The organism is Stenotrophomonas sp. CS3K5, from assembly GCF_059515225.1.
The window spans coordinates 56,311-159,850 of record NZ_JCAKRX010000012.1; the positions used below are offsets into that span (position 1 = coordinate 56,311).

At 67.0% G+C, this 103,540-nt stretch carries 89 protein-coding genes (1 of these 89 cut by a window edge); 50 read left to right on the forward strand and 39 right to left on the reverse strand.

The window, feature by feature from the left end; translation table 11 throughout:
- The 3 genes in view from yidC to rpmH are tightly spaced (at most 5 nt apart) and all read right to left on the reverse strand, a layout consistent with a single transcriptional unit that may run on beyond the window.
- Window positions 1-478: the beginning of a membrane protein insertase YidC gene (yidC, locus tag AC5YGJ_RS16600; RefSeq protein WP_475289706.1), read on the reverse strand. It extends 1,238 nt beyond the left edge of the window; the window shows 478 of its 1,716 coding nt (coding positions 1-478); its start codon is at window positions 476-478; its stop codon lies off the left edge, out of view.
- A complete protein-coding gene (gene rnpA / locus AC5YGJ_RS16605) occupies window positions 478-972 on the reverse strand; it encodes a ribonuclease P protein component (RefSeq protein WP_496187170.1) in 495 nt (164 codons plus the stop codon). Before rnpA ends, yidC begins: the two co-directional genes overlap by 1 nt.
- Before the next feature lie 5 nt (window positions 973-977).
- Window positions 978-1,118 (reverse strand): 50S ribosomal protein L34, encoded by a 141-nt coding sequence (rpmH, locus tag AC5YGJ_RS16610; protein ID WP_005411729.1) that lies wholly within the window; start codon window positions 1,116-1,118, stop codon window positions 978-980.
- A 255-nt stretch (window positions 1,119-1,373) separates the two neighbouring features.
- Here rpmH and dnaA point away from each other — a divergent pair, with 255 nt between their 5' ends.
- The 18 genes from dnaA to AC5YGJ_RS16700 all read left to right on the forward strand — a co-directional run bounded on the left by dnaA (window position 1,374) and on the right by AC5YGJ_RS16700 (window position 21,407).
- A complete protein-coding gene (dnaA, locus tag AC5YGJ_RS16615; protein ID WP_057495961.1) occupies window positions 1,374-2,705 on the forward strand; it encodes a chromosomal replication initiator protein DnaA in 1,332 nt (443 codons plus the stop codon).
- Window positions 2,706-2,980: 275 nt separating this feature from the next.
- Window positions 2,981-4,081, forward strand: coding sequence for a DNA polymerase III subunit beta (dnaN, locus tag AC5YGJ_RS16620; protein ID WP_005411731.1), 1,101 nt, complete (start codon window positions 2,981-2,983; stop codon window positions 4,079-4,081).
- A gap of 933 nt (window positions 4,082-5,014) precedes the next feature.
- On the forward strand, window positions 5,015-6,109 hold the full coding sequence (gene recF, locus AC5YGJ_RS16625; protein WP_496187171.1) for a DNA replication/repair protein RecF: 1,095 nt from the start codon (window positions 5,015-5,017) through the stop codon (window positions 6,107-6,109).
- A 112-nt stretch (window positions 6,110-6,221) separates the two neighbouring features.
- The gene (gene gyrB / locus AC5YGJ_RS16630; protein ID WP_496187172.1) at window positions 6,222-8,681 is read left to right on the forward strand and encodes a DNA topoisomerase (ATP-hydrolyzing) subunit B; all 2,460 of its coding nucleotides are present in this window, start codon (window positions 6,222-6,224) and stop codon (window positions 8,679-8,681) included.
- 65 nt (window positions 8,682-8,746) lie between these two features.
- Window positions 8,747-9,592, forward strand: a complete 846-nt coding sequence (locus tag AC5YGJ_RS16635) for a CPBP family intramembrane glutamic endopeptidase (RefSeq protein WP_496187173.1) — start codon at window positions 8,747-8,749, stop codon at window positions 9,590-9,592.
- A gap of 72 nt (window positions 9,593-9,664) precedes the next feature.
- Window positions 9,665-10,471 (forward strand): M48 family metallopeptidase, encoded by an 807-nt coding sequence (locus AC5YGJ_RS16640; protein ID WP_032128510.1) that lies wholly within the window; start codon window positions 9,665-9,667, stop codon window positions 10,469-10,471.
- Window positions 10,472-10,603: 132 nt separating this feature from the next.
- On the forward strand, window positions 10,604-11,797 hold the full coding sequence (locus AC5YGJ_RS16645) for a tetratricopeptide repeat protein (protein ID WP_309340449.1): 1,194 nt from the start codon (window positions 10,604-10,606) through the stop codon (window positions 11,795-11,797).
- 143 nt (window positions 11,798-11,940) lie between these two features.
- Window positions 11,941-12,609, forward strand: a complete 669-nt coding sequence (locus AC5YGJ_RS16650) for an energy transducer TonB (protein WP_097048099.1) — start codon at window positions 11,941-11,943, stop codon at window positions 12,607-12,609.
- A 93-nt stretch (window positions 12,610-12,702) separates the two neighbouring features.
- Window positions 12,703-13,464, forward strand: coding sequence for a TonB-system energizer ExbB (exbB, locus tag AC5YGJ_RS16655; protein WP_005411738.1), 762 nt, complete (start codon window positions 12,703-12,705; stop codon window positions 13,462-13,464).
- A gap of 62 nt (window positions 13,465-13,526) precedes the next feature.
- The gene (locus tag AC5YGJ_RS16660; RefSeq protein ID WP_005411739.1) at window positions 13,527-13,952 is read left to right on the forward strand and encodes an ExbD/TolR family protein; all 426 of its coding nucleotides are present in this window, start codon (window positions 13,527-13,529) and stop codon (window positions 13,950-13,952) included.
- A gap of 3 nt (window positions 13,953-13,955) precedes the next feature.
- Window positions 13,956-14,369, forward strand: a complete 414-nt coding sequence (locus tag AC5YGJ_RS16665) for an ExbD/TolR family protein (RefSeq protein ID WP_005411740.1) — start codon at window positions 13,956-13,958, stop codon at window positions 14,367-14,369.
- A gap of 113 nt (window positions 14,370-14,482) precedes the next feature.
- Entirely contained in the window at window positions 14,483-15,943 is a 1,461-nt protein-coding gene (gene cls, locus AC5YGJ_RS16670; protein ID WP_496187174.1) for a cardiolipin synthase, read from the forward strand.
- A gap of 40 nt (window positions 15,944-15,983) precedes the next feature.
- On the forward strand, window positions 15,984-16,259 hold the full coding sequence (locus AC5YGJ_RS16675; protein ID WP_496187175.1) for a hypothetical protein: 276 nt from the start codon (window positions 15,984-15,986) through the stop codon (window positions 16,257-16,259).
- A 9-nt stretch (window positions 16,260-16,268) separates the two neighbouring features.
- Entirely contained in the window at window positions 16,269-17,012 is a 744-nt protein-coding gene (locus AC5YGJ_RS16680; RefSeq protein ID WP_496187176.1) for a pyridoxine 5'-phosphate synthase, read from the forward strand.
- Between the two features lie 142 nt (window positions 17,013-17,154).
- Window positions 17,155-18,246 carry a PA0069 family radical SAM protein gene (locus tag AC5YGJ_RS16685; RefSeq protein WP_496187177.1) on the forward strand — a complete coding sequence of 364 codons (1,092 nt, stop codon included), beginning with the start codon at window positions 17,155-17,157 and terminating at the stop codon, window positions 18,244-18,246.
- 179 nt (window positions 18,247-18,425) lie between these two features.
- Window positions 18,426-18,788, forward strand: a complete 363-nt coding sequence (locus AC5YGJ_RS16690; protein WP_496187178.1) for a hypothetical protein — start codon at window positions 18,426-18,428, stop codon at window positions 18,786-18,788.
- Window positions 18,785-19,072 carry a hypothetical protein gene (locus tag AC5YGJ_RS16695; RefSeq protein WP_496187179.1) on the forward strand — a complete coding sequence of 96 codons (288 nt, stop codon included), beginning with the start codon at window positions 18,785-18,787 and terminating at the stop codon, window positions 19,070-19,072. Before AC5YGJ_RS16690 ends, AC5YGJ_RS16695 begins: the two co-directional genes overlap by 4 nt.
- 1,723 nt (window positions 19,073-20,795) lie before the next feature.
- Complete coding sequence (locus AC5YGJ_RS16700; protein ID WP_496187180.1) at window positions 20,796-21,407, forward strand: hypothetical protein; 612 nt, start codon at window positions 20,796-20,798, stop codon at window positions 21,405-21,407.
- 102 nt (window positions 21,408-21,509) lie between these two features.
- On the opposite strand, the gene AC5YGJ_RS16705 is transcribed toward AC5YGJ_RS16700, so the two are convergent.
- From AC5YGJ_RS16705 to AC5YGJ_RS16715, 3 genes are all read right to left on the reverse strand, one after another.
- Window positions 21,510-22,220, reverse strand: a complete 711-nt coding sequence (locus tag AC5YGJ_RS16705; protein ID WP_496187181.1) for a 2OG-Fe(II) oxygenase — start codon at window positions 22,218-22,220, stop codon at window positions 21,510-21,512.
- Between the two features lie 108 nt (window positions 22,221-22,328).
- The gene (locus AC5YGJ_RS16710) at window positions 22,329-23,345 is read right to left on the reverse strand and encodes a class 1 fructose-bisphosphatase (RefSeq protein WP_107231325.1); all 1,017 of its coding nucleotides are present in this window, start codon (window positions 23,343-23,345) and stop codon (window positions 22,329-22,331) included.
- Window positions 23,346-23,610: 265 nt separating this feature from the next.
- Window positions 23,611-24,813 (reverse strand): amino acid aminotransferase, encoded by a 1,203-nt coding sequence (locus AC5YGJ_RS16715; protein WP_496187182.1) that lies wholly within the window; start codon window positions 24,811-24,813, stop codon window positions 23,611-23,613.
- A 171-nt stretch (window positions 24,814-24,984) separates the two neighbouring features.
- On the opposite strand from AC5YGJ_RS16715, the gene AC5YGJ_RS16720 reads away from it, so the two are divergent.
- The gene (locus AC5YGJ_RS16720) at window positions 24,985-27,075 is read left to right on the forward strand and encodes a TonB-dependent receptor family protein (protein WP_496187183.1); all 2,091 of its coding nucleotides are present in this window, start codon (window positions 24,985-24,987) and stop codon (window positions 27,073-27,075) included.
- Window positions 27,076-27,175: 100 nt separating this feature from the next.
- Here the strand turns inward: AC5YGJ_RS16720 and AC5YGJ_RS16725 are convergent, their stop codons facing one another.
- Window positions 27,176-27,520 (reverse strand): hypothetical protein, encoded by a 345-nt coding sequence (locus tag AC5YGJ_RS16725; RefSeq protein WP_249842367.1) that lies wholly within the window; start codon window positions 27,518-27,520, stop codon window positions 27,176-27,178.
- Window positions 27,521-27,666: 146 nt separating this feature from the next.
- Between AC5YGJ_RS16725 and AC5YGJ_RS16730 the strand changes: the two genes are divergently transcribed.
- The 3 genes from AC5YGJ_RS16730 (at window position 27,667) to ligD (ending at window position 31,621) form a co-directional block, all read left to right on the forward strand.
- The gene (locus AC5YGJ_RS16730) at window positions 27,667-28,065 is read left to right on the forward strand and encodes a hypothetical protein (RefSeq protein ID WP_249842366.1); all 399 of its coding nucleotides are present in this window, start codon (window positions 27,667-27,669) and stop codon (window positions 28,063-28,065) included.
- 166 nt (window positions 28,066-28,231) lie between these two features.
- Window positions 28,232-29,137: a non-homologous end joining protein Ku gene (gene ku / locus AC5YGJ_RS16735; protein ID WP_249842365.1), complete on the forward strand. Its 906-nt coding sequence runs from the start codon at window positions 28,232-28,234 to the stop codon at window positions 29,135-29,137.
- Between the two features lie 3 nt (window positions 29,138-29,140).
- Window positions 29,141-31,621, forward strand: coding sequence for a DNA ligase D (ligD, locus tag AC5YGJ_RS16740; protein ID WP_496187184.1), 2,481 nt, complete (start codon window positions 29,141-29,143; stop codon window positions 31,619-31,621).
- 71 nt (window positions 31,622-31,692) lie between these two features.
- Here the strand turns inward: ligD and AC5YGJ_RS16745 are convergent, their stop codons facing one another.
- The 4 genes from AC5YGJ_RS16745 to AC5YGJ_RS16760 form a co-directional block, all read right to left on the reverse strand.
- Window positions 31,693-32,085 (reverse strand): hypothetical protein, encoded by a 393-nt coding sequence (locus tag AC5YGJ_RS16745; RefSeq protein WP_249842363.1) that lies wholly within the window; start codon window positions 32,083-32,085, stop codon window positions 31,693-31,695.
- A gap of 157 nt (window positions 32,086-32,242) precedes the next feature.
- Window positions 32,243-33,271 (reverse strand): alcohol dehydrogenase AdhP, encoded by a 1,029-nt coding sequence (gene adhP, locus AC5YGJ_RS16750; RefSeq protein ID WP_496187185.1) that lies wholly within the window; start codon window positions 33,269-33,271, stop codon window positions 32,243-32,245.
- Between the two features lie 95 nt (window positions 33,272-33,366).
- Window positions 33,367-34,005 (reverse strand): bifunctional 4-hydroxy-2-oxoglutarate aldolase/2-dehydro-3-deoxy-phosphogluconate aldolase, encoded by a 639-nt coding sequence (eda, locus tag AC5YGJ_RS16755; RefSeq protein WP_249842361.1) that lies wholly within the window; start codon window positions 34,003-34,005, stop codon window positions 33,367-33,369.
- Window positions 34,006-34,121: 116 nt separating this feature from the next.
- On the reverse strand, window positions 34,122-34,712 hold the full coding sequence (locus AC5YGJ_RS16760; protein ID WP_107231334.1) for a cysteine dioxygenase family protein: 591 nt from the start codon (window positions 34,710-34,712) through the stop codon (window positions 34,122-34,124).
- Between the two features lie 239 nt (window positions 34,713-34,951).
- Between AC5YGJ_RS16760 and AC5YGJ_RS16765 the strand changes: the two genes are divergently transcribed.
- Window positions 34,952-36,007: a LacI family DNA-binding transcriptional regulator gene (locus AC5YGJ_RS16765; RefSeq protein ID WP_249842360.1), complete on the forward strand. Its 1,056-nt coding sequence runs from the start codon at window positions 34,952-34,954 to the stop codon at window positions 36,005-36,007.
- A gap of 106 nt (window positions 36,008-36,113) precedes the next feature.
- Here the strand turns inward: AC5YGJ_RS16765 and phhA are convergent, their stop codons facing one another.
- Window positions 36,114-37,007 carry a phenylalanine 4-monooxygenase gene (gene phhA, locus AC5YGJ_RS16770; protein WP_249842359.1) on the reverse strand — a complete coding sequence of 298 codons (894 nt, stop codon included), beginning with the start codon at window positions 37,005-37,007 and terminating at the stop codon, window positions 36,114-36,116.
- 125 nt (window positions 37,008-37,132) lie between these two features.
- Here phhA and AC5YGJ_RS16775 point away from each other — a divergent pair, with 125 nt between their 5' ends.
- A complete protein-coding gene (locus AC5YGJ_RS16775) occupies window positions 37,133-37,618 on the forward strand; it encodes an Lrp/AsnC family transcriptional regulator (protein WP_014035441.1) in 486 nt (161 codons plus the stop codon).
- A gap of 39 nt (window positions 37,619-37,657) precedes the next feature.
- Here AC5YGJ_RS16775 and AC5YGJ_RS16780 read toward each other — a convergent pair whose 3' ends face one another.
- Window positions 37,658-38,650, reverse strand: coding sequence for a patatin-like phospholipase family protein (locus tag AC5YGJ_RS16780; protein ID WP_309340490.1), 993 nt, complete (start codon window positions 38,648-38,650; stop codon window positions 37,658-37,660).
- Window positions 38,651-38,795: 145 nt separating this feature from the next.
- Window positions 38,796-39,815, reverse strand: coding sequence for a TIGR00266 family protein (locus AC5YGJ_RS16785; RefSeq protein WP_496187186.1), 1,020 nt, complete (start codon window positions 39,813-39,815; stop codon window positions 38,796-38,798).
- 158 nt (window positions 39,816-39,973) lie between these two features.
- Here AC5YGJ_RS16785 and AC5YGJ_RS16790 point away from each other — a divergent pair, with 158 nt between their 5' ends.
- Window positions 39,974-42,244: a TonB-dependent receptor gene (locus tag AC5YGJ_RS16790; protein WP_249842357.1), complete on the forward strand. Its 2,271-nt coding sequence runs from the start codon at window positions 39,974-39,976 to the stop codon at window positions 42,242-42,244.
- Between the two features lie 132 nt (window positions 42,245-42,376).
- Here the strand turns inward: AC5YGJ_RS16790 and AC5YGJ_RS16795 are convergent, their stop codons facing one another.
- Window positions 42,377-43,216: an acid phosphatase gene (locus AC5YGJ_RS16795; protein ID WP_496187187.1), complete on the reverse strand. Its 840-nt coding sequence runs from the start codon at window positions 43,214-43,216 to the stop codon at window positions 42,377-42,379.
- 260 nt (window positions 43,217-43,476) lie between these two features.
- On the opposite strand from AC5YGJ_RS16795, the gene AC5YGJ_RS16800 reads away from it, so the two are divergent.
- The gene (locus AC5YGJ_RS16800) at window positions 43,477-44,355 is read left to right on the forward strand and encodes a lipase family protein (RefSeq protein WP_249842355.1); all 879 of its coding nucleotides are present in this window, start codon (window positions 43,477-43,479) and stop codon (window positions 44,353-44,355) included.
- A gap of 11 nt (window positions 44,356-44,366) precedes the next feature.
- Window positions 44,367-45,569, forward strand: coding sequence for a DUF4785 domain-containing protein (locus tag AC5YGJ_RS16805; RefSeq protein WP_496187188.1), 1,203 nt, complete (start codon window positions 44,367-44,369; stop codon window positions 45,567-45,569).
- Window positions 45,570-45,700: 131 nt separating this feature from the next.
- Here AC5YGJ_RS16805 and AC5YGJ_RS16810 read toward each other — a convergent pair whose 3' ends face one another.
- Entirely contained in the window at window positions 45,701-46,522 is an 822-nt protein-coding gene (locus AC5YGJ_RS16810) for an ABC transporter ATP-binding protein (protein ID WP_496187189.1), read from the reverse strand.
- Between the two features lie 166 nt (window positions 46,523-46,688).
- Between AC5YGJ_RS16810 and AC5YGJ_RS16815 the strand changes: the two genes are divergently transcribed.
- From AC5YGJ_RS16815 to AC5YGJ_RS16830, 4 genes are all read left to right on the forward strand, one after another.
- Window positions 46,689-47,876 carry a DesA family fatty acid desaturase gene (locus AC5YGJ_RS16815; RefSeq protein WP_496187190.1) on the forward strand — a complete coding sequence of 396 codons (1,188 nt, stop codon included), beginning with the start codon at window positions 46,689-46,691 and terminating at the stop codon, window positions 47,874-47,876.
- Entirely contained in the window at window positions 47,873-48,205 is a 333-nt protein-coding gene (locus AC5YGJ_RS16820) for an EF-hand domain-containing protein (RefSeq protein ID WP_249842351.1), read from the forward strand. The genes AC5YGJ_RS16815 and AC5YGJ_RS16820 overlap by 4 nt, the downstream gene beginning before the upstream one ends.
- Window positions 48,206-48,247: 42 nt before the next feature.
- Window positions 48,248-49,060, forward strand: coding sequence for a bifunctional DNA-formamidopyrimidine glycosylase/DNA-(apurinic or apyrimidinic site) lyase (gene mutM, locus AC5YGJ_RS16825; RefSeq protein WP_249842350.1), 813 nt, complete (start codon window positions 48,248-48,250; stop codon window positions 49,058-49,060).
- 105 nt (window positions 49,061-49,165) lie between these two features.
- Complete coding sequence (locus AC5YGJ_RS16830) at window positions 49,166-50,770, forward strand: OpgD/OpgG family glucan biosynthesis protein (RefSeq protein ID WP_107231346.1); 1,605 nt, start codon at window positions 49,166-49,168, stop codon at window positions 50,768-50,770.
- A gap of 479 nt (window positions 50,771-51,249) precedes the next feature.
- Here the strand turns inward: AC5YGJ_RS16830 and AC5YGJ_RS16835 are convergent, their stop codons facing one another.
- Genes AC5YGJ_RS16835 through AC5YGJ_RS16845 form a run of 3 tightly spaced genes read right to left on the reverse strand, consistent with a single transcriptional unit; the run spans window position 51,250 to window position 53,384 of the window.
- Entirely contained in the window at window positions 51,250-51,870 is a 621-nt protein-coding gene (locus AC5YGJ_RS16835) for a thymidine kinase (protein WP_057498056.1), read from the reverse strand.
- 9 nt (window positions 51,871-51,879) lie between these two features.
- Complete coding sequence (locus tag AC5YGJ_RS16840; RefSeq protein ID WP_496187191.1) at window positions 51,880-52,608, reverse strand: sel1 repeat family protein; 729 nt, start codon at window positions 52,606-52,608, stop codon at window positions 51,880-51,882.
- 38 nt (window positions 52,609-52,646) lie between these two features.
- Window positions 52,647-53,384, reverse strand: coding sequence for a hypothetical protein (locus AC5YGJ_RS16845; RefSeq protein ID WP_496187192.1), 738 nt, complete (start codon window positions 53,382-53,384; stop codon window positions 52,647-52,649).
- A 99-nt stretch (window positions 53,385-53,483) separates the two neighbouring features.
- On the opposite strand from AC5YGJ_RS16845, the gene AC5YGJ_RS16850 reads away from it, so the two are divergent.
- Together AC5YGJ_RS16850 and AC5YGJ_RS16855 are read left to right on the forward strand one after the other, a co-directional pair.
- On the forward strand, window positions 53,484-55,460 hold the full coding sequence (locus AC5YGJ_RS16850; RefSeq protein ID WP_496187193.1) for a UvrD-helicase domain-containing protein: 1,977 nt from the start codon (window positions 53,484-53,486) through the stop codon (window positions 55,458-55,460).
- Between the two features lie 104 nt (window positions 55,461-55,564).
- On the forward strand, window positions 55,565-56,092 hold the full coding sequence (locus AC5YGJ_RS16855) for a GNAT family N-acetyltransferase (RefSeq protein ID WP_496187194.1): 528 nt from the start codon (window positions 55,565-55,567) through the stop codon (window positions 56,090-56,092).
- 28 nt (window positions 56,093-56,120) lie between these two features.
- Here AC5YGJ_RS16855 and AC5YGJ_RS16860 read toward each other — a convergent pair whose 3' ends face one another.
- The gene (locus tag AC5YGJ_RS16860) at window positions 56,121-56,771 is read right to left on the reverse strand and encodes a YceH family protein (protein ID WP_249842344.1); all 651 of its coding nucleotides are present in this window, start codon (window positions 56,769-56,771) and stop codon (window positions 56,121-56,123) included.
- A gap of 101 nt (window positions 56,772-56,872) precedes the next feature.
- Here AC5YGJ_RS16860 and AC5YGJ_RS16865 point away from each other — a divergent pair, with 101 nt between their 5' ends.
- The 5 genes from AC5YGJ_RS16865 to plsB all read left to right on the forward strand — a co-directional run bounded on the left by AC5YGJ_RS16865 (window position 56,873) and on the right by plsB (window position 63,456).
- Window positions 56,873-57,796, forward strand: a complete 924-nt coding sequence (locus tag AC5YGJ_RS16865) for a 5'-nucleotidase, lipoprotein e(P4) family (RefSeq protein WP_309340320.1) — start codon at window positions 56,873-56,875, stop codon at window positions 57,794-57,796.
- Window positions 57,793-58,518: an orotidine-5'-phosphate decarboxylase gene (gene pyrF / locus AC5YGJ_RS16870; protein ID WP_249842342.1), complete on the forward strand. Its 726-nt coding sequence runs from the start codon at window positions 57,793-57,795 to the stop codon at window positions 58,516-58,518. The genes AC5YGJ_RS16865 and pyrF overlap by 4 nt, the downstream gene beginning before the upstream one ends.
- A 215-nt stretch (window positions 58,519-58,733) precedes the next feature.
- Window positions 58,734-59,561 (forward strand): S1 family peptidase, encoded by an 828-nt coding sequence (locus tag AC5YGJ_RS16875; RefSeq protein WP_409460727.1) that lies wholly within the window; start codon window positions 58,734-58,736, stop codon window positions 59,559-59,561.
- Window positions 59,562-59,866: 305 nt separating this feature from the next.
- Window positions 59,867-60,820, forward strand: a complete 954-nt coding sequence (locus AC5YGJ_RS16880) for a hypothetical protein (RefSeq protein WP_496187195.1) — start codon at window positions 59,867-59,869, stop codon at window positions 60,818-60,820.
- Window positions 60,820-63,456, forward strand: coding sequence for a glycerol-3-phosphate 1-O-acyltransferase PlsB (plsB, locus tag AC5YGJ_RS16885; RefSeq protein ID WP_249842339.1), 2,637 nt, complete (start codon window positions 60,820-60,822; stop codon window positions 63,454-63,456). Before AC5YGJ_RS16880 ends, plsB begins: the two co-directional genes overlap by 1 nt.
- Window positions 63,457-63,519: 63 nt before the next feature.
- Here plsB and AC5YGJ_RS16890 read toward each other — a convergent pair whose 3' ends face one another.
- Window positions 63,520-63,723 carry a YdcH family protein gene (locus AC5YGJ_RS16890; RefSeq protein ID WP_249842338.1) on the reverse strand — a complete coding sequence of 68 codons (204 nt, stop codon included), beginning with the start codon at window positions 63,721-63,723 and terminating at the stop codon, window positions 63,520-63,522.
- 91 nt (window positions 63,724-63,814) lie between these two features.
- On the opposite strand from AC5YGJ_RS16890, the gene ttcA reads away from it, so the two are divergent.
- Genes ttcA through AC5YGJ_RS16905 form a run of 3 tightly spaced genes read left to right on the forward strand, consistent with a single transcriptional unit; the run spans window position 63,815 to window position 66,528 of the window.
- Entirely contained in the window at window positions 63,815-64,747 is a 933-nt protein-coding gene (ttcA, locus tag AC5YGJ_RS16895) for a tRNA 2-thiocytidine(32) synthetase TtcA (RefSeq protein WP_496187196.1), read from the forward strand.
- Between the two features lie 36 nt (window positions 64,748-64,783).
- Complete coding sequence (locus AC5YGJ_RS16900) at window positions 64,784-65,689, forward strand: recombination-associated protein RdgC (protein ID WP_004153441.1); 906 nt, start codon at window positions 64,784-64,786, stop codon at window positions 65,687-65,689.
- Between the two features lie 59 nt (window positions 65,690-65,748).
- Window positions 65,749-66,528 (forward strand): M48 family metallopeptidase, encoded by a 780-nt coding sequence (locus AC5YGJ_RS16905; protein ID WP_496187197.1) that lies wholly within the window; start codon window positions 65,749-65,751, stop codon window positions 66,526-66,528.
- An 84-nt stretch (window positions 66,529-66,612) separates the two neighbouring features.
- Here AC5YGJ_RS16905 and AC5YGJ_RS16910 read toward each other — a convergent pair whose 3' ends face one another.
- Window positions 66,613-67,482, reverse strand: a complete 870-nt coding sequence (locus AC5YGJ_RS16910; protein ID WP_496187198.1) for a methylglyoxal synthase — start codon at window positions 67,480-67,482, stop codon at window positions 66,613-66,615.
- 209 nt (window positions 67,483-67,691) lie between these two features.
- Here AC5YGJ_RS16910 and AC5YGJ_RS16915 point away from each other — a divergent pair, with 209 nt between their 5' ends.
- The gene (locus AC5YGJ_RS16915; RefSeq protein WP_496187218.1) at window positions 67,692-70,064 is read left to right on the forward strand and encodes an ATP-binding protein; all 2,373 of its coding nucleotides are present in this window, start codon (window positions 67,692-67,694) and stop codon (window positions 70,062-70,064) included.
- Here AC5YGJ_RS16915 and AC5YGJ_RS16920 read toward each other — a convergent pair.
- The 3 genes from AC5YGJ_RS16920 to AC5YGJ_RS16930 all read right to left on the reverse strand — a co-directional run bounded on the left by AC5YGJ_RS16920 (window position 70,050) and on the right by AC5YGJ_RS16930 (window position 76,609).
- Window positions 70,050-71,495 (reverse strand): FAD-dependent oxidoreductase, encoded by a 1,446-nt coding sequence (locus AC5YGJ_RS16920; protein ID WP_496187199.1) that lies wholly within the window; start codon window positions 71,493-71,495, stop codon window positions 70,050-70,052. The two genes, AC5YGJ_RS16915 and AC5YGJ_RS16920, sit on opposite strands and share 15 nt — an antisense overlap.
- Before the next feature lie 94 nt (window positions 71,496-71,589).
- On the reverse strand, window positions 71,590-76,044 hold the full coding sequence (gene gltB, locus AC5YGJ_RS16925; RefSeq protein WP_496187200.1) for a glutamate synthase large subunit: 4,455 nt from the start codon (window positions 76,042-76,044) through the stop codon (window positions 71,590-71,592).
- Window positions 76,045-76,219: 175 nt separating this feature from the next.
- Complete coding sequence (locus AC5YGJ_RS16930) at window positions 76,220-76,609, reverse strand: I78 family peptidase inhibitor (protein ID WP_496187201.1); 390 nt, start codon at window positions 76,607-76,609, stop codon at window positions 76,220-76,222.
- Between the two features lie 112 nt (window positions 76,610-76,721).
- Between AC5YGJ_RS16930 and AC5YGJ_RS16935 the strand changes: the two genes are divergently transcribed.
- The gene (locus tag AC5YGJ_RS16935) at window positions 76,722-77,780 is read left to right on the forward strand and encodes a DNA topoisomerase IB (protein WP_496187202.1); all 1,059 of its coding nucleotides are present in this window, start codon (window positions 76,722-76,724) and stop codon (window positions 77,778-77,780) included.
- Between the two features lie 22 nt (window positions 77,781-77,802).
- Here AC5YGJ_RS16935 and AC5YGJ_RS16940 read toward each other — a convergent pair whose 3' ends face one another.
- The gene (locus AC5YGJ_RS16940; protein ID WP_309340340.1) at window positions 77,803-78,111 is read right to left on the reverse strand and encodes a putative periplasmic lipoprotein; all 309 of its coding nucleotides are present in this window, start codon (window positions 78,109-78,111) and stop codon (window positions 77,803-77,805) included.
- Window positions 78,112-78,308: 197 nt separating this feature from the next.
- Here AC5YGJ_RS16940 and AC5YGJ_RS16945 point away from each other — a divergent pair, with 197 nt between their 5' ends.
- Window positions 78,309-79,415 (forward strand): SDR family oxidoreductase, encoded by a 1,107-nt coding sequence (locus AC5YGJ_RS16945; protein ID WP_496187203.1) that lies wholly within the window; start codon window positions 78,309-78,311, stop codon window positions 79,413-79,415.
- 147 nt (window positions 79,416-79,562) lie between these two features.
- Here AC5YGJ_RS16945 and AC5YGJ_RS16950 read toward each other — a convergent pair whose 3' ends face one another.
- Window positions 79,563-80,630, reverse strand: a complete 1,068-nt coding sequence (locus AC5YGJ_RS16950; protein ID WP_496187219.1) for a serine hydrolase domain-containing protein — start codon at window positions 80,628-80,630, stop codon at window positions 79,563-79,565.
- A gap of 191 nt (window positions 80,631-80,821) precedes the next feature.
- Between AC5YGJ_RS16950 and AC5YGJ_RS16955 the strand changes: the two genes are divergently transcribed.
- Window positions 80,822-81,208 carry a BlaI/MecI/CopY family transcriptional regulator gene (locus AC5YGJ_RS16955; protein ID WP_019661969.1) on the forward strand — a complete coding sequence of 129 codons (387 nt, stop codon included), beginning with the start codon at window positions 80,822-80,824 and terminating at the stop codon, window positions 81,206-81,208.
- Between the two features lie 3 nt (window positions 81,209-81,211).
- Window positions 81,212-83,212, forward strand: coding sequence for a M56 family metallopeptidase (locus AC5YGJ_RS16960; protein WP_496187204.1), 2,001 nt, complete (start codon window positions 81,212-81,214; stop codon window positions 83,210-83,212).
- A gap of 45 nt (window positions 83,213-83,257) precedes the next feature.
- Here the strand turns inward: AC5YGJ_RS16960 and AC5YGJ_RS16965 are convergent, their stop codons facing one another.
- Genes AC5YGJ_RS16965 through AC5YGJ_RS16975 form a run of 3 tightly spaced genes read right to left on the reverse strand, consistent with a single transcriptional unit; the run spans window position 83,258 to window position 87,148 of the window.
- Window positions 83,258-83,572 (reverse strand): I78 family peptidase inhibitor, encoded by a 315-nt coding sequence (locus AC5YGJ_RS16965; RefSeq protein ID WP_249842327.1) that lies wholly within the window; start codon window positions 83,570-83,572, stop codon window positions 83,258-83,260.
- A 49-nt stretch (window positions 83,573-83,621) separates the two neighbouring features.
- Complete coding sequence (locus AC5YGJ_RS16970) at window positions 83,622-84,662, reverse strand: ribonuclease H-like domain-containing protein (protein ID WP_496187205.1); 1,041 nt, start codon at window positions 84,660-84,662, stop codon at window positions 83,622-83,624.
- Entirely contained in the window at window positions 84,659-87,148 is a 2,490-nt protein-coding gene (locus tag AC5YGJ_RS16975) for a DEAD/DEAH box helicase (RefSeq protein ID WP_496187206.1), read from the reverse strand. Before AC5YGJ_RS16975 ends, AC5YGJ_RS16970 begins: the two co-directional genes overlap by 4 nt.
- A 203-nt stretch (window positions 87,149-87,351) precedes the next feature.
- Here AC5YGJ_RS16975 and AC5YGJ_RS16980 point away from each other — a divergent pair, with 203 nt between their 5' ends.
- The 4 genes from AC5YGJ_RS16980 (at window position 87,352) to AC5YGJ_RS16995 (ending at window position 90,667) form a co-directional block, all read left to right on the forward strand.
- Entirely contained in the window at window positions 87,352-87,825 is a 474-nt protein-coding gene (locus tag AC5YGJ_RS16980) for a hypothetical protein (RefSeq protein ID WP_496187220.1), read from the forward strand.
- Between the two features lie 39 nt (window positions 87,826-87,864).
- Window positions 87,865-88,542 (forward strand): hypothetical protein, encoded by a 678-nt coding sequence (locus AC5YGJ_RS16985; RefSeq protein WP_496187207.1) that lies wholly within the window; start codon window positions 87,865-87,867, stop codon window positions 88,540-88,542.
- Between the two features lie 150 nt (window positions 88,543-88,692).
- On the forward strand, window positions 88,693-89,976 hold the full coding sequence (locus AC5YGJ_RS16990; RefSeq protein ID WP_496187208.1) for an AAA family ATPase: 1,284 nt from the start codon (window positions 88,693-88,695) through the stop codon (window positions 89,974-89,976).
- Between the two features lie 64 nt (window positions 89,977-90,040).
- Window positions 90,041-90,667: a hypothetical protein gene (locus AC5YGJ_RS16995; protein ID WP_496187209.1), complete on the forward strand. Its 627-nt coding sequence runs from the start codon at window positions 90,041-90,043 to the stop codon at window positions 90,665-90,667.
- Here AC5YGJ_RS16995 and AC5YGJ_RS17000 read toward each other — a convergent pair.
- From AC5YGJ_RS17000 to AC5YGJ_RS17040, 9 genes are read right to left on the reverse strand one after another with little or no spacing between them, the layout of a single operon-like run.
- Complete coding sequence (locus AC5YGJ_RS17000) at window positions 90,641-92,482, reverse strand: hypothetical protein (protein WP_496187210.1); 1,842 nt, start codon at window positions 92,480-92,482, stop codon at window positions 90,641-90,643. The two genes, AC5YGJ_RS16995 and AC5YGJ_RS17000, sit on opposite strands and share 27 nt — an antisense overlap.
- Window positions 92,479-94,647 carry a hypothetical protein gene (locus tag AC5YGJ_RS17005; protein ID WP_496187211.1) on the reverse strand — a complete coding sequence of 723 codons (2,169 nt, stop codon included), beginning with the start codon at window positions 94,645-94,647 and terminating at the stop codon, window positions 92,479-92,481. The genes AC5YGJ_RS17000 and AC5YGJ_RS17005 overlap by 4 nt, the downstream gene beginning before the upstream one ends.
- A complete protein-coding gene (locus tag AC5YGJ_RS17010; protein WP_496187212.1) occupies window positions 94,644-95,765 on the reverse strand; it encodes a BatA domain-containing protein in 1,122 nt (373 codons plus the stop codon). Before AC5YGJ_RS17010 ends, AC5YGJ_RS17005 begins: the two co-directional genes overlap by 4 nt.
- Window positions 95,762-96,658: a DUF58 domain-containing protein gene (locus AC5YGJ_RS17015; protein WP_496187213.1), complete on the reverse strand. Its 897-nt coding sequence runs from the start codon at window positions 96,656-96,658 to the stop codon at window positions 95,762-95,764. Before AC5YGJ_RS17015 ends, AC5YGJ_RS17010 begins: the two co-directional genes overlap by 4 nt.
- Before the next feature lie 7 nt (window positions 96,659-96,665).
- Window positions 96,666-97,649, reverse strand: coding sequence for an AAA family ATPase (locus AC5YGJ_RS17020; protein WP_107231377.1), 984 nt, complete (start codon window positions 97,647-97,649; stop codon window positions 96,666-96,668).
- A 16-nt stretch (window positions 97,650-97,665) separates the two neighbouring features.
- Window positions 97,666-98,373, reverse strand: a complete 708-nt coding sequence (locus AC5YGJ_RS17025; RefSeq protein WP_496187214.1) for a DUF4159 domain-containing protein — start codon at window positions 98,371-98,373, stop codon at window positions 97,666-97,668.
- Window positions 98,373-99,707 (reverse strand): TldD/PmbA family protein, encoded by a 1,335-nt coding sequence (locus AC5YGJ_RS17030; protein WP_249842317.1) that lies wholly within the window; start codon window positions 99,705-99,707, stop codon window positions 98,373-98,375. Before AC5YGJ_RS17030 ends, AC5YGJ_RS17025 begins: the two co-directional genes overlap by 1 nt.
- Before the next feature lie 21 nt (window positions 99,708-99,728).
- Window positions 99,729-101,363 (reverse strand): TldD/PmbA family protein, encoded by a 1,635-nt coding sequence (locus AC5YGJ_RS17035; RefSeq protein ID WP_496187215.1) that lies wholly within the window; start codon window positions 101,361-101,363, stop codon window positions 99,729-99,731.
- Window positions 101,364-101,393: 30 nt separating this feature from the next.
- Window positions 101,394-103,025 (reverse strand): TldD/PmbA family protein, encoded by a 1,632-nt coding sequence (locus AC5YGJ_RS17040; protein ID WP_496187216.1) that lies wholly within the window; start codon window positions 103,023-103,025, stop codon window positions 101,394-101,396.
- Between the last annotated feature and the right edge of the window lie 515 nt (window positions 103,026-103,540).

Here is a 103,540-nt window from a genome sequence, read left to right on the forward strand (position 1 = left end):
CCAGTACGAAGTCGCGGGTGTCACCGACCAGCTTGAAGCCGTCAGCACCCGGCACCGGGGTGTTCTTGTCCTCGCTGGCCCAGCCGCTGATCGCGCTGTAGGGGTGCGCGGGGTCTTCGGTCAGCAGTCGCACCGGCGGGCTGCCGTCGTCCTTGGTCTGCGGGAACTGCAGCAGCTCGGCGTCGAGCACGCGGCCGCCGTCCAGCACCAGGCGCAGCACGTCGGTGGTGACGGTCACGCGCTGGGCGGCCGGGGTGGCGCTGGCCTGGGCCTGCGCGGCGGCCTGGCCCGGAGCACCCGGCACCTGGGCGTTGGGGATCGCGCCCGGGGCGGCGCCCGGAACACTCTGTGCGGCGGCCGGAGCCGACGTGGTCGTCGGTGCCGGGGTCGGAGCAGCCTTTTCACGGCTCCACTCCATCCACAGCAGCACGGCTACCATCAGCCAGGCAAAAATGAGGAATACGCGGGTCTGGTTCATCAGCGGACAGGCTCGGCGGGGCCGGGACGCGATGCCGGCTCGGTCAAAGAAGGAGGTGCGATGCCATCAGGCGGCGGCATTGTGCCGTCCACGCCCGGCGTGGGCAATGCACGCAGGCGCCGCAGCAGGCGCAGGAAGGCCTGGCGGATCTCGTCGTTGCTGGCAGAACGCGCAGCACTACGGGCCACGACGACGAAGTCGCCTGGCTGGATATCGGTACGTGTCTGACGCAGGATGTCGCGCAGGACGCGCTTGATCCGGTTACGCCCGACGGCGTTCGGATCGACCTTGCGGGAAACCGCCAGACCCAGCCTGGCCGGCCGGTCAGCCGGCAGCCAGTGCAGGGTCATCAGCGGATCGGACACACGGCGGGCGCCGTTGAAGACCGTTGAGTATTCGGCACGCGTGCGAACCCGCGCAGAGCGAGGGAATCGCTTGCGCGGGTCTGCAGTATTCACTGTCGAAGGGATTGCGTCTGCCGCAAGGTGCGGCATGGCAATCAGGCGCTCAGGACTTTGCGGCCCTTGGCGCGGCGACGCGACAGGATCTTGCGGCCGTCAGCGGTCTTCATACGGGCACGGAAGCCGTGGTCGCGCTTACGCTTGAGGTTGCTGGGCTGGTAGGTGCGCTTCGTGGCCATTGGGGGCCTCTCGTATGAATGGGACGGAAAGAACCGGAAATTCTAGAGAGGTACCCTACCCCGCGTCAACCCCTGGCAGCTACGCGAATTCACCGGCCTGTGCAATAGCTGTGGATGTTTTTGTGAATAAGTAGGGGACAAGCATTCCGAAGGCGGGCGCTCGGTGGTAGTCTGAGCCATCCATTTCCCCCCTTTCCGGCCTGTGTTTGGGCGCCTTGTCGCGTCCATGCCCCGGCCACCGGACGATTATTGCTGATGGATGCCTGGTCCCGTAGTCTCGAGCGCCTCGAAGCGGAGTTCCCGCCGGAAGACGTTCACACCTGGTTGAAGCCGCTGCAGGCCGATCTGCGCGTGGACAGCCTGGTGCTGTATGCACCGAATGCCTTCATCGTCGATCAGGTCCGCGAGCTGTACCTGGCGCGGATCCGCGAGCTGCTGGCCCATTTCGCCGGTTTCAGCGACGTTTTTCTTGAAATCGGCTCGCGTCCGCGGCCCGTGGAGGCGCAGAACGCGCCGGTTTCCACGCCGTCGGCGCAGGTGTCCAGCGAACCGCAGGTACCTTTTGCCGGCAACCTGGACAACCACTACACCTTCGCCAACTTCGTCGAAGGCCGCAGCAACCAGCTGGGCCTGGCTGCGGCGTTCCAGGCGGCACAGAAGCCGGGCGACCGCGCGCACAACCCGTTGCTGCTGTACGGGGGCACCGGCCTGGGCAAGACCCACCTGATGTTCGCCGCCGGCAATGCGATGCGCCAGGCCAATCCGGGTGCGAAGGTGCTGTACCTGCGTTCGGAACAGTTCTTCAGCGCGATGATCCGGGCCCTGCAGGAAAAGACCATGGATCAGTTCAAGCGCCAGTTCCAGCAGGTGGACGCGCTGCTGATCGATGACATCCAGTTCTTCGCCGGCAAGGATCGCACCCAGGAAGAGTTCTTCCACACCTTCAACGCGTTGTTCGATGGCAAGCAGCAGATCATCCTGACCTGCGACCGCTATCCGCGCGAAGTCGAGGGCCTGGAAGCGCGCCTGAAGTCGCGGCTTGCCTGGGGCCTGTCGGTCGCGATCGAACCGCCGGACTTTGAAACCCGCGCCGCCATCGTGCTGGCCAAGGCACGCGAACGCGGCGCCGAGATTCCCGATGATGTTGCGTTCCTGATCGCCAAGAAGATGCGCTCCAACGTGCGCGACCTCGAGGGCGCGCTCAATACCCTGACCGCCCGCGCCAATTTCACCGGCCGCGCGATCACCACCGAATTCGCCCAGGAAACCCTGCGCGACCTGCTGCGCGCCCAGCAGCAGGCGATCAGCATTCCCAACATCCAGAAAACCGTGGCCGACTACTACGGGCTGCAGATCAAGGATCTGCTGTCCAAGCGCCGGACCCGTTCGCTGGCCCGCCCGCGCCAGGTCGCCATGGCCCTGACCAAGGAACTGACCGAGCACAGCCTGCCCGAGATCGGCGACGCCTTTGCCGGTCGCGATCACACCACGGTGCTGCACGCCTGCCGTCAGATCCGGACCCTGATGGAAACCGACGGCAAGCTCCGCGAGGACTGGGACAAGCTGATCCGGAAGCTGAGCGAATGATGCACGGATGCCGATGAGGCGTCATCGCACAAAACGGTGCAGAATCCGGTAGCAAGCGAGGGACACGTTGTGGATAAAAATGGCGTTTGAAATCGCGCTGATTTTATCCACAGCTTTCCCCACCCCCTGGGGGTCGGTAATACAGAGGGTTTCGATGTCTGAAATTCTTTTATTTACAAAGACTTAGCGTTGTTTTCCAGCGATTCTGTCTCTACCAGCACCACCAAGCTTTTGATTTATTCCACATTTTTTAAAGCATAGGGGCACGGAACCACATGCGTTTCACACTGCAGCGCGAAGCCTTTCTCAAGCCGTTGGCACAGGTCGTCAACGTGGTCGAACGCCGCCAGACCCTTCCGGTTCTGGCCAATTTCCTGGTCCAGGTGCAGAACGGCCAGCTGTCGCTGACCGGTACCGACCTGGAAGTGGAGATGGTGTCGCGGATCGCGGTTGAAGACGCCCAGGACGGCGAAACCACCATTCCCGCCCGCAAGCTGTTCGAGATCATCCGCGCCCTGCCCGACGGCAGCCGGATCACGGTCTCGCAGACCGGTGACAAGATCACCGTGCAGGCCGGTCGCAGCCGCTTCACCCTGGCCACCCTGCCCTCCAACGACTTCCCGTCGGTGGACGAAGTGGAAGCCACCGAGCGCGTGGCCATTGGCGAAGCGACCCTGAAGGAACTGATCGAACGCACCGCGTTCGCGATGGCCCAGCAGGACGTGCGCTATTACCTCAACGGCCTGCTGTTTGATCTGCGCGGCGATGCCCTGCGGACCGTCGCTACCGACGGCCACCGCCTGGCCCTGTGTGAAACCGATCTGGCCAAGCCCAGCGGTTCCAAGCGCCAGATCATCGTGCCGCGCAAGGGCGTGACCGAACTGCAGCGCCTGCTGGAAAGCGGCGATCGCGAGATCGAGCTGGAAGTCGGTCGCAGCCACGTCCGAGTCAAGCGCGACGATGTCACCTTCACCTCGAAGCTGATCGACGGTCGCTTCCCGGATTACGAAGCGGTGATCCCGATTGGTGCCGACCGCGAAGTGAAGGTGGACCGCGAAGCCCTGCGCGCCTCGCTGCAGCGCGCCGCGATCCTGTCCAACGAGAAGTATCGCGGCATCCGCGTTGAAGTCTCGCCGGGCAACCTGAAGATCAGCGCGCACAACCCGGAGCAGGAAGAAGCCCAGGAAGAAATCGAAGCCGACACCACGGTCAGCGATCTGGCCATCGGCTTCAACGTGAACTACCTGCTGGATGCGCTGTCCGCGCTGCGCGATGAAGAAGTCATCATCCAGCTGCGCGACTCCAACTCCTCGGCGCTGGTGCGTGAATCCAGCAGCGAGAAGTCGCGTCACGTGGTGATGCCGCTGCGTCTCTGACAGCATCGCTGTTCCACGTGGAACCGAAGGACGCCCGGGAAGATCCCGGGCGTTTTTTTTGGTTCCACGTGGAGCATCGATCAGCGGCCTTGGGCTGATCTGATTGTTTGCGGCCGTGTCATCGCGGGTATCGCCTGGGTATAGGCCGATGGTGTGAGTGCGGACTTCCTCGCATCCCCTCGGGATTGCGGTTGCGACTTAGGGAATACGCGGTCGGGCTCTGTGTAGGTCTGCCAGATCCGGCTATCCCGACAGGGAGATCCTCACCTGCAAACGCGTCTGTCCACAGACCTGGTTCTGGCCGAATAGGGCCGTGCCTAGCTTCTAAATCTGGGTATAAATCTAAAGCATGGTGGTGATGGTAGGGCCAGATTTCGTGGAAAAACGTGTTATCTCTATGATTTGAAAGGAATTTATACAGCTGAAACCCCCTGTATAGAGGCCCCTCAGGCTGGGGGGGAACCTGTGGATAGTTTCACCGGCCACGCAAAAGGGCTTTTTTATCCACAGATTGCCCATACCTTGTGTATAAGTCATACAGCGCCGCTGTGGACAGCGTGGAACGAACGGCCCGAATTCTTTGAAATCTGTGGAACCCTGCAGGAGCTCGGATCGCAGAACTGAAGGAAATCATGGGGTGCTTGGTCGCCACCTGCGCCGGACCGGCGATGAAGCCACCCCGAAAACACGTGAAATCGGCGAAATCTGAGGGCCTGGACCCTGATACCCAGCGCAGATTTGAAGGATTTCCGGGCCCATCCAGGCCCGGCGCGGACCTCGGTGATCGCTGCATGCCACGTGGAACCTGCAAACGCGCCAGGCGGCGGGGGCTCCACCTCGACGAAGACAGCACCGCGCCCGGCTTGACCGATGCAGTAAGCTGATGGATTCCCTGCCCTTCTACCGCTCCGAGCGGATGGTCCTTCGCGCCCCATGCAGATCCGCCGCCTTGCCTTGCATCACCTGCGTCGTTTCAGTGCGGTGGACCTGTCGCCTCAGCCGGGTTTGAACCTGCTGACCGGCGACAACGGCGCCGGAAAGACCAGCGTGCTCGAGGCCCTGCATCTGATGGCCTATGGCCGCAGCTTCCGCGGACGGGTGCGCGATGGTCTGGTCCGTCAGGGCCAGGAGGCGCTGGAGGTCTTCGTGGAATGGGACGAGCAACGCGCCCATCATCCTCCGCATCGCCGAAAGGCCGGCCTGCGCCACAGCGGCCAGGACTGGAAGGGGCGTTTGGATGGCGAAGACGTGGCTCAGCTTGGCAATCTCTGCGCTGCGCTGGCCGTGGTCACCTTCGAGCCCGGCAGCCATGCGCTGGTCAGCGGTGGCGGCGAACCCCGTCGGCGCTTCCTCGATTGGGGCTTGTTCCACGTGGAACCTGATTTTCTGTCCCTGTGGCGCCGCTACTCGCGGGCACTGAAGCAGCGTAACGCCCTGCTCAAGCAAGGCGGGCCCTCGCGGATGCTGGACACGTGGGATCACGAGCTGGCTGAAGCCGGAGAGCCGCTGACCAGTCGACGCCACCACTATCTGGAGCGCCTGCAGCAACGCACGGTCGCACTGGCCTCCAGCCTGGCGCCGCAGCTCGGCATCCAGGGCATGCAACTGAGCCCGGGGTGGCGCCGGCATGAACTGCCGTTGGCCGATGCCCTACTGCTGGCGCGGGAACGCGACCGTCAGTCCGGCTATACCTCGGTGGGCCCGCACCGGGCGGACTGGAGCGTCGACTTCCACAGCATTCCTGGCCGCGATGCGCTGTCCCGCGGCCAGGCCAAGCTGACGGCCCTGGCGTGCCTGCTGGCGCAGGCCGAAGACTATGCAGAGCAACGGGGCGAATGGCCGGTGATCGCGCTGGATGATCTGGCCTCGGAACTGGACCGCACCCATCAGGGCCGGGTACTGGAGCGCCTGCTCGCTGGCCCGGCGCAGATCTTCATCACTGCCACCGAAACGCCGGCAGCGCTGCAGGAACTGACGCATATCGCCCGGTTCCACGTGGAACATGCACAGATCGTGGCTGTGCCATAGTGGGCACACCAGGGCCGCTCGACCCCGGCTGGTATAATTCGGGTTGGAATCCTTTCATTCTCGGCGCACCGCTCGCAGTGGTGGCCGACCTGCGGAGCCTACGGCAAGCGCAATGAGCGACGAACAGAACACCCCGGCAAACAACGGCAATTACGACGCCAACAGCATTACCGCCCTGGAAGGCCTGGAGGCTGTCCGCAAGCGTCCCGGCATGTACATCGGTGACGTGCATGACGGCACCGGTCTGCACCACATGGTGTTCGAGGTCGTCGACAACTCGATCGACGAAGCGCTGGCTGGCCATGCCGACCATGTGGCTGTGACGATCCACGCCGACGGCTCGGTTTCGGTGTCCGACAACGGCCGCGGTATCCCGACCGGCAAGCATGAGCAGATGAGCGCCAAGCTCGGCCGCGAAGTGTCCGCCGCCGAGGTAGTGATGACCGTCCTGCACGCAGGCGGTAAGTTCGACGACAACAGCTACAAGGTTTCCGGCGGCCTGCACGGCGTCGGCGTCAGCGTGGTCAACGCGCTGTCGCAGAAGCTGCTGGTGGACGTGTTCCAGAACGGGTTCCATTACCAGCAGGAATTCAGCAATGGCGCCGCAGTGACCGCGCTGGCGAAGCTGGAAGCCACCACCAAGCGCGGAACCACCGTGCGCTTCTGGCCGTCCACCGTGGCCTTCCACGACAACGTGGAATACCACTACGACATCCTGGCCCGGCGTCTGCGCGAACTGTCGTTCCTGAACTCCGGGGTCAAGATCGTCCTGGCCGACGAGCGCGGCGATGGCCGTCGCGATGACTTCCATTACGAAGGTGGCATCCGCAGCTTCGTGGAGCATCTGGCGCAGCTGAAGACCCCGCTGCACCCGAACGTGATCTCGGTCACCGGCGAGCACAACGGCATCGTGGTGGACGTGGCGCTGCAGTGGACCGACTCCTACCAGGAGACGATGTACTGCTTCACCAACAACATTCCGCAGAAGGACGGCGGCACCCACCTGGCCGGTTTCCGCGGCGCCCTGACCCGCGTGCTCAACAACTACATCGAGCAGAACGGCATTGCCAAGCAGGCCAAGATCAACCTGACCGGCGACGACATGCGCGAAGGCATGATCGCGGTGCTGTCTGTGAAGGTGCCGGACCCGAGCTTCTCCAGCCAGACCAAGGAAAAGCTGGTCAGCTCCGACGTGCGTCCGGCGGTGGAAAATGCCTTCGGTGCGCGCCTGGAAGAGTTCCTGCAGGAAAACCCGAACGAAGCCAAGGCCATCGCCGGCAAGATCGTCGATGCCGCGCGTGCGCGTGAAGCCGCGCGCAAGGCCCGCGATCTGACCCGCCGCAAGGGCGCGCTGGATATCGCCGGCCTGCCGGGCAAGCTGGCCGACTGCCAGGAAAAGGATCCGGCGCTGTCCGAACTGTTCATCGTCGAGGGTGACTCGGCAGGTGGCTCGGCCAAGCAGGGCCGCAACCGCAAGAACCAGGCGGTGCTGCCGCTGCGCGGCAAGATCCTCAACGTGGAACGCGCGCGCTTTGACCGCATGCTGTCCTCCGACCAGGTCGGTACGCTGATCACCGCACTGGGTACCGGCATCGGCCGCGACGAGTACAACCCGGACAAGCTGCGCTACCACAAGATCATCATCATGACCGACGCCGACGTCGACGGCGCGCACATCCGCACCCTGCTGCTGACGTTCTTCTACCGTCAGATGCCGGAGCTGATCGAGCGCGGTTACGTCTACATCGGCCTGCCGCCGCTGTACAAGATCAAGCAGGGCAAGCAGGAGCTGTACCTGAAGGATGATCCGGCGCTGGACAGCTATCTGGCCAGCAGTGCAGTGGAAAACGCTGCGCTGGTGCCGGCCACCGGCGAGCCGGGCATCGAAGGCCTGGCCCTGGAGAAGCTGCTGCTGGCCTACGCCGCTGCGCTGGATTCGATCGAACGCAACGCGCACCGCTACGACCGCAACCTGCTCGAAGCGCTGGTCGATTTCGTGCCGATGGACCTGGACAGCCTGCGCACGGCCGGCGAAGGCGAAGGCCTGGATGCGCTGGCCAAGCGTCTGAACCAGGGCAGCCTGGGCAGCCCGCGCTTCAGCCTGGAACTGCAGGAACCCAACGACGAGCGCCCGGCCGCTGTGCTGGTGACCCGTCGCCACATGGGCGAACAGCACATCCAGGTGCTGCCGATGTCGGCGTTCGAAAGCGGTGAACTGCGTGCGATCCACCAGGCTTCCAAACTGCTGCACGGCCTGGTGCGCGAAGGCGCCACCATCTCCCGTGGCGCCAAGTCGATCGAAGTCGATACCTTCGCCAAGGCGCAGAACTGGTTGCTGGAGGAAGCCAAGCGTGGCCGCCAGATCCAGCGCTTCAAGGGCCTGGGTGAAATGAACCCCGAGCAGCTGTGGGACACCACGGTCAATCCGGAGACCCGCCGCCTGCTGCAGGTGCGCATCGAAGATGCGGTGGCCGCTGATCAGATCTTCAGCACCCTGATGGGCGATGTCGTCGAACCGCGTCGTGATTTCATCGAAGACAATGCGCTGAAGGTCGCCAACCTGGATATCTGACACAATCGGGCATGGCCGGTGCACGGGGAGGTGCGCCGGCCTTCATCCTTGAACACAGGTACCTGATGTCCGCTTCCGCCCCGGTCTCCGCCCCGCCGCCGGTACCCCCGGCCTCTACCGCCCCGCGTGCCGTGCCACCGCTGGCAGGCTTCTTCATCGATCTCGGCATCGCCGCCGTGGCGCTGATCGGCCTGAGCATGGTGACCGGCCTGTTCTGGGGCTTCTACCGGGCCATCGTGGTCGGTTATGCCAATGCCGAGGCCAACGGTGGTGCGATGACCGCGGCCGCAGCCACCACGGCCGTCGGCCAGCCCGGCGCGCTGGCGCAGATCCTGATGGCATTGATCGCCACCGGCGGCGCGGCGCTGCTGCTGTACTTCTGGCGCCGTCCGGCCAACGCGGCCGAACGCCTGGCATCGCGACAGGCACTGCGGCGGCCGTCGACCTGGGGCTGGACCCTGCTGGTGGCCACCCTGATCGTGCTGGGCAGCAACGGCATCGCCTTCCTGGCCCGGCAGTTCGGCATCGAACCGGTGCCGACCAACGTGGAACTGATGCAGAGCGCGATCGCGCGTTTCCCGCTGTTCCTGGTGCTGTTTGCCGTGGTGCTGGCGCCGGCCTACGAGGAACTGCTGTTCCGTCGCGTCCTGTTCGGGCGCCTGTGGCAGGCCGGTCGACCGTGGCTGGGGCTCATCCTCAGCAGCCTGGCCTTCGCCCTGGTCCACGAAGTGCCGGGCGTGAGCAGGAATTCCTGGCTGGGCATGGCGCAGTTGTGGCTGGTCTACGGCGGCATGGGTGCGGCCTTCTGCTGGCTGTATCGCCGCACCGGTACGCTGTGGGCGGCCATCGTGGCGCATGCGCTGAACAATGCCGTCGCGCTTGCCGCGATGGTGTTCCTGGGGTCAACGTAACGCCGTGTCCGCTTGACGAAAGATTAAGCCGCTACGTTGGACACTGCGCACATGAACACGGGGGATCCTTCCATGAAACAACTGCTGTTGGCCCTTGTCATCACCACGCTGGTCAGCGCCTGCGCAACGACCACGTCCCCCACCGGACGCCGGCAGATGGTGGGCGGCGTATCGCAGGCGCAGCTGGACCAGCTGGGCGCGCAGGCATTCGCTGAAACCAAGCAGAAGGAAAAGATCAGCACCGATGGCCGCCAGAATGGCTACGTGCAGTGCGTGGTCAATGCCCTGGTCGCCCAGTTGCCGCCTCAGTACCGTGGCGTACGGTGGGAGACAGCGGTGTTCGTGGACAAGGAACCCAATGCCTTCGCCCTGCCCGGCGGCAAGGTCGGTGTGAACACCGGCATCTTCACCGTGGCCAAGAATCAGGACCAGCTGGCTGCCGTGATCGGCCATGAGATCGGCCACGTCATCGCCCGCCACCACGAAGAGCGCATCACCCGCCAGATGGGCGCACAGACCGGCCTGGCCGTGCTCGGCGCGCTGGCCGGTGCCGCCTATGGCGAGGGCGCCGCCAGCACCGTCAACCAGCTTGGTGGGATGGGCGCGCAGACCGCCTTCCTGCTGCCTGGCTCGCGGACCCAGGAGAGCGAGGCCGACGTGATCGGCCAGCGATTGATGGCCCAAGCCGGTTTCAACCCCGCCCAGGCCGTGGATCTGTGGCAGAACATGATGGCCGCCAGCGGTGGCCGCAGCCCGCAATGGCTGTCCACCCACCCCGATCCGGCCAACCGGATCCAGGAACTGCGCCGTGATGCGCCGGGCCTGACCCCGGTCTACCAGCAGGCGCAGGCGGCCGGACTGCGGCCAAAGTGCGGATGAGTGCGCAGTTTCATGCTGTAGTGCAGCACATAAAACGATTTCTCACGCCATCTGTTTCTGATACGTTTGGCGGCTCAGATTTTTCTGACAGTCCGACTTTGCCGCTATCCGGCGGTTCGATCGAGGTGAACGATGATTTTCCGTAACCACAAAGCTGTGCTTTCCGTCCTCGTCGCGACCGCCCTGACCGGCGCCGTGGTCACCGATGCCTTCGCGCAGTCCTCGCGCTCCTCCGACCGCAGCAACCGCGGCGGCAGCAGCAAGCAGGCCAAGGCCGAAGCGCTCTACCCGAACGCGACCCGCCAGGAGCCGACCGTCAAGGCCTCGGCCAAGATGGGCAGCAAGCTGCAGAAAATGATCGACAGCTACAACAACGAAAAGTTCCCGGAGACGCGTACGCAGGCTGACGCGATCCTGGCTGACAGCGCCGCGAACGAGTACGACAAGTCGCTGGCCGCGCAGCTGGCCTCGCAGGCCGCCTACCAGACCGACGACACCCCGGGTGCGGTCGCCTACCTGAAGCAGGTGCTGCAGTTCAACGGCCTGGACAACAACGGTCACTTCCAGTCGATGCTGATGCTGGGCCAGCTGCAGCTGCAGGAAGACCAGACCGCCGAAGGCCTGGCCACCCTGGACAAGTACTTCGCCGAGAGCAAGTCGACCAAGCCGGAAGAACTGGTTGCCAAGGGCCAGGCCCTGTACCAGCTGGAGCGCTACCAGGAAGCGGTGCCGGTGCTGCAGCAGGCCATCGCCGGCGCCACCGAGCCGAAGGACAGCTGGAACCAGCTGCTGATGGCGGCGCTGTCCGAGTCCGGCCAGACCGGTGAGGCGCTGAAGACCGCCGAAGCACTGGCGGCGAAGAACCCGAACGACAAGAAGGCGCAGCTGAACCTGGCCAACATGTACATGCAGGCCGACCAGATGCCCAAGGCTGCCGCGGTGATGGACAAGCTGCGCAGCAGCGGCCAGCTCACCGAAGAGCGCGAGTACAAGCAGCTGTACTCGATCTATGCCAACACCGAGAACAAGGAAAAGGACGTCATCGCGGTCATCAACGAAGGGTTGCAGAAGGGCATCCTGAAGCCGGATTACCAGGTCTACCTGGCGCTGGCCCAGTCCTACTACTACTCCGACCAGGTGCCGCAGGCGATCGAGGCGTGGCAGAAGGCTGCCCCGCTGTCCAAGGACGGTGAGACCTACCTGAACCTGGCACGCGTCCTGCATGCCGAAGGTCGCGTCCCCGAGGCCAAGCAGGCCGCCCAGCAGGCGCTGGCGAAGGGCGTGAAGAACCAGGCTGATGCCAAAAAAATCATCAACCTGAAGTAAGTAGGAATAACGCCTGAACGCCTGCTCAGTTGATGCGCAGGCGCTCAGGATTGGTATAAGCTTGGAGGTTCCTGCGGTGTCATGCACCGCTGATCAGGGATTCCGCCCCCGGCATCCCGGCCCCACTATTGAGCTCTTGGCGCATGACGGAACAACTAGTCGTTCACCGGTACGAACAACCCGATGACAAGGGGCTGAGCTGGCCTCGCATCGTCGGCATCGCGTTTGTAATTGCCCTGCATCTGGCCGCCTTCATGATGCTCCTCATCCCCGCCGTGGCTCCCAAGGCCGTCGCGGAGAAGGAGCGCAACGTCATGGTGACCATCGTCGATGCACCGCCGCCGCCGCCCCCGCCGCCGCCGCCGCCGCCGCCGACCGATACTCCGCCGCCGCCGGTGAAGAATCTGTCGCCGCCGAAGCCGTCGCCGGTCCCGCCGCCGCCGCAGGCGCCGGTCGTGGACGTGCCGGAACCGCGCCCGAACGATATCGTCACCCCGCCGTCGCCTCCGGCGCCGCCGGCACCGGCGACCTCGATCGAGGCCAGCGTGGACATCTCGTCGAAGGCCATGAATCCGCCGCGCTACCCGCCGGCAGCCTTCCGCGCTGGTATCCAGGGCGAAGTGATCCTGATCATTGATGTCGATGCCAACGGCAACGTCACCAATGTCACGGTGGAAAAGTCCAGCCGTAACCGCGACCTGGACCGTGCTGCCATGGAAGCAGCTCGCAAGTGGCGCTTCAACGCCGCTGAATCTGGCGGTAAGAAGGCGGCAGGTCGCGTTCGCGTCCCGGTCAACTTTGCGCTGAACTGATGCGTCCGGGTGGCCGCCCGGCCACCCCCGCTCCGGTTCGATTGTTTAGCTTAGCTACACCCTTTATCACCACACACAACAAAGGTAAGCGTCATGCTGCAGGAAATTTTCATCGCCGCTGCTGCCGGGGGCAATCCGTCCAACGCCCTGTCGCAGATGGGCTTCGAGCACCTGATCCACGAAATGACCACCAAGCCGGGTGATTTCGCGGTTTCCTGGGTCGTGCTGCTGACCCTGATCGCGATGTCGGCCATGTCCTGGTACTGGACCGTCATCAACATCTTCCGCGCCACCCGCCTGAAGAGCGCCGCTGATCGCGTCGTCAGCCTGTTCTGGGACACCCCGAACGCGCAGGACGCCATCCGTGCGATGGAAGAGCAGCCGGCTTCGGAGCCGTTCTCGAAGATCGCCCTGGACGCTGCGCAGGCTGCTGCCCACCACCAGCGCGCTGAAGGCGGCGCCACCGGCGGCGTCGGTGAGAACCTGAGCCGTTCGGAGTTCGTCGACCGCGCTCTGCGCCAGGCCGTCACCCGCGAAAGCAACAAGCTGCAGTCGGGCATGACCCTGCTGGCTACCGTCGGCGCGACCGCTCCGTTCGTCGGTCTGCTGGGTACCGTGTGGGGCATCTACGGCGCGCTGATCAAGATCGGTGCCACCGGCTCCGCTTCGATCGACGCCGTTGCCGGCCCGGTGGGTGAAGCGCTGATCATGACCGCGATCGGTCTGTTCGTCGCGATCCCGGCCGTGTTCGCCTTCAACTTCTTCAGCAAGATCAACAGCGCGACCATCAGCAAGTTCGATACCTTCGCGCACGACCTGCACGACTTCTTCGCCACCGGCTCGCGCGTCCGCTAATTGCGGCGCGCGTTACCCAGCGACGAACGTAAGTAGTCACCAAGATCTAGACGGAGCCCGTTATGGCTTTCAGTAGTGGTAACAGCGGCGGCCCCATGGCCGACATCAACGTTACGCCCCTCGTGGACGTGATGCTGGTGCTGCTGATCATCTTCATCATCACGGCGCCCCTGATGTCCCACAAGGTCAAGGTGGATCTGCCCGAAGCCAACCTGATCCAGAAGCCGGAAGACGCTGAAAAGCGTTCCGGACCGATCACCCTGGCAGTCAAGGAAGACGGCTCGATCTACTGGAACGACGAAGAAATCAACAAGCAGACTCTCGAGTCGCGCTTGGCGACCGCCGCCCAGCAGACCCCGCAGCCGCCGCTGAACCTGCGTGGTGACCGCACCACCAAGATGCGTGTCATCAACGACCTGACCAAGGTCGCGCAGGAACAGGGCATGTTGGACGTCGGCTTCGTCGCGACCAAAGAAAAGGGGCAATAAGCCATGGCATTCAGTAGTGGTGGTGGCAAGGGCCCCATGGCAGACATCAACGTCACGCCCCTCGTGGACGTGATGCTGGTTCTGCTGATCATCTTCATCGTGACCGCGCCGATCATGACGTACCCGATCGCCGTGGACCTGCCGCAGCGCGTGCTCAACCCACCGCCGCAGCTGGTCGAACCGCCGCCGCCGATCGAACTGAAGATCGACGCCAGCAACCAGGTCTCGTGGAACAACAGCCCGATCAATACCAGCGAGCTGCAGCAGCGGATGGAGCAGGAGGTCCAGCGTGACCCGACCAACCAGCCGGAACTGCGCATCGACGCCAGCCCGGATTCGGAGTACGACGTGATGGCCAAGGTTCTGGCCGCCGCGAAGAACGCTCAGATGAAGAAGATCGGTTTTGTGCAGCAGTAATCGCTACACCGCAACACAACAGTCATGACGCGACTGCAGACGCCCCTGGAAACAGGGGCGTCTTTTTTTGTACCTGCCACGATCCGTAGAGCCGAGCCCGCTATGATCGGCGGATGCTCGCCCTCTTCGATTCCCTGCGGCACTGGCTCGACGGCATCGCCCATCTGGGCACGATCCTGGCAGTGGCCTATCTGCTGTACCTGCTCGCGCTGACCGGCTGGATCATGCTGCAGAAGCGCGAGCCGGTGGCCACGCTGAGCTGGATCCTGTCGTTGGCACTGCTGCCCTATCTGGGCTTGTTCATCTACTACCTGCTGGGCCCGCAGAAGGTGAAGCGGCAGCGGCTGCGCCGCGGACGCGCGCGCTCGGGCATGGAGCACTACAGCGACGTCTGCCCGCCGGACGCGGACTGCACCGAGCTGGCCAAGATCGCCCAGGCCACCACCGGGCTGGCACCCAGCAGCGCCACCGAAGTGACCTGGCTGGTGGATGGTGCCGCCACCTACGCGGCCCTGCTCGAGGCGATCGCGCAGGCACGCGACCACGTGCATCTGGAGTACTACATCTTCAACCCGGACCACGCCGGCACCGCCTTGCGCGACGCACTGGTCGAGCGCGCCCGCGCCGGCGTGCAGGTGCGCCTGCTGCTGGACGCGGTGGGTTCTTCCTCCCTCCCCCGCCGTTTCCTGCAACCGTTGCTGGACGCCGGCGGCGAGGCCATCTGGTTCCATCCACGGCAACTGCTCAAGCCTTTCAAGCGCCCGTGGCTGAACCTGCGCACCCATCGCAAGCTGGTGATCGTCGATGGTCGACTGGCCTTCACCGGTGGCATCAACATCACCGACGACGAAGACGAGAGCCGCAAACCGGACGCCTACCGGGACCTGCACATGCGCATCCGCGGCCACGTGGTGCGCAGCCTGCAGCTGGTGTTCGCCGAGGACTGGCTGTACGCCAGCGGCCAGGATCATTCGCGCTTCGACATCGCACGCCTGTGGCCGGCCGAGATGCCACTGCGCGCCGATGGCCCGATCAACGCACAGGTGCTGGTCTCCGGCCCGGACTCGGGCTGGGAAACCATCCACCGCCTGCACGTGGCCGCCATCCAGGAAGCCCACGAACGGGTCTGGCTGGTCACGCCCTACTTCGTACCGGGCGAGGCGGCGCGGATGGCGCTCACCTCCGCCGCGCTGGGGGGGCTGGACGTGCGCCTGCTGGTGCCGAAGATGAGCGACTCCTGGTTCGTCACCCAGGCCGCCCGCTCCTACTTCGACGAGCTGCTGCATGCCGGGGTGAAGATCTACGAGTACGGCCCGCGCATGCTGCACACCAAAGCCTTCATCGCCGATGACGACGTCTGCATCGTCGGCAGCGCCAACTTCGACCACCGCAGCTTCCGCCTGAACTTCGAACTTTCGATGATGATCAGCGACCGTGATCGGGTGGCCGCCCTGGCCGAGCTGCTGCAGAGCGAATTCGACCGCGCCACGCGTGTGCATGACCAGGCCGGGCGTTCGTTGTGGCTGCACCGTCTGCCCGAGGCATTTGCCCGCCTGGCCTCGCCGCTGCTGTGAGGCAGCGCTACACTTCGCCGATCATCCGGGGAGCCCGACTATGTACTGGTTGTACCTGCTGCTGGCGCTGGGCTGCTTCGCCTTCGCGCTGAAAACCCCGAGCGTCGGGCTGATGACCCTGTGCCTGCTGGCCGCCCTGGCCTTCCTGCTGGCCTGGGTGCGTGGCCGCTACGTGGCCCGGTTCGGCGACCTGCAGCGCGACCCGGCCACCCTGATCGATGCCGACGAGCTGCGCCGCCTGCGCGAACAGGCCGAGGCCCGCCGCACTGGCGACAGCACCGACCACGATCACGATCCATCCCCTCTTTCCAAGTAGTTCCGTTCCATGACCCAGCTCAGCGTCAACGTCAACAAGATCGCCGTCCTGCGCAATTCGCGCGGCGGTGCCGAACCGGACGTGGTGCGCGCCGCCCAGGCCTGCCTGGATGCAGGCGCGCATGGCATCACCGTGCACCCGCGGCCGGACCGCCGCCACATCACCGCCGAGGACGTGCTGGCCCTGTCCACGCTGACCCGCGCGCGGGGCGTCGAGTTCAACATCGAAGGCAACCCGTTCGCGCCGCCGCGCGAGGGCTACCCGGGGCTGCTGCCGTTGTGCGCGCAGACCCGCCCGGCGCAGGCCACCCTGGTGCCCGACGGCGATGGCCAGATCACCTCCGACCATGGCTTCGACTTCGAGCGCGATGGCGAGCGCCTGCGCCCGCTGGTGGCCGAGCTGAAGGCGATGGGCTGCCGGGTCAGCCTGTTCGTCGATGCCGGCAACCCGCTGCTGGAACAGGCGGCTACAGTGGGTGCCGACCGCGTCGAGCTGTACACCGGCCCGTACGCTGAGGCGCATGCCGCCGGCGATGCCACTGCGATGCTGGCGTTGTTCGCCACCGCAGCGCGGCGCGCGCAGGCGGTGGGGCTGGGAGTGAATGCCGGTCATGACCTGTCACAGGACAACCTGCGTGACTTCCTGGCCCACGTGCCGGACGTGCTGGAGGTGTCGATCGGCCACGCACTGATCGGCGAGGCGCTGTATGAGGGGCTGGACGCTACGGTGCGGGGCTACTTGGCCCTGCTGTGACCGATGGGTGCCGAGCATGGGCTCGGCGCTACAAGGCACCCGCATTCACTGTAGAGCCGCGCCCACGCTCGGCTCAGGCTTGCCCTGAACCCTTCAGGCGGCCGTCGCAGCCATTGAGACAGCCCCGGCGTACGCTGCCGCAATGGGTACTGCGATCAAGGGCCGAGGTTCCACGTCCCACCTTGCCGGGCGCTTTGAAAGCACCGTCAGCGAGGCAGTGGACGACGGCTGGGCGGTCGACGAGAGCGAGGAGTTCCTCGCCCCGCGCCTGCGCACCGAAGTACGCGCCGAGACCGCACGCAGCATCATCAGCCGCAACAACTCGCCGGACGTCGGCTTCAGCCAGTCGGTGAACCCGTACCGGGGCTGTGAGCACGGCTGTTCCTACTGCTTCGCACGCCCCTCGCATGCCTATCTGAACCTGTCGCCGGGCCTGGACTTCGAGACCAAGCTGTTCGCCAAGACCAACGCGCCGCAGCTGCTGCGCAAGGAACTGTCGAAGCCGGGCTACGTGCCGCAACCGATCGCGCTGGGCATCAACACCGATGCGTATCAGCCGATCGAACGCAAGTTCAAGCTGACCCGGCAACTGATCGAAGTGATGCTGGAAACCAAGCATCCGTTCTCGCTGATCACCAAGAATGCGCTGGTCGAGCGCGACATCGATCTGCTCGCGCCGCTGGCGGCGGAGAACCTGGTCAGCGTGCATTTTTCGGTGACCTCGCTGGACCCGCATCTTTCCGCGAAGCTGGAACCGCGCGCCTCGGCGCCACATGCGCGGCTGCGCGCGATGAAGCGCTTGCATGAAGCGGGCATTCCGGTGGGCGTGATGGTGGCGCCGGTGATTCCGTGGATCAACGACAGCGAACTGGAAGCCGTGCTGGAGGCCGCACATGACGCCGGTGCAAGTACCGCCGGCTACGTGCTGCTGCGCCTGCCGCTGGAAGTGGCGCCGCTGTTCCGCGACTGGCTGGATACCCATCATCCCGATCGCGCCGCGCATGTGATGAGCACCATCCAGCAGCTGCGTGGTGGCAAGGACTACGACAGCCAGTTCGGCACACGCATGCGTGGCCAGGGCGTGTATGCGGAGCTGTTGAGCAACCGCTTCAAGCTGGCGCGCAAGCGGTTGGGATTCAACGCGCAGAACAGCCATTGGCCGAAGCTGGATTGCAGTCGGTTTGTGAAGCCATTGCCGCCGAAGAAGGATTCGCCGCAGGGGTCGTTGTTCTGAGGTAGCACGGCCTCTGAATGACGTCGCCGCGAGTCGCACTCTGCACTATTCAACCTGCCGAAGGCCGTACTACCATTATCCCCCCCTGGACGCGCCGCCCTCGCGCGCAGCGGCATGGATTGATGAGCGGCTCAATCCCTCAAGGACTGCCTGCAGCGACAGGCTGAGGAATGCGGTGAATGGACAAGTGGCTTCTTGTTGCAATGAGCGCTCTGGCGCTACCCGGATGCAGCGCCATGGGGGGTGACATGATCATTCGTGTTTCAGGGGCGGTGCCGACCTCCACCGCCATGGCCGGGCGCGAGGACACCTGCCAGCTGCACATGGTGTCCGCAGCGACCGGTGAACGCCTGAATGCCAGAGAGATCCGGGGGCAGTTCTCCACGACGATGATGGTTGTCTCAGGCCCGGTACCGACGCACTACGTCTTCGTTGCCGACTGCAGCGATGGCCGCAGCTTCAGCTCCAGGACCATCAGCATCGGCAGCCGGCGCTCGCACAGCAGGACTTTCGAGCTTGGAATGCTTGGTGAAGGCCAGTGAGCGCCTGGGGAAAAAGTGTGGTTGGAACCAGATACTGGAAGATGGTCCTCTCAGTTGGACATGCCGCCAGCGTCGGAGCGATGGTCTACTTCTGCAACAAGGCGTCCTCGCTCTACCGACGCGTGAGAGAGCGCCTGGATCACGTGGACGACACTTCTGCGTTTGAGTACTGCAAGGGCTACCCGGATTCCATCGAGTTCCATCTCATCGCAATGGTGGTCTCGTTCCTCATGATCCTTGTGATAAGTCACTACAAGGAGGCCTTCACCGTGAACAGGCGATAGCGAACGGCGGGGCAATCACCTGGCGCTGGATCGATCCCATCCGAGCCATGTGAGATCCCTGCTCAAGGTCATGCTTGCGGAAGCCGCCTTTGATAGGGCGCTCGAACCTGGGAATGCATCTTTCGGCCGACAAGCTCCATGCGGGCGTCTGCAGGCATGCGGCAGTACGCGCAGAGCAGCCCACAGAATTTTCGATGGCGCACAAACCGTAGTCGCTGCGAGGGAATTCAAGCGTAGCTGGAATGCCGATCGGTCGAGCTTCTCAAAGCTGACGATCGTACTTCCTGGAGTGCTCCGCGCCGGGCAAACCTCGCTATTGGAGATGACGGAGCACGTACGTTCTTCAGCCAGGGAGCGAATGCTTCTGCAGGCAAGAGTGGTTGCTACAGCACGGCCGCTTCCTGCCAGATCATCATTGATGCAGTCGAGCCCAACAGGTTTGAGGTTTCGCTGGAGGCGACTTTCAGGCTTGCAAGTCCTCTGGATCGGCCTGAAGACTTCGACGTTCCTGTCAGCATCCATCGTGCAATCAAGGCCAAGAGCGCGGACATTGCCGAACTGCGTGCGTGCATGGGAGGGAAGGCCGGGTGGTGGCGATGACTCACCTTTGAAGAGGCGAATCCTTCAACAAAATGATTGGAATCAGGATGATAATTCCGTTGCCACAGCGGGCGGCGTCCTCTATCGGCGCTGCCCTCGGTAGCGCAGAGCATGCTCGACCTCTGGCCAGCAGGTGGGTGCACCGAACGGTGCGATTGCAACTGAGAGAATGATGAAGATCATACTTTGGACACCTATAGCCATATTCTCTTTGCTTTCGTTGAGAGCGATGGCTTTCGTCGTCTATCAAGTGCTGAATGGATCTCCCTTCGAGGAGGAGGAGATCGTTGTCGCTGGGGTCGGATTGGTCTGTGGCTGGATTGCCTGGGTGATGTACAAGGTCCTGATCAGACCATGGAGGGCACCAAAGGGCTAGTTCTGAGCAGAATGCTGCAAGTTGCCCTGCCCACCGCATACGGATCCTCAGTCAATGCCGCACACAACAATGCCGGTGCATGGGCCGCTGCGGCCCTAGTGCTAGAGGAGACACGCAGTTGAGATTGCCATTTACGTTTTCGTGTCCAAGCTGCGGTACTCCGGGTCAGAATTTCCCCTTTCATGATTATATCGAGAAGGAAACCAGGACCCACTGCAGGGAGTGTGCAGCTGAAATTGTGTCGGCCTTGGGCCACGTGAAGTTCGCAATCTGCTACGCGCTTGTCTTGATCAGCTTGGCACCTGTCGGGATCGTGCTTCTCGCGGGTATCCTGACTGCACAGTGGCTCTGGGTAGCGGTAGCGTTGACCGTAGGCGGCTTCGTCTGTGGTGTGCCGATGTTCTTCCATTCCCGGAACGCCCAACTGCCCATGGCCGACAAGCGGCCGCAACGATACGGGCGAAGTGGGATGCCATAGGCGAGCCGTGACAGTTGCTGGGCGCAGGCAGGCAACGTCGTCCATGGCGATGCGCACATTCATTGCCGGGCCCGCTCATGGAAGCGGATGCGTGACTCGATCTTCAGTGCTTTGATCTACGTATACCGCCTCGCTGGCGTCTGGATGCCTTGCAGAGCTTATTCACCCAAACTGGGCGCTGCGCGGAGCATTTGGAAGAGGCCACGAGAAATTGGCCAGGGAGGCAAACATTCGCACCGAACGAGCAAGTATTCCTGGGGAGTGCACCTGTGCAAACTAAGTTGTTGACTGCGCTAGTTCTAGGCCTGACCTGCAGTGCGTGCGCATCGCTTCCTGGCAACCATAAGGTCAGCGCCTTCTTCGTTACCAACGCCAATGCTGATGTGGCAGGTTGTGATACGTCTGACTTCAGGGAGGCTGCCCTGGCCTGCCACCGCATTACTGAAGGAAACAATGTGGTGGTGGCTTTGCGTGAGTACGCAGCGCCTGAAGTCGAGAACGAAAGGTACAAGAAGCTGACGTTGATCCTTCCCCAGAATCTGGTGGAAGGCGATGTGCTTGATTTGCCAAGTAACGAAAGCAGGGCGGTCTACAGCACTGGCCTCAGCTTGAGACCTGGCAGCACTGGATGCTACGGAAAGGCTGTTTCCGGTAGCGTCGAGGTCCTCAAGAAGTTCGACGATCTGATGCGGGTTCGCATCAACGCACGCTTTGATCTCGATAGCCCGGCAGGCTGGAAGGACCACTGCAATGCGCGGGAGTTCAGCTACGATCTGAATGTCATCCGGAGAGCATTGAATCAGTTGGGTGCATGGGAGGGCGTCCGGGCACCGGGGAATTCATCAATCAGCGAAGGAACTCCAGGCAGGGGGCTGCCCTAGGATCAGGACAGCAGGGAAGCTACGCGGGGTAGCACCGATTCTGGCGAGGCCGCTCCATGATTCCAGCGTGAGTGGTGAGATCATCAGAGTGCCCGGCGCCCCTCACCCTCCCCCAAACAACTTCTGCGCACTCTGGAACAGGATCCAGCTCGTCGCGATGAACTTGTCCCCACCCTGTGGCCGATTGCCGCGATGGGTATGAGTGAACGCGGTCGGTGCGATCAGCAGGCTGCCGGTGCGCGGTGCGATCTTCCGCCCCTGGAACAGGAACTCGGTTTCGCCCTCCTCGAACCCGTCGTTGAGGTACAGCGTCCACAGCACATGCCGGTGCAGCGTCTCGGCCTGCGCGTCCTTCGGGTACAGCTCGCAGTGCCAGTACGGATAACCGCCCTCGCCCGCCGCATACCACTGCAGGTTGATTGCACCCGGGCGCAGGCAGGTGCGGGCCAGATCGGCCAGCTGCTGCTGCGGCATGTCGGGGAAGTCCTCGGCAGACAGGCGTCGCGGTTGGCCGTCGCTGTCCTGGATCTGCAACATCAACGGCGCGATCAATGCCTGTGGATAACGGCGTAGATAAGTCAGCAGCCCGTTGAACACCGCGATCTGCAGTTGCTGGTCGACATCCTGCCAGCCGTCCAGGCCACTGATGCGCAGATCCTTGCTGTGCTTGAGTTCCGGGAACACACCACTGCCTACCGCACCCGGCAGCAGGCCGCGCGTGGCGCGCAGACGCTCGACGATCGCCGCGCAGACTTCGCTGGGGACGGCGTTGTGGATGACTTCGATGAAATCGACCGGGCCCTGCTCGTGCATGCGTGCATTCCTTAGGCGGCAACGGCTTGATGGTGCCGCTTGCCGCCTTCGGTGTCACCCCATGGTCATGTCATCGAAGTGCCATGACCGCGGTCGGGCAACCGTGGGTCAGCCCTGCGCCTGGTCGTGCGCGTGGTGGTAACGCACCGCTTCGGCGACTTCCTCACGCGAGCCGAGGAACACCGGCACGCGCTGGTGCAGCTGGTCGGGCTGGATGTCGAGAATGCGCTCGCGGCCGGTCCAGGCGGCGCCGCCGGCCTGTTCAACCAGCAGGCCCATCGGGTTGGCTTCGTACATCAGGCGCAGCTTGCCGGCCTTGGACGGATCCTTCTTGTCCCACGGGTAGATGAAGATGCCGCCGCGGGTCAGGATGCGGTGCACGTCGGCCACCATGCTGGCGATCCAGCGCATGTTGAAGTTCTTGCCGCGCGCGCCTTCCTTGCCGGCCAGCAGATCGCCCACATAGGCCTGCATCGGCGCTTCCCAGTGGCGCTGGTTGGACATGTTGATGGCAAATTCCTGGGTGGCCGCCGGAATCTGCATGTTCTCGGTGGTCAACACGAACTCACCCTTCTCGCGGTCCAGGGTGAAGGCGTGGGTGCCGTGGCCGACGGTCAGCACCAGCTGGGTGCTGGGCCCGTAGATGCAGTAGCCGGCGGCAATCTGCTTGCTGCCCGGCTGCAGGAACGCGTCATCGCCCGGCAGCTCGACGTTGGTCGGGCAGCGCAGCACCGAGAAGATGGTGCCCACCGAGACGTTGACGTCGATGTTGGAGCTGCCATCAAGGGGATCGAACAGCAGCAGGAAGTCGCCGCGCGGGTAGATGTCCGGCACCGGCTGGCTGTGGTCCATTTCCTCCGAGGCACACGCGGCGAGGTGGCCGCCCCAGGCGTTGGCTTCGAGCAGGATCTCGTTGCTGATCACGTCCAGCTTCTTCTGCGCTTCGCCCTGCACGTTGCCGGTACCGGCTTCGCCGAGCACGCCGCCGAGGGCACCTTTGCTGACGGCGATGGAGATGCTGGTGCAGGCGCGGGCGACCACGGCGATCAGCTGGCGCAGGTCGGCGTTGATGCGGCCGGCGTGCTGTTCCTGGATCAGGAAGCGGGTCAACGAAGTACGGGACATGGTCGGGCAGGTCTCGGCAGCGGGAAAACGCCTATTGTCGCCCGTCCGGCCAGCGCGTGCGTGAGCGCGGGGAGGCGTAATCGTTTCCAGATGCGCTGCGCTGTAGAAGCGGGTGCTCCGCTTCTGTGGAGCCGAGCCCGCGCTCGGCTGCGCTTGGTCCGTCGTGCCATGCAAGCCGAGCGTGGGCTCGGCTCTACAAGCAACCATGACCCCAGAACAAAGGCGCCTTTCGGCGCCTTTGTCTTCAAACCACTGGAGCGTTGCTTCAGCCCTTGGCGACGGTGGCCACGGCCTTGGCGACGTATTCCAGGTTGTTCTGGTTCAGCGCGGCCACGCAGATGCGGCCGGTGCCGACGGCGTAGATGCCGAACTCGTCGCGCAGGCGTTCAACCTGCTCACGGCTCAGGCCGGAGTAGGAGAACATGCCGGCCTGCTCGTTGATGAAACCGAACTGCGGCGCACCGGCCGCGGCCAGCTTCTCGACCAGGCCCTGGCGCAGGGCGTGGATGCGCTCGCGCATCTCGGTCAGCTCCTGCTCCCACATCGCGCGCAGTTCCGGGTTGGTCAGCACGCCGGCCACCAGCGCGGCACCGTGGGTGGACGGGCTGGAGTAGATGGTGCGGATCACGCGCTTGACCTGCGACTGCACGGCCTTGGCGTCTGCGGCGGTCGGCGCCACCATCGACAGCGCACCCACGCGCTCGCCATACAGCGAGAACGACTTGGAGTACGAGTTGGCGACGATGAAACTGTCGATGCCGGCCTCGGCGATGATGCGCACGGCGGCGCCATCCTGCTCGATGCCCTTGTCGAAGCCCTGGTAGGCCATGTCGATGAAGGGGAAAAGCTGGCGGTCCTTCAGCAGCTGCGCGACCTGCTTCCACTGGGTGACCGTGAGGTCGGCACCGGTGGGGTTGTGGCAGCAGGCGTGCAGCAGCACCACGGTGCCCGCTTCCAGCTTGCCCAGGTCGGCCATCAGGCCGTCGAAGTTGACGCCATGGGTGGTCGGGTCGAAGTAGGTGTACTCCACCACCTCGAAGCCGGCCGCGCTGAACACGGCGCGGTGGTTCTCCCAGCTCGGGTTGCTCAGCGCGACGGTGGCGTGCGGCAGCAGTTTCTTCAGCACGTCGGCGCCGACGCGCAGCGCACCGCTGCCACCGACGGTCTGTGCGGTGGTGACGCGGCCGGCGGCCAGCAGCGGCGAATCCTTGCCGAACACCAGCTCACGCGTGGCCTGCGTGTACGCCGGCAGGCCATCGATCGGCAGGTAGCCGCGCGGTTTGGCTTCAGCGGCGAGCTGCTGCTCGATCTGCTTGACGGCGCGCAGCAGCGGAATGCGGCCGCTCTCGTCGTAGTAGATGCCCACACCCAGGTTGACCTTGGTCGGGCGGCTGTCGGCGTTGTACGCCTCGGTCAGGCCCAGGATCGGGTCGCCTGGGACCAGTTCCACGTTTGCAAAGAAGGACACGGCGGTACTCGTTCGGTAGACGGAAAGGGGGAGGAAGTGCGCTACGCGGTCTGCGGCTTTTCGGCCGGAAACAGCCCATCGTAACAAAGCCTGCCGGGGCTGGCCGCCGCCATCGTCATCGACGGCCCCGTACCATGGCGTGCGTTGCCGCCCGATCCATCAACCTGAATCATGAATCCTGCCGCGCGTCGTCCCTCCCTGCCGCTGATCGCCGTGCTGCTGTCGCCCTGGCCGGCGCTGGCCGAACCGTCTGCCACGGCGCTGCCCGCCGTGCAGGTGCAGGCGGCGCGGGTGCCGGGCATCGACCCGTTCGCATTGCCGGCCAGCCAGGACACGGTCTGGATCGACGCCGGCCGCGCCGGGGCGGGCGCGCAGCTGCCCGAGGCACTGACCGGGGTGCCCGGGCTGCTGGCGCGCGACCGGCAGAACTTCGCCCAGGACACCCAGCTGTCGATCCGCGGCTTCGGCGCACGCTCCACCTTCGGCGTGCGCGGGGTACGCGTGCTGATCGACGGCGTGCCGGCCACCATGCCCGACGGCCAGGGCCAGCTGTCGCACGCCAGCCTGCTGGGTGCCGAGCGCATCGAGGTGCTGCGCGGGCCGTTCTCCGCGCTGTACGGCAACTCCTCCGGCGGCGTGCTGCAGGTGTGGAGCGCACGGGGCCAGGCCGATGATCCCTGGCGGCTGCGCCTCAACGCCGGTGCCGACAACACGCTCAGTGTGGGCGCGCAGCTGAAGGGCGCCGGCCGTGGACTGGACTACAACATCGCGGCCAGCCATTTCCGTACCGACGGCTGGCGTGATCACAGCCGTGCACGCCGCGAATCGCTCAATGCGCGCATCGGCGGCGATCTGGGCGGTGGACGGCTGGAGCTGCTGCTCAATGCGCTGGACGCGCCCGATGCGCAGGACCCGTTGGGCCTGACCCGTGCCCAGGTGGCGGCCGACCCGCGCCAGGCCACGTCGGTCGCGCACCAGTACAACACCCGCAAATCGGTGCGCCAGCAGCAGGCTGGCCTGCGCTGGACCCGCGAGGCCGGGGCGCAGCGCTGGCAGCTGATGGGCTACGCCGGCCAGCGCGCGGTGAGCCAGTACCTGCCGATCCCGCCGACCGCGCAGGCCAACCCGCTGCATGCCGGCGGGGTGATCGATCTGGACGCCGGCTACGGCGGGCTGGACGCGCGATGGGGCTGGCACGGCGACGTGGGCGGGCGGCCGCTGGACCTGGTGGCCGGGCTCAGCGCCGACCGCCAGCGCCAGCATCGCACCGGCTACGAGAACTTCGTGGGCAGCACGCTGGGCGTGCGAGGACGCCTGCGTCGCGACCAGATCGATACCGTGCAGAACCTGGATCAGTTCGCGCAGGCCTGGTGGCAGTGGAGCCCGCGCTGGTCGCTGCTGGCGGGCGTACGCCACAGCACTGTGCGATTCCAATCGGATGACCGCTACATCACCGGGCGCAACCCGGATGACAGTGGCCGCCGCCGCTACCAGGCCACCACGCCGGTGGCGGGCATCAGCTTCGAGGCCAGCCCGCAGTGGCGGCTGCACGCCGCAGTCGGTCGCGGCTTCGAGACCCCCACCTTCAACGAACTGGGCTATCGCGCTGACGGGCACGCCGGGCTGGCACTGGATCTGGCCGCCGCCCGCAGCCGCAGCGTCGAGGTCGGCAGCAAATGGCATGCACAGAACGGAACGCAGCTGGATATCAGCGTGTTCCGTGCAGATACCGACAACGAGCTGGCCGTTGCCAGCAACATCGGTGGTCGCAGCACCTATCGCAACATCGGCCGCACCCGCCGCCAGGGCGTGGAACTGCAGTACCGGCAGGCGCTGGCCGAGCAGCTGGAACTGCAGCTGGCCTGGACCTGGCTGCAGGCACAGGTGCGCTCACCGTATCTGACCGCGAACAGCACGGTGACTGCGGGCAGCCGCCTGCCGGGCGTGCCCCGACAGCAGGCCTTTGCCCGCCTGCAATGGACGCCGGCCGACTGGCAGTGGGCGCTGGAGGCCACCGCCAGCAGCGATACCGTGGTCAACGATGGGGCCAGCGAGCGCGCGCCGGGCTTCGCCCTGCTGCACCTGGAAGGCGGGCGCCGCTGGGCGCTGCCGGGCGGAGAACTGCGCGCCTTCGCGCGGCTGGAGAACGTGCTGGACCAGGCCTACATCGGCTCGGTGATCGTCAACGATGGCAATGGCCGCTACTACGAGCCGGGGCCGGGGCGGCGCGCCAGCGTGGGTGTGCAATGGTCGTGGCGATGAAGCGGTAGCGCCGGCTGTTGGCCGGGAAGGTCTCCTGACCGACGGGTCGTGCCGGCCGCTGGCCGGCATCGCGCCGTGCAGGATGTCAGCAGGCGACCCGTCAATCGGGGGCCTTGGCCGGCACGAACGGCGAGGTGGGGTCGCTGGCCGGGAAGGTCTCCTCCAGCGCCTCGTCCTGGTTGTCGCTGGCGTGCTGCTTGCGCTCGCGGCGCCTGAGCGGGCTTTCCTGGCCGCCGCGATGGCGGTCACCGCCGTCCTTGCGGTCCTGCGCCGCCTGTTCAGCCTGGCGCTTCACCGGCAGATGTTCGCCGCCCTGTGCGGCGTCAAAGAACGGCGCGCCGGTGCCGCGGTAATCGGCGTTGTCTGCATCGTGCTTGCCACGCTGCTCGCCGGGAATCGGCGGATGGTTCGCGCGCAGCGGGTCGCGGGAGGTCTCTCGGCTCATGGTCTGGCTACCTGCGCTGGGGACTCCCACTACAGCGCCGGGCAGGTAAAGCCGATGCGAACCTGGCGTCATGAACATCTCGCTCACCCCCCGGTAACGGCACCGCGCGTATTCCTGCCCACCCGCCCCCACTGCAGGAGCCGGCCATGCCCCGTCTTGAGCGACCCGCACCGTCCGTGTTCAACGCCCTGCTCGACCCGCTTGGCCAGCGCACCGCGCAGCGCCGGGCACGTCGCCAGGAAGACCCGCAGGCGGTGGCGCAGGACTACCTGCAGTACATGCTGAGCGATTACGAGGAGCGCCGCGGTCAGAACCATCGCAACTGGCGCGACCTGTGCCCGGTCTATGCCTTCGCGCTGACCACCCACGCCGCCGACTGGCCACGCGGTGACGCGGCCGATACCTGCGAGGAGCTGGCCGAACACTGGGAACAGATGCGCGGGCAGTCACGGTTGAGCTGGTCGCAGGCGCGACCGGTGGTGGAAGACGCCTGGCGCGCGCTGGACCATATTCCGGCTGCGGCGGTGAGGCCGCTGCTGCAGTAGTGCCGGCTGCTGGCCGGCAACCCCGGGAAACTTCAGGCCGCGAGCCTCAGCCGGGCAGCGGCCGACACTACTGTTTTCCGTAGAAGCCACCTGCACGGCACCGACACGGGTGGTTTACATCGCCGGATTGAAGCTGGGCGTCCCCTGCCCCGTCACAGGTGTTCCCATGGCCCGCCCGATCTGGACCGGCACACTGTCCTTCGGCCTGCTCAATGTGCCGGTGTCGTTGATGTCCGGCGAACGCAAGGTCGATCTGCAGTTCCGCATGCTTGATTCACGTGACCGCAAACCGATCCGCTTCGAGCGGGTCAACGCCGATACGGGCGAGGAAGTGCCCTGGAAGGACATCGTCAAGGCCTACGAGTACGACAAGGGCAGCTATGTCGTGCTGGAGGAAGGTGACATCCGCTCGGCGGCTCCAGAGAGCCACGAGGCCGTGGAGGTGGAATCATTCGTGGATGCGGCGCAGATCGACCCGCGCTACTACGAGAAGCCGTATCTGCTGGTGCCCGCCAGGAAAGCCGAAAAAGGCTACGTGCTGTTGCGCGAAACGCTGCGCAGTACCGGCAAGGTCGGCATTGCGCGGGTGGTGGTGCGTACGCGTGAGTACCTGTGCGCGGTGATGCCGCAGGCAGACGCGCTGGTGCTCATGATCCTGCGCTATCCGCAGGAACTGGTGGATCCGGAGGACTACAAGCTGCCCACTGGCAAGCTGTCAGACTACCGTATCACCAGCAAGGAAACAGCGATGGCCGCGCAGCTGGTCGAGTCGATGGCCGGTGATTGGGATCCGACGCAGTATCACGATGAGTTCCGCGAGCGCCTGCACAAGGTGTTGAACAAGCGGATCAAGTCCAAAGGAGGCACCACCCGGGTGGAAGAGGAGCCGGCGCCACATGAAGATGCGGCCACCAACGTGGTTGATTTCATGGCGCTGCTGCAGAAGAGCCTGGATGCCAACACGCGCACACCGGCGAAGAAGAATGCGAGCCGCAAGGCACCGGCGAAGAAGGTGGCAAAGAAGGCCGTCAAGAAGGCCGCCAAGAAGACCGCGCGGCGCAAGGCAGGCTGAGTGATGTCGCTGCACCAGTACCGACGCAAGCGTCGCCTCGGCGGAGGTACCGGGCAGACGCCGGAGCCTGACGACACCCCCGCCCAGGGAGATCCGAAGCGGCGGCCGACCTTCGTCATCCAGCTGCACCATGCCAGCTCGCGCCACTACGATTTCCGCCTCGAAATGGATGGTGTGCTGAAAAGCTGGGCGGTGCCGAAAGGCCCTTCGCTGCGGGCGGGTGAGAAGCGGCTGGCGGTGGAAGTGGAAGACCATCCGCTGTCCTACGCCGCCTTCGAGGGCGACATCCCTGAAGGTCACTACGGTGCGGGACATGTCGAGGTGTTCGACCAGGGCACCTGGGCCTGCGAGGGTGATCCGCTGGCGGCGCTGGCGGCAGGCAAGATCGACTTCGTGCTGCATGGGCGACGGCTGGCCGGTGGCTGGAAGCTGGTGCGAACGACAATGAAGGGACGCCAGGTCCAGTGGCTGCTGATCAAGCGCGACGACGATGACGCGCGCGATGCGGAGGCCGATGATCTGCTGGAAGGCCCGGTGCCGAAGCGTGCAACGGCGGAACAAAAGCGCTCCGCGAAGAAGGCGGCGCGCGCTGCCCCGGCCAGGCGCAGCCGCAAGGCCGATGGCCGTTGGCATGCCCGCGCACTGCGACTGGAGGGTGCGCGCGACACACCGTACCCACACGACTTCAAGCCACAGCTGACCGACCACCGCGACACCGCGCCGGACGGCGATCGCTGGCTGCACGAGATCAAGTGGGACGGCTATCGTCTGTTGGCCGATCTGCACGACGGTGAGGTGAAGCTGCGCTCACGCAATGGTCTGGACTGGACCACTGACTTCCCTGAGGTGGTGCAGGCGCTGAAGGCGCTGCCGGTAGGTGACGCACGCCTGGATGGCGAGCTGGTGGTACTGGATGCACAAGGGCGCAGCGACTTCTCCGCGTTGCAGCGGGTGATCGATGGCAGCTCCAAGCAACCGCTGCGCTACATCGTGTTCGATCTGCCAGGTGTTGCGGGGGTCGATATCAGCCGCGCACCGTTGCTGGAACGCAAGGCGCTGCTGAAGGCACTCATCGGGTCTGCGCCGGGCACGCTGGCCTTCAGCGAACATGTGATCGACCACGGCCCGCAGGTGTTCGAGGCCAGTGGCGATGCCGGCTTCGAGGGCATCGTCAGCAAGCAGGTGGATGCGCCATACGTCAACGTGCGTGCGCGCAGCTGGGTGAAGGTGAAGCACGAAGATGCCGATGAGTTCGTGATTGTCGGCCATACCGCACCCAAGGGCTCACGGGTGGGATTCGGCTCGCTGCTGCTGGCGGCGCCGGACAAGGGCGGGCTGCGCTATGTGGGCCGCGTCGGTACCGGCTTCGACGATCAGAGCCTGCGCACGGTGCTTCATGCATTGCGGCCGCTGGCGGTGAAGACGCCGGTGCTGGAACTGCCTGCGCATGTCCCCTTCCGCGCTGCCAGCGTGCGCTGGGTGAAGCCGGTGACGGTGGCCGAGGTGGCCTTCCGAGGCTGGGGCAAGGAAGGCCTGCTGCGCCAGGCCAGCTTCAAGCGGCTGCGCAGCGACAAGCAGATGGAGGATCTGGATGTGAGTACAGCCAACACGCAAGCCGGTGACGACGTGCAGATCACCCACCCCGAACGCATCGTGTTTCCAAGGCAGAAGGCGAGCAAGGGCGATGTGGCCGATTACTACCTTCGCATGGCGCGCTGGATCCTGCCGGAGATCGCGGGCAGGCCATTGTCGCTGCTGCGCTGCCCGGACGGCGTGGGCAAGGCGTGCTTCTTCCAGAAGCACCACGGCCCCGGCCTGGGTGATGCGGTGCATGCGATACCGCTGCAGCAGAAGAGCGGCCGCGAGGACTACGTCTATATCGACGATGCGCGCGGGCTGTTGCAGCTGGTGCAGATGAATGTGCTGGAGCTGCATCCATGGGGCGCCACCGTGGCCGATCCCGAGCATCCGGACCGGCTGGTGTTCGATCTTGATCCGGGTGAAGGCGTGAGCTGGGCGCAGGTGAAAGCAGGGGCACGCGATGTGCGTGACCGGCTGTTGAAGGTCGGGCTGGAGAGCTTTCTGCGGCTGTCCGGCGGCAAGGGCGTGCATGTGGTGGTGCCGCTGCAGCCGAAGGCGGACTGGGAGCAGGCCAAGGCATTCTGCGAGGCCTTCGCCCAGGCCATGGCGCTGGAACAACCGGACCGCTACGTGGCGACGATGAGCAAGGCCAAGCGTGGCGGCGTCATCTTCATTGACTGGCTGCGCAACACGCGCGGCGCGACCAGCGTGTGTTCATGGTCGCTGCGTGCGCGTGACTCCGCAGGTGTGGCCGTACCGCTGCGCTGGGAGGAACTGGCGCGCGTCAGCGCGGCTGACGCGTTTCCGATGGCAAAGGCACTGGCGCGGGCGAAGCGATTGAAGGGAAATCCGTGGCAGGGCATCGAGCGCTTGAAGCAGTCGCTGCCGACGCTGAAGCGGTAGTGCCGGCCGCTGGCCGGCAACTGCAGGGTGGCAAAGGTTCCCGGCCAGCGGTCGGCACTACCAGTATGCGCTCAGCGCGGATCGCGCGAGGCGCGGCGGCCGAACCACCAGCCCAACAGCAACTGCACCGGCAGCGACACCAGCAGCGAAATGACGAACCACAGCGGGAAATCGGCGCCTGCGCTCCACACGGCGTAGGCGCAGCCCAGCGCGATCAGCGACCAGATCGAGAAGCCGTGCGAACGTGGCCAGCATGGCGCGTAGTAGGTGGCGAAGGAAATACCGGCGATGCCACCGAGTACGCTGAACGCCAGGTCCCAGCCCAGTTGCACGCTGTTGTTGTGCGGCGCCATTCCCAGCAGCGGCGGCAGCCAGCTGGCAACGCTGCTGACCAGCGCCAGCGACAGCACGCCGCCGATCAGGGCGACGACGGACAGGAACAGGGTCTTGAGCAGGCCGGGCATGCGCGCATTGTACGGCGGTGCGATGCGGTCGTGCCGTCCGGTTGCAATGGGTCAGAGCCCATCGGACAGGGGCCGATGGGATCCGACCCGGTGGATCGGCATGGCCGCCGTGCCCGTGGGAGAGGGATACGGAACGACGGCGGCCATGCACAGACGGTCAGGCGGCGAAGTCGAGCACCACGCGGCCTTCGATGGTGCCCGCATGCATGCGCGCGAACACGTCGTTGATGCTCTCCAGGCGGGCGGTGCTGACCGTGGCGGCGACCTTGCCTTCGGCGGCGAACTGCAGCGATTCCTGCAGGTCCAGCCGGGTGCCGACGATCGAGCCGCGCACGGTGATGCCGTTGAGCACCATGCTGAAGATGTCCAGGGGGAAGTTGCCCGGCGGCAGCCCGTTGAGCGACACGGTGCCGCCGCGGCGGACCATGCCCAGCGCCTGTTCGAACGCTTTCGGTGACACCGCGGTGACCAGCGCGCCGTGTGCGCCGCCGATTTCCTTCTTCAGGAACGCGGCCGGATCGGTGGTGCGCGCGTTGACGGTGACCTGTGCACCGAGCTGCCGCGCCAGCGCCAGCTTGCTGTCGTCCACGTCCACTGCGGCCACGTTCAGGCCCATCGCGCGGGCGTATTGCACCGCCATGTGGCCCAGGCCGCCGATACCGGAGATCGCCACCCAGTCACCGGGCTTGGTGTCGGTGACCTTCAGCCCCTTGTAGACGGTCACGCCGGCACACAGCACCGGTGCGATCTCGACGAAGCCCACGTCCTTCGGAAGCAGGCCGACATAGTTGGCATCGGCCAGTGCGTACTCGGCGAAGCCGCCGTTGACCGAGTAGCCGGTGTTGCGCTGTGTCTCGCACAGCGTTTCCCAGCCACCCAGGCAGTGTTCGCAATGGCCACAGGCCGAGTACAACCAGGGGATGCCGACCCTGTCGCCTTCCTTGACGTGCCCTACCCCGCCTCCCACGGCCACGACGTGCCCCACGCCCTCGTGGCCGGGGATGAATGGCGGGTTCGGTTTCACCGGCCAGTCGCCCTCGGCGGCGTGCAGGTCGGTGTGGCAGACGCCACAGGCCTCGATCTTGACCAGCACCTCGCCCGCCCCCGGGCGTGGTACCGCGACTTCCTCGATGACCAGTGGCTTGCCGAACTCACGTACGACGGCGGCCTTCATGGTGGAATGCATGTTCGGATCTCCGTAGTGCGCTTGCCCACAGAATGACGCCGGCTCGAGGCCGGCGCTTTGATCACGATCAAACTATCGACGATCGATGCCGGGATTCAGCTGGCCAGCACCGACGCTTCACGGGCCAGGCGTTCAATGGCATCCCAGTCGCGGGTCTGCAGCAGCGCCGGCGTGGTCAGCCACGAACCGCCCACGCACAGCACGTTGGGCAGGTGCAGGAACTGCGGTGCGGTCTGTGCGCTGATGCCACCGGTCGGGCAGAAGCGCACCTCGGCGAACGGGCCGTGCCAGGCGGCCAGCAGCGCGGCACCGCCGGCCTGCACCGCCGGGAAGAACTTGAACGTGTCCGTGCCGTGTTCCAGACCCAGGATGAGGTCCGAAGCCGTGGCAGCACCGGGCAGGTACGGCAGGTCGGCATCGCGCGCGGCGGCATACAGCGTCGGTGTTGCACCGGGTGACACTGCGAAACGTGCGCCGGCCTGCTTCGCCGCCTGCATCTGCGCGGCGTTGAGCACGGTGCCGGCACCGATCACCGCATCGGGCACGGCCTCGACCATGGCCTTGATCGCATCCAGCGCCTGTGGCGTGCGCAGGGTCACTTCGATCACCGGCAGGCCACCGCGGAACAGCGCCTGGGCCACGTGGACCGCTTCATTCACATCTTCGGGGGTGTACACCGGGATCACCGGTGCCAGCTTCAACAGTGCGCGCAGGCGCGGATCAGCGCTGGACATCGTCTTGCTCCTTGCCCGCCAGGGCGTCGCGGATGGCTGCCGGGCCCGGCAGCGCAGCGGCGCATGATGCCACGCGCGCTGCGAAGACGCTGCGCGCGCCCTGCCCGGGGCCTGGATCAGGCCGGGTCGGCCTGCAGCGACTGGATGCGACGCTGGTACCAGTCGCCACCGAGCGGGTCGAACACGGCAGAACGCTCCATCGGCGCTTCGTACACGTGCACCGAAATGGCCAGCGCCTGATCGCTGGCATTGCGCAGGGTGTGGTACTCGTGCGGTGGGATGAGGCTGCCGGCGCTGCCACAGCCTCCGCGCAGCGCCGCGTGGCGGCGGAATCGCCAGCGCTCGCCGGCACATTCCAGCAGCTCGTAACGGGTGATCTCCAGTTCGCCCAACCACACGCCCTCCACACACCACATGGCATCGTGGTCGTGCAGCGGCGTGCCCTGCCCCGGGCCCCAGCTCATGGCAATCACGCTGTAGCCGTGTTCGCGGCTGTGGTACAGCGGACGTCGCGCGTAATGATCACTGACCGGACGGTGCACGCATTCGGGCAATTCGATGCGGCTATCGGTTATGGCTTCCTGCAGCGCCAGCTGCAGGTCGGCGGTGATGCGCTCGGCGTCACCGGAGGTCATCGCCGCGTCGACTGCGGCGATCAACCGGTCGCGGCCACGGAACGCCGGAAACGGAGAAGTCTGCAGGTCCATGCCCCGACTGTAGCGGAGCCTGGTTAAGGGAATGTGGGTGTGGATGCGTGTGTCGTGCTGGCTTGCATGACAAGCCCGCGTGAAAAACGGTTCAGATGCGAAGACAGTCGAGCGTCACAATGGAACTCCTTGCAGTAGAAGCGGGTCGAACGGAACGCGATCCCCGTCCACTGCGACATTCCGCAACGTCGCGCCCGCGGGCGCAAGGCTAGAATTTTCCGACTTACCTGGTTCTATACATGTCAGTGCGAATTATTAGCGATGCCGCGTTGCCGGCATCGAAGGGCAAGGCTGCCACGATCAACGACATCGCACGACTGTCGGGAGTGTCCAAGAAAACGGTTTCAAGGATCATCAACAACTCGCCGCTGGTGCGCAAGGACACCCGCGACAAGGTCGAGGCGTTGATGCGAGAGGTCGGTTACGTGCCCGACCCGCTGGCGCGCGGACTCGCATTCCGCCGCTCCTTCCTGATCGGCCTGGTGTATGACGACCCCGGCGCGCAATGCATCGTCGACCTGCAGCACGGCGCGCTGGAAGCGCTGCGCGGCACTGGCTATGAGCTGGTGGTGCATCCCTGCGACAGCCAGGATCCGGAATGCCCGCAGGGCGTGCGCCGTTTCGTGCAGCAGCAGAAGCTGCACGGCGTGATCCTGGGGCCGCGCGCGTCCGAATCGGCCGCGCTGGCGCAGATGCTCGATGACATCGATTGCCGCTACGTGCGCATCAACGCGCATGCCTCCGATGATGATGTGCAGGCGGTGGTCACCCACGACCGCGACGGTGCGGCGGCGGCGGCCGGTTACCTGCTCTCGCTTGGCCACCGTGACATTGCGGTGATTGCCGGGCCGGGCGACCGGCGCGCGGCGCGTGAGCGCACCGATGGTTTCCTAGACCGTCTGGCGCAGACCGGCCTCACCCTGCCCGGCGAGCGCGTGCTGGAGGCCGGTGACACCTTCGAATCGGGTGTGCATGCGGCCGAACGCCTGCTGCTCGGCGAAGGCCGGCCCAGCGCGATCTTCGCCGGCAACGACGAGATGGCCGCCGGTGTGTACCAGGTGGCGCTGCGTGCGGGCATCGCGGTGCCGCAGCAGCTGTCGATCGTCAGCTATGACGACAGTCCGCTGGCCTCGCGGCTGTGGCCACCGCTGACCTCGGTGCGGCGCCACGTGTCCGACATCGGCCGCATGGCCGCAGCGATGCTGGTGCAGACCGACCTGCCGGATGCGCCGACCGCAGCCAGCGTGCATCCGCAGTTGATGGTGCGCGGTTCCTGCCGGGCGGTGGACGCCTGAGTGCCCTGCCCTTGCCTGCGCCACAGGTGCGGTGCACGGACGGCATCAACGAAAACGGCGCACCCGGGTGCGCCGTTTTCCGTGCGAAGTGGTGTGTGCTGCGCGCTTACACGTCGCCGCCGTCGGCCCAGCCTTCGCCGGTGCCCGTCTGGAACACGCGGTCGTCGGCCTGCACGTCACCGGCCGGCAGATGCGCCTGGTCGGCCAGTGCGGCGTAGATCGGGGTGAAGTCCGGCGAGGTCGCCTGCATCAGCTGTTCGAAGCTGTCGATGACGAAGTAGGTCTTCTGGAAGGTGTCGATGCGGTACCGGGTGCGCATGATGCGCTGCAGGTCGAAGCCGATGCGGTTGGGCGCGGCCGATTCCAGCGAGTACAGCGATTCGCCCTTCGACGACACGATGCCGGCACCGTAGATGCGCAGGCCGTCGGGCGTGTCGATCAGGCCGAACTCGACCGTGTACCAGTACAGGCGGGTCAGGTTCTGCAGTGCATCCGGGCCGATGGCGTGGGCTTTGACGCCGCCACGGCCGTACGCCTCCATGTAGTCGGCGAACACCGGGTTCATCAGCAGCGGCACATGGCCGAACAGGTCGTGGAACAGGTCCGGTTCGGCGATGTAGTCGATCTGGTCCGGGCGACGGATCCACCAGGTCACCGGGAAACGGCGGTTGGCCAGGTGGTCGAAGAAATCCAGTTCCGGCAGCAGGCCTTCGACGCCGACCAGGGTCCAGCCGGTGGCGGCACCGAGCACTTCGTTGAGCTGGTCGAAGCGCGGAATCATGTGCGCGCTCATGCCCATCTCGTCCTGCGCGTCCAGGAACTCCTGGCAGGCGCGGCCGACCAGCAGCTCGCGCTGGCGCTGGTACAGCGTGCTCCAGGTGGCGTGGTCGTCGGCGCTGTAGGTCTCCCACGGTTGCTCGACGAGCGCGGTGGTGTACACCGGCACGTAGCCCTTGTCGGTCTGCTGGTGTTCGACGCGGCGGGGCTGGGCGAGGTCCATGGGAAGCTCCTTGACGGGATACCCACGATGCTAGGGCAGGCGGCGCGCAACAGGGTTGCAAAAGTTGCGTCGATTGGCCTTGTTGGCGCAATATCCTTGCGTACTCACCATGTTGCGGGGCAACAATGGCCGGAGAAGTCCAGTTCGATCGCACGGATATACGCCTGCTGGCTGAAATCCAGCGGGATGGGCGCGCCACCAACGCCGAACTGGCGGCGCGGGTGAATCTTTCGCCCTCGGCCTGCCTGCGCCGCCTGCAGCGCCTGGAAAGCGAAGGCGTGATCGTCGGCTATGGCGCGCGCCTGGAGCCACGCCAGCTGCGCCTGGGCCTGCAGGCCTTCGTGCGCGTGCAGCTGGAGAAGCACGACCAGGCCGCCATCGGCCACTTCGTGGATAGCGTGCAGGGCTGGGACGAGGTGGTGGCCTGCCACGCCCTGACCGGCGACATGGACTACCTGCTGCACGTGTACGTGCGTGACCTGGAGCACTTCTCGCACTTCCTGCTGGACCGGCTGCTCAACGCCGGCGGCGTGGCCGATGCCAATTCCAGCTTCGTGCTGCGCACCGTGAAAGGCTTCCAGGCGCTGCCGCTGTCGCAGCTGGAGCCCTGAGCGACCCCCGGGCGCTGCCGGGGGCCAGGCATCAACGGATCAGCACTTGTCCTTGCGGCCCATCAGCTTGCCCAGGCGCGAGGCTTCCTCGCACTTCGGTGCGACCACCGGAGCCGGGGCAGCGGCGGCGGCGCGTGCCTTCTGCAGCTGCTGGATCTTGGCGCGGATCTGCGGCATCGCCGCCATCGCGGCTTTCTCGCCTTCCAGGATCGCGGTACCACGCTGGCTGAAATCGGCGGCACCGATGTCCAGCACCTTCGGCCGGATCACGATGTCGGCGCGCGCCAGTTCCTGTTCGCCCAGGCGCTGGCCCATGATCGAGATCGACTGGTTGACGATGCCGAGCATGCCGGTCGGTGCCTTGCCGCTGGCCTTGCTGGAGATGTCCACGGCGATCACGAAGTCGGCGCCGAGCTGGCGCGCGGCATCCACCGGCACCGGGCTGACCACGCCGCCATCGATGTAGTTGCGGCCGCCGATCTTCACCGGTTCGAACACGCCGGGAATGCTGCTCGAGGCGCGCACGGCCTGGCCGACGTTGCCGCGCACGAAGATCGCGCGCTCGCCGGTTTCCAGCTGGGTGGCGACGGCGGCGAACGGCTTCTTCAGGCGCTCGGCCGGGCGGTTGGCGACCTGCTCGTTGACGTAATCCTGCAGCTTCTGGCCCTGCACCAGGCCGCCGGAGAACAGGCGCACGTCGCGGATGCTGGCTTCGTCCAGCGCCACTGCTCTGCTCTGCATCTGGAACGCGTCCATGCCGCTGGCATACAGGGCGCCGACCACGCTGCCGGCGCTGGTGCCCGATACCACCACCGGTTCGAAGCCGTTGGCCTCGAGCATCTTGATCACGCCGATGTGGGCAAAGCCCTTGGCTGCGCCGCCACCGAGGGCGATACCGATCTTCACCGGCTTGGCCTGCGGCACGACCGTCGGCGCCGGCGGTGGCGTGGGGCGCACCGGATCGCCACCGCACCCGGCCAGCAGGCCGATCAGGGCGACGGACAGCAGCATGCGGGGGTGGAACAGGCTCATCGGCAGTGCGCTCACGGCGCCGGGCTCGGGAAAGGGCGCCAGCATACCGAAGCCACGGCGGGCCGGGCAGGGTGGGGAGCCCCGCCCATTCAGGAAAACGCGGTGGTAGGTGCCGACCTGGGTCGGCACCCAGCGAGCGAGTGGCTCAGAACCGGTTGTCACCGTCCAGGATGCGGCCGATTCCGCCCAGCACCGAGCCTTCGCCACGGCTCTGGCCGCCGCCCTGCGGCGCGGCCATCCACATGCGGCCGGCCAGGCGCGAGAACGGCAGCGATTGCAGCCAGACCTTGCCGGGCCCGGTCAGCGTGGCCAGGAACACGCCTTCGCCGCCGAACAGCATGCTCTTGATACCGGCCACCCGGCGTACGTCCATGTCCACAGTCGGGTGGTAGGCCACCACGCAGCCGGTATCAACGTCCAGGCGCTCGCCGGCGGCCAGTTCGCGCTCGACCACGCAGCCACCGGCGTGGATGAACACCCAGCCGTCGCCCTCCAGCTTCTGCATGATGAAGCCCTCGCCGCCGAACAGGCCGGTCATGATCTTGCGCTGGAACTGCACGCCGATCTGCACGCCGCGTGCGCCGGCCAGGAAGCTGTCCTTCTGGCAGACCAGGCGGCCGCCATGCTGGTCCAGCTTCATGGCCAGCACGGTGCCGGGGTAGGGGGCGGCAAAGGCGACCTTGGCCTTGCCCTGGCCGGTATGGGTGTACAGCGTGGCGAACAGGCTCTCGCCGGTCAGCACGCGCTTGCCGGCGGCCATCACCTTGCCCATGAAGCCGCCGCCCTGGCCGCTGTGCGAGCCGTCGCCGAACACGGTGTCCATCTGCACCGAAGCGTCCTTGAACATCAGTGCGCCGGCCTCGGCCACCGCACTTTCGCCCGGGTCCAGCTCGATTTCCACGAACTGCATCTCATGGCCGACGATGCGGAATTCGATGTCGTCGGCCCGTCCGCTGCTCGCTGCCGGGACCGGGGGCGGGGTGTTGGGCATGCCCGTGGCGGGCGACTGCAGCTCGGCCACCTCGGCGATCGGTGCCCACCCGCTCATGCCCTGGCACCAGGCCAGGGCGCGCGGATTGGCCTGCGCGTAGCGGCGTGCAGCCTGGTCATCAAGCGGGCCGATGCGTTCGGCCTGGGCGGAGGCATGGAAGTACCACTGGGTCATGGCGGCGGGTCCGTCGCGGTGGAAACCCCGAGTCTAGCGAGCCGCCGGGGGCGCGGGCGACGGCGCCATGAACGGCCGGCATTTGCGGCGCAGGTGCTGTATTGCAACAATTATCTGGTAGCGCCGTTTTACCACCCCTCCAAACACAGCCTACCGCCATGTCTCCGACCCGCACTTCCCGTGGCCGATTTCCGGTCGCGCGCCCCCTCGTTGCCGCTCTTTCCGCCCTGCTGCCGCTGGTAGCAGCCGCCCAGGAAACCCCTGCCGCCAAGGATCCGGTTGCCCTCGATGCCCTGCAGGTGACCGCGCAGCGCCGCGTCGAGAACGCCAAGGACGTACCGGTCGCACTGAGCGCGATCCAGGGCGAGAAGCTGGATGTGCTCGGCTCGGCCGGCGATGACATCCGCTTCCTGGCCGCGCGCGTGCCCAGCCTCAACATCGAGTCGTCCTACGGCCGTGCCTTCCCGCGCTTCTACATCCGCGGCCTGGGCAACACCGATTTCGACCTCAATGCTTCGCAGCCGGTGTCGCTGGTGTATGACGACGTGGTGCAGGAAAGCCCGCTGCTGAAGGGCTTCCCGCTGTTCGACCTGGCCAACGTGGAAGTGCTGCGCGGCCCGCAGGGCACGCTGTTCGGCCGCAACACCCCGGCCGGCGTGGTCAAGTTCGATTCGGCGCGCCCGTCGCAGGACGCCGATGGCTACGTGCGCGTGGGCTACGGCAGCTACAACAGCTGGAACGTGCAGGGCGCCTATGGCGGTCCGCTGACCGATCGCTGGTCGGCACGTGTCTCGGCGATCTACCAGCGCCGCGACGACTGGGTCGACAACACCCGCGTCGGCGCGCCCAACAGTGGCTTCGAAGGCTATGACGAAGCCGCCGGCCGCGTGCAGTTCCTGTACGAGGGCGACGATTTCGAAGCGCTGTTCAACCTGCACAAGCGCAAGCTCAACGGCACCGCACGCCTGTTCCGCGCCAACATCATCGAGAAGGGTGGCAATTCGCTGGTCGAGAACTTCGACCGCGACAAGGTCGCCAACGACGGCGTCAACTTCTCCGACCTGGAAACCTGGGGCGGCAGCGCGCGCCTGCAGTGGAACCTCGGCTCGGTCACCCTGCATTCGATCACCGGCTACGAGACCGCCGAATCGCTCAACCGTGGTGACATCGACGGTGGCTACGGTGCGGCCTTCCTCGGTGCCGGCAACTACGGCCCGGGCCTGATTCCGTTCTCGTCCGAGTCGGCCGACGGCCTGCCGCACCACCGCCAGTGGACGCAGGAAGTGCGCATCGAGTCCAACGAATGGGGCCGCTTCGACTGGCAGGCCGGCGTCTTCTACTTCGATGAAGACGTGACCATCAACAACTTCAACTATGACTCGCTGACCCCGGGCAACCCGCAGACCGGGCACGTGGTGCAGAACCAGCGCAACAAGGCCTGGGCAGTGTTCGCTTCGGGCGACTTCGATGTCACCGACCGCTTCAAGCTGCGCGCCGGCGTGCGCTACACCCAGGACAAGAAGGACTTCAGCGCCAGCGTGCTGCAGGCCGTTCCGTTCGGCACCCCGGTCAGCGGCCCGTACCTGGCCAACACCGACGTCAACGACGTCAGCTGGGATCTCAGCGGCGTGTACAAGCTGACCGACGACATCAACGCCTATGCCCGTGTTGCCAAGGGCTTCCGCGCGCCGTCGATCCAGGGTCGCCTGGCCTTCGCGCCGGGCCTGTCGCAGGCCGATTCGGAGAAGGTGATCTCGTATGAAGCCGGCATCAAGGCCGACCTGTTCGAGCGTCGTGCACGCCTGGGCCTGAGCGTGTTCCGCTACGACGTCGATGGCCAGCAGCTGATCGCCGTGGGCGGCGCCAACAACACCGCCACCCTGCTCAATGCCGACAAGACCATCGGCCAGGGCGTGGAGCTGGACCTGGAGGCCTACCTGGCCGACAACGTGCTGCTGACCTTCGGCAGCAGCTACAACGACACCGAGATCAAGGACAAGAACCTGGCGGTGGCGATCTGCGGCGGTGGCTGCACCATCACCGACCCGACCACGGTGATCAACGGCCAGACCTATGCGCTGGTCAACGGCAACCCGTTGCCGCAGGCACCGAAGTGGATCCACAACGCGACCCTGCGCGTGGGCTTCCCGCTCAGCGACGGCAGCGAGCTGTATGCCTACACCGACTGGGCCTACCGCAGTGCGGTGAACTTCTTCATCTACGAGTCGCCGGAATTCCGCGGCCGTAGTTCGCTGGAAGGCGGCCTGCGCCTGGGCTACAACTGGGATTACGGCCAGTACGACGTGGCCGTGTTCGGCCGCAACCTGACCAACCAGACCCGCGTGGTCGGTGCGATCGACTTCAACAACCTGACCGGCTTCCTCAACGAGCCGCGTACCTGGGGCGTGGAGTTCACCGCAAAGTTCTGATGCGGTTGCTGCATTGATGCAATGAAGAAGGGCCGGCGCACTGCCGGCCCTTCTGTTTCCTGCTTCCTGTAGAGCCGAGCCTGCGCTCGGCTGCTCTGAGCCGAGCATGGCTCGGCTCTACAGAGACGTGGCTTACAACGCGCTCTGCGGGCGCATCTTCAGCACCGCATTCTCGGTGGTGCAGTCACGGCTGGAATGCAGGCCGGCCTTGCGTGCGGCGGCGATTTCCCTGCGCGCGGCCAGCAGGTCCTTGTTGAACGCCGCGTTGTCGTGCAGGCGGGCCACGGCGGCGGCGCCCATGAAGCGGCCTTCCAGGATGTCGCTCTGCCAGTGCACGTTGCACACCAGGCGGCTCTCGCCGTAGTTGCGGCCGCGGGCCTGGATGGCATCGGCACGGTCCGGTGCGATCTCCGACAGGATCAGCGCCCAGGCCCAGCCGATCGAGGTATGGCCGGACGGGTAGGAGCCGTTCTTGCGCAGGCCCTCTTCATCCTTCGGCGAGCAGGTCGGCTCACCATTGACCATGAACGGGCGCGGCCGCTGGTAGTGGTTCTTGGCGGCCTTGGTGGCGGCACTGGCGTCGATCCGGCTGCGCTCCAGCAGGCGGTACAGCGCCGGCGTCTTCACCGCGTCGACGTCGATATCGGCGGCGCAGGAGAAGTGGTTGGCGCCTTCCGGGAAGCCGAGCTCGGCATCGACGCCGGCCTGGGCGAAGCGCGGGCTGCCACGCAGCGCACGGGCTTCACGGCTGACCTGTTCGTCCAGCGCGAGGGCGGCTGAGCCGGCCACCGGCGGCGCCGGCACCAGATCGAGGCTGGCCGGAACCGCATCCTTGTCCAGGTAGCCGACCGCCTTGGTGGTGATGTTGGCTTCGACGGCGGTCGGCTTGGCGGCGGTGGCCGCACAGCCGGCCAGGGCCATGGCAACGGCCAGGCCGAGCAGCGGACGGGCAGGGGGGGAAATCAGCGACATGGACGGGCTCCAAAGAAAAACTCCGCGCCATGATCGCAGCCCGGATACGACACTGCAGTGGCCATCGGTCATACGGCCAGACCCGGCATGGTCCGTGCCGCGATGCGAAAACCGTCATCGAAGGTTGTCAATCTCCTGAATCAGGGCGCAGCGCACGGACTTTCACGCGCCTGCGCCGCGAGCATCGGCGCAACGGCGAGCGCCAGCGCCGTCCAGTTCCAGCCGGGTCGGGGGGATCCGCTGACAGAGGGAGAGAAGCGATGCGCAGCACCGCAACAGGAAGTACCGTCCTGGCCCTGCTCCTGGGGCTGGCCGCCGCACCGGCGCAGGCCGCCGATGTGGTCGGCGTGGCCTTCGTGCATGGCACCGGCGCGCAGACCAATGCCACCCAGGACTACTGGCAGCCGGCCATCATCGACACCGTGCGCCAGGGCCTGCCGAACAGCAGCAACTATGTGGTCATCAACTGCGACTTCACCCAGTACATGTGGAAGCCGGAGGCCGCCGGCTGCCTGGCCAACCAGCTGACCCGCTTCATCGACAGCCGCGGCATCACCCAGCTGGTGGTGATCACCCATTCCAACGGCGGCAACGTGGTGCGCTGGATCCTGTCCAACCCGACCTACGACAGCCGCTACCCGAAGATCATCCGCACGGTGCGCAAGGTCACCGCGCTGGCACCGTCCTCGGCCGGTACGCCGCTGGCCGATGCAGTGCTCAACGGCAATACCTTTGAAACCTCGCTGGGCTGGTTGCTGGGCTACAAGAACGATGCCGTGCGCCAGCAGCAGGTGGCCAGCATGGCCACCTACAACGCGCAGAACCTGTATGGCACCGCTGGCCGCCCGGCGCTGCCCAAACCGTTCCGCGCGGTGGTCGGCAGCGATGTCGAATCGGCGGTGTGGGACAGCAACAGCTACTGCGGGGGGTATGCCGCCAATGTCGGCCTGGAGTTCACCCAGAACTGGCTGTCGTCCTGCTCCGACGGCTTTCTGGAGTGCAGCAGCCAGAAGGCCGCCGGCACCACCTGGTTCACCGACACGCAGCGTACCCAGGGCGCTGAGCCGCTCAGCCACAACCAGAGCCGTCGCGAGTGCTTCGGCCTCGGCACGATCCTGCGCAACGACCTGACCCAGTGAGGGAGACGACCATGACAATCCATTCCACCTTGCTGGCCAGCGCGGTGCTGGCGGTGCTGTCCCTCTCCACAGCGCAGGCTGCGCAGCCGTTGAATGCCGCACGTGCCGGCGATCAGGTGCCCGCTGCGCTGGTGGCCGCGCCGTTGCCGGCCGATGCAAGCGAACACGCGCCGCTGTCCTTCGCCTGGGCGCTGGACCCGGCACAGCCATTGCAGACCGCAACACCGTATGCCTCGGTCAGCCGCAGTTATTGGCAGCAGGTGGATGGGGCGCAGCTGCAACGCGGCATCGTTCTGCCGCTGACCGCAGCGGACGCGGTGATCCAGCTGAGCCCGGCCGAAGGCGCGCGTGCATTGCCCGCCAGCGCGCTGCAGGTACGTGATCCGGCCGGGCGCAGCAGCGTGGCGCGCAGTGTCGATGCACGCGCGCTGCAGGACGCCGGGATGCCGGTGAACGATGGCAGCAGCATGCTGCGCACCGGCGCGGCCAGTGCGGTGGGTGGCTATACGCTGCGCAGCGCACAGGCGCAGGGCCGCTACGTGGTGCAGGTGCTGGAGCCGAACAGTCCGCTGCGGCTGGAGGTGCAGGCCAACCAGGCGCAGGTGCTGGCCGGTGGCAACGTACAGCTGCAGGCGCGCCTGCTGGAAGACGGCGCCAGCGCCGCGCAGCTTGCGTCACGGCGCGGTGGCCTGGGCGGTGAAGCGCTGCTGGTCGCGCCGGATGGCCGCAGTTGGCCGCAGCGCCTGCTGCGCTCCACCGATGGCGCCCTGCGCGCGCAGGTGCGGATCCCGGCCGAGGTGGGCAGCGTGCAGGGGCTATGGGAACTGCAGGTGTTCGCCCAGGCCGACGGCGTGCTGCGCGATGGCAAGGTGGCCTTCGCGGTGGCGCGGCCGACCGCGCGCTTCAGTGGCCAGGCGGCGCCGGACCCGGCCAGCCGCCGGGTGGCGCTGCCGGTGCAGGTGGCTACGGCCGGCCGTTACGAGGCACGCGGCACGCTGTATGCCACCGGCCGCGATGGCCAGCTGAAGCCAGTCGCGCAGGCGCATGCGGCGGCCTGGTTCGATGGCCCGGGCGTCGGCCCGCTGGTGCTGCCGTTCGATCAGGCCACACTGCCGGCCGGCTTCGGTGCGCCGTATGAGCTGCGCGATCTGCAGCTGCAGGACCAGAGCCGGATGGCACCGATCGAATCGCGCGCGCTGGCGCTGCGATTCTGAGGCCGGGTGCAGCGGGCCGAAACCCGGCCCGCTGCACCGACAACATGACGGGACGGCATGACGAGGGGGTTGAGTCGGTTTCCCGGGCCCGCCGGTTTCCCAAGCCCGACGGGTTTCCCGGGGGCGTCGCCTTACCCCGCGTACGCAGTCAGCCGGCCTTCCTGCTCGCACACGGTGATGACCCCGCCGAATACCGCCGACAGGGGCTCACTGCGCAGCAGCTCGGCGCGGGTACCATCGGCCAACACGCGGCCATCGCGCAGCAACACCACACGCTCGATCTCGGGAATGATTTCTTCGATGTGGTGGGTCACCAGCACCAGAGTGATGCCCTGCTGGGCCAGCACGCGCATGGTCGCCACCAGCTGCTCGCGGGCGACCAGATCCAGGCCGGTGGAGGGCTCGTCCAGCAGCAGTGCCTGCGGCCGGTTGACCAGCGCGCGCGCGATCAGCACGCGGCGGGTCTCGCCGGCCGACAGCTCGGCGTAGGCGCGTTCGCGCAGCGCCAGCGCACCGGTCATCGCCAGCGTCTCGACCACGCGCGCGCGCATGTCGGTGGTCACCTCGCGGAAGGCCGGCACCACGTAGCTGGCGAAGAAGCCGGACAGCACCGCCTGTTCCACGGTCAGCCCCGGCATGTCGGCCAGGTTGCTGCTGAGATCTCCGGTGACGATGCCCAGCTGTGAGCGCAGCCGGTCCACCTGCCAGCGGTTCTGGCCGAGCACCTTCACCGCCACCGCGCCGTCGCCCTGCGCCAGCGGATACAGCTCGCGGGTGATCAGCTTGATGAAGGTCGATTTGCCGCAGCCGTTGGGGCCGAGCAGGGCGGTGTGCTGGCCCTGCGCGATGCGCAGGCTGAGCCCGTGCAGCACTTTCACCTGGCCGCGCACCACGGTGGCGCGGTCCAGCTCGATCAAGGGCGGCAGCTCGGCGACGGGCGGGGCTGCGGTCATGGCGCTGGCGCGTGGATCAAGGCTCGACAACTCGGGTCCCCAACTGTGAACGGTGCCACGGATGGCGGTGGGCAGCACCGCCGCAGGGGTGCAGTTTGCAACGCAAGCGCCCATGATGTCTGCCATCCCCGCATCGATCCGGAGAGCCGCCGTGCCTGATGCCCTGATGTCCCTGTTGACCGGTGGTGTGCTCGGCCTGGGCTGGTGGGCCATGCTGGCGATGCTGCTGGTCTTCACCCAGATCACCATCTTCTCGGTGACCCTGTACCTGCACCGCAGCCAGGCCCATCGCGGCGTCGATTTCCATCCGGCGCTGGCCCATGTGTTCCGCTTCTGGCTGTGGCTGACCACCTCGATGATCACCCGTGAGTGGGTCGCCATCCATCGCAAGCACCACGCCAAGGTGGAGACCGAGGACGACCCGCACAGCCCGGTCACCCGCGGCATCGGCACCGTGTTCTGGCGCGGCGTGGAGCTGTATCGGGAAGCGCGCGGGATGCGCGCGGACATCGAGCAGTACGGGCGCGGTACCCCGGACGACGCGATCGAGCGCTATCTGTATACCCCGCACGCCACGCTGGGCCCGGTACTGTTGCTGGCGATCAACAGCGTGCTGTTCGGCCTGCCTGGCGTGGCCCTGTGGGCGATCCAGATGGCGTGGATCCCGTTCTGGGCGGCCGGCGTGGTCAACGGCCTCGGCCATTGGTGGGGCTACCGCAACTACGAATCGGCCGATACTTCCACCAACCTCACGCCGTGGGGGGTCTGGATCGGTGGCGAAGAGCTGCACAACAACCACCATGCCTTCCCCAGCTCGGCACGCTTTGCGATGCGGCGCTGGGAGCTGGACATCGGCTGGGGCGCGATCCGCCTGCTGCAGGCGCTGCGCCTGGCCAGGGTGCTGCGCGTGGCACCGGCCATGGACGTGCGCCCGAACATCGCCGTGCCCGACGCCGAGACCCTGAAGGCGCTGCTGTCGCATCGTTTCCAGGCGATGACCGACTACCAGCGCAACGTGTTCATGCCGGCGCTGCGCGAGGAAGCCAGCCACGCCGGCGCCAAGCTGCGCCGCCTGCTGCCGCGCCGCCTGCGCCGTGGCCTGGTCAACGATGGGCGCTGGCTGAAACCGGACAGCCGCGCCCAGCTCAGCGAATGGGTGGCGCAACGCCCGCGCATCCGCACCCTGGTCGAATACCGCGGGCGGCTGGCCACGCTGCTGGAGGCGCGCGGCCACGATGCGGCCGAGCGCCTGCGCCAGCTGCAGGCCTGGTGCCATGAGGCCGAGGAAAGCGGTATCGCGGCATTGCAGGCCTATGCGGCGCGTTTGAAGGGCTACCGCCTGGTGGGCGCGTGAGGGCAGGGTACGCCGTGCTGCTGATGGCGCTGCTGCCGGGCGCGGCGCTGGCCCAGGTCACCGACACCGCCAGCTACCTGCAGCGGATGGACAGCGACGGCGACGGCAAGGTCAGCGAGGCCGAGTACGTGCAGTGGATGCTGTACGCCTTCGACCGCATGGACCGCAACGGCGATGGCGTGCTGGGTGCCGACGAGCTGCCTGGCGGCAAGGGCAGGGCGATCCGCCGTGAACAGCAGCGGCAGGTGATCGTGCAGCGCTTCCACACGCAGGATGCCAACGGCGATGGCTTCCTGGACGCACGCGAGCTGGCCGCGCCGCCGCGCTGACGCTGCACCGTCGCCGGGCCATGCGCGGCGTAGAATCGGCGCATGCCTGAACTGCCCGAAGTCGAAACCACCCGCCGCGGCCTGGCGCCGCACCTGCAGGGTCGCCGCGTGCATGGGGTGATCCTGCGCCGGGCCGATCTGCGCTGGCCGATTCCGCCGGAAGTGGCCGAGCTGCTTCCGGGGCAGCGCATCGAGGACATCCGTCGCCGCGCCAAGTACCTGCTGCTGGATACCGCCCTCGGCAGCGCGGTGCTGCACCTGGGCATGTCCGGCAGCCTGCGCGTGCTGCCCGGCGATACCCCGCTGCGCGCCCACGACCATGTGGATATCAGCCTGGACAACGGCCGCCTGCTGCGCTTCAACGACCCGCGCCGCTTCGGCAGCCTGCTCTGGCAGCCGGCCGGCGAGATCCACCCGCTGCTGCAGGGGCTGGGCCCGGAGCCGCTGGACGATGCCTTCGACGGCGACTACCTGTTTGCCCGCAGCCGTGGCCGCAGCGCGCCGGTGAAGACCTTCCTGATGGACCAGGCGGTGGTGGTGGGCGTGGGCAACATCTACGCCGCCGAAAGCCTGTTCAAGGCCGGCATCAGCCCGCTGCGCGAGGCCGGGAAGATCTCGCGCGAGCGCTACCAGCGCTTGGCCGATGCAGTGAAGGAGATCCTCGGCTACGCCATCACCCGCGGCGGCACCACCCTGCGCGACTTCATCAGCCCCGACGGCGCGCCGGGCTATTTCGAGCAGGAGCTGCTGGTCTATGGCCGCGACGGGCTGCCGTGCCCGAACTGTGGGCGCGCGCTGAAGCACGCCACCATCGGTCAGCGCGCCAGCGTCTGGTGCAGCCACTGCCAGCGTTGAGGCGGGCGGCCAGCGGCAGCTGAACGGGCAGGGCGCATCTCCGCTGCCCGTTAACGTTTGTCTGCCTATCATGGCCCACCTTCCTTCTGTGCCTGACGCGCCTGCATGCAACGACGCGACTTCATCCGCAATGCCTCCCTCGCCCTGGCTGCATTCGGCCTGCCGTCCCTGCCCGCATGCGCGGCCAGCAAGAGCGGCCAGATGGGCCTGCGCCGCCTCGGCCAGCCGCAGCCGTTCGACTTCGCCACGCTGAAGGGCCAGGCGCGCGCGCTGGCGCAGGCGCCCTACAAGAGCCACAAGCGCGTACTGCCGGGGCGCCTGGAAGGGCTGGACTGGGACCAGTACCAGTCGATCGGCTACCGCCAGGACCACGCCCTGTGGGCTGACCAGCCGGGCAAGTTCCAGGCCAAGTTCTTCCACCTCGGCCTGTACTTCCACTCGCCGGTGCGCATGTTCGATGTGGTCGACGGCAAGGCGCAGGAGCTGGCCTATGACGGCGCGGCATTCAACTACGGCAAGAGCGGCATCAAGGATGGCGAGTTGCCGGCCGATCTGGGCTTCGCCGGTTTCCGCCTGAACACCCGCAAGGACACCGACCGCGACTTCGCCGCGTTCCTCGGCGCCAGCTACTTCCGTGCGGTTGGCAAGGAAGGCCAGTACGGCCAGTCGGCGCGCGGCCTGGCAATCGACACCGGCATGGGCAAGCCGGAGGAATTCCCCGATTTCATCGCCTATTACCTGGAGCAGCCGTCGGCCGATTCGGAGACGATCGTGGTCTATGGCCTGCTGGATTCGCCCAGCGTGGCCGGCGCCTATCGCTTTGCGATCACCAACGGCGATGTGTTGCTGATGGATATCGACAGCGCGCTGTACCCGCGCAAGGCGATCGAGCGGCTGGGCATCGCACCGTGCACCAGCATGTACCAGGTGGGCGAGAACGACCGCCGCATGGGCTGGGACTGGCGCCCGGAGATCCACGATACCGATGGCCTGTCGCTGTGGACCGGTGCCGGTGAATGGATCTGGCGGCCGCTGCTGAACCCGCGCAATCTGCGCTTCAACATGTTCGTGGATCGCAACCCGCGTGGCTTCGGCCTGCTGCAGCGTGACCGCAACTTCGATCATTACCAGGACGACGGCGTGTTCTACGAGAAGCGCCCGTGCCTGTGGGTGGAACCGAAGGGCGAGTGGGGCGAGGGCTCGGTGCAGCTGGTGGAGATTCCCACCGTGGACGAGACCTTCGACAACATCGTCGCCTTCTGGAACCCCAAGGAAAAGCCGCAACCGGGCCAGGAGCTGCTGGTCGGCTATCGCCTGTACTGGGGCGCCGAACCGCCGGCACGCCCGCCGCTGGCGCACTGCGTGGCCAGTCGCACCGGGCTGGGTGGCATCATCGGCAAGAAGCGCGAGTACTTCAGCTGGCGCTTCGCGGTCGATTTCGAAGGCGGCGAACTGGCCGCGCTGATCGACAAGGCCGAGGTGGAGGCGGTGGTGGAAACCAGCCGTGGCCGGGTCGAGATCGTGTCGGCGCGCCCGCTGCGCGAGATCAATGGCTACCGTGCGATGTTCGACCTGGTGCCACCGGAAGGCAGCACCGAGCAGATCGATATCCGGCTGTTCCTGCGCAGCGGCGGCAAGACCCTTACCGAGACCTGGCTGTACCAGTACACGCCGCCACCGGCGGGCGCGCCGGAGCGCACGTTGTACTAAGAGGGGTGTTGGGTTGCAGGGCTTGCAGCCCTGCACCTGCTGACGTCAACGTCAACGTCAAAAGCGGGCATTTCGTTGGATGGCGGGGTGGGTCCGGTTGAGGGGGACGGCGTAAATACGTCCATGTAGCCTCGGTCGCGCCATCCATGGCGCTCACGCCCCCTCAACCGGACCCACCCCGCCTTCGACAGTTTTCCGCGATCTGTCGGAACAACTCATGGGGTCAGATCCGTTTCGATATCCGACAGATGTGTCGACCAAGGTCGACACCTACCAACAGCCGTGGGGACCTGTCGAAGGCGGGGCACTGTGGGTTTGCGGGGTGTGAGCCGCATGGATGCGGCGACCAAGGCTACATGGACGTACTTGCGCCGTCCCCGCACACCCACAGTGCCCCGCCATCCCACGGAACGCCAGCTTTCGCTGTTGCCGTGGCTGTTGCCTCTGCGGGTGCAGGGCGCAGCCCTGCCGAACACCCCTTACAACGGCAGTGGCGCCTGCATCGGCTCGATCCGCCCTTCTCCACGGGTGATCTTCTTGAACTCGGCACGGCTGACCGATACGTAGCGGTCGTTGCCACCGATTTCCACCTGCGGGCCGTCCTGTACCGCGTGGCCATGCTCGTCCACGCGCACGGTCATCGTCGCCTTCTTGCCGCTGTGGCAGATCGTCTTGATCTCCTGCATCTCGTCGGCCCAGGCCAGCAGGTACTGGCTGCCTTCAAACAGTTCGCCGCGGAAGTCGGTGCGCAGCCCGTAGCACAACACCGGAATGCGCAGCTGGTCGACCACCTCGCTGAGCTGCCAGACCTGGGCGCGGGTCAGGAACTGCGCCTCGTCCACCAGCACGCAGCCCATCGGCCCGTTCGCGGCCAGGTCCTGTTCCACCCAGTGCTGCAGGTCGGTGTCGCGGTCGAAGGCCATGCCGTCGGCGCGCAGCCCGATGCGCGAGGCGACCACGCCGGCCCCGGCGCGATCATCCAGGCGCGGGGTCAGGATCGCCACCCGCATGCCGCGCTCGCGGTAGTTGTGCGCGCTCTGCAGCAGCGTGGTGGTCTTGCCGGCGTTCATCGCCGAATAGTAGAAATAGAGCTTGGCCATCGGCCAATTCTAGTCGCCCCCCGGCTCGCCGTCGCGGACCACGGCCGGCACCCCGACGTCGACCTGGGGCGTCCGTGCCGGCCGCCAGTAGTTGTCCTGCAGGCACCAGTAGTCGGCGGCGCGCCAGTAGCGGTCGTCGTAGACGATGCTTCCCGGTGTGCGGATATCCGCCTCGCTGCCACGGCGCTGAATCACGACCAGGCCTGAACTCACATAGCCGACACGGCTGCCGGTGATCCGCTGGCGCCCGTCACGCAGCGCCTGTTCCATGCGCGGCTTGGCCACGCGGTCGCCGTAGTCGGCATACACCTGCTGCCCGCGCGCGATCGCCTGCGCCTGCTGCGACGGGTCCAGCCGCGCCCAGTAGTGTTCACGCAGCAGCAGGAAGTCGTGGTACATGCGCTCGGCGGCCAGGTCCATCCACACGTAGGCCATCACCGGGTCGGCGGCAGTGCCGCTGCCCTGCTGGTACATGCGCGCCACCATCGCCTGCGAGAACTTGTCGGCATAGCGCGCCGAACGCCGGTAGTACTCCAGTGCCCTGGCCGGTTGCCGGTTGCGCTCGGCGCGCTGTGCCAGGCTGCGCCAGTACAGATCCGGGTGGGCGTCGAAGAAGCCGCCGGTGAGTACCGTGTCCGGGATCGGGCGCGGTTCCTCCAGCGGGCAATCGGACGCGCCGGCGGTGGTGGCGATCGACACGATCAGCAGCAGGACCGATGCAATGCGAATTCCCTTCATGGATTCCCTCCCTGCGGGCCATGGCCCGCAAACGCATGTCAGCGCGCCGGATCTTCGACGGTGCGCAACGGGCCGACCTCGACGCTCTGGCTGCGGCTGCCGTGCTGCCAGATCTGGTCCTGCAGGCACCAGTACGCGGCCGGATCCCAATACGCATCGCGGTAATAGTCGTCGCCGCTGACTGGGCGATCGGCCTCTGGTCCTTCGCCAAGGGCCAACCGCAGCCCTGGATTGACGAAGCCGGTGCGGCTGCCGGTCATGCTGTTGCGCGCCGTGCGCAGCACGGTTTCCATGCGCGGCTTGGCCACCGCATCGCCGTAGCGTGCGTACAGCGCCGGGCCTTCGGCCAATACGCGCCGCTGTTGAGCGGCGTCCAGGCGCTGCCAATAGCGCTCGCGCTCGACCAGCAGGTCGCGGTAGCCACGTTCGGCCGCCAGGTCCATCCAGATGTAGGCCAGTACCGGGTCGGCCGCCGTGCCGGTCCCCTCCTGGTACATCCGTGCCACCAGCGCCTGCGAGGGCTTGTCGGCGTACAGGCTGGCGCGCTGGAAGCGGGCCAGTGCCTGTGCCGGCCGGCCGCGCCGCCAGGCAGTCTGGCCCAGGTCGCGCCAGTACAGATCGGGGTGGGCCTGCAGGAAGCCTTCGGTCAGCAGCGCCGGCGGGATCGACGCGACCGGCTGGGTCTGGCAGGCCTGGCCGGGGGCTGCGACTGCCGCCAGCAACAGCACGACCCAGACGGTGGGCCGCCATGGCCGTGCGAAGAGGATCGGTGACATGGACCACGCTCCTGTGTTCCGGTGCCGATTCAATACCTTACGTTCCCCGAGCACGCAAGTCAGGTGGGTCCGCCAGCACCCCGCTACAATCCTGTCCCCATGCACGGTCTGAATCCTCCCCAAGCTGCCGCTGTCCTGCACATCGAAGGCCCGCTGCTGGTGCTCGCCGGCGCCGGCAGCGGCAAGACGCGCGTGATCGTGGAAAAGATCGCCCACCTGATCGGCAGTGGCCGCTATCCGGCGCGCCGCATCGCAGCGATCACCTTCACCAACAAGTCGGCCAAGGAAATGCGCGAGCGCGTGGCCAAGCGCCTGCGCGAGCAGGATGCCGACGAGGTGACGATCTGCACCTTCCACGCGCTGGGCCTGAAGTTCCTGCAGATCGAACACGCTGCAGTGGGCTTGAAGCGCGGCTTCTCGATCTTCGACGCCGACGATGCCGCCGCGCAGATCAAGGACCTGATGTACGGCGCCAAGCCCGATGACATCGAGGACATGAAGAACCTGGTGTCGCGTGCGAAGAACGCCGGCCTGTCGCCCGAACAGGCAATGGCCGCCGCACGCAGCAACCGCGAGAAGGAAGCGGCCAGCGTCTACGAGCGCTACCAGCTGCGGCTGACCGCCTTCAACGCGGTGGATTTCGACGACCTGATCCGCCTGCCGGTGCAGGTGCTGGAAGAAAACCCGGAGATCGCCGTGGCCTGGCGCGAACGCATCGGCTACCTGCTGGTGGACGAATGCCAGGACACCAATGACGCGCAGTACCGCCTGCTCAAGCAGCTGGCCGGCGAAAAGGGCAACTTCACCTGCGTGGGTGACGATGACCAGTCGATCTACGCCTGGCGCGGCGCCAACCCGGAAAACCTGCAGCAGATGGGGCGTGACTACCCCACGCTGGAAATCATCAAACTGGAGCAGAACTACCGCTGTTCCAACCGCGTGCTGCGCGCGGCCAACGCGCTGATCGCCAACAATCCGCACGAGCACCTGAAGAAACTGTGGAGCGACCAGGCCGACGGGGAGCGCATCCGCGTGTGGGAATGCCGCAACAGCGAACACGAAGCAGAAAAGGTCGCCGCCGAGATCGCCTTCGTGGCGCAGTCGCGCAAGGTGCCGTGGAGCGATTTCTGCATCCTGTTCCGTGGCAACTTCCAGTCGCGCCCGCTGGAAAAGGCCATGCAGCTGCTGCGCATTCCTTACCACCTGACCGGCGGCACCATGTTCCTGGAGCGCCAGGAAGTGAAGGACACGCTGGCCTGGCTGCGGCTGCTGGTGAACCCGGATGATGACACCGCGTTCATGCGCGCGGTGCAATCGCCCAAGCGCGACGTCGGCGCAGGCACGCTGGCCAGGCTGGCCGAGCTGGCGCAGGAAAAGGACATGCCGATGGCGCAGGCCGCCGAAGCGATCGGCGCCCTGCAGCAGCTGCCGCCGCGCGCGGCCAACAGCCTGGCGCGCTTCACCGACATCCTGCGCGACCTGCGCGCGCAGACCCGGCAGGTCAGTTCCGGTGACATGATCCGCAAGGTCGCCAAGGAATCGGGCCTGCTCAGCGAACTGCGCCAGCAGGCCAAGGAAGAAGCCAGTTACCAGCGCCGCGCCAACAACATCGAGGAACTGGCGCAGTGGTTCGAGGGCGGCCCGCGCGGAGCCACCGCCGCCGACCTGGCCGGCCAGCTGGCGCTGCTGTCACGCAGCGACAAGGACGAGGGCGGCAACCAGGTGCGCATGATGACCATGCACGCCTCCAAGGGCCTGGAATTCCCGTACGTGTTCATCGTCGGCTGCGAGGACGGCGTGCTGCCGCACCAGGTCAGCCTGGATGAGGGCAACCTGCAGGAGGAACGGCGCCTGCTGTACGTGGCCATCACCCGCGCCAAGATCCAGCTGTGGATGAGTTACAGCAAGCTGACCCGCAAGTTCGGCGAGCATGTGCGGTTGAAGCCGAGCCGGTTCTTCGAGGAGATTCCGGCCGAGGAAATCCAGCGCGATGGCGCCGACCCGGTGGCCGACGCGGCGCGCAAGAAGGAGCGTGCCAGCGCGGGACTGGCCGCGATCGAAGCGCTGTTCGATTGATCGGCGAAGCTGTAGAGCCGAGCCCGTGCTCGGCTAGCGTATTGACGGATCAGCCGAGCATGGGCTCGGCTCTACAATCGGCATATCCCAGCAGAGATCCGCGCATGCATCCCATCGAGAGTGAACGCCTGCGGCTGCGGGCCATTGAACCGGACCGCGACGCGGCGCCGATGCTGGCCCTGCTCAACGATCCCGGCTTCCTGCGCTTCATCGGCGACCGCAACGTGCGCAGCGAGGAACAGGCGCGTGAGTACATCGCGCTGCGTGTGCTGCACAGCTATGCGCTGAACGGGTTCGGCATGTACGCCATCGAGCGCAGGGCCGACGGCGCGTGGCTGGGCAATGCCGGGCTGGTGCGGCGTGATGGACTGCCGGGGCCGGATATCGGCTATGCAGTGCTGTCGGAATTCGCCGGGCAGGGCTATGCCGGTGAAGCGGCGCAGGCGGTGTTGGCGCATGCGCGGGCGGAGCTGGGCATCGAGGATCTGTACGGCATCACCGACCTGGGCAACGTGGCGTCCGGGAAAATCCTGCTGGGGCTGGGCATGCACGAGCGCGGGGTGATCCAGTTGCCGGGCATCGAGAGCGCCAGCCGCCTGTATGCCACGCTGGGGGCGGCAGAGGTCGGGTAGTGCCGGCCGCTGGCCGGCAACCCACCGTTCAGCCGCGCAGTTCGGCCAGCTGCGCCTGCAGCTCGGCCACCGCCGCTTCCAGCTGGGCCACGCGCTCGGCCAGGCCGGGGTCAGCCGCGTCACTGCCACCACCGCTGCTGGCGTACTTCGCCGCCAGGGCCGCACCATCCACTTCACCGCACAGCAGGTGCATGTAGCGGTCCTCGCGCTGGCCGCTGGCACGCGGCAGCACCATCAGCAGCGCGCGCTGCTGCAGGCGCTCGATGGCGTGCCGGGCCTCGTCGGTATCGGCGAAACGGTGCAGGCGCTCGCTGCGCGAGACCAGTTCGCCCAACGTCTGTGGCCCGCGCAGCAGCAGCATCGCCAGCAGCACGGTCTGCTGCCGGGTCAGGTCCAGCGCGGCCTGCAGCCGGTGTTCGTAGCGGTCGGCACGCGAGGAGAAGTGCTGGCGGGCCAGCCCCAGCGTCTCCAGCTGGCGCAGGGCGTGCTGCACGCTGCCGGCATCGACGTTCATCACCGGCTCGCGGGCGGTCTTCTGGTTGGCCGCCGACTGGGCCGCGTTGACCGTCAGCGGATAGGTATCCGGGGTGGTCGCCTCCTTCTCCACCAGGCAGCCGAGCAGGCGGGCCTGCACGGCATCGAGCAGGGGGACGTCGGGGGTCTGGACGGAATCGGTCATGGCGGCCTCCGGAGGGGCAACGGGTCAACCACCAAGCATAGCCGTCCCAGGGCCGCCTTTGCCGGTAAAATGCGCCGGTATATCTGATTGCCGGTGAATCCATGCGTCGTCCCGTTTCCCTGTCTGTGACCCTGCTCGCCACCGCGGTGCTGGGCCTGTCCGCCTGCAAGCGTGTGGAGGCGCCTGCCGCTGAAGCCGCTGCCCCGCAGGCTCCGGCCGCTGCCGCCAAGGCCGATGGCGCACCCGATGCGAGCGCCAACGACAACCTCAACGCGGTGCTGTGGATGCAGCGCGCGCAGGAGTACAAGGCGATCACCGAGCAGACCTACCGCGCCGCCGCCGACCACCTGGATGTGGCGCTGAAGGAAGCCCACTGGGACGCGCTGGTACCGGAAGAGCGCGGCAACGAGGCCAAGGGCCTGAAGCCGGCGGTGGTGCTGGACGTGGACGAGACCGTGCTGGACAACTCGCCCTACCAGGCGCGCCTGGTGCGCGATGGCAAGGAATACGATGAACTGAGCTGGGACCAGTGGGTGGCCGAAAAGAAGGCCAAGGCCATTCCCGGCGTGGTCGATTTCGCCAAGGCCGCCAATGCCAAGGGCGTGACCCTGCTGTACATCTCCAACCGCGCCGTGCACCTGAAGGATGCCACCCTGGCCAACCTGCGCGAGCAGGGCCTGCCGGTGGCCGATGACAGCGTGTTCTTGGGCCTGGGCACCGTCGTTGAAGGCTGCGAGCAGGCCGGCAGCGAGAAGAACTGCCGCCGTCGCCTGGCCGGGCAGAAGTACCGCGTGCTGATGCAGTTCGGCGACCAGCTGGGCGACTTCGTGGAAGTGACCGCCAACACCAATGAAGGCCGTGATGCGCTGCTGCAGCAGTACCACGACTGGTTCGGCGAACGCTGGTGGATGCTGCCGAACCCGACCTACGGCGGCTTCGAGCCGGCCCAGTTCAACAACGACTACAGCCAGTCGCGCCAGGCCCGTCATGACGCCAAGCGCGCCGCGCTGGACTACGCACCGTGAGCCGCGCACCGCTGCCGCTGCGCGATGACGAGCGCCTGATCTTCGCGCTGGACGTGCCCGACCGTGTGCAGGCGCTGGAGTGGGTGGACCGTCTCGGCGACAGCGTGGCGTTCTACAAGATCGGCATGGAACTGCTGGCCTCCGGCGAGTACTTCCAGGTGCTCGATGAGCTGGCCCGCCGCGACAAGCGCGTGTTCGTCGACCTGAAGTTCTTCGACATCCCGGCCACCGCCGCGGCGGTGATCAAGCGCCTGTCGCAGTGGCCGGTCAGCTACGCCACCATCCATGGCTGGCACCCGGCGATGATGGAAGCCTGCGCGGCCGCCAACAGCAGCGACATGCGCCTGCTGGCGGTGACCGTGCTGACCTCGATGGGGCGCCCGGACCTGGCGCAGATGGGCATCGACCGCGAGCCGGTGGACGTGGTGGTCGAGCGCGCGCTGGCGGCCCAGACCGCCGGCATCGACGGGGTGATCGCCTCGGGCCAGGAAGCCGGTCCGATCCGCGCCGCCACCGGTGCCGGGTTCTCGATCGTGTGCCCTGGCATCCGCCCCGGTGGCCCGGTCGGCGATGACCAGAAGCGTACCGTTGGCGTGGCCCAGGCCTTTGCCGATGGCGCCGACGCCATCGTGGTCGGCCGCCCGATCCGCCTGGCCGCCGATCCGCAGGCTGCCGCGCGGGCCATCCAGCAGGAAATCGCGTCGGCTCTGGCTGCACGCTGAGCCTGCCGGCGCAGCCGGTCACAGCGCAATACCGAACGCCATCCCGTCATCTGCGGGATGGCGTTCTCATTTGCGTGTTCGCTGCTGTCGCAGATATCCCCAACCGGGAAAAACGTGCGCGCGATCGTGTTCGCAGGCCGGACCCTCCTTCCCAATCGATGCACCGGCACCGGACCACACGGAGCTGCCGGTTCAACCATCGAGAGAGGGAGTACATGGATATGTATCGCAGCACCTCGTTGTTCGCCGGCCTGCTGATGGCCGCATCCGCCCTGCCGGCCAGCGCCACAGCGCAACCGCGCGAAGCACCGCGCATCATCGGCGGAGAGGCCGCACAGGCTGGCGAGTATCCCTTCATGGTCAGCATCCAACGCCTGTCGTCGGGTGACAGTGATCATGGCCGCCACTGGTGCGGCGCGACGCTCATTTCCCCGTCGTGGATACTGACCGCCTCGCACTGCGTACAGGGTGATCGCCCCGCAGACCTTGCCGTGCTCGGCGGGGCCACCACGCTCTCCGGCGAACCTTCCGCGCGGGCATCCAACATCAAGGCCATCCACATGCACCCGGCCTACAACAGTGGCAATTCGCTGGAGCACGATGTAGCCCTGATCCAGCTCAGCGCTCCCCTGGAGGGCGCGCAGCCGGTCAACCTGCGGCTGCAGCCGGATGCCAGCTATCTCAAGCCGGGCCGCGCGTTCACCGTGATCGGTTGGGGTGATACCGACGGCGGCGACGGTCGGCTCTATCCCACCCAGCTGCAGACGGTGCAGGTGCCGTTCGTGGCTTTCAACGAATGCCAGCAGGCCTATGGCGGCGAACTGTCGCGCGGCAAGGTGATCTGTGCCGGCCGCGAGGGCATGGACAGCTGCCAGGGCGATTCCGGAGGCCCCCTGCTGCTGCGGCTGAGCGAAGGCTGGACCCAGTTCGGCGTGGTCAGCTGGGGCGAGGGCTGTGCACTGGCGGGCTACCCGGGGGTTTATGCCCGAATCGCCGAAAAACATGCCGTAGATTTCATCGAGTCGGTCTGGCAGCGCGATTGATTCAATAAAATCAACAAGATACATAGTGTTAGATGAAGTGTTGCCTTAACTTGGAGGGCAGCGTAGGATCGCCGCCATCCGGTCTTTGGACCGGACATGTGCCACAACACTGTCCTCCGGCCTCGTGCCGGCTTGAAGAGCCTGCGATCCCCGTGATCCGGGCTCTTTTTTTGCGCGCGGGTCCGGTCCGGGGTCAGATCCCTTCTGCCCGTGGCAGAAGGGATCTGACCCCCGGTTGCCCGCCCGGCTTGCCGCTGTCACGTCGCAGGCCGCAAGATGCGGACCGGTCCGGGGAGTCCGAGTGCATGAGCGTGGCGGTGCGAGGAAGGTCTGCGCGTGGATGGGGGCTGGCAGCCCTGTTGCTGCTGGCTGTGGTGGCGTGCCGCGAACCGGGCACCGACTCGGCCCGGCCGGCGGCCGAGCCGGTGGCGGCGGTGCAGGCCATGGCCCTGCGCCTGGCTGAAGACGATCTGGTCGGCTACGCGAAGCTGTCGGTACCGCCGGGCCAGTACCAGCGCCTGCAGCAGGCCTGGGCCGACGGCCACAGCCAGTGGCCGCTGACCGAGCTGCCGCTGGGCGATCAGCTGCTGCCGATGCTGGCCGCGCTGCGCAAGCCTGACGCCAGCGCCGAGCTGCAGCGCAGCTTCGACCGCCAGCTGGCCGGCCAGGCCAGCGCGGTGCGCCAGGCCGCGCAGTCGATGGGCAACTTCGGTGTGCAGTACCTGCGTCACCAGAAGGGCTACACGCCTGGCCAACAGGCCCACTACATCGCACTGGTCGAGACCCTGGCGGTCTGGGCACAGGGCGCACCGATCAGCGACCGTGCCCGCGCGCGCAGCACCATCGCCGCCCTGGTCGGCGCCGCCGGCAAGGTCGGTTTCGATGATGAGGCCGGCCTGCAGGCGGCCGGCATGGAAGGCAGCCTGCAGCAGCTGGCACCGTTCATCCACACCCTCAAGGCGGTACTGGGCAGCTACGGGCTGGGCGTGGACGATGCGCTGCGCAGCGTACGCGGCGAACTGCTGTCGGTGGAGGGCGACAACGCGCTGGTGCGCCTGCGCTACGACCTGGCCGGGCGCGAGATGACCCTGCAGCTGCCGCTGAGCCGACGCGAAGGCCACTGGTACCTGACCCGCACCCTGGCCGACACCGATGCCTTGCTGCGCAAGGCCGATGCGGCCCGTGCCGCCGCGGCGCCCGCGCCGGCCGACGCCCCCGCCGAGGGTGGGGAAGCGGCAACGCCACCGCCTAAGCCATAATGGCGCCGATGTCGAAACAGAACCCGCTGCCGTTCCCCGGCGAAGAATCCCAGACGACGCCCGCCGATACGGCGCCGGCGTCCCCCTCGACCGGTACCGGCCCCAATCCGGTACCGCCGCCGGTGCACGCGCGGTCGGCCGGGCGCCGCCCGCTGTGGGCAAGGCTGCTTGGCCGCCTGGTCGAACCGTGGCTGTCGCTGAAGATCGAGCCGGAAGACCCGGGCCAGTACAACGATGGCCGCCCGGTCATGTACGTGCTGGAAGACTACGGCCTGTCCAACGCGCTGATCCTGGACAAGGCCTGCCGCCAGGCCGGCCTGCCGTCGCCGCTGGTACCGCTGGCCGGTGACCCCACCGGCCGCAAGCGCGCCTACCTGGCGCTGTCGCGGCGCAGCTCCAGCAACTCGCTCATTCCCGAGCAGCGCGGTGCCAAGACCCACTCCGATTCGCTGGCCAAGGTCCTGCAGGCGCACCGCGTGCGCGATGACCTGGACGTGCATCTGGTGCCGGTATCGATCTTCGTCGGCCGCGCGCCAGACAAGCAGAGCGGCTGGTTCGCGGTGCTGTTCTCGGAAAACTGGGCACTGGTGGGCCGCTTCCGCCGTCTGCTGGGGCTGCTGCTGAACGGGCGCAGCACCATCGTCCGTTTCGCCCCGCCGATCTCGCTGCGCAGCACCGTGGACGAAGGCCTGGAGCCGGAGCGTACGGTGCGCAAGCTGCAGCGTGTGCTGCGCACCCACTTCCGCCGCATCCGTGAATCGGTGATCGGCCCGGATCTGTCGACCCGGCGCCTGCTGGTGGACCAGGTGCTGGCCGCCGAGCCGGTGCGCGAGGCGATCGCCGCACAGGCCAAGCGTGACAACTCCAAGCCGGCCGATGCCTGGAAGAAGGCGCACGCCTACGCTTGGGAAATCGCCGCGGACTACTCCAGCCCGGTGGTGCGTTCGGCCAGCTTCATGCTCAGCCATGTGTGGAACCGCATCTACGCCGGCGTGCTGGTGCACCACCTGGACAAGTTCAAGGCCGCCGCGCCGGGTCACGAAGTGGTCTACGTGCCCAGCCACCGCAGCCACATGGACTACCTGCTGCTGTCCTACCTGCTGTACGACCGTGGCATCGTGCCGCCGCACATCGTGGCCGGCATCAACTTGAACCTGCCGGTGGTCGGCACCCTGCTGCGCAAGGGCGGTGCATTCTTCATCCGCCGCTCGATCCGCGGCAACGCGCTGTACTCGGCCGTGCTCAGCGAATACGTCGCGCAGCTGGTGGCCGGTGGCTATTCGCTGGAGTATTTCGTCGAAGGTGGCCGCTCGCGTACCGGCCGACTGCTGCAGCCCAAGGGCGGCATGATCTCGATGACGCTGCGCGCGTTCCTGCGCCAGCCGCGCAAGCCGGTGCTGTTCCAGCCCATCTACATCGGCTACGAGAAGCTGATGGAAGGCGGCAGCTACCTGGACGAACTGTCTGGCCGGCCGAAGGAAAAGGAATCGATCTGGTCGCTGCTGTGGGGCATCCCCAAGGTGCTCAAGCAGAACTATGGCCAGGTGGTGGTGAACTTCGGCGAGCCGATCGCGCTGAACGATGTGCTGGCCGAGAAAGCGCCGGAGTGGAAGGGCGAGGCCGTATCGGAAGACGAGAAGCCGGCATGGCTGTCGACCACCGTCGATACGCTGGCCGAGCGCATCCAGGTGCGCGTCAACGCAGCCGCCGACGTCAACCCGATCAACCTGCTGGCCCTGGCGCTGCTGTCCACGCCGAAGCATGCGATGGGCGAGGCCGACCTGATCGCGCAGATCGAGCTGTGCAAGACGCTGCTGGTCGAGATGCCGTACTCGGACCGGGTGACGGTCACCCCGCATTCGCCGGAGCGGATCATCGCCCACGCCGAGGAGATCAACGTCCTCACCCGCATCAAGCACCCGCTGGGCGACGTGCTGAGTGTAAGCGGCGATACCGCGGTGCTGCTGAGCTACTTCCGCAACAACGTCATCCACCTGTTCACCGCCTCGTCGTGGGTGGCCTGCTGCTTCCAGAACAACCGCCGCATGAGCCGCACCGGCCTGGTCCAGCTGGGCCGCACGGTCTACCCGTTCCTGCAGGCCGAGCTGTTCCTGCCGTGGAGCGAGGATGAGTTCGCCCAGCGCATCGACCAGACCATCAACGTGTTCGTGCGCGAGGGCCTGCTGCAGAACGTCAACGATGACGACGGCGGCATCCTGGCGCGCAACACCGGCCAGACCGACGAGGTGTTCCGCCTGCGTGCGATCGGCCATTCACTGCAGCAGGCGTTCGAGCGCTACTACATCGCGATCTCGGTGCTGGTGAAGAACGGCCCGGGCGTGCTCGGTGCGGCCGAGCTGGAAAGCCTGTGCCAGCAGGCGGCGCAGCGCCTGAGCCTGCTCTATGCGCCGGCCGCGCCGGAGTTCTTCGACCGTACCCTGTTCCGCGGCTTCATCCAGAAGCTGCGCGAGCTGCGCCTGGTCTGGCCGGACGAGAACAGCAAGCTGCTGTTCGACGAGCGGCTGGATGCCTGGGCCAAGGACGCCAAGTTCATCCTCGGCCGCGAGCTGCGCCACACCATCGAACGGGTCAGCCCGGAAGCGGCCCGCCCGGACGAGGCGGCACCGCAGGATTGAAGGTAGCGCCGGGCCATGCCCGGCGAAGCCGTAGATCCACGCCATGCGTGGATCGGCCATCGCTCAGGCCGGTTCGTCGGGAATCTGCAGGCTTTCCAGCTTGGCGATGCAGTCCTTCAACTGCAGCTTGCGCCGCTTCAGGCGCTTGGATTCCAGTTCGTCCTCGCCGTTGGCCGCCATGCGGGTGATCTGTTCATCCAGCAAGCGATGCTCGGCGCGCAGGGCGGCGAGGCGTTGGACGATCTCGGCGGGGCTGTAGGTATCCACAGCCTCCGAGCATACACAGCGATGATGACTGCCGGGAGAGGGGAATCCCGACCCCCGGCCGGGGCGGCTCCGAGCCGTTAGAATGGAACCCATGAGTGCCGTGATTTCCCTTCCCGATCCCCTGCCGCGTTCCCTGCCGCGCGCCGCCCGCGATCCGCGGCTGGCCGAGCGCGAGCAGCACAAGCTGGCCAAGCGCCTGCGCCGCCAGGTCGGCGAGGCGATTGCCGATTTCGGCATGATCGAGGCCGGCGACAAGGTGATGGTCTGCCTGTCCGGCGGCAAGGACAGCTACACCCTGCTGGACGTGCTGCTGCAGCTGCAGAAGAAGGCGCCGGTGCCGTTCGAGCTGGTGGCGGTGAACCTGGACCAGAAGCAGCCGGACTTCCCCGAGCAGGTGCTGCCGCAGTACCTGGCCGGTCTGGGCGTGCCGTACCACATCATCGAGCAGGACACCTATTCGGTGGTCAGCCGGGTCATCCCTGAGGGCAGGACGATGTGTTCGCTGTGCTCGCGCCTGCGTCGCGGCGCGCTGTACAACTACGCCGAAACCCACGGTTTCACCAAGATCGCGCTGGGCCATCACCGCGACGACATGGTGGCCACGTTCTTCATGAACCTGTTCCACCACGCCAAGCTGTCGGGCATGCCGCCAAAGCTGCGCAGTGATGACGGCAAGCACGTGGTGATCCGACCGCTGGCCTACGTGCGCGAGAGCGACATCGTCGAATACGCGCAGGCACGCCAGTTCCCGATCATTCCCTGCAACCTGTGCGGCAGCCAGGAGAACCTGCAGCGCCGCCAGGTCGGCCTGATGCTCAAGCAGTGGGAAAAGGACCACCCCGGCCGCATCGAGCAGATCGCGCGCGCCATGGGCCAGGTCCGTCCCTCGCAGCTGGCCGACACCACCCTGTTCGATTTCATGGCGCTGGGCCGTCGCGACGACGCGCCGCTGCCCGACGCCCATGCCTGGCTGGCCGGTACCCCGGCCGATGCCGACGCAGATCCCGAGACGCCCACCGCTTAAGGTCGGTCGCCCTTCCTCTTTGCCATCCGGAATTCCATGTTCTTTCGCAACCTGACGTTCTTCCGTTTCCCGACCGCCACTGATTTTTCCGAAGTCGACACCCTGCTGCCGCACGCGCTGCTCAAGCCGGTCGGCGCGCTGGAAATGAACTCGCGCGGCTTCATCTCGCCGTTCGGCCGCGAGGAGAAGGAACTGCTGTCCCATCGCATTGCCGAGCACCTGTGGCTGACCGTGGGCGGCGAGGACAAGATCCTGCCGGCGGCGGTGGTCAACGATCTGCTCGAGCGCAAGCTGGAGGAGATCGAGGAGAAGGAAGGCCGCCGTCCCGGTGGCCGCGAACGCAAGCGCATGAAGGACGACCTGCTGCATGAACTGCTGCCGCGCGCTTTCGTGAAATCCTCGCGCAACGACGCCTTCATAGACCTGCAGCACGGCTACGTGGCGGTGGATACCTCCAGCCGCAAGACCGGTGAGTACTTCATGTCCGACATCCGCGGCCTGCTCGGCAGCTTCCCGGCCATGCCGCTGAATGCCGAAGTCGCGCCGCGCTCGATCCTGACCGGCTGGATCGCCGGCGAGCCGCTGCCGACCGGGCTGAGCCTGGGCGAAGAGTGCGAGATGAAGGACCCGGTGGAGGGCGGTGCGGTAGTCAAGTGCCAGCACCAGGAGCTGCGCTGCGACGAGATCGACAAGCACCTGGACGCCGGCAAGCAGGTGACCAAGCTGGCACTGATCTTCGAGGACAACCTGTCGTTCGTGATCGGCGACGACCTGATCGTGCGCAAGCTGAAGTTCCTCGACGGCGCCCTGGACCAGCTGGAGCACGCCGACGAAGATGGCCGCCGCGCCGAGTTCGACGCCCGCTTCGCCCTGCAGAGCGCCGAGATCCGCCGCCTGTTCCTGTTGCTGGAAGAGGCCTTCAAGCTCAGCAAGGCTGACTGAACAGGCAACCCGGCGGCCGCCGGTCATCCGGCGGCCCGAAGCGGCGCTATGCTGGGCGCATGAGCCGTCTGCTGCGCCGCCTGATCAGCCCGACCCCGCCCGCCACCGTGCAGCGCGACACCGTCCGCCTGCGGCTGGAGGATGCCGAGATCGAGGTGCTACGCGTGCGTGACCCGCGTGCGCGGCGGATCAAGCTGAGCGTGGACGAGCGCGGCGCGCGGTTGACCTTGCCACCGCGGGCCAGCCTGGTGATGGGCGAACGCTTCCTGGAACAGCACCGCGACTGGCTGGCCGTGCAACTGCGCCAGTACCAGGGCCAGGACCTGCCTGCGGCGCTGCAGCCGGGCGTGGAGGGCGTGCTGCCCCTGCGTGGCGAGCTGCTGCCGCTGCGCTGGCAGGAGGGCCGCTTCGCACGGCTGGAGATCGACGAACACGGCGCCTGCGTGCAATGGCCGGCGCGTGGCGGCGATGCCACCCTGCGCCGCCTGCTGCGCGAGTTCTACGAAGCACAGACCCGCGCCGATGTCGGCCGCTGGCTGCCGAAGTACCTGCCGGGCCTGCCGCGCGCGCCCAGCCGGCTGCGGCTGAAGGTGATGTCTTCGCAATGGGGGTCGCTGGCGCCCGATGGCAGCATGGCGTTGGATCTGGCCCTGGTGCTGGGCAGCCCGCAGGCCTTCGAGTATGTGCTGGTGCACGAGCTCTGCCACCTGATCCAGCCCAACCACTCGCCCGCGTTCTGGCACGAAGTGGAACAGCGCTTCCCCGCCTGGCGCGAACAGCGCGACTACTTCCAACGCGAAGGCCGGCGCCTCAAGGCCATGCTGCGCCAGCTGCTGTAGCGTCGAGCGTGCTCGACGGCGGTGGGTTCCGGGTCCGTGTCTCGTCGAGCAAGTTCGACGCTACAAGGCTATGTTGCGCCAGCTTTACGGGTTCGCGCGCTTCGCGGCTGCGGTCGCCCAACGGGCGGCCACCTGGGGTGCGGTGATGCACACCGCCTGGTCGGTCACCGTGGTCACCGCGCGCTCCAGCAGCTGGATATCGGCTTCGTGCTGGCGCGCCACATGCGGATCCTCGAAGAAGATCGCGCGCTGGCAGCGACCTTCCAGCACCCGGTCGGCGATCTGCGCATCGCCGCCCATCGGGCCACTCTGGTAGCGCGTCACCCAGGGCGTATCGCGGGGCCAGCCGCGGCTCCAGGCCAGCTCGTTCAAGCGCTGGCCGGTGGTGCCGGTGGCCACGCGCTCGCCGAACCGCGCCAGCACATCGAAGTGTTCGTCGGCAAAGGCCAGCATCGCCGGCTTCATCGCATCATGGGCGATCAGCGCCAGCATCTGTGCCTGGAACGCATGCAGGTCGTCGGCGCCGGCATCGGCCGGCAGACCGGCATGGATGCGTTCCACCTCCACCCAGTCGCGCGCGGTGGCCACGGTCGAAATGAACGGCTTGCCGTGGATCACGCACTGCCGCTTGAGGGCGGTCGCTTCCGGGAACACCGACGAGGGATCGACCGGGTCGATCAGGTAGATCGCGCCATCCAGGGTGCGTTCCGGGCCCATGCCCACCACTTCGGCCACCAGCTTCATCAGGCCGCCGTCGCGACCGTAGGGATAGCGCTTCAGACCGGCATAGCCGTCCAGGAAACCCTGCCGCTGGATCGCGTCATGGGTCCGCCCGACCGCATGCAGGCTGACCCCCAGTTCGCGCAGGCCGGCCTCGCTGGCATGCAGCCAGCGGAACAGCGCCGCGCGCGCATCGTGGTGATGGAGACGGTTGGCGGCCAGGCCGATACGCATCGAATGCTCCGCAGATACGGGTAGAAGCGGCAGTTTATGTCGCTATCCGCCGATGCGGATGCATTTGCAACGTTTCCCATTGCGGTTGGACGTCACCCCGCTAGCGTGAAGGACAGCGGTAGCGCTGCGCGGCCGTGGTTCCTGCCCGCGAAACGAGGTCATCCACCGTGAATGCCGTCGGCTCCCGCGCCGCCGCTGTCGCCGCCGTCATGGCATTGCTGATGCTGCCGGACCAGGCGCGGGCGTCCAGCTGTGAGCATCCCCTGCAGGTGGCCTGGCCGTCGGACCGGCCCCCGCTGTCCTCGCGCGAGCAGGGGCAGCCGACGGGGCTGCTTGCGCATCAGCTGCAGGCGCTGGGCACGCAGGTCGCGCTGCGTTCGGTGCCCTTGCCGGCGGCGGCGCTGGCCGACCGGCAGCTGCCGGCAGGGGTGCAGGCGGTGCTGGGCTGGCCGCGCGCGCAGCTGCCGCCCGGCTGGGTGGCCAGCCAGGCCTACCTGCAGGTGCCGCAGGTAATCGTGCGTCGCCAGGGCGCGCCGGTGGTGCTGGGCCTGGAAGACCTGCGCGACCGCACGGTGGCCAGCCCGGACCGGGTGCCGCTGGCAGCACGGCTGACCGAACAGGCCCCCGGCGCGCAGCTGCTGGCGCCGGCGCCGCTGGGCGACGCCCTGTCCCTGCTGCGCACCGGATTGATCGATGCGGTCATCGCCAATCTGGGTGAAGTCGAAGCCGCGTTGCGGGCGATGCCGGGCGATCCGCTGGTGATTGCGGCACCGGCGGGTTTCGATGACGCGCTGGTGCTGGCGGCAGTGCCGGCCTGCGCCGGGGTCGTGGCCGCGTTCGACCAGCAGCTGGAACAGCGGGGCAACGCCCAGCGCGCAGTCATCGGCCAGGCATGGTTGCCGCACCCACCGCGCGCGCGCGGCACCACCTCGACGCTGCGCTGGCTGGTGCCGACCTCGCTGGTGCTGCTTGCGCTGATGCTGCTGCACGCCTTCGGCTACTGGCGCGTGCACCGTGAAAGCGTCCGCCGCCGCGCAATGGAGCAGCGGCTGCGGGAGGTCACTGCGAATCTGCCTGCGGTGGTCTACCAGGCGCGCCGCACGGCCTGCGGCCACTACAGCGTTACGCAGATCGCAGGCGACGTGCAGGCCCTGTTCGGGGTCAGCGGCGAAGCTGCGCGGATCGACCACAGGCAGCTGCTTGCCGCCGTCCATGCCGACGATCGCAGCCGGGTAATGGATTGCATCGAGAACGCGGCGCTGATGCGCGGCCCGATCGATGTGACGTTCCGCACCCGCGGCGCACAGGACTGGCGTTGGGTGCGCTCGCAGGGAAGGCCGCTGCGCTGTGACGACGCCAGCGTGGAATGGAGTGGCTACTGGATGGACGTCAGCGAGGCGCAGTCGCGTGCCGTGGCACTGGCCGAAGCGCGCCGTGCCGCCGAGCAGGCGGCCCTGGCCAAGAGTCATTTCCTGGCGACCATGAGCCACCAGATCCGCACGCCGATGAGTACGCTGCTGGGCATGCTCGAACGCCTGGCCGACAGCCGGCTGGACCAAGGCCAGCGGCAGGCCTTGGCCACCGTGGGCGATGCGGCGCAGATGCTGCGCCAGATCCTCGACGATGTGCTGCATGGCCAGCGCTTGCAGGCCGCGCCGCTGCAACTGCGTCCCACCCACCTGGCCGCGCTGGTGCAGGGCGTGCAGCAGCTGCTGATGCCCGTCGCCGCCAGTCGTGGCCTGCACCTGCGCACCGAGCTGGACCCGGCGCTGCAGGCCTGGTCACTGGCCGACGGCCTGCGGCTGCGGCAGATCCTGTTCAACCTGGCCGGCAACGCGCTCAAGTTCACCCTGCACGGCGGTGTGACGTTGCGGATCGAGGTGGTCGAACCGCGCGACGGTGGCCAGCGGCTGCGCCTGCAGGTGGTGGACAGTGGCGTGGGCATCAGCGCCGAACGCCAGCACGCCGTCTTCGCTGCCTTCGAACAGGCCGAGACCTCGACCACCCGCCGCTTCGGCGGCAGCGGCCTGGGCTTGTCGATCTGCCGCGAACTGGCCACATCGATGGGTGGGCAGCTGCAGCTGCGCAGTGTGCCGGGCGAAGGCACCACCGTCTGGCTGGATCTGGACCTGGCGGCCAGTACGGCACCGCAGCAGACGGTGGCGGCGCCGGCGGTGGCGGCCCGCGCACTTCCGGCGGCACGGGTGCTGGCCGCCGAGGATCATCCCACCAACCTGGGGCTGCTGACCCAGCGGCTACGTGCGCTGGGCCTGCAGGTGCAGGCCTGCGCCGACGGACACCAGGCCTGGGCGGCCTGGCAGGCGCAGCCGTTCGATCTGGTGATCACCGATTGCCACATGCCGGGCATGGATGGCTTCGCGCTGGCACGCGCCATCCGTGCCGAGACCGGCGGCAATGGCGCCTGCGTACCGATCATCGCGCTGACCGCCAGTGTGCTCGAGAGCACGCGCGAGGCCTGCCGCGCCGCCGGCATTGATCACTTCCTGGCCAAGCCGGCTGAAACCCGGGAGCTGCACGCGCTATTGGCCACGCTGCTGCAGCCGGCCTCAGTGCGCCAGTAGCCGCACGATGCTGGCGGCGGCATCGCGGCCTTCGGCGACCGCCGTCACTACCAGATCGGCGCCGCGCACGGCGTCGCCGCCGGCGAACAGGCGCGGATGGGCGGTCTGGAACGGCAGCCGGTCCTTGCCGCCGGCCACGATGCGGCCATTGCCCTGGCTTTCCACGCCGTATTCGGCCAGCCATGACGGCAGGGTGGGCGAGAAGCCGAAGGCGATGATCACCACGTCCGCTTCCAGCAGCGATTCGCTGCCCTCGATCGGCACCGCGTTCTGGCGGCCGTTGGCATCGGGTTCGCCCAAGCGCGTTTCGACCACGGTCACGCCGATCACTTCGTCATCGGCACCGGCTTCAATCGACAGCGGCTGGCGGTTGAACAGGAAGCGCACGCCTTCTTCGCGCGCATTGGCCACCTCGCGCGCGCTGCCCGGCATGTTGGCCTCGTCGCGGCGGTAGGCGCAGGTCACCTTGGCCGCGCCCAGCCGTACCGCACTGCGCACGCAGTCCATGCCGGTGTCGCCGCCGCCCAGCACCACCACGCGCTTGCCGTTCAGATCGGGCAGGGCGATGGTGTCTTCCCAGCCGGCAATCGGCCGGCCCTTGGGATCATCGCCGCTGACAATGCGGCTGTTCTGCACCAGGAACGGCAGCGCCGGCAGCACGCCCTTCAGGTCCTGCCCGTCCAGGCCGCCGTCTGTGTAGCGGTACGCACCGGTGCCGACAAACACCGCATCGTGGCTGTCCAGCAGCTGTTGCATGCTGATGTCGCGACCGATTTCCACGCCGAGGCGGAACTGCACGCCCATGCCTTCGAGCACCTCGCGGCGGCGGTGGATCACGTCCTTGTCCAGCTTGAAGCTGGGAATGCCGAACTGCAGCAGGCCGCCGATCTGCTCGTAGCGGTCATAGACCACCGCGGCAATGCCGGCACGCGCCAGGCGGTCGGCGCAGGCCAGCCCGGCCGGGCCGGCGCCGATCACCGCCACGCGGTGGCCGGTCGGCTGCACCGCCTGCAGGTCCGGGCGCCAGCCGGTGGCCAGCGCGGTATCGACGATGTACTTCTCCACCGCGCCGATGGTGACCGCACCGAACTCCTCCAGCGTGCAGCTGCCTTCGCACAAGCGGTCCTGCGGGCACACGCGGCCACACACTTCCGGCAACGGGTTGGTGCTGTGGCACAGCGTGGCCGCCTCGTGGATGCGGTTTTCCTGCACCAGCTGCAGCCACTGCGGAATGGCATTGTGCACTGGGCACTTCCAGCTGCAGTACGGATTGCCGCAGTCCAGGCATCGGCCGGCCTGGTACTGCGCGTCTTCCTTGCCGAACTTTCCGTACAGCTCACCCCAGTCGCCGGAGGTGCGCAGTTCCACCGGAATGCGCTGCGGCATGGTGCGGGGCAGGTCGAGAAACTGGAAGGCGTGCTTGCGGCTCATGGCGGGCTCTGTGGTGTTTTTTCCGGATACCGGCCAGCGGCCGGCACTACAGCGGTGGGGAGGCCAGGGCGCCGGTTGCGGGCGCCCCGCCGTGTCACGCGGCGCGGCGCAGGGTTTCGGTCAGCGACTCGATGCTGGCGGCCTTGGGTTTGACCAGCCAGAACTTGCCGATGTAATCGCGGAACTCGTCTAGGATCTGCTGCGCCCAGATGCTGCCGGTCAGCTCGCGGTGGCGGCCGATCAGGCGGTGCAGGTGCTGGCGATAGTTCTCGAAGCCCTCGGCGGACACGCGATGGATGTCGATCAGCTCGTGGTTGTAGCGGTCGACGAAATCGCGGTCCACGTCCAGCACGTAGGCCAGGCCGCCGGTGAAACCGGCGCCGAAGTTCAGGCCGACCTTGCCCAGCACCAGCACCACGCCGTCGGTCATGTACTCGCAGCAGTGGTCACCGGCCCCTTCCACCACCGCCAGCGCGCCGGAATTGCGCACGGCGAAGCGTTCGCCGGCGCGGCCTGCGGCAAACAGCTCGCCGCCGGTGGCGCCATACAGGCAGGTGTTGCCGATGATGGCGGTGCTGCGTGCCTCGAAGCGGGCGCCACGCGGTGGGCGTACCACCAGGCGGCCGCCGGCCATGCCCTTGCCCACGTAGTCGTTGGCTTCGCCTTCCACTTCCAGGTGCAGGCCACCGACGTTGAAGGCACCGAAGCTCTGCCCGGCACTGCCGCGGAAGCGCAGTTCCAGCGGTGCTTCGGCCATGCCCTGGTTGCCGTGCGCGCGTGCCACCGCACCGGCCAGGCGGGTGCCGATGCTGCGGTCGGTATTGTGGATCAGGAAGCGATGCTCGCCGCCGCGCTTGTGCTCGATGGCCGGGGCCAGCAGGCCATCCATCTGCGTGGCCAGGCTGTCCGGTGATTCGTACAGGCGCTGCGCGGCGCAGTGGCTGCCCTCGTAGCGGCTGTCGGCCAGCAGGCGCGACAGGTCCACACGCACGCCGTCGCGCGGCGCGGCCTCGATCTGCCGCAGCAGGTCGGTGCGGCCGACGATCTCTTCCAGCGAACGCGCGCCCAGGTAGGACAGCCAGCCACGCACTTCCTCGGCCAGCAGGCGGAAGAAGTTCTCCACGCGCTCGGGCTGCCCGGTGAAGTGGTTCTCGCGCAGGCGCTCGTCCTGGGTGGCCACGCCGGTGGCGCAATTGTTCAGGTGGCAGATGCGCAGGTACTTGCAGCCCAGCACGATCATCGGCGCGGTGCCGAAGCCGAAGCTGTCCGCACCCAGCAGCGCGGCCTTGACCACGTCCAGGCCGGTCTTCAGGCCGCCATCGGTCTGCAGCAGGGTGCGCCCGCGCAGGTCGTTGGCAAGCAGTGCCTGGTGCGCTTCGGCTACGCCCAGCTCCCACGGCACGCCGGCATAGCGGATGGAGCTGACCGGCGATGCCCCGGTGCCGCCGTCATGGCCGGAGATGGTGATCAGGTCGGCGCCGGCCTTGACCACGCCAGCGGCGATCGTACCCACGCCGGCATGGCTGACCAGCTTCACCGACACCAGCGCGGTCGGGTTGACCTGCTTGAGGTCGTAGATCAGCTGCGCCAGGTCTTCGATGGAATAGATGTCGTGGTGCGGCGGCGGCGAGATCAGGCCGATGCCCGGCCGGGCGTAGCGCAGGCGTGCGATCAGTTCATTGACCTTGTGGCCCGGCAGCTGGCCGCCCTCGCCGGGCTTGGCACCCTGCGCGACCTTGATCTGCAGCACTTCGGCGTTGACCAGGTATTCGGCGGTGACGCCGAAGCGGCCGGAGGCGACCTGCTTGATCTTGCTGCGGCGCTGCGTGCCGTAGCGCGCCGGGTCTTCGCCACCTTCGCCGGAGTTGCTGCGGCCGCCGAGGCGGTTCATGGCAATGGCCAGTGCTTCGTGCGCCTCGGGCGAGAGGGCGCCCAAGCTGATGGCAGCGGTATCGAAGCGCGGGAACAGCGCGCTGGCCGGGGCCACTTCGTCCAGCGGCACCGGCGTGGCCGCCGGCACCAGTTCCAGCAGGTCGCGCAGTGCCGACGGCGGCCGCGCGTGCACGGCATCGCAGTACTGCTGCCAGGCACGCGGGTCGCCGCTGCGCGCTGCGCGCTGCAGGGTGGTCACCACGTCCGGGTTGTACATGTGGTACTCGCCGCCGTGCACGTACTTCAGCAGGCCACCGACATCCACGTCCTGCTGTGCGTCCCAGGCCTGCGCACACAGCTCGCGCGCGTCGGCATCCAGGCGCGCGAAGCCGGCACCGCCGATGCGCGAAGCGGTATCCGGGAAGCACAGCTCGACCACCTCCGGCTCCAGGCCGATGATCTCGAACAGCTGCGCACCGCGGTAGCTGGCCACGGTGCAGATGCCCATCTTCGAGATGATCTTCGACAGACCCTTGTAGACGCCCTTGCGGTAGCGGCGGCCGATCTGCGACTGCTCACCGCCCTTGCTGAGCTTGAGGATGCCGCGCCGGCCCAGGTCGAACAGGGTCTGGTAGGCCAGGTACGGATACACCGCCGTGGCGCCGAAGCCGAGCAGGCAGGCCATGTGGTGCGGGTCGCGCGCGGTGCCGGTCTCGACGATCAGGTTGACGTCGCAGCGCAGGCCCAGCCGCGAGAGGTGGTGATGGATGGCGCTGGTGGCCAGCAGCGCATGCACCATCGGCCGCCCGGCCACCGGGTAGCGGTCGGACAGCAGCAGCATCACCATGCCCTCGCGCGCGGCCTGTTCGGCTTCGGCGCAGATGCGCTCGATGCCGGCACGCAGGCCTTCGTCTTCGCTGTAGGACAGATCGAGCAGGCGGTTGGCCTGCACGTACTGGTCCATCTTCAGCAGCTGGCGCAGCTTGCGCTGGCTCAGTACCGGCGAATTGAGGATGACGTGGTTCACCGTCTCCGGGCCGGCATGGAATATGTTGGTCTCCTTGCCGAGCTGGGTGGACAGGGACATCGCACAGTCTTCGCGCAGCGGATCGATCGGCGGGTTGGTGACCTGCGCGAACGCCTGGCGGAAATAGTCGTAGAGCGGGCGGCTGCGCTGGCTGAGGACGGCCATCGGCGTGTCATCGCCCATCGAGCCGGTGGCCTCCTGCTCGGTCTCGGCCAGCGGCCGCAGCACCTGCTCCACCTCTTCGCTGCTGAGCTGGTACAGCTTGTGGTAGCTGCGCAGCGTGCCTTCGTCGAACGGCTCTTCCACCAGCGAGGGATCGATCAGTTCGGTCTGCAGGTAGGTCACGCCCTGCTGCAGCCACTGCTTGTACGGCGCGCGGCCACGATTGATGCGGTCCACGGCGTCGGAGTCGAGCAGATCGCCGCGCTTGAGATCGATGGCCACCATCTCGCCGGGGCCGAGCTTGCCCTTGCGCACCACGCGCTCGGTCGGCACTTCCCACACGCCCGCTTCGGAGGCGACCAGGAAGTGGCGGTCAGCGGTCAGCATCCAGCGCGCCGGGCGCAGGCCGTTGCGGTCCAGGGTGCACACGGCGTAGCGGCTGTCGCAGGCGACGATGCCGGCCGGGCCGTCCCACGGCTCGCTGTTGAGGCCATGGAATTCGTAGAACGCGGCCAGGTCCGGATCCTTGAACTCCAGCGACTGGGTGGCCGGCGGCACCAGGATGCGCAGCGCCTGGATCAGTTCCATGCCACCGGCGACCATCAGCTCCAGCATGTTGTCCAGGCTCTGCGAGTCCGAACCGTGCATGGAGATCACCGGGTCGAATTCGGCGATGTCAAAGCGCGGGGTCTTCCACACCTTGCTGCGCGCCTGCGCCCAGCGCCGGTTGCCCTCGATGGTGTTGATCTCGCCATTGTGGGCCAGCATGCGGAACGGGTGCGCCAGCGGCCAGCGCGGCAGCGTGTTGGTGGAAAAACGCTGGTGGAACACGATCGCGCTGGAGGCCAGTTCGCGGCGCTGCAGGTCCGGGAAGAAGCGGCTGAGCTTGTCCGGCAGCACCATGCCCTTGTAGCTGATCGCATCCGGGGTGAGGGTGGTGACGTAGAAATCGGCGTGCTCGCGCAGCTGCTGTTCGCTGCGGCGGCGGGCCAGGAACAGGGCCAGCGCGAAGCCGGCGTCGTCCTGGCCGATACCGGCATCGACGAACACCTGTTCGATGCGTGGCAGCGTGTCGCGTGCCAGCTGGCCGCAGACGCTGTCGTCGGTGGGCACCTCGCGCCAGCCGGCGACCTTGCAGCCCACCGCTTCCACCTGTGCCTGCAGCTGCACGCGGCAGGCCTGCGCGGCCTCGTCCGCGTGCGGCAGGAACACCAGGCCGGCGGCAAAACGCGCGCCGACGGTGATGCCGGCCTCGCTGGCCAGCAGTTTCAGGAACGCATCGGGGCGACGCAGCAGCAGGCCGCAGCCATCGCCGGTCAGGCCATCGGCGGCCACGCCACCACGGTGGGTCATGCGCGAAAGCGCGGCAATGGCGGTATCAACCAACAGGCGTGAGGGTTGATCGTCGAGCTGGGCGACCATGCCGAATCCACAGGCATCGCGCTCGGAGCGCGGGTCGTAAAGCCCTTGGCGGTTGCGGGGGGCCATCTCTACCTCGATGCGGGAAGAATTGAACGGGGACACTCAAGCCCGCCCAATCCCTGGAGCGCATCGTGAGGCCACCGGATGCCTCGACTAGATCACAGGTTGCTGCAACGCCGCAATACACGGTTGCAGGTGCAACGGAAAGCGCCGGCAACCCTGTGCCGGCGCGGGGTCGAACTCAGCCGCAGCGCACGCCGCTGACCTGGTCCTTGGCGTCCACTTCGATGTTCAGGCGGTCGCCCAGGAACTCCATCGTGGCCACATCGCTGGGCTTGAGCACGCGCACCTGGCTGGCGCCGGCATCTTCCTGGGCCTGCTTGCCCAGCGCATCGGTGTAGGCCTGGCCGACCAGGCTCTGCACCTGGCTGGCGTCGCAGCTGCCGACCGGCGGTGCCTCGGTGGCCTTGCCCGCTTCGTCGGCGGGGGCCTTGGCGGCCTCGGCGGCCTGCTGCGCATGGGCCGTGGCCGAATCCTGTTCATCCAGTGCCGGCGCCTGGCAGGCGGTCAGGGCCAGCACGGCCGGCAGCAACAGGGCGGAGAGCGAACGGGCGCGAATCGGAAACGACATCATGACTCCGGAAGGGCTTGTGAAAGCCCGAGCATAGCGGCGAACCGACCCTCACGTGTTTGTCTTGCGTTATCGACAGGATCACTGCGCCGCAGCCGCGACACTGGCCGGCATGGCAACGCCCCCCACCCCCGAACAACAGGCCGCGCGCGCCGCCGGCCTGCGCTATGTCGATGACACCCAGCCCGGCTTCAGCCGCCGCCGCGCCGGCAAGGGTTTCGCCTACCGCGACGCCGACGGGCATGCCGTGCGCGATGCCGCCACCCTGCAGCGGATCCGTGCGCTGGCCATTCCACCGGCCTACACCGCGGTGTGGATCTGCGCACAGGCCAATGGCCATCTGCAGGCTACCGGCCGCGACGCGCGCGGGCGCAAGCAGTATCGCTACCACGCTGACTGGGCCGCGGTACGCGACGCCGGCAAGTTCGACCGGGTGATCGCCTTTGGCGAAGCGTTGCCCGGGCTGCGGCGCCGGCTCGGCCGCGATCTCAAGCGCAGCGGCTTCCCGCGCGAAAAAGTGCTGGCGGTGGTAGTCGCGCTGCTGGCCGACACCCTGGTGCGGGTAGGCAATGAAACCTATGCCAGGGAAAACAAATCCTTTGGCCTGACCACGCTGCGCAACCGGCATCTGGACCTGCTGCGTGGCGGGCGCGTGCGCATGCGCTTCCGCGGCAAATCCGGGCAGCTGCATGAAGTGACGGTCGGTGACCGCCGGCTGGGCACGCTGGTGCGCGGCGTGCAGCAGCTGCCTGGCCAGGCCCTGTTCCAGTACCGCGACGACGACGGTGTCATCCAGCCGGTCGATTCCGGTGCGGTCAACGATTACCTGCGCGAGGTGATGGGCGAGGACTTCACCGCCAAGGATTTCCGCACCTGGGGCGGCACCGTGGCCGCGGTGCAGGCGTTGGCCGCCACCGAGCTGCCGGAGCCGGCCAGCCAGCGCGCGCTGGCCCAGGCGCAGCGCGCGGTGGTGTGCGAGGTGGCAGCGCTGCTGGGCAATACCCCGGCGGTGTGCCGCAAGGCCTACATCGACCCCTGTGTGTTCGTCGGCTGGGAACGCGGCGAACTGGCGAAGCTGGCGGGCCTGCGCGGGCCGCGCCAGTGGGAGCAGGCCACGTTGAAAGTGCTGCGCCGCGCGCGCCGCCTGGCCAAGCGCAGCGCCACGACGTAGCGTCGAGCCTGCTCGACGGCAGTTATCCGCAGTAGATCGCCGTGATGTTGTTGGTACGGCCCTTCTCGATGGTCAGGCGGTCGCCGCCTTCGCTGGCCGGCGGCACGCGCGGGCCGTCGTGGCGCAGTACCTGCACGTGCAGGCTGTCGCTGTCCACGCGCGCGCGTTCAACGGTGGCAGCCGACGCAGCCAGGCCCACCGCACCGCGCACTCTGTCGCTGTGGCACTGGCCGGAAATGACCCCGTCGATGGGTTGAACCTGTGCCATCGGCGTGCTGCTGCAGGCGGCGAGGGCGAAGCAGACGGCGGCGGTGGCGATGGCATGTTTCATTCGGGCGTTCCTCGTGTGATTGCGTGCAGGGTGCGACGACGCGCGTGGTGGCGGAATGAATGCCGTGCACATGCTGGACACGGTGCGCTCACTGCCGCCGATGACCCGGGTAGGGACACTGCAGGTGCGGCGGATGCCGCCCCCGGTAGTGCCGGCCGCTGGCCGGCCGTTCCTTTTCCCCTCCCGAGGAGACCTGCATGGCCACCACCAAGAAGACCCCCGCGCGCCGCAAAGCCACGCCCAAGGTGCGCAAAGGCAGCACCGTGACGAAGGCGGTTGCCGACAACGATCGCCCGCGCGTGGTGAAAACCGCTACCCGCAAGGCGGCCGCCAGCGACCCGCGCGCGGCACGCGTGGCTTCGCGGCAGCGGCGCCTGCAGGATCAGGAGAAGGCCAAGGACGCGCGCGCCGCGAAGAAGGCAACGAAGAAGACCGCCACCCAGGCCGGTGCGCGCAGGCAACCTGAGGTCATGCCCGCCCAGCAGCTGACCAAGCCCGGGCATGAACACGAACTTGAGCTGGCGCCACGCTTCCTCGCGCCGGACTACGCTGGAAGCGGCAAGCTGCAGGGCATGCGCGCGATCATCACCGGGGGCGATTCCGGTATCGGCCGCGCGGTGGCCGTGCTGTTCGCACGCGAGGGTGCGGACGTGGCCGTGCTGCATCTGGATGAAGCCGAAGATGCCGACATCACCCGCCAGCATGTAGAGCGCGAAGGTGGCCGCTGCGTGGTGATTGCCGGCGACGTGCGCGATCCGCGCTTCTGCAACAAGGCAGTGAAGCAGGTGGCCAAGGCGTTCGGCGGCATCGACATCCTGGTCAACAATGCGGCCTTCCAGCTGCATTGCCAGCGCCTGGAGGACCTGGAGGACGCCCACCTGCAGGAAACGCTGCAGACCAACATCGGCGGCTACATCCAGATGGCGCGCGCGGTGCTGCCGCATCTGGGCGAGGGCGCCAGCATCATCAACACCGGCTCGGAGACCGGGCTGTTCGGCAGCAAGGCGCTGATCGACTACTCGGCCACCAAGGGCGCGATCCATGCGTTCACCAAGGCACTGGCCAGCCAGCTGCTGCCGCGTGGCATCCGGGTCAACTGCGTGGCGCCGGGTCCTGTGTGGACCCCGTTGAACCCCGCCGACAAGCAGGCGCAGGACGTGGCCGAGTTCGGCAAGGACAGCGACATGGGCCGGCCCGCGCAGCCGGAAGAGCTGTCACCGGCGTACGTGTTCCTGGCCTCGCCCGCCTGCGCCAGCTACATCAGCGGGGTGATCCTGCCGGTGATGGGCGGCCCGCGGGGCTGAGCCGACGGTAGAGCCGGTCACTGGCCGGCAGCGATCCTCGGCGCGCGCGTTCTGCGCCATTGCCCAGCGCCCTGCGCTGGAGCTGCCGCACACACGGGTGCTGCATGTGGCTGGGGTGGCCGACCGGGCACGCGTGCCTGCAGATGTTCAGGGCGCTGTTGCAGCAGGCGCATAAAGATCGGCGATGCGCGGAATGAACCGCTGCGGGTTGGCACCGACCAGGTTGGTCAGTACCACCACTGCCACACCGCGGTCGGGGTAGACGATGAAAGCCGAGCGCGCGCCGCCGATGCTGGCCACCTGGCGGTCCGGCACCGTCTGCAGCACCGGCCAGCCGCTGCCCCAGGGGCCGGCGCGACCGTCGGCAAGGGGCTCGGCTGTCCACATGCGCGCGCGCGCAGGCTCACCCAGCAGGCGGCCGTCGGTGAGTGCGGCCAACCAGCGTGCCGTGTCATCGGCGGTGGTGAGGATGCCGCCACCGGCCCACAGCGAAGGCGGAACGTCGTAGAACCAGTGCGACAGCCGTGGTGGCGTGTCGACCGCTTCGGTCATGCGCGGGGCGAGGCTGTACATCGTCGCCATATCGGGTACCAGGTCGTAGCTGTCGCCGAAGGTGGTGCGGGACATGCCGGCGATGCCGAACTGGCTGCCGGCGAGGAAGCGCTCGTAGGGCATGCCCGATTGCCGCGCGATGATCCGCGCCAGCAGCAGGTAGTTGGTCTGGTTGTAGGCGAAGCGCTGGCCGGGAGCGGCGTCCATCGGCCGCGCGGTCACGGCCTGCCAGGCCTGCGCCTCGGTGCCACCGCCCACCAGCCCCTGCGCATCAAGGATGTCCGGCAGGCCCGAGGTGTGCGCCAGCAGCTGGCGCACACGTACGCTCTGCCAGGGCTGTGGCAGGGCGTCGAGATAGCGCGACAACGGTGCATCCAGGTCCAGCCTGCCCTGCTGCGCCAACTGTGCGGCCGCCACGCCGGTAAAGGCCTTGGTGGCCGAGTTCAGCGGGAAGCGGGTGTCGCGCGAGGCGGCAACGCCGTTCTCGACATTGGCCAGGCCAAAGGCCTCGGAAAGCACAACCTGCCCGTCCTTGACCACGGCCACCTGCAGGCCGGGAATGCGCTCGTCCTGCATGGTCTGGCGGATCAGCCGGCGGGTCTGCTCGTTGGCGGTGTCGAGCGGTGCCGCAGTGGCAGCCACCGGCAGGGCGGCCAGCAACAGCAGCAGCAAGGGCAACGTAGGTCGGTACATGCGGTGCTCCGGAGTGATGTGCAGGGTGGGATGCGCACAACGGGCAGATGGTTTAGTGCCGGGCTGCCCCCTACCGTTCGTCGGCCCATGACTTCCGGGGGGTTGACTACAGTTGTCGTCACGCCGACAGTGGCGACACGTGTAGTCAAGGGAGTGGTGTCATGCGTGGCAAGACGATCGGGGACCAGGAACTGGCCCTGCTGCAGTACATCGATGAACATGCGCCGGCCAGCGTCGGCGAGGTCGCCAGTGGCTACGGCGAGGCCCGGGGCCTGGCCCGTTCCACCGTGCTGACCATGATGGAGCGCCTGCGGGCGAAGGGGTATCTTCAGCGCAGGCAGCAGGACGGTGTCTACCGCTACCAGGCCACCCGCGGCCCGCAGAGCGTGCTGCAGGGCGCCGTGGCCCAGTTCGTCGACAACACCCTGCAAGGCTCGGTGTCGCCGTTCGTGGCCTATCTGTCGCAGCGCCAGCAGGTCAGCGACAACGAGCTGGCCGAACTGGAAGCGCTGGTCGCCCAACTCCAATCGCGCCGCCACGAGGGCTGAGCCATGGACACCACGATGCTGATCCCGATGTTGGAGCGGCTGGGCTGGACCAGCCTGCAGACCGTGCTGCTGGTGGCGCTGGTGTATGGCCTGTGCCGCGTGCTGCCGTCGCTGTCGGCGGCCACCCGCTGCCGCCTGTGGTGGCTGGTCTCGCTGCAGGCGGTTGTGGGCCTGTTCTGGAGCCAGCCGTTGCAGCTGGCCTGGCTGCCGGCCCCGCAGGCCGTGGCGATGACCGCCACCGAAGTGATGACCGAGACGTTGCATCCGCTGGCCCCGGAGGCCTCGGCGCAGCTGCTGGCCGCGATGCCGATGCCGGCCGCCGACGTGCCGGCGGTGGCGTGGTGGGCGGTTGCCCTGGCCGCGCTGTGGGCTTCTGGTGTGCTGCTGATGGCGCTGCGTACCTTCGGTGAGTGGCGCCGCTGCCGCGCGTTGCTCGCCGCAGCTTATCCCTGCCAGGACGAGGCGCTGGTGCAGGCGCTGCAGCTGGCCTCCGATGCGCACGGCGTGCGCCCGGCACCGCGTCTGTGGATGAGCACGCAGGTGGACTCGCCGCAGCTGGTCGGGCCGTTCCGCCCGGTGCTGCTGCTGCCGGCCGGCGACAACGCCCTGCAGGGTGACGCGCTGGACCTGGCGCTGACCCACGAACTGCAGCACCTGCAGCGTCGTGACCTGCAGTGGGGCCTGTTGCCCGCACTGGCCCAGCACCTGTTCTTCTTCCACCCGCTGCTGCGCCTGTCGGTGCGTGAATACGCCCAGGCCCGCGAGGAAGCGGTGGATGCGGCGGTGGTCGGCCAGCACGGCGCCAGCCGCCAGGCCTATGGCCGCCTGCTGCTGCAGCTGGGCGTGGCACCGCAGCCGCACCTGGGTGTGGCCAGCGCCGCACCGAGCACCACCAGCCTCAAACGCCGCCTGCTTTCGCTGCAGCCGCGCAGGGCCTGCCCGCGCCTGCTGGCGATGGCGTTGACCGCCGCCGTGGTGGTGGTGGGCGTGGCGCCGATGCGGCTGGTGGCCGCGCCGGTGCCGCCGGCACCACCCGCCCCGCCCGCGGCGCCGCCCGCAGCACCGCCGCTGCCGCCGAAGGCGCCCAAGGCACCGCCGGCGCCGCCGTCCTCCGCGCGCTTGCCGGCCGTTCCGGTTGCGCCAGCGCCGCCGGTCGCACCTGCCGGCGCCGAAGAGGTCTCCGGCCCCGATGACGCGGATGTGGCGGTCGATGTCGATGCCGATGTGGATGTCGATACCGGCATGGACGCTGGCCGCACGACCTCGCGCATGTCGTCCATCACCACCTACGGCCGCCTGGATCTGGGCCAGTCCCCGTCGCAGGCGTTCGTGCTGGTGGATGGAGATTCGACCTTCGCCAACGGCGGCATCGACGATGTGAAGCTGGCACGCAAGCAGCTCGGCAAGGGCCCGGCACTGTGGTTCCGCCAGGGTGACAAGCGCTATATCGTGCGCGACCCGATGCTGATCCAGTCGTTGCAGCGCGCCTATGCCGGTGCGGCGGACCTGGGGCGCCAGCAGAGCGAACTGGGCCGCCAGCAGAGTGCGCTGGGGCGCCAGCAGAGCGAGCTCGGCCAGCAGCTGGGCGAGATGGGCCGGATGCAGGGCGAGGAGGCGCGCCGGATGGCGATGGCCGCCGCTGAGGCTGCGCGCAGTGCGATGAGTGCGCACGACATCAATCGCGAAGCGGCGGCGGAAGCGGCAAAGGCGGCACGCGGCGCGACCAACGATGCGGCCGTTGCACGCGAGGCCGCGCGCGAGGCCGCCGCCGAAGCGCGTCGTGCGATGCAGGAAGCCCGCAGCGAGGCCGCGCAGTCCACCCGTACCCGCGACATGAGCCGGCTGGCCAGCCAGCAGGCCGATCTGGCCAGCCGCCAGGCGGCGCTGGGCAGCCAGCAGGCCGCGCTGGGCGAACGCCAGGCACGCCTGCATACGCAGGCATCACAGCAGGCGCAGCAGGTGATCGCGCGCGCCCTGGCCAGCGGCAAGGCCGAACGCCTCTGAAACGGCGGTAGCGCCGGGCATGGCCCGGCGCTACCCAGCGGGATATCAACCGCAGCTGGCGCGCTCGATCCTGTTCTGCGCGTCCACCTGCACGGTCACCCGGTCCTGGCGGAAGTCCATGGTGACCGCCATGCCCGGCTTGACCACCCGCGCATTGCGCGCGCCGCTGGCGCTTACCAGCTGCTTGACGGTGGCCTCGTCGGCGGTCTTGCCGGTGAAGGCCTCGAGCGTCTCCGGCTTGCATTCGTGCGCAGCGTCGGCCACCGGCGGCGGGGTGGAATCGTGGGCGCCGCTGCTGCCGGCGTGGCTGCACGCGGCCAGTGGCAGCAGGGCCAGCAGGACCAGGGAAGTGAGGCGCATCGTCGGGCTCCAGGCGTGGATGGTGGCGGCAGTGTCACCGCTGCCACCGTCAGGGCATGTCAACGCCCTGCGGCTGCACCAGCGCCAGCGTCTCGCGCTCGCGCTGCTCCTCGCGCACCAGCCGCTGCAGCAGCAGGGCCAGGGTCACCACGTCCTGGTGGTTGTGCTCGGCTACCCGGCGCAGGTTCACCGCGTCGCCGCCACGCAGGAAGCGCAGCCATGCGCTCGGGGCTTCCGACCCCGGCAGGTCGTCCTCGCGCACCACGCGCAGCAGCTGGCGCTCGATGGTGGACAGCTTGCAGTTCTGCCAACTGCCGCGATAACGGCGGCGGGTGGGGTAGAGCAGGTCGACGTGATCCAGCGCGGTGATCGGATCGCGCTGCCGGGCCAGCCGGTACCGGGCCTTCAGTAGCGGCGCATCGTAGCTGCGGCCGTTGTAGCTGCACAACACGGTGGACGGATGCAGCCAGCTGGCGAAGGTGGCCAGCATCCCGTCCTCGGCGGCCATCGTGGACATCAGCAGCTGGCGGATGCGCAGGCCTTCGCCGCGTTGCGGGCAGGCATGCCAGTCGGCGGCGCCGATCATGAAGGCGCGGGTGCCGGTGCCACCGGCCAGGCCGGTGGTTTCGGTATCGAAGAACAGCAGGTCGCGCGCGGCCACGTGCTGGCCTTCGCGACGGGCGAAATCCAGCGACAGCGGCTGCGCCGGAATCGGCTGCGGCTGGAGCGACTCGATCAGGAACAGGCCCGGTGCGATTTCTTCGCCAGGCAGTTGCCGATCCTGCGCGCTGGCGCGTGCCGGGGCGGTACCACCGCGTGTGCGCAGGCCGAGCAGGCGATGCAGGCTGCCCACCTCGGGCCGACGCAGCGGTGCGGGAGCCGACGGTGCAGCCGCAGCGCCGGTCGGCTTGTGGCGGATCTCCTGCTCGACCCAGGCGAATACCGAACGCTCAGCCGGTGGCTGTCGTGCATCGTTGGCGGCCACCGGGGCCGGTGCTGCGGGCGGCAGCTCGGGCGCGGGCGGCGTGCTCGCCTTCGGGTCGCCGGCCTGCCTGCGCAGCAGGCGCAGCTTGTCCAGGCTCAGGCTCACGGTGCCAGCAGCTCCATCGGGTCGCGCGTGGTCATCACCACATCGGGTACGTGCTGGCAGGCCTGCGCATCGAACAGGTCCAGCACGCGCAACGCCAGTGCGCGCGGTGAGGTTTCATCCTCTTCCTGCGCGGCCAGCACCGGGCCGACGCAGGCCGGGCAGCCGGCCTTGCAGTCGCAGCGCTGCACCAGTTCGCGCGCGCGCTGCACCAGTTCGGCCTGGCGCTGCCACAGCGGCTCGCTGAGGCCGACGCCGCCGGGGAAGTTGTCGTACAGGTACACGGTGGGCACGAATTCCTGCAGCAGCTCGACCACGCCGGGATCGCCATTGCTGCCACGCAGTTGGCCACGACCGCTCTGGTCGGCGATCGCAAACCATGCACCATCGCCGTTGCCCACTGACTTCTGCAGGTCGCGCGCATCGGCCATCACCGCCACGGTGGCGACGATGTGCAGCGCATACGCTGCGCCCAGAAAACCATCCAGCGCATCCTGCTTGCTGGCGAACGCGCGCAGCAGCAACGCCTGCGGCAGCTGCCACCACACCGCAGTGGTATGCAGTTCCTGGTCGGGCAGGTTGACCGGGCCGTAACCGATGTTCTCGTGGGTGTAGTAGCGGATCTTCTTGTAGCCGGCCACGCGGCGCACCACGTGCACTTCGCCATGGTGCGAATCGCCACGGCCGGCCACGCCGCCGTCGAAACGGTCCAGCACCTTGAGCTTGGTGAAGTCGATGCTGTCGGTGTAGTAGTCCACGTGGGTGCGGGTGACGTAGGCCTTGCGCCCGTCCCAGTCCAGCGTCTCCACCTGGTACGGGGTGGACTGCACCATGTGGATCGCCCCTTCGTACAGGGTGAGTGCGGCGGCGGAGTAATCCACTTCGGCGATGATCTGCTGGCGGCCATCGCTGCGGTCGACCACCACGAAGTTGCCATCGGCAACCGCGCGCAGGCTGACCGCATTGGCCGGATAGCTGTCGGCGATCCATTCCCAGCGCTCGCCCTCGCGGTGAATCACTTCGGTCTCGGCCAGCGCCTCCAGGAATACTTCCGGATCGATCGGGCCGAAGCCATCGCCGACCCGGAACGGCAGCTCGAACGCTGCGCAGCGGATGTGGTCGAACAGGATCAACGGCTGGTCCGGCGCGATGCGCGCGTGTTCGGGCGAGGCCTCGGCGAAGAAATCCGGATGGCGCACCACGTACTGGTCCAGCGGTTGCGAGCTGGCCACCATGACGCCCAGCGCGGGCTGCTGGCGGCGGCCGGCGCGGCCGAAGCGCTGCCAGGTGGCGGCCACGCTGCCGGGGTAGCCATTGAGGATCACCACGTCCAGGCTGCCGATATCCACGCCCAGTTCCAGCGCCGAGGTGCTGACGATGCCGTCGATGTTGCCGGCACGCATCGCCCGTTCGGTCTCGCGGCGTTCGGTGGGCAGGTAGCCGCCGCGGTAGGCGCGGATGCGCGGTGGCTTGCGCGGGTCGTGGTCGAAGATGTCCTTCAGGTACTTGGTCAGCACTTCCACCATCAGCCGGGTCTGTGCGAACACCAGCGTCTTCAGCCCGGATTTGATCGCGATGCGCGCGATGCGGTTGCTCTGTGAACGCGCCGACGCGCGCAGGCCCAGGTCCGGGTTGATCACCGGCGGGTTCCACAGCAGCACCTGCTTGGGCCCACTGGGCGCGCCGGATTCGGTGATGGCGGTGACCGGCGCCTCGATCAGCGCTTCGGCATGTGCCTGCGGGTTGCCGATGGTGGCCGAGCACAGGATGAACTGCGGTTGCACGCCGTAGAACGCGCAGATGCGCTTGAGCCGGCGCAGCACGTTGGTGACATGGCTGCCGAACACACCGCGGTAGGTATGCACTTCGTCGATGACGATGTAGCGCAGGTTCTCGAAGAACTGCGCCCACTTGGTGTGGTGGGGCAGGATGGCCTGGTGCAGCATGTCCGGGTTGGACACCACGATGTCGCCATGCAGCCGGATGGCCTGGCGCGCATCGCCGGGGGTGTCGCCGTCGAAGGTGAAAGCCTTTACGCCCAGATCGCCGGCGCGGTTGAGTTCCAGCAGTTCGGCCACCTGGTCCTGGGCCAGCGCCTTGGTCGGGAACAGGTACAGCGCCTTGGCCTTGTCCTGCATCGCCGCGCTGACCACCGGCAGGGTGTAGCACAGCGACTTGCCGCTGGCGGTGGGGGTGACGATGGCCACGTGCTCGCCGCGCTGGCTGGCCTCCCAGGCCTCGGCCTGGTGGCTGTAGAGCTGCTCGATGCCGCGCGCCTTCAGCGCGGCGGCCAGTGCCGGCGGCACCGACTCCGGAATGGGCGCGTAGCGGCCTTCGCGGCCCGGAATGGCGAAGCTGCCGGTGATGCGGTCCTGGTAGCGGCGCTGCAGGCGCGCACTGAGCAGCGCACCGTCGCGGGCGGGCAGGCCGTCGCGGGTGGCGAGCTTCTGCTCCGCATCGGCGGTGCGCTTGGCGAGTTCATAAGCCATGGAAGGTGGAGCCGGGACGGTTTGCGAGGGGTCACATGGCACCACATCCACGTCTCAGGATGTGAGACACCGGCGTGGGACGGAGTGAACCGTTCAGTGCGCTGGCGTCGCAGCTGCTCCGCAGGCTGAACCGTCGCCGCACCGGCAACGAAATCTGAAGCTCGCATCCGTATTCTTGCCGCAGGACGCAACCAACAGGGTGGATAGCGGTGGCACGACTCGGAACGCAGGGAGCACTCCTGACCAGCTTGTTGCTGGCCGGCATTGCGCAGGCGCAACAGGATGCGCCCCAGGCCCCACCCGCGCCGGCAGCTGCCGCCCTGCCGCAGGATAGTGTAACCACCCTCGGCGAAGTGCGTGCGCTCAAGCCCGACGACGAACCGCTGGACCTGTACCGCTTCAAGAACCCGGTGAAGTTCGGCGACAACCGCTTCAGCCGTGACTGGAGCGAGCCGCCGTCGCCAGAGCAGGTCAGCCTGGGCGGTGGCTACATCATGATGGGCGTGGTCAAGGGCGTGCTGGCGGCGGGCCGGGGGTTGAACAAGCTCACCGGCGGGCCGGACCAGATCCAGTCGGCCATTGCACGGCCGCCACCGGAACTGAGTGTCGAGCAACAGCGTCGCGCGCTGCAGTTCTGTCAGGCGCAGGAGGGTTGCGCCGCGCCGCCATCCCGATAGCCCGGTTATCCTGCCGGCGTCCCCATGGATGTGACTGCCATGTACCTGCGTACGTTCTGCCTGCTGGCCGCGCTACTGCCGGCCTCCGCCTTCGCTTCGGACATTGCCGATGACGGCAGCTGCCGCAACGGCGCCTTCCCCTCTGATCAAAGCCGGTTCGCGCTGGCGCGGGTGGTCGATGCACCGCGCCTGTACCTGCTTGGCGACATGGACGGTTGCCCCGCCAAGGGCGAACCGGCCTGCCGCCAGCGCAGCTACGTGGTCAACGGCGATACGGTGGTGACCGGGCGCGACCTGGGCCGTTACCGCTGCGCGTTCTTCCCGAACAAGGTCGGCGGCAGTGCGGGCTGGGTGGACCGCAGCAAGCTGCAGCCGTTGCCGTTGGCCACGCCGAAGCTGCAGGACTGGGCCGGTGACTGGAAGGACGGCGACAACGGCCTGCGCATCTCGGTGCAGGCGGGGCAACTGCATGTGGAAGGCGACGCCTACTGGCCCTCTGCCAATCCCACGCCGGAGCAGCGCCCGTATGGGCCGAACCTGGGCCAGGTGGAAGCGCGTGCGACGCCGCGCGGCGCCGATGTGGAATTCGCCGAGGACACCTGCAGGGTGCGCGTGCACTCGCTGGGCGAGGTGCTGATCGTGGCCGACAACGGAGAGTGCGGTGGCATGAACGTGCGCTTCAATGGTGTGTACCGGCGAAATCCAAAGTCAGCGTGACATGCCAGTAACACTCAAGTGCGTCAGTCCAAAATAAGCAAGTGAATGATTAGAGGGTGTCCCGATCGGGTATTGCGGGGCTATCATGTGGTGTTCGTAGCGGATGTGGCGCTGGCGTGTGCTGTCACTGTCAATATGGATTATCCGTGATTGGGGAAAATTATGCTTTCTAGTTTTAAAATAGATAATTTCAAAGCGCTTAATGATTTCCATCTTCCTGATCCTTCAGACGGAGAGCTGGGTGAGCTTGTTTGTCTCATCGGACTGAACGGATCTGGAAAAAGTACCGTTCTCCAAGCGCTAGATTTTGTCTCTCAGTTGGCAACGGGGGACGTGAAGAAGTGGCTTCTTGCACGTGGTTGGTCAAGGTCTGACTTGGTTAGTAAGTTTAGCAAGAGACGGAACATCACATTCCAGCTGAAATACGTTCTTTCGGAGCGCTGCGAACTCATATGGAAGGCTGTGTATAGCCCCCTGGCAGGGCGTTGCAGTCGAGAGGAGCTTCGCTATAAGTCCCTTGTTGATGCAGATGATGCACTCCCGAACGAGGATGTAGTGTTTTCGCATGATGGAGCGATTTTAAAAAGCGACTTCGGCCTAAGGAAAGAAATAATTTCGGACTTCGAAGGCTCGCTCTTTAACAAGCTAAAAGTGGTTCATCTTTCAATTGATGAGAGATACAGGTTTGTAATTTACTTAATGCGATACTTTCTAGGTGGGATGAAGTCGCTTGAGCTACTAAATCCTGCTGCGATGAGGAAGTCATCGAAGAAGGCTGTGGATGTTGGGCTTGGTGGTGAAGACCTTGCTGCCTTCATTCATGGTCTTTCTGAAGATGAACGCAATCTATTTTTGCAGAAAATTTCATCCATCTATCCTAGTGTTAATGACGTTAAGGCTAGGGCTGCCAGATACGGCTGGAAAAGGGTGTTCGTAAGCGAATCTTTCGGGGCTGGTGCAGAACTTGATGCTCGGCATGCAAACGACGGACTACTGAGGATTTCCGCTGTCGTTGCTCAGACTGTGGCGCTTAGTGCTGCAGTTCGTGCGTCAAGAAGCAAGGATGGGAATATAGGAAATCCTGATCAAAAGGGCTATCAGGTGCTCCTGATGGATGAAATTGAAAATGGAATAAATCCTGAAGTAATTCAAAGGCTTGTCGATTACCTTGTGGAGGTTAGGCAGCAGGTGATATTTACCACGCACAGTCCTATGATTTTGAATTATATGCAGGACGATCTAGCCAGGGAGTCAGTGTTCTTAATGCACCGCCGAGTTGATGGTGCAGCTTCTGTGGTTCCCTTCTATACCATCCCCTCCGTAGCTGAGAGATTGGAGGTCATGGGGCCAGGTGAGGCGTTCGCCGACGTTAGTTTGGTCGAGCTCAGTAAGCTTAACGGGGAGCGTGCCGGTGTTGCTGATTCTATCTGGTGAGGGAGCGTCTGACTTCGGCGGAAGTGGTTGCTATGGAGATCGGCCGGGACCAATGGCAATGTTGGTGGATCAGATCATTGAGGATCGATACGATTACTCGCCCTTTAGTTGCAGCATGGTTCAGTGGCATTCAAGGGTCAGCCTTTCAGATCGCGCAAAGAGAAATCCCTTAAGGAAAATATCGCTGCCCGGAGTTAAGCGACCCCAAGGATATCTCGTCTACTATACGCATGCGAATACTCTGGCGCGCATAGCAAAAGAGCAGGAGTTAGAGGTCGGTGCTCCGTCGTTATCCGTGATGTTTAGGGATTCCGATGGAACCAGTTCATCGCCGCAGAGGCACTGGGATTTAGTGACTGAAGCTATTGCGGGTGGTTTCGCTGACGCTGATTATAGCTTCGGTGTAGCGATGGTTCCAAAGCCAAAACAAGAGGGATGGCTTGTCTGCGCCTTGAAAGAGGAGCCATACATCTCTTGTCAATATCTGGAGGACGAATCGGGAAACGACTCATCGCCGGAGCCACTAAAAAAGACCCTCGCGAATGTCTTCGGAAGGGAGCCAACAACCGCCGATATGTGCGAGTGGATTGAGCAGCGAAGGTTTGATCACAATCAAATGTCAATGCCAAGCTTTTTGCACTTCAAGTCCGCTTTGCATGCCGCACTAGATAGGATCGAGGGAAGGGCTTAATCCACTATTTAGCTTTCGCTCCAGCCACCACAGCAGTGATGCGCACAGCACGAAGGCCAGCCACCACGGCCAGCGTGAACCCGGCACTGGCTGCTTGCCTTGCACGTTGGTGGGGGTGCTGGCGGCCAATACCTGCGCGGTCGCATCGATCAGCGCCTGGCGATGCAGCGCCGGCGCCTGTTTCGGGTCGAACACATAACGCCAGACCGTGCTGTCGCAGTAGCGCAGGCGCTGCCAGCCCGCTTCGCGTGGCCACCAGCCGGCACAGCGCAGGGCCGATGTCGCACCATCGACGATCAGCGGCACGCTGTCACCACGCGGGTTGAAGACCTGCAGCGGCGCCTGCACCCCACACAGCGCTTGCCGCTCACCTGCCCAGGCGATCGACTGCGGTGACCACAGCGCATCACCGCTGGCCTGCGCACGTGCCAGCGTGGCGACCACGCCGCTCCACAGTTCGCCATGTCGATCATCGCGACCGGCCAGCACCCAGCGCCAGCTGTCGGTCACTGGCAGCTGGCCGATGCGGCCCTTGCCAACCGCGCGCCAGCCGCCGACGGTGTTGCCGCCACGGTCCCGCAGCAGAGGGTTGCTGCCCGGTGCCTGCAGCACCAGTGATTCCAGCGCGGGCAGGGTGGCACTGTGCGAGCTGCGGTCGGCGTCCTCGCCATCGCGGGTTGGCAACGTGCCGGCGGCCAGCGGGCCACGCCGAGCGGCCAGCATCGTGCTTTCGCCGTCGCCCGCAAGTTCAAGGGCGCGGCTGCTGCCGTCGCCCCGCAGTGGCAGGCCCAGATCATGCAGGCGTTGGCGCGCCCCGGCCGACGGTGCGCCGGCACTGCGGACCAGCACGCCCAGTCCATCGCGCAGCGCCTGGCGCACGCCGGCCATCTGGGCTGCACTCAATGCCGCCAGGCTGCGTTCGTCCAGCAGCAGCAGGTCAGCGCGGGCCAGCGAGGCCGCATCAAGCGACACCGCGCCATCGCCGACGCTGAGACCGGCGCCGGTATCGGCCTGCACCTGCACACGGATGCCCGCATCGGTGGCCCAACGGCGCAGGTACTTCAGCTCCGGCCCCGGTGCACTGGCGCGTACCAGCAGGCGCAGCGGTGCGGCTGGCAGCGTCTGCTGCGGCACCGGTACGGTGTCCACCACGTGACCGCTGGCATCGAGCAGGCGCAGGCGGAACACACTGCGGCCTTCAGCGCGGGCGACGCCACTGAGCCGCACGCTACCGTCACCGGGCAGATCCGCGCGATCAATCACGCTGTCGGCCGGGTCCAGCAGTTCGGCCTTGGCGTTGGCCACGCCGCGCGCCTGCGCCTGTACCTCGAAGCGCGCGCCCGGGGCGACATCGGCCGGGGGCTGCAGTGCGATCCAGCCGCGCGGTGCGGGCGCCGGTTGCCAGCGCACGTCGCCGGGCAGCACCGCGTCGCGATCGCGCGCGGTCAGGCCGGCACCGACCAGGGTCAGCGTGGACGCCGGATGCTGGCGCAGCGCGGTGGCCAGATCGGGCACGCGCTGGCCGCCCGCCACAGGGGCCGCCTCCGGCAACAGCAGCAGCGGGCTGTCGCTGGCCGGCAGCGCGCCGGCGTTGTCGGCCTCGGCGCTGAGCACCACCAGGCCCGCCGCAGGCTGCTGATGGCTCGGTGGCAGCAGGCAGAAGTACAGCAACGTTGCAGCCACGACCTGCAATCCAACAATGATCCACGGCCGACCACGATGCGCCGTGCGTGCGCGCAACTGGCGCACGCTGGCGATGGCCACGACCAGGGCCAGTGCCAGCGCAATCCACAGGTTCAAACCGGAGGCGTTCATGGCTGCGCCTCCAGCGCGTCGAGATAGCGCTGCCCCATCGCATCGGCGGCGCTGCGCCGCATCACCTGTGGCAACGGTCGCTGCAGGGCACGCCACAGCTGCGCGCGCAGGCGTTGACGGCAGTTGCCGCAGCCGGGTTCGATGCGCAGCTGTTCGATGGCGGCGGCCAGATCCAGTGCGTCGGGCAGGTAGGCGGCGTTGCGCTGCTGCCAGCCGGCCAGTGCATCCAGATCAAGGGCGCCGGCGTCGTCGCCGAGTCGCTGCCAGGCTTCAACAATGGCCGGATCCGGCGGCGTGCGTGCGGCCAACGGCAGTTCGCGGCTGGCCAGTCCGGCGCGATCACCGCCCAGCCGGCGGCTTTCATCGATCGGCGGCAGCTCTGGCCCGACCCGCGCCAGGTAGATGCGTTCGGCCTGCTGCACCTGCTTGATGAAGCCCAGCGCCTTGTATGCGAACGGCAGTGCCTGCTGCGGGCGGCCCTGGCGCAGCTCGCCTTCGGCCGACCACATCTGGTCCAGCGCCGCCTTCAGTGTGGCGCGCGTCTGCGGGTCGAGCAGGGTGGCTGCCTCGGCGTGGTCGTGGGTATGGCCGTACTCGGACAGCACATCGGTGGCACTGCCAAACACCGGCGGCGTATCGGCGTTGCCGGCGCTGCCGCCATGATCGTGGCCATGCTCGTCGTGTGCGCCGGCGTCTGCGCCATGGTCGTGATCGTGATCGTCGTCATGGCGGTCTGCGGTAGGCGCATCGCTGGTAGGCAGGTCGCTGGTCGGCGGTGGCCTGGGCGCGCCCTCGCTTTCCTCGCCCAGGAACTGGCCATAGCGCAGGCGCAGGATGCGCTGGTCGACACCGATCGCGTCGCTGCGTTTGACGAAGTCCTCGGCGCCCAGGCCGCGCTGCTGGCGGATCAACGCCTCGGCGTCGATGATGATCTGGCGCTGGCTGCGGAAGTAGGCCGGCAGCGTCTTCTTGATGCGGCCTTCCAGCTCGGCGCCGAGTGCCACTTCGGTACTGGGCAGGCGCAGGATCACGCTGCTGCTGCGCCCCACCTGCGCTGCCGGTGCGTGGTTGTCGCGCACCTCCAGCTGGGCAATCACATCGTTGCCGGGCTGCGCACCCAGCGCGGCCAGATCGAGGGTATGCGCGAAGCGCCGTGCGCTCGGCTCGCCACTGCCGGTGAGGCGGACACTGCGCTTGAGGAAGGTGATGTTCTCGCCGCTGCCCTGGGTGGTGGTGATCGACAGGGTCGCCTGTGCGGCCACGCCGTAATCGTCGTTGGCCTCGAAGCGCAGCGCCCATTGCCGTTGCCCAGGTGTGCCCAGTACCAGGCTGGCAGCCGGTTCCAGCACGCGCACGCTGGGCGCGCGATCGGCCACCACGTCCAGCCGATGCAGGCGGGTTTCGGCCAGTGCCGGTTCGCTCACCACGCGATACAGCACCGGCGCGCGTGCCACGTCCTGGGCCTGCCATTGGCCGTCCTGCTCGCGCAGCGGCAGGCGGCGACCATCGTGGAACTGCAACCACGCCCTGATCGGCGCACGGTCAAAGCGCAGCGACCAGGACAGGCGGCTGTCGGCGGGCACCTTGGCATCCAGCGCGTTCTGGGTGAGCGTGGCCTGGCCGGTATAGGCCGGTGCGTCGATGCGCAGGCGGCTCGATTGCAGACGCAACGGGCCGGCGGGCAGGGAGGTGCCTGGCACCACGGGGACAGCCGCGCCGGGGCCGTTGCCCGGGTGTGGCCAACCCAGTGCCAGCAGCGCGATGGCCAGGCCTGCGATCCAGCTCACGGCCAGCACCGTGCGCGGCCAGCGCGGGCGAAGCTCCGGCATGGCACGTTGCAGCGTCGCCAGCACATGCGTGCGCTGGCGCTGCTGCAGCGGATTGAGCGCGGTGGTGTCGGCGAACAGCAGATCGGCACTGTCCTCACTGGCACCGCTGCCATCGAGCTGGCGTTGCAGCCACTGCCGGTCCAGCCGGCGCGCGCGCGCAGTGGCCAGCGCCGCGCAGGCAAGCAGGCTGACCGTGCCGACCACACAGGCGAGGTCGAAGCCGGCCAGGCGCAGGGCCAGCACCGTGGCGGCCAATGCCCAGGGCAGGCCCAGCAGCAGGGTGATGAGCGCGCGTCGTCGTCGTGCGCGCTGCCAGGCGTGCTGCAGGGTACTCATGCAGGCACCCTGCGGCGGGCGCTGCTGGCCATCCAGCGTTCCAGTGCGAACAGCAGCACGATCAGCAGTAGCAGCCAGGCGATGGGTTCGCGCAACGGAGGTGTTGCCGCAGGCAATGCCGCGTGCTGCGGCGCGTGGTCTGCCGCATCGGCCAGACGCGGTGGCGGCGGGGGGTGCAGCGCCAGCAGCAGCGAACGCGGCAGCCCGGGATCGCGCAGCGCGGGATTGCCGGCGATGTCCCACTCGCCGGGCAATGACAGCAGGCGGCCGTGGCCGATGCGCTGCTGCCACAGCAGCGGTGTGCCTTCAGGGCTGCGCAGCAGTAGCGCGGCCTCGGCGGTGGGCTTGGCGGCGGTCAGTACCGTGCCACCATCGCGCAGCCACGCCTGCCAGGCCGGTGGCAGCGCATCGTTGCGGGTCCAGGTGCCGATCTCGCCGGGTTCGGGCAGGGCACCGGCCGCCAACCGTGCCGGTGGCGCCTGCACGGCCCAGGCCCGCTGCAGCGCGTGCAGCCAATGCCGGGCGGCACCGGGTGCATCGGCAGGCACGCGCAATCGCGGCGGGGGTGCTGCAACCGCCGCGGTGGTGACCGTAAGCGGGTGCGGTTTCCATTGCACATCGCGTGACAGCTGCAGGCGTGCACCGTCCAGGCCGGGCAGCGGATCGGGCACATGCACGGTCAGTACCGTTCCTGCGGGCAGCTGCGCGTCCAGCTCGCGCAGCAGGCTGGGCAGGGAGGCGGTTGATGCGGGTGGCGCCTGGTCGATGGTGGGGAAGCCAGGTGCCAGCCAGTGCCAGTTGCCATCCTCGGCCCTTCCACGCAGTGCCATGGCATCCAGTCCCGGCGCTACCACCGTCCATGCAGCGGGGGGCGCCGCCGGGCCCGTCAGCGCGGGGCGCGCCAGCAACAGCGCCAGGGCTGCCAGCAGCAACAGCCGCACCAGCAGCAGTGGCCAGTCATCGAAGCGGATGCGCTGGCGCGGCCGGATCTGCGCGCGCAGCCAGCGCAGCGCGGCGAAATCCAGCGGTGTATACGGATGGCGGCGGGCGAGGTGGATCAACAACGGCAGCAGCCAGGCGGCGAGCGCGGCCAGGCCCAGCGGGAACAGCAGGTTCAAGCGCCACCCCCACGGCCGAACAGCGCCTGCAGTGGCTGGTCCAGTGGTTGGTCGAGCCAACCGGTGGCGCTGGCGATGCCGCTGGCCTGCAGGCGCGCATGCAGTGCGGTGCGCGCGCCGGCAAAGCGCTGCAGGTAGTCCGCGCGGATCGCTGCACCGTCGCCCAGCAGTTCTTCACCGGTCTCCGGGTCGCGGAAGCGGTGGCCGGCGTCGAAGGGGAAATCGCGTTCGTCAGCGGTCAGGATCTGCAGGAGTGCCACTTCGCGCCGGGCGCTGGCGAGCTGCTCCAGCAGCGTGATGCCGGCTTCGTCAAAACCATCGCCGATGGCCAGCAGCAGATCGCCCGGGCGCACGCGTTCCCACAGCGGGCGCAGGCGTTCGGGCACAGGCCACACGCCGCGCGCCTGCAGGGCCTGCAGTTGCAGGTGCACGCGGTCACGCTGGCGTGCGCCGCTCGCGGCCGGCACCAGCTGCAGGCCGTCGCCATTGACGGCCAACAGGCCGAAGCGATCACCCTGTTGCAGGGCCAGTTCAACCAGGCACGCCGCCACGCCACGCATATGGTCCAGTCGCGTGCGCTGTGGTGCCGCGCGATCAACCTGGCCGGCCGAGGCGGTGGCATCGAGTAGCAGCCAGAGGGTGATCGGGCTTTCGCGTTCGGATTCGCGCACGAAGAAGCGGTCCGAGCGTGCATACAGCTTCCAGTCGATCTGGCGCAGTTCGTCGCCGGGCTCGTAGGCGCGGTACTGGGCGAATTCGAGGCCGGCACCACGGCTGCGGCTGGCGTGCTGGCCGATGCCACTGGCACCGCTGGCCAAGCGTGGCCGCAACCGCAGCAGGCGCAGGCGCGCGCGCAGTTCCGGTGGCAACGTCAGCGGGGCACCTGCGTTCACGCGTGGATCAACCCGGGAACGGAACGGCCTGAAGCAGGGCGGCGACCACGTCGTCGGCACGCTTCTGCTCGGCCTCGGCGGCGAACGACAGCAGCAGGCGATGACGCATCACCGGCGCAGCCAGGGCCTGCACATCCTCGCGGGTGGCGGCGAAACGGCCCTGCAGCAGTGCACGTGCCTTCGCCGCCAGTACCAGCGACTGCCCGGCACGTGGGCCGGCGCCCCACTTCACCCATTGGTTGATCGCCGCAGGTGCACCGTCGCCGGGCCGGCTGGCGCGTACCAGGCGGGTGATCCAGGCCAGCACATCGGGGCTGACATGCACCTGGCGCACGGCCGCCTGCAAGGCGATCACCGCCTCGGCATCCATCACCTTCGGTACCGCGTCGGTGGCACCGCCGGTGGTCTGTTCCAGGATCTGCCGCTCTTCGTCCTCGCTGGGGTAATCCACCAGCACGTGCAGCAGGAAACGGTCCAGCTGCGCTTCCGGCAGCGGGTAGGTGCCGGCCTGCTCGATCGGGTTCTGCGTGGCCAGCACGAAGAACGGCGCCGGCAGCGCATAGGTGGTGCCGGCGTAGCTGACCGTGCGTTCCTGCATCGCCTCCAGCAGCGCCGCCTGGGTCTTGGGCGGGGTGCGGTTGAGTTCGTCGGCCAGCAGCAGATTGGTGAAGATCGGGCCCTGCTGGAAGCGGAAATGGCGATGACCGGTGCCGTGGTCTTCTTCCAGCAGTTCGGTGCCGAGGATGTCGCTGGGCATCAGGTCGGGGGTGAACTGCACGCGCCGGAACTGCAGTTCCAGTGCCTGGCCAAGCGAGCGCACCAGCAGGGTCTTGCCCAGGCCCGGCGCACCTTCCAGCAGGCAGTGGCCGCCGGCCAGCAGGCCGATCAGCAGCTGCTCGACCACGGTGTTCTGGCCCACCACGGCACGTGCGAGCGCAGCGCGCAGATCGTGCAGGCGCGGCAGTAGGGAATCGAGGTCGGGGGCGGTCATGGGCGTGCAGGTCCTATCAATTGTTCAACGCGTACATCACGATGTTGACGCCGAAGCGGGTGTTGTCTTCGGCCAGGAAACGCTTGTTGCGCCAGTCGTAGTCCCACTCGCAGCCGTAGTCCTTGTTGCTGTAGAGCAGGCCCAGGCGGCCATCGACGTCGATGCCCTTCAGGTAGTCGTGCACCAGGTCGTCGCCCCAGCCGTTGAGCTCGAAGCTGGTGGCGGGCGGGCCGTCGGGGAAGTGGAAGAAGCTGCGGTACAGCGCGTGGCTGTTGGGCAGCTTCTGCAATGCCTTCGGGCCGAACAGGCGGCCCATCTGCGCCTCGAACGAGGTGGCGAACAGGCCGTCGATGTCATGGTTGCAGTCATCGACGAAGACGAAGCCACCGTTGCGCACGTAGCGCACGAAGTTCTGCCGTTCGGCGGCGTTGAACTCGACCAGCGTGTGCCCGGCCAGGTAGCAGAACGGCGCCTCCAGCATGCGCGGATCGGCCAGCGCCACCACATGTTCCTTCGGGTCCACCCGCAGCGAGGTGTAGTCGATCAGCGAGGTGATCAGGTTGGACGGCATGCGCGCGTCCACGTCCCAGTCGCCGGAGTCGTACTGCAGGCGGGTGAACCAGAAGTCGTAGCGCGAACTGCGCGGGCCTGCCTGCGCCCAGGCCGGCAGCGCCGCCGCCGAAGCGGCAGCAGCCAACCAGCGCAGGCAGGCCCGGCGATCCATCAGACCGCGTCGGACAGCGAGGTGAAGGTGAAATCGCGCAGCTTCATCGGCGGGATCATCATCACGTAGCTGGATTCATCACCGGCCACACGCACCGGCTTGCCCAGCTCTTCGATGTTGTTGAGCATGATCACCGGCGATTCGTTGAAGCGGAAGTTCTTCACCGGGTGCTTGATCTGGCCGTTCTCGATGTAGAAGGTGCCGTCGCGGGTCAGGCCGGTCAGCAGCACGGTCTGCGGATCGACCATGCGGATGTACCAGGTGCGGGTGACCAGGATGCCCTTCTGGGTGCCGCGCACCAGCTCGGCGGTGCTCTTCTCGCCACCGCTCATCAGCAGGTTGCCCGGCGAGGCCTTGGCGGTCTTGCCCTGCTTCTGTGCCCAGAAGCGCGAGTAGTCCAGGTTGGCCACCTTGCCGTTCTCGATGATGGCCATGCGTTCGCGCGGCAAGCCGTCGTTGTCCCACGGCAGTACCGGCGCATCCGGGTGCCACGGGTCGGCGAACATGGTCACGCGGGGATCGTAGACCTGCTCGCCCAGCTTGTTGCCGCCGCCCTTCTTCGACAGGAAGCTGCGGCCTTCATCGGCCGAGCGGGCGCTGAAGAAATTCATCATGAAGCTGATCAGGCCGGCGGCCGCGGCCGGCTCCAGGATCACCGTGTACTTGCCCGGTTCCAGCGCCTTGGCTTCGGCCGATTCGGTGGCCTTGCGCATGGCGATGCGGATGTCCTGCTCGGCCTTGAAGTCGGCGGCGTCCTTCAGGTTGCGGCCGACCCAGCCCGAGCCGCGACCATCTTCGGTGCGCACGGTGCAGGTGTAATCGAAGTTGGTGGTGCGCTGGTAGGCGAAGTTGCCGTTGCTGTTGGCGGTGGCCTGGAAGCCCTGGCCGTCTTCGAGGAAGCCGGCGGCAATGAGCCCGTTGCCACGGCACGGTGCGATCGAATCGGCGGCGACCTTGGCGCGGAAGGCCGGATCGATCGCGGCGGTGGATTCGCTGAAGGTCGGGCTGGCGCGGTAGCTCTGCTTGCCGATGGCGGGCATGAACTCCGGGTTTTCCGGCGCCAGGCGGGCCAGGTCTTCGGCACGGCGCACCACGCGTTCCAGCGCGGCGTCGTCGAACTCGTTGATCGAGGCGGTGCCCACGCGCTTGCCGAAGGCCACGGTGACGGCCAGTTCGGTGTTGTCGACAATCCCGCTGGTGGAAACATTGTTCAGCGCGAAACGGATGTTGCCGCTGATCGCGCCGGCCAGCACGGCGGTGCACTCGTCGGCCTTGGACAGGGCGATGACCTTGTCGAGGATGGCCTTGGCCTGGGCTTCGGTGAAGATACTCATGGTGTAAGGGCTCCTGACCGGTCAGCCGAGGCTGCGTGCGGTGTTGATGACGTTGATGCCGTTGAAGCGCGCGGTCGACGAACCGTGCGAGACCGCCGAGACCTGGCCCGGCTGGCCCTTGCCGTCGAAGAACGAACCGCCCAGGCGGTAGTCGCGCTCGTCGGCCACGGCGGTGCAGGCATTCCAGAATTCCGGTGTGCGGATCTGGTAGGCCACGTCTTCCAGCATGCGGGTGATCTGGCCGTTCTTGATCTCGTAGAACAGCTGGCCGCCAAACTGCGCGTTGTAGCGCTGCTGGTCGATCGAGAACGAGCCGTCACCGATGATGTAGATGCCGTTCTCCACGTCCTTGATCAGGTCCGGCACGCTCAGCGGCTTCTTGCCCGGCGCCATCGACACGTTGGCCATGCGCTGGAACTGCACGCTGGACCACGAATCGGCGTAGCAGCAGCCATCGGACTCGGTCTTGCCCAGGATGTGGGCCTGGTCGCGGATGGTCTGGTAATCGACCAGCTTGCCGTCGCTGATCAGATCCCAGCGCTTGCACTTCACGCCTTCGTCGTCGTAGGCGACCGCGCCCAGGCTGCCCGGCTGGGTCTTGTCGGCGAAGATGTTGACCAGCTCGCTGCCGTACTGGAAATGCTGCTCGCGCTTGTCCAGGGTGGCGAAGCTGGTGCCGGCGTAGTTGGCCTCGTAGCCGAGCACGCGGTCCAGCTCCAGCGGGTGGCCGATCGACTCGTGGATGGTCAGCCAGGTATGCGACGGGTCGAGCACCAGGTCGTATTTGCCGGGCTTGACCGACGGCGCCTTCAGCTTCTCCTGCGCCTGCTTGGCCGCTGCGATGGCGTCTTCCTTCATGTCGTAGGACGAACCGTAGTTCACCACGCCGTTGGGCGTGAGCACCTTGCCGCTGGCCGCGCCGTCCAGGTATTCGTAGCCCAGGCCCATCGGCGCGGACAGACCTTCGCGGGTGCGGAACTTGCCGCTGGCCTTGTCGATGGCGGTGACCGTCATCGGCGCCCAGATGCGGTGCACGTCCTGGTCGATGTAGGAGCCGTCGGTGGAGGCGAAGTACTTCTGTTCGTTGACCAGGAACAGCATCGAGTTGACGAAGCTGGCACCGGCGCCCATCGCCGCGGCGTTGACGTCCAGCAGCAGGCCGACCTTGTCCTTGATCGGCACCTCCATCGCGTTCTTGCGGATCGGCGTGCGCCAGCTCACCTCGCCCACGCCCGGCGCCTTGGCCAGCTGCACCGGCGCGGTCTGCACGCCGGCATTGGCCTTGGCGATCGCCGCGGCCTGCTGCGCGGCGCGGGCCACGTCGGCGGTGCTCAGCGCGTTGGTGGCAGCAAAGCCCCATGCGCCGTTGACGATCACGCGGATGCCCACACCGGTCGACTCGGTGTTCACCACGTTCTGCACCTTGTCTTCGCGGGTGATCACGAACTGGCGCAGGTAGCGGCCGATGCGCACATCGCAGTAGGTGGCGCCGGCGCTGCGTGCGGCCTGCAGCGCGGCGTCGGCCAGGCGCTTCTTCAGGCCGAGGTCCAGGCTGGACTGCAGCTGCTCGGCGGCGATCACCTTGCCGAAGAAGGAGGGCACGATCAGCCCGCCCGCGGTAAGCCCGGTCAGGGCCAGGAAGTCACGTCTTTGCAAGGCTGCTCTCCATGTCGAAGGATGGGTGGCTCATGCGCCGAGACTGCGCGCGGTGTTGATGATGTTGATGCCGTTGAAGCGGGTGGTGGACGAACCGTGCGATACCGCCGAGACCTGGCCCGGCTGGCCCTTGCCATCGAAGAACGAACCGCCGAGGCGGAAATCGCGCTCGTCGCAGATGGCGGTACAGGCGTTCCAGAACTCCGGCGTGCGGATCTGATAGGCCGCGTCCTCGACCATGCCGGCGATCTTTCCATCCTTGATCTGGTAATACAGCTGGCCGCCGAACTGCGCGTTGTAGCGCTGCTGGTCGATCGAGTACGAACCGCGGCCGTGGATGTAGATGCCGTTTTCCACGTCCTTGATCATGTCCTCCACGCTGAGCGGCGTCCGGCCCGGTGCCAGCGAAACGTTGGCCATGCGCTGGAACTGCACGCTGGACCACGAATCGGCATAGCTGCAGCCGTGCGACGCATCGCGGCCGAGGATATGGGCCTCATCGCGGGTGGCCTGGTAGTCGACCAGGATGCCGTCGCGCACCAGGTCCCAGCGCTGCGTCTTCACCCCTTCATCGTCGTAGCCGACCGCGCCGAGGCTGCCCGGCTGGGTCTTGTCGGCGAAGAAGGTGACGATGTCGCTGCCCCAGCGGAAGCCGGCATCGCGCTTGTCCAGCGTGGCGAAGCTGGTGCCGGCGTAGTTGGCTTCGTAGCCGAGCACGCGGTCCAGCTCCAGCGGGTGGCCGACGTTCTCGTGGATGGTCAGGAACAGGTTGGACGGGTCCAGCACCAGGTCGTACTTGCCGGGCTTCACCGAGGGCGCCTTCAGCTTCTCGCGCGCGTGGCGGGCGGCGGCAATGGCGTCCTCGACCGGGTCGTAGGAATCGCGGTAGGCGGTAATGCCGCCGGGCAGCTGCACTTTGCCGCGCGCATCGCCGTCGAGGAATTCGTAGCCCATGCCCATCGGCGAGGACAGCCCAGCGCGGGTGCGGAACCTGCCGCTGGCCTTGTCGATGGCGGTGGCGGTGAACGGCAGCCAGATGCGGTGGATGTCCTGGTCGATGAACGAGCCGTCGCTGGAGGCGAAGTACTTCTGCTCGTTGACCAGGAACAGGGTGGAATTGATGTAGTCGGCGCCCGCATTCAGCGCGGCGGCATTGAGTGCCAGCAGCAGCTCGACCTTGTCCTGGATCGGCACCGCCATGGCGTTCCTGCGCACCGGCGTCTGCCAGCGCACCTCGCCTACCGCCGGCGTGGGTGCCAGCTGCACCGGCCGGGTCTGGATAGCGGCGTTGGCGCGCGCGATGGCGGCCGCCTGCTCGACCGCGGCGCGCACGGCGGCTTCGCTCTGCTGATGGGTGGCGGCAAAGCCCCAGGCCCCGTTGACGATCACCCGCACGCCCACGCCGGACGATTCGCGGTTGGTCACATTGCCGACCTGGTGTTCGCGGGTGATGACCGACTGGTTGAGGTAGCGGCCGATGCGCACATCGCAGTAGCTGGCCTTGGCGCTGCGCGCGGCAGCCAGGGCGACCTCGGCCAGGCGCCGGCGCTGGGCGCTGTCGACCGGGGCCAGCAGCTGTTCGGCGGCGATGGCACGGGAATGCGGCAGCAGCAGGCCCGCCAGGCCCAGACCGGATACAGCCAGGAACTCACGTCGTTGCACAGCGTTTCTCTCTCTCTCGCTTGCGTGCGGTTGGCAACGCGCCGGACCGATCACGTCAACTGCTCGACTTTCGCCAGCGCGGGGCGTCCGGGCAAGTGACTGCAGTCATGGGTGGGGAGGGTTTCGGCAGGGCTTGCAGCCCTGCACCTGCTTCAAGCCAGGGCAACGTCAACGTCAAAAGCAGGCTATCCGTGGGATGGCGGGGCGGTGTGGGTGGGCAGGACACGCCGTAAACCCGTCCATGGGGGCTCGATGGCGCGATCCATGGCGCCAACGGTCCTGCCCACCCACACCGTCCCGCCTCTGTCAGATTCCGTGTGCTGTTGGTGGGTGTCGACCTTGGTCGACACATCTGTCAGATATCGATACATAAAAATGGGGTCAGATCCGTTCTCCTTCGGAAAACGGATCTGACCCCAATAGCTGTCCTGACAGAACGCAGCCAACTGTCGAAGGCGGGGTGGGTCCGGTTGCGGGGGCGTGAGCCGCATGGATGCGGCGACCGAGCTTACATG

Coding starts and splice junctions, on each gene's coding strand:
- AC5YGJ_RS16900 (WP_004153441.1), top strand. CDS start 64,784: ATGTTCTTTCGCAACCTGACGTTCTTCCGTTTCCCGACCGCCACTGAT.
- AC5YGJ_RS16930 (WP_496187201.1), bottom strand. CDS start 76,609: ATGTCGTTTCCGATTCGCGCCCGTTCGCTCTCCGCCCTGTTGCTGCCG.
- AC5YGJ_RS16845 (WP_496187192.1), bottom strand. CDS start 53,384: ATGTCACCGATCCTCTTCGCACGGCCATGGCGGCCCACCGTCTGGGTC.
- gyrB (WP_496187172.1), top strand. CDS start 6,222: ATGAGCGACGAACAGAACACCCCGGCAAACAACGGCAATTACGACGCC.
- AC5YGJ_RS16985 (WP_496187207.1), top strand. CDS start 87,865: ATGTACCTGCGTACGTTCTGCCTGCTGGCCGCGCTACTGCCGGCCTCC.
- AC5YGJ_RS16810 (WP_496187189.1), bottom strand. CDS start 46,522: ATGACCGCAGCCCCGCCCGTCGCCGAGCTGCCGCCCTTGATCGAGCTG.
- AC5YGJ_RS17005 (WP_496187211.1), bottom strand. CDS start 94,647: ATGAGTACCCTGCAGCACGCCTGGCAGCGCGCACGACGACGACGCGCG.
- rpmH (WP_005411729.1), bottom strand. CDS start 1,118: ATGGCCACGAAGCGCACCTACCAGCCCAGCAACCTCAAGCGTAAGCGC.
- AC5YGJ_RS17025 (WP_496187214.1), bottom strand. CDS start 98,373: ATGGATCGCCGGGCCTGCCTGCGCTGGTTGGCTGCTGCCGCTTCGGCG.
- dnaA (WP_057495961.1), top strand. CDS start 1,374: ATGGATGCCTGGTCCCGTAGTCTCGAGCGCCTCGAAGCGGAGTTCCCG.
- AC5YGJ_RS17020 (WP_107231377.1), bottom strand. CDS start 97,649: ATGACCGCCCCCGACCTCGATTCCCTACTGCCGCGCCTGCACGATCTG.
- AC5YGJ_RS16975 (WP_496187206.1), bottom strand. CDS start 87,148: ATGGCTTATGAACTCGCCAAGCGCACCGCCGATGCGGAGCAGAAGCTC.
- ku (WP_249842365.1), top strand. CDS start 28,232: ATGGCCCGCCCGATCTGGACCGGCACACTGTCCTTCGGCCTGCTCAAT.
- AC5YGJ_RS16840 (WP_496187191.1), bottom strand. CDS start 52,608: ATGAAGGGAATTCGCATTGCATCGGTCCTGCTGCTGATCGTGTCGATC.
- AC5YGJ_RS16775 (WP_014035441.1), top strand. CDS start 37,133: ATGGCCGGAGAAGTCCAGTTCGATCGCACGGATATACGCCTGCTGGCT.
- AC5YGJ_RS16850 (WP_496187193.1), top strand. CDS start 53,484: ATGCACGGTCTGAATCCTCCCCAAGCTGCCGCTGTCCTGCACATCGAA.
- AC5YGJ_RS16765 (WP_249842360.1), top strand. CDS start 34,952: ATGTCAGTGCGAATTATTAGCGATGCCGCGTTGCCGGCATCGAAGGGC.
- AC5YGJ_RS16800 (WP_249842355.1), top strand. CDS start 43,477: ATGCGCAGCACCGCAACAGGAAGTACCGTCCTGGCCCTGCTCCTGGGG.
- ttcA (WP_496187196.1), top strand. CDS start 63,815: ATGAGTGCCGTGATTTCCCTTCCCGATCCCCTGCCGCGTTCCCTGCCG.
- AC5YGJ_RS16645 (WP_309340449.1), top strand. CDS start 10,604: ATGATTTTCCGTAACCACAAAGCTGTGCTTTCCGTCCTCGTCGCGACC.
- eda (WP_249842361.1), bottom strand. CDS start 34,005: ATGTCCAGCGCTGATCCGCGCCTGCGCGCACTGTTGAAGCTGGCACCG.
- AC5YGJ_RS16690 (WP_496187178.1), top strand. CDS start 18,426: ATGGACAAGTGGCTTCTTGTTGCAATGAGCGCTCTGGCGCTACCCGGA.
- AC5YGJ_RS16815 (WP_496187190.1), top strand. CDS start 46,689: ATGTCCCTGTTGACCGGTGGTGTGCTCGGCCTGGGCTGGTGGGCCATG.
- AC5YGJ_RS16660 (WP_005411739.1), top strand. CDS start 13,527: ATGGCTTTCAGTAGTGGTAACAGCGGCGGCCCCATGGCCGACATCAAC.
- AC5YGJ_RS16795 (WP_496187187.1), bottom strand. CDS start 43,216: ATGTCGCTGATTTCCCCCCCTGCCCGTCCGCTGCTCGGCCTGGCCGTT.
- cls (WP_496187174.1), top strand. CDS start 14,483: ATGCTCGCCCTCTTCGATTCCCTGCGGCACTGGCTCGACGGCATCGCC.
- AC5YGJ_RS16955 (WP_019661969.1), top strand. CDS start 80,822: ATGCGTGGCAAGACGATCGGGGACCAGGAACTGGCCCTGCTGCAGTAC.
- AC5YGJ_RS16865 (WP_309340320.1), top strand. CDS start 56,873: ATGCGTCGTCCCGTTTCCCTGTCTGTGACCCTGCTCGCCACCGCGGTG.
- AC5YGJ_RS16650 (WP_097048099.1), top strand. CDS start 11,941: ATGACGGAACAACTAGTCGTTCACCGGTACGAACAACCCGATGACAAG.
- AC5YGJ_RS16945 (WP_496187203.1), top strand. CDS start 78,309: ATGGCCACCACCAAGAAGACCCCCGCGCGCCGCAAAGCCACGCCCAAG.
- AC5YGJ_RS16935 (WP_496187202.1), top strand. CDS start 76,722: ATGGCAACGCCCCCCACCCCCGAACAACAGGCCGCGCGCGCCGCCGGC.
- mutM (WP_249842350.1), top strand. CDS start 48,248: ATGCCTGAACTGCCCGAAGTCGAAACCACCCGCCGCGGCCTGGCGCCG.
- AC5YGJ_RS16780 (WP_309340490.1), bottom strand. CDS start 38,650: ATGAGCCTGTTCCACCCCCGCATGCTGCTGTCCGTCGCCCTGATCGGC.
- AC5YGJ_RS16705 (WP_496187181.1), bottom strand. CDS start 22,220: ATGCACGAGCAGGGCCCGGTCGATTTCATCGAAGTCATCCACAACGCC.
- AC5YGJ_RS16965 (WP_249842327.1), bottom strand. CDS start 83,572: ATGCGCCTCACTTCCCTGGTCCTGCTGGCCCTGCTGCCACTGGCCGCG.
- AC5YGJ_RS17000 (WP_496187210.1), bottom strand. CDS start 92,482: ATGAACGCCTCCGGTTTGAACCTGTGGATTGCGCTGGCACTGGCCCTG.
- AC5YGJ_RS16855 (WP_496187194.1), top strand. CDS start 55,565: ATGCATCCCATCGAGAGTGAACGCCTGCGGCTGCGGGCCATTGAACCG.
- AC5YGJ_RS16760 (WP_107231334.1), bottom strand. CDS start 34,712: ATGGACCTGCAGACTTCTCCGTTTCCGGCGTTCCGTGGCCGCGACCGG.
- AC5YGJ_RS16720 (WP_496187183.1), top strand. CDS start 24,985: ATGAATCCTGCCGCGCGTCGTCCCTCCCTGCCGCTGATCGCCGTGCTG.
- AC5YGJ_RS16790 (WP_249842357.1), top strand. CDS start 39,974: ATGTCTCCGACCCGCACTTCCCGTGGCCGATTTCCGGTCGCGCGCCCC.
- AC5YGJ_RS16640 (WP_032128510.1), top strand. CDS start 9,665: ATGAAACAACTGCTGTTGGCCCTTGTCATCACCACGCTGGTCAGCGCC.
- AC5YGJ_RS16635 (WP_496187173.1), top strand. CDS start 8,747: ATGTCCGCTTCCGCCCCGGTCTCCGCCCCGCCGCCGGTACCCCCGGCC.
- AC5YGJ_RS16830 (WP_107231346.1), top strand. CDS start 49,166: ATGCAACGACGCGACTTCATCCGCAATGCCTCCCTCGCCCTGGCTGCA.
- gltB (WP_496187200.1), bottom strand. CDS start 76,044: ATGGCCCCCCGCAACCGCCAAGGGCTTTACGACCCGCGCTCCGAGCGC.
- AC5YGJ_RS16915 (WP_496187218.1), top strand. CDS start 67,692: ATGGCATTGCTGATGCTGCCGGACCAGGCGCGGGCGTCCAGCTGTGAG.
- adhP (WP_496187185.1), bottom strand. CDS start 33,271: ATGCATTCCACCATGAAGGCCGCCGTCGTACGTGAGTTCGGCAAGCCA.
- AC5YGJ_RS16875 (WP_409460727.1), top strand. CDS start 58,734: ATGGATATGTATCGCAGCACCTCGTTGTTCGCCGGCCTGCTGATGGCC.
- AC5YGJ_RS16745 (WP_249842363.1), bottom strand. CDS start 32,085: ATGCCCGGCCTGCTCAAGACCCTGTTCCTGTCCGTCGTCGCCCTGATC.
- AC5YGJ_RS16860 (WP_249842344.1), bottom strand. CDS start 56,771: ATGACCGATTCCGTCCAGACCCCCGACGTCCCCCTGCTCGATGCCGTG.
- AC5YGJ_RS16725 (WP_249842367.1), bottom strand. CDS start 27,520: ATGAGCCGAGAGACCTCCCGCGACCCGCTGCGCGCGAACCATCCGCCG.
- ligD (WP_496187184.1), top strand. CDS start 29,141: ATGTCGCTGCACCAGTACCGACGCAAGCGTCGCCTCGGCGGAGGTACC.
- recF (WP_496187171.1), top strand. CDS start 5,015: ATGCAGATCCGCCGCCTTGCCTTGCATCACCTGCGTCGTTTCAGTGCG.
- AC5YGJ_RS16685 (WP_496187177.1), top strand. CDS start 17,155: ATGGGTACTGCGATCAAGGGCCGAGGTTCCACGTCCCACCTTGCCGGG.
- AC5YGJ_RS16665 (WP_005411740.1), top strand. CDS start 13,956: ATGGCATTCAGTAGTGGTGGTGGCAAGGGCCCCATGGCAGACATCAAC.
- dnaN (WP_005411731.1), top strand. CDS start 2,981: ATGCGTTTCACACTGCAGCGCGAAGCCTTTCTCAAGCCGTTGGCACAG.
- AC5YGJ_RS16730 (WP_249842366.1), top strand. CDS start 27,667: ATGCCCCGTCTTGAGCGACCCGCACCGTCCGTGTTCAACGCCCTGCTC.
- AC5YGJ_RS16710 (WP_107231325.1), bottom strand. CDS start 23,345: ATGTCCCGTACTTCGTTGACCCGCTTCCTGATCCAGGAACAGCACGCC.
- AC5YGJ_RS16680 (WP_496187176.1), top strand. CDS start 16,269: ATGACCCAGCTCAGCGTCAACGTCAACAAGATCGCCGTCCTGCGCAAT.
- AC5YGJ_RS16805 (WP_496187188.1), top strand. CDS start 44,367: ATGACAATCCATTCCACCTTGCTGGCCAGCGCGGTGCTGGCGGTGCTG.
- rnpA (WP_496187170.1), bottom strand. CDS start 972: ATGCCGCACCTTGCGGCAGACGCAATCCCTTCGACAGTGAATACTGCA.
- phhA (WP_249842359.1), bottom strand. CDS start 37,007: ATGGACCTCGCCCAGCCCCGCCGCGTCGAACACCAGCAGACCGACAAG.
- AC5YGJ_RS16920 (WP_496187199.1), bottom strand. CDS start 71,495: ATGAGCCGCAAGCACGCCTTCCAGTTTCTCGACCTGCCCCGCACCATG.
- exbB (WP_005411738.1), top strand. CDS start 12,703: ATGCTGCAGGAAATTTTCATCGCCGCTGCTGCCGGGGGCAATCCGTCC.
- AC5YGJ_RS16940 (WP_309340340.1), bottom strand. CDS start 78,111: ATGAAACATGCCATCGCCACCGCCGCCGTCTGCTTCGCCCTCGCCGCC.
- AC5YGJ_RS16785 (WP_496187186.1), bottom strand. CDS start 39,815: ATGACCCAGTGGTACTTCCATGCCTCCGCCCAGGCCGAACGCATCGGC.
- AC5YGJ_RS16675 (WP_496187175.1), top strand. CDS start 15,984: ATGTACTGGTTGTACCTGCTGCTGGCGCTGGGCTGCTTCGCCTTCGCG.
- AC5YGJ_RS16910 (WP_496187198.1), bottom strand. CDS start 67,482: ATGCGTATCGGCCTGGCCGCCAACCGTCTCCATCACCACGATGCGCGC.
- plsB (WP_249842339.1), top strand. CDS start 60,820: ATGGCGCCGATGTCGAAACAGAACCCGCTGCCGTTCCCCGGCGAAGAA.
- AC5YGJ_RS16905 (WP_496187197.1), top strand. CDS start 65,749: ATGAGCCGTCTGCTGCGCCGCCTGATCAGCCCGACCCCGCCCGCCACC.
- AC5YGJ_RS16880 (WP_496187195.1), top strand. CDS start 59,867: ATGAGCGTGGCGGTGCGAGGAAGGTCTGCGCGTGGATGGGGGCTGGCA.
- AC5YGJ_RS16960 (WP_496187204.1), top strand. CDS start 81,212: ATGGACACCACGATGCTGATCCCGATGTTGGAGCGGCTGGGCTGGACC.
- AC5YGJ_RS17030 (WP_249842317.1), bottom strand. CDS start 99,707: ATGAGTATCTTCACCGAAGCCCAGGCCAAGGCCATCCTCGACAAGGTC.
- AC5YGJ_RS16835 (WP_057498056.1), bottom strand. CDS start 51,870: ATGGCCAAGCTCTATTTCTACTATTCGGCGATGAACGCCGGCAAGACC.